General features: G+C 64.7%; 102 protein-coding genes and 1 tRNA gene (2 of these 103 cut by a window edge). 75 read left to right on the top strand and 28 right to left on the bottom strand.

Going from position 1 to position 114,667, the window contains the following annotated elements; translation table 11 throughout:
- Positions 1–313 carry the start of a MarC family protein gene (locus tag LC062_RS02265; protein WP_224909393.1) on the bottom strand. The gene continues 320 nt to the left of window position 1, outside the view, so the window shows 313 of its 633 coding nt (coding positions 1–313); it begins with the start codon at positions 311–313; the stop codon falls past the left edge of the window.
- Positions 314–520: 207 nt separating this feature from the next.
- On the opposite strand from LC062_RS02265, the gene gyrA reads away from it, so the two are divergent.
- A complete protein-coding gene (gyrA, locus tag LC062_RS02260) occupies positions 521–3,343 on the top strand; it encodes a DNA gyrase subunit A (protein ID WP_224909392.1) in 2,823 nt (940 codons plus the stop codon).
- A gap of 196 nt (positions 3,344–3,539) precedes the next feature.
- Here the strand turns inward: gyrA and LC062_RS02255 are convergent, their stop codons facing one another.
- The 3 genes from LC062_RS02255 to LC062_RS02245 form a co-directional block, all read right to left on the bottom strand.
- Positions 3,540–3,899, bottom strand: coding sequence for a hypothetical protein (locus LC062_RS02255; RefSeq protein WP_224909391.1), 360 nt, complete (start codon positions 3,897–3,899; stop codon positions 3,540–3,542).
- 71 nt (positions 3,900–3,970) lie between these two features.
- Positions 3,971–4,306, bottom strand: coding sequence for a hypothetical protein (locus tag LC062_RS02250; protein ID WP_224909390.1), 336 nt, complete (start codon positions 4,304–4,306; stop codon positions 3,971–3,973).
- Positions 4,307–4,514: 208 nt separating this feature from the next.
- Positions 4,515–4,805 (bottom strand): hypothetical protein, encoded by a 291-nt coding sequence (locus LC062_RS02245; protein ID WP_224909389.1) that lies wholly within the window; start codon positions 4,803–4,805, stop codon positions 4,515–4,517.
- Positions 4,806–4,963: 158 nt separating this feature from the next.
- Between LC062_RS02245 and coaD the strand changes: the two genes are divergently transcribed.
- From coaD to LC062_RS02210, 7 genes are all read left to right on the top strand, one after another.
- Complete coding sequence (coaD, locus tag LC062_RS02240; RefSeq protein ID WP_224909388.1) at positions 4,964–5,470, top strand: pantetheine-phosphate adenylyltransferase; 507 nt, start codon at positions 4,964–4,966, stop codon at positions 5,468–5,470.
- A 37-nt stretch (positions 5,471–5,507) separates the two neighbouring features.
- Complete coding sequence (locus tag LC062_RS02235) at positions 5,508–6,050, top strand: peptidylprolyl isomerase (protein WP_224909387.1); 543 nt, start codon at positions 5,508–5,510, stop codon at positions 6,048–6,050.
- Between the two features lie 57 nt (positions 6,051–6,107).
- A complete protein-coding gene (locus LC062_RS02230) occupies positions 6,108–6,578 on the top strand; it encodes a peptidylprolyl isomerase (RefSeq protein ID WP_224909386.1) in 471 nt (156 codons plus the stop codon).
- Positions 6,579–6,604: 26 nt separating this feature from the next.
- Positions 6,605–7,003 (top strand): VOC family protein, encoded by a 399-nt coding sequence (locus LC062_RS02225; protein WP_224909385.1) that lies wholly within the window; start codon positions 6,605–6,607, stop codon positions 7,001–7,003.
- Positions 7,004–7,031: 28 nt separating this feature from the next.
- On the top strand, positions 7,032–8,120 hold the full coding sequence (gene queA, locus LC062_RS02220) for a tRNA preQ1(34) S-adenosylmethionine ribosyltransferase-isomerase QueA (protein ID WP_224909384.1): 1,089 nt from the start codon (positions 7,032–7,034) through the stop codon (positions 8,118–8,120).
- A complete protein-coding gene (tgt, locus tag LC062_RS02215) occupies positions 8,117–9,262 on the top strand; it encodes a tRNA guanosine(34) transglycosylase Tgt (protein ID WP_224909383.1) in 1,146 nt (381 codons plus the stop codon). The genes queA and tgt overlap by 4 nt, the downstream gene beginning before the upstream one ends.
- A gap of 170 nt (positions 9,263–9,432) precedes the next feature.
- Complete coding sequence (locus tag LC062_RS02210; RefSeq protein ID WP_224909382.1) at positions 9,433–9,753, top strand: PilZ domain-containing protein; 321 nt, start codon at positions 9,433–9,435, stop codon at positions 9,751–9,753.
- A gap of 28 nt (positions 9,754–9,781) precedes the next feature.
- On the opposite strand, the gene LC062_RS02205 is transcribed toward LC062_RS02210, so the two are convergent.
- The 3 genes from LC062_RS02205 to LC062_RS02195 form a co-directional block, all read right to left on the bottom strand.
- Entirely contained in the window at positions 9,782–10,978 is a 1,197-nt protein-coding gene (locus tag LC062_RS02205; protein WP_224909381.1) for a lytic murein transglycosylase, read from the bottom strand.
- Positions 10,979–11,066: 88 nt separating this feature from the next.
- Positions 11,067–13,229, bottom strand: a complete 2,163-nt coding sequence (locus LC062_RS02200; protein WP_224909380.1) for a putative bifunctional diguanylate cyclase/phosphodiesterase — start codon at positions 13,227–13,229, stop codon at positions 11,067–11,069.
- Positions 13,219–13,728 (bottom strand): hypothetical protein, encoded by a 510-nt coding sequence (locus LC062_RS02195; protein ID WP_224909379.1) that lies wholly within the window; start codon positions 13,726–13,728, stop codon positions 13,219–13,221. The genes LC062_RS02200 and LC062_RS02195 overlap by 11 nt, the downstream gene beginning before the upstream one ends.
- Before the next feature lie 277 nt (positions 13,729–14,005).
- Between LC062_RS02195 and LC062_RS02190 the strand changes: the two genes are divergently transcribed.
- From LC062_RS02190 to lpxB, 19 genes are all read left to right on the top strand, one after another.
- Positions 14,006–15,106 (top strand): fatty acid desaturase, encoded by a 1,101-nt coding sequence (locus LC062_RS02190; RefSeq protein WP_224909378.1) that lies wholly within the window; start codon positions 14,006–14,008, stop codon positions 15,104–15,106.
- 259 nt (positions 15,107–15,365) lie between these two features.
- A complete protein-coding gene (gene proS, locus LC062_RS02185) occupies positions 15,366–16,694 on the top strand; it encodes a proline--tRNA ligase (protein WP_224909377.1) in 1,329 nt (442 codons plus the stop codon).
- A gap of 37 nt (positions 16,695–16,731) precedes the next feature.
- Complete coding sequence (locus tag LC062_RS02180) at positions 16,732–18,021, top strand: lipoprotein-releasing ABC transporter permease subunit (protein ID WP_224909376.1); 1,290 nt, start codon at positions 16,732–16,734, stop codon at positions 18,019–18,021.
- Positions 18,018–18,737 carry an ABC transporter ATP-binding protein gene (locus LC062_RS02175; protein WP_404829664.1) on the top strand — a complete coding sequence of 240 codons (720 nt, stop codon included), beginning with the start codon at positions 18,018–18,020 and terminating at the stop codon, positions 18,735–18,737. The genes LC062_RS02180 and LC062_RS02175 overlap by 4 nt, the downstream gene beginning before the upstream one ends.
- A gap of 430 nt (positions 18,738–19,167) precedes the next feature.
- The gene (dnaE, locus tag LC062_RS02170) at positions 19,168–22,608 is read left to right on the top strand and encodes a DNA polymerase III subunit alpha (RefSeq protein ID WP_224909375.1); all 3,441 of its coding nucleotides are present in this window, start codon (positions 19,168–19,170) and stop codon (positions 22,606–22,608) included.
- A gap of 255 nt (positions 22,609–22,863) precedes the next feature.
- The gene (gene rpsB, locus LC062_RS02165; protein ID WP_224909374.1) at positions 22,864–23,670 is read left to right on the top strand and encodes a 30S ribosomal protein S2; all 807 of its coding nucleotides are present in this window, start codon (positions 22,864–22,866) and stop codon (positions 23,668–23,670) included.
- A 136-nt stretch (positions 23,671–23,806) separates the two neighbouring features.
- Positions 23,807–24,730 (top strand): translation elongation factor Ts, encoded by a 924-nt coding sequence (gene tsf / locus LC062_RS02160; protein ID WP_224909373.1) that lies wholly within the window; start codon positions 23,807–23,809, stop codon positions 24,728–24,730.
- 209 nt (positions 24,731–24,939) lie between these two features.
- Entirely contained in the window at positions 24,940–25,659 is a 720-nt protein-coding gene (gene pyrH, locus LC062_RS02155) for a UMP kinase (protein ID WP_181758477.1), read from the top strand.
- Positions 25,660–25,877: 218 nt separating this feature from the next.
- Positions 25,878–26,441 carry a ribosome recycling factor gene (gene frr / locus LC062_RS02150; RefSeq protein ID WP_181758478.1) on the top strand — a complete coding sequence of 188 codons (564 nt, stop codon included), beginning with the start codon at positions 25,878–25,880 and terminating at the stop codon, positions 26,439–26,441.
- Between the two features lie 40 nt (positions 26,442–26,481).
- Entirely contained in the window at positions 26,482–27,246 is a 765-nt protein-coding gene (locus LC062_RS02145) for an isoprenyl transferase (protein WP_224909372.1), read from the top strand.
- Positions 27,243–28,118, top strand: a complete 876-nt coding sequence (locus LC062_RS02140; RefSeq protein WP_224909371.1) for a phosphatidate cytidylyltransferase — start codon at positions 27,243–27,245, stop codon at positions 28,116–28,118. Before LC062_RS02145 ends, LC062_RS02140 begins: the two co-directional genes overlap by 4 nt.
- Before the next feature lie 24 nt (positions 28,119–28,142).
- Positions 28,143–29,357, top strand: coding sequence for a 1-deoxy-D-xylulose-5-phosphate reductoisomerase (locus LC062_RS02135; RefSeq protein ID WP_224909781.1), 1,215 nt, complete (start codon positions 28,143–28,145; stop codon positions 29,355–29,357).
- A gap of 62 nt (positions 29,358–29,419) precedes the next feature.
- On the top strand, positions 29,420–30,556 hold the full coding sequence (rseP, locus tag LC062_RS02130; protein ID WP_224909370.1) for an RIP metalloprotease RseP: 1,137 nt from the start codon (positions 29,420–29,422) through the stop codon (positions 30,554–30,556).
- A 228-nt stretch (positions 30,557–30,784) separates the two neighbouring features.
- Entirely contained in the window at positions 30,785–33,109 is a 2,325-nt protein-coding gene (bamA, locus tag LC062_RS02125) for an outer membrane protein assembly factor BamA (RefSeq protein WP_224909369.1), read from the top strand.
- A 71-nt stretch (positions 33,110–33,180) separates the two neighbouring features.
- Positions 33,181–34,233, top strand: a complete 1,053-nt coding sequence (gene lpxD, locus LC062_RS02120; protein ID WP_224909368.1) for a UDP-3-O-(3-hydroxymyristoyl)glucosamine N-acyltransferase — start codon at positions 33,181–33,183, stop codon at positions 34,231–34,233.
- A gap of 118 nt (positions 34,234–34,351) precedes the next feature.
- A complete protein-coding gene (gene fabZ, locus LC062_RS02115; RefSeq protein WP_224909367.1) occupies positions 34,352–34,825 on the top strand; it encodes a 3-hydroxyacyl-ACP dehydratase FabZ in 474 nt (157 codons plus the stop codon).
- Positions 34,826–34,833: 8 nt separating this feature from the next.
- Positions 34,834–35,631, top strand: coding sequence for an acyl-ACP--UDP-N-acetylglucosamine O-acyltransferase (gene lpxA, locus LC062_RS02110; RefSeq protein ID WP_224909366.1), 798 nt, complete (start codon positions 34,834–34,836; stop codon positions 35,629–35,631).
- Between the two features lie 6 nt (positions 35,632–35,637).
- On the top strand, positions 35,638–36,528 hold the full coding sequence (locus LC062_RS02105) for an LpxI family protein (RefSeq protein WP_224909365.1): 891 nt from the start codon (positions 35,638–35,640) through the stop codon (positions 36,526–36,528).
- The gene (lpxB, locus tag LC062_RS02100) at positions 36,525–37,754 is read left to right on the top strand and encodes a lipid-A-disaccharide synthase (RefSeq protein WP_224909364.1); all 1,230 of its coding nucleotides are present in this window, start codon (positions 36,525–36,527) and stop codon (positions 37,752–37,754) included. The genes LC062_RS02105 and lpxB overlap by 4 nt, the downstream gene beginning before the upstream one ends.
- Here lpxB and qhpR read toward each other — a convergent pair.
- The gene (qhpR, locus tag LC062_RS02095) at positions 37,751–38,782 is read right to left on the bottom strand and encodes an AraC-like transcriptional regulator QhpR (protein ID WP_224909363.1); all 1,032 of its coding nucleotides are present in this window, start codon (positions 38,780–38,782) and stop codon (positions 37,751–37,753) included. The two genes, lpxB and qhpR, sit on opposite strands and share 4 nt — an antisense overlap.
- Positions 38,783–38,989: 207 nt before the next feature.
- Here qhpR and LC062_RS02090 point away from each other — a divergent pair, with 207 nt between their 5' ends.
- From LC062_RS02090 to LC062_RS02030, 13 genes are all read left to right on the top strand, one after another.
- The gene (locus LC062_RS02090) at positions 38,990–40,126 is read left to right on the top strand and encodes an ABC transporter substrate-binding protein (RefSeq protein WP_224909362.1); all 1,137 of its coding nucleotides are present in this window, start codon (positions 38,990–38,992) and stop codon (positions 40,124–40,126) included.
- Between the two features lie 26 nt (positions 40,127–40,152).
- Entirely contained in the window at positions 40,153–41,238 is a 1,086-nt protein-coding gene (locus LC062_RS02085) for an ABC transporter ATP-binding protein (RefSeq protein WP_224909361.1), read from the top strand.
- A complete protein-coding gene (locus LC062_RS02080; RefSeq protein ID WP_224909360.1) occupies positions 41,238–42,092 on the top strand; it encodes an ABC transporter permease in 855 nt (284 codons plus the stop codon). Before LC062_RS02085 ends, LC062_RS02080 begins: the two co-directional genes overlap by 1 nt.
- Complete coding sequence (locus LC062_RS02075; protein WP_224909359.1) at positions 42,092–42,898, top strand: ABC transporter permease; 807 nt, start codon at positions 42,092–42,094, stop codon at positions 42,896–42,898. Before LC062_RS02080 ends, LC062_RS02075 begins: the two co-directional genes overlap by 1 nt.
- Positions 42,899–42,946: 48 nt before the next feature.
- Positions 42,947–43,717 (top strand): 3-oxoacyl-ACP reductase FabG, encoded by a 771-nt coding sequence (gene fabG / locus LC062_RS02070; RefSeq protein WP_224909358.1) that lies wholly within the window; start codon positions 42,947–42,949, stop codon positions 43,715–43,717.
- A 126-nt stretch (positions 43,718–43,843) separates the two neighbouring features.
- Positions 43,844–44,905: a phosphotransferase enzyme family protein gene (locus LC062_RS02065; RefSeq protein ID WP_224909357.1), complete on the top strand. Its 1,062-nt coding sequence runs from the start codon at positions 43,844–43,846 to the stop codon at positions 44,903–44,905.
- 28 nt (positions 44,906–44,933) lie between these two features.
- Complete coding sequence (locus LC062_RS02060; RefSeq protein ID WP_224909356.1) at positions 44,934–46,205, top strand: class-III pyridoxal-phosphate-dependent aminotransferase; 1,272 nt, start codon at positions 44,934–44,936, stop codon at positions 46,203–46,205.
- Positions 46,205–47,788, top strand: coding sequence for an aldehyde dehydrogenase family protein (locus LC062_RS02055; protein ID WP_224909355.1), 1,584 nt, complete (start codon positions 46,205–46,207; stop codon positions 47,786–47,788). The genes LC062_RS02060 and LC062_RS02055 overlap by 1 nt, the downstream gene beginning before the upstream one ends.
- Before the next feature lie 4 nt (positions 47,789–47,792).
- Positions 47,793–48,404 carry a BMC domain-containing protein gene (locus LC062_RS02050; protein WP_181758496.1) on the top strand — a complete coding sequence of 204 codons (612 nt, stop codon included), beginning with the start codon at positions 47,793–47,795 and terminating at the stop codon, positions 48,402–48,404.
- Complete coding sequence (locus tag LC062_RS02045) at positions 48,404–48,853, top strand: hypothetical protein (protein WP_224909354.1); 450 nt, start codon at positions 48,404–48,406, stop codon at positions 48,851–48,853. Before LC062_RS02050 ends, LC062_RS02045 begins: the two co-directional genes overlap by 1 nt.
- On the top strand, positions 48,850–49,086 hold the full coding sequence (locus tag LC062_RS02040; RefSeq protein WP_224909353.1) for a EutN/CcmL family microcompartment protein: 237 nt from the start codon (positions 48,850–48,852) through the stop codon (positions 49,084–49,086). The genes LC062_RS02045 and LC062_RS02040 overlap by 4 nt, the downstream gene beginning before the upstream one ends.
- Positions 49,087–49,134: 48 nt before the next feature.
- Positions 49,135–49,419, top strand: a complete 285-nt coding sequence (locus LC062_RS02035; RefSeq protein WP_181758499.1) for a BMC domain-containing protein — start codon at positions 49,135–49,137, stop codon at positions 49,417–49,419.
- Between the two features lie 27 nt (positions 49,420–49,446).
- On the top strand, positions 49,447–50,076 hold the full coding sequence (locus tag LC062_RS02030) for a hypothetical protein (RefSeq protein ID WP_224909352.1): 630 nt from the start codon (positions 49,447–49,449) through the stop codon (positions 50,074–50,076).
- A gap of 105 nt (positions 50,077–50,181) precedes the next feature.
- Here LC062_RS02030 and LC062_RS02025 read toward each other — a convergent pair whose 3' ends face one another.
- Positions 50,182–51,201, bottom strand: coding sequence for a membrane dipeptidase (locus LC062_RS02025; protein ID WP_224909351.1), 1,020 nt, complete (start codon positions 51,199–51,201; stop codon positions 50,182–50,184).
- A gap of 128 nt (positions 51,202–51,329) precedes the next feature.
- On the opposite strand from LC062_RS02025, the gene LC062_RS02020 reads away from it, so the two are divergent.
- From LC062_RS02020 to LC062_RS02000, 5 genes are all read left to right on the top strand, one after another.
- Positions 51,330–52,211: a LysR family transcriptional regulator gene (locus LC062_RS02020; RefSeq protein WP_224909350.1), complete on the top strand. Its 882-nt coding sequence runs from the start codon at positions 51,330–51,332 to the stop codon at positions 52,209–52,211.
- 113 nt (positions 52,212–52,324) lie between these two features.
- Positions 52,325–53,359 carry a TAXI family TRAP transporter solute-binding subunit gene (locus LC062_RS02015; RefSeq protein WP_224909349.1) on the top strand — a complete coding sequence of 345 codons (1,035 nt, stop codon included), beginning with the start codon at positions 52,325–52,327 and terminating at the stop codon, positions 53,357–53,359.
- 14 nt (positions 53,360–53,373) lie between these two features.
- Complete coding sequence (locus LC062_RS02010; RefSeq protein WP_224909348.1) at positions 53,374–55,272, top strand: TRAP transporter permease; 1,899 nt, start codon at positions 53,374–53,376, stop codon at positions 55,270–55,272.
- Between the two features lie 2 nt (positions 55,273–55,274).
- On the top strand, positions 55,275–55,706 hold the full coding sequence (locus LC062_RS02005) for a RidA family protein (protein ID WP_224909347.1): 432 nt from the start codon (positions 55,275–55,277) through the stop codon (positions 55,704–55,706).
- A 137-nt stretch (positions 55,707–55,843) separates the two neighbouring features.
- Positions 55,844–56,203: a RidA family protein gene (locus tag LC062_RS02000; RefSeq protein ID WP_224909346.1), complete on the top strand. Its 360-nt coding sequence runs from the start codon at positions 55,844–55,846 to the stop codon at positions 56,201–56,203.
- A gap of 109 nt (positions 56,204–56,312) precedes the next feature.
- On the opposite strand, the gene purU is transcribed toward LC062_RS02000, so the two are convergent.
- The 3 genes from purU to gltX all read right to left on the bottom strand — a co-directional run bounded on the left by purU (position 56,313) and on the right by gltX (position 60,444).
- Positions 56,313–57,167, bottom strand: coding sequence for a formyltetrahydrofolate deformylase (purU, locus tag LC062_RS01995; protein ID WP_224909345.1), 855 nt, complete (start codon positions 57,165–57,167; stop codon positions 56,313–56,315).
- A gap of 314 nt (positions 57,168–57,481) precedes the next feature.
- The gene (gene gltA / locus LC062_RS01990; RefSeq protein ID WP_224909344.1) at positions 57,482–58,774 is read right to left on the bottom strand and encodes a citrate synthase; all 1,293 of its coding nucleotides are present in this window, start codon (positions 58,772–58,774) and stop codon (positions 57,482–57,484) included.
- Between the two features lie 239 nt (positions 58,775–59,013).
- Positions 59,014–60,444 carry a glutamate--tRNA ligase gene (gltX, locus tag LC062_RS01985; protein ID WP_224909343.1) on the bottom strand — a complete coding sequence of 477 codons (1,431 nt, stop codon included), beginning with the start codon at positions 60,442–60,444 and terminating at the stop codon, positions 59,014–59,016.
- A 237-nt stretch (positions 60,445–60,681) separates the two neighbouring features.
- On the opposite strand from gltX, the gene LC062_RS01980 reads away from it, so the two are divergent.
- Positions 60,682–63,258 carry a ComEC/Rec2 family competence protein gene (locus tag LC062_RS01980; protein ID WP_224909342.1) on the top strand — a complete coding sequence of 859 codons (2,577 nt, stop codon included), beginning with the start codon at positions 60,682–60,684 and terminating at the stop codon, positions 63,256–63,258.
- A gap of 88 nt (positions 63,259–63,346) precedes the next feature.
- Here LC062_RS01980 and lexA read toward each other — a convergent pair whose 3' ends face one another.
- The 6 genes from lexA to LC062_RS01950 form a co-directional block, all read right to left on the bottom strand.
- Positions 63,347–64,063: a transcriptional repressor LexA gene (lexA, locus tag LC062_RS01975; RefSeq protein ID WP_224909341.1), complete on the bottom strand. Its 717-nt coding sequence runs from the start codon at positions 64,061–64,063 to the stop codon at positions 63,347–63,349.
- A 130-nt stretch (positions 64,064–64,193) separates the two neighbouring features.
- Positions 64,194–65,414, bottom strand: a complete 1,221-nt coding sequence (locus LC062_RS01970; protein WP_224909340.1) for a molybdopterin molybdotransferase MoeA — start codon at positions 65,412–65,414, stop codon at positions 64,194–64,196.
- A gap of 3 nt (positions 65,415–65,417) precedes the next feature.
- Positions 65,418–65,921, bottom strand: coding sequence for a cyclic pyranopterin monophosphate synthase MoaC (gene moaC, locus LC062_RS01965; protein WP_224909339.1), 504 nt, complete (start codon positions 65,919–65,921; stop codon positions 65,418–65,420).
- A gap of 36 nt (positions 65,922–65,957) precedes the next feature.
- A complete protein-coding gene (trpC, locus tag LC062_RS01960; protein WP_224909338.1) occupies positions 65,958–66,773 on the bottom strand; it encodes an indole-3-glycerol phosphate synthase TrpC in 816 nt (271 codons plus the stop codon).
- A gap of 5 nt (positions 66,774–66,778) precedes the next feature.
- Positions 66,779–67,792 carry an anthranilate phosphoribosyltransferase gene (gene trpD, locus LC062_RS01955; protein ID WP_224909337.1) on the bottom strand — a complete coding sequence of 338 codons (1,014 nt, stop codon included), beginning with the start codon at positions 67,790–67,792 and terminating at the stop codon, positions 66,779–66,781.
- 65 nt (positions 67,793–67,857) lie between these two features.
- On the bottom strand, positions 67,858–69,744 hold the full coding sequence (locus LC062_RS01950) for a peptidylprolyl isomerase (RefSeq protein ID WP_224909336.1): 1,887 nt from the start codon (positions 69,742–69,744) through the stop codon (positions 67,858–67,860).
- Positions 69,745–69,935: 191 nt separating this feature from the next.
- Between LC062_RS01950 and tpiA the strand changes: the two genes are divergently transcribed.
- The 7 genes from tpiA (at position 69,936) to LC062_RS01915 (ending at position 79,481) form a co-directional block, all read left to right on the top strand.
- On the top strand, positions 69,936–70,712 hold the full coding sequence (tpiA, locus tag LC062_RS01945) for a triose-phosphate isomerase (protein WP_224909335.1): 777 nt from the start codon (positions 69,936–69,938) through the stop codon (positions 70,710–70,712).
- Positions 70,713–70,888: 176 nt separating this feature from the next.
- Positions 70,889–71,269: a preprotein translocase subunit SecG gene (secG, locus tag LC062_RS01940; protein WP_224909334.1), complete on the top strand. Its 381-nt coding sequence runs from the start codon at positions 70,889–70,891 to the stop codon at positions 71,267–71,269.
- A 114-nt stretch (positions 71,270–71,383) separates the two neighbouring features.
- Positions 71,384–73,012: a CTP synthase gene (locus tag LC062_RS01935; RefSeq protein WP_224909333.1), complete on the top strand. Its 1,629-nt coding sequence runs from the start codon at positions 71,384–71,386 to the stop codon at positions 73,010–73,012.
- Positions 73,013–73,109: 97 nt separating this feature from the next.
- Positions 73,110–73,976, top strand: a complete 867-nt coding sequence (locus LC062_RS01930; protein WP_224909332.1) for a VOC family protein — start codon at positions 73,110–73,112, stop codon at positions 73,974–73,976.
- Between the two features lie 161 nt (positions 73,977–74,137).
- The gene (locus LC062_RS01925) at positions 74,138–75,295 is read left to right on the top strand and encodes an efflux RND transporter periplasmic adaptor subunit (RefSeq protein WP_224909331.1); all 1,158 of its coding nucleotides are present in this window, start codon (positions 74,138–74,140) and stop codon (positions 75,293–75,295) included.
- A 5-nt stretch (positions 75,296–75,300) separates the two neighbouring features.
- On the top strand, positions 75,301–78,480 hold the full coding sequence (locus LC062_RS01920) for an efflux RND transporter permease subunit (RefSeq protein ID WP_224909330.1): 3,180 nt from the start codon (positions 75,301–75,303) through the stop codon (positions 78,478–78,480).
- A gap of 203 nt (positions 78,481–78,683) precedes the next feature.
- A complete protein-coding gene (locus tag LC062_RS01915; RefSeq protein WP_224909329.1) occupies positions 78,684–79,481 on the top strand; it encodes an IclR family transcriptional regulator in 798 nt (265 codons plus the stop codon).
- A 97-nt stretch (positions 79,482–79,578) separates the two neighbouring features.
- Here the strand turns inward: LC062_RS01915 and LC062_RS01910 are convergent, their stop codons facing one another.
- Both LC062_RS01910 and LC062_RS01905 read right to left on the bottom strand, forming a co-directional pair.
- Positions 79,579–80,331 carry an SDR family NAD(P)-dependent oxidoreductase gene (locus tag LC062_RS01910; protein ID WP_224909328.1) on the bottom strand — a complete coding sequence of 251 codons (753 nt, stop codon included), beginning with the start codon at positions 80,329–80,331 and terminating at the stop codon, positions 79,579–79,581.
- A gap of 4 nt (positions 80,332–80,335) precedes the next feature.
- Positions 80,336–81,211 (bottom strand): BKACE family enzyme, encoded by an 876-nt coding sequence (locus tag LC062_RS01905; RefSeq protein WP_224909327.1) that lies wholly within the window; start codon positions 81,209–81,211, stop codon positions 80,336–80,338.
- A gap of 224 nt (positions 81,212–81,435) precedes the next feature.
- Between LC062_RS01905 and LC062_RS01900 the strand changes: the two genes are divergently transcribed.
- From LC062_RS01900 to LC062_RS01875, 6 genes are all read left to right on the top strand, one after another.
- Positions 81,436–82,596, top strand: coding sequence for a TAXI family TRAP transporter solute-binding subunit (locus LC062_RS01900; protein ID WP_224909326.1), 1,161 nt, complete (start codon positions 81,436–81,438; stop codon positions 82,594–82,596).
- Positions 82,593–84,611, top strand: a complete 2,019-nt coding sequence (locus tag LC062_RS01895) for a TRAP transporter permease (RefSeq protein WP_224909325.1) — start codon at positions 82,593–82,595, stop codon at positions 84,609–84,611. The genes LC062_RS01900 and LC062_RS01895 overlap by 4 nt, the downstream gene beginning before the upstream one ends.
- Complete coding sequence (locus LC062_RS01890; RefSeq protein WP_224909324.1) at positions 84,604–85,524, top strand: 3-hydroxyacyl-CoA dehydrogenase NAD-binding domain-containing protein; 921 nt, start codon at positions 84,604–84,606, stop codon at positions 85,522–85,524. The genes LC062_RS01895 and LC062_RS01890 overlap by 8 nt, the downstream gene beginning before the upstream one ends.
- A gap of 103 nt (positions 85,525–85,627) precedes the next feature.
- On the top strand, positions 85,628–86,452 hold the full coding sequence (locus tag LC062_RS01885; protein ID WP_224909323.1) for an enoyl-CoA hydratase-related protein: 825 nt from the start codon (positions 85,628–85,630) through the stop codon (positions 86,450–86,452).
- The gene (gene pcaF, locus LC062_RS01880; protein ID WP_224909322.1) at positions 86,449–87,651 is read left to right on the top strand and encodes a 3-oxoadipyl-CoA thiolase; all 1,203 of its coding nucleotides are present in this window, start codon (positions 86,449–86,451) and stop codon (positions 87,649–87,651) included. Before LC062_RS01885 ends, pcaF begins: the two co-directional genes overlap by 4 nt.
- Positions 87,651–89,615: a 3-hydroxyacyl-CoA dehydrogenase NAD-binding domain-containing protein gene (locus LC062_RS01875; RefSeq protein WP_224909321.1), complete on the top strand. Its 1,965-nt coding sequence runs from the start codon at positions 87,651–87,653 to the stop codon at positions 89,613–89,615. The genes pcaF and LC062_RS01875 overlap by 1 nt, the downstream gene beginning before the upstream one ends.
- Positions 89,616–89,684: 69 nt before the next feature.
- Here the strand turns inward: LC062_RS01875 and LC062_RS01870 are convergent, their stop codons facing one another.
- The 4 genes from LC062_RS01870 to LC062_RS01855 form a co-directional block, all read right to left on the bottom strand.
- The gene (locus LC062_RS01870; RefSeq protein ID WP_224909320.1) at positions 89,685–90,725 is read right to left on the bottom strand and encodes a response regulator; all 1,041 of its coding nucleotides are present in this window, start codon (positions 90,723–90,725) and stop codon (positions 89,685–89,687) included.
- Entirely contained in the window at positions 90,722–92,551 is a 1,830-nt protein-coding gene (locus LC062_RS01865; RefSeq protein WP_224909319.1) for a sensor histidine kinase, read from the bottom strand. The genes LC062_RS01870 and LC062_RS01865 overlap by 4 nt, the downstream gene beginning before the upstream one ends.
- Positions 92,548–93,006, bottom strand: a complete 459-nt coding sequence (locus LC062_RS01860; protein WP_224909318.1) for a molybdopterin-dependent oxidoreductase — start codon at positions 93,004–93,006, stop codon at positions 92,548–92,550. The genes LC062_RS01865 and LC062_RS01860 overlap by 4 nt, the downstream gene beginning before the upstream one ends.
- 304 nt (positions 93,007–93,310) lie before the next feature.
- Positions 93,311–94,351, bottom strand: a complete 1,041-nt coding sequence (locus LC062_RS01855; RefSeq protein WP_224909317.1) for an AraC family transcriptional regulator — start codon at positions 94,349–94,351, stop codon at positions 93,311–93,313.
- Between the two features lie 115 nt (positions 94,352–94,466).
- Between LC062_RS01855 and LC062_RS01850 the strand changes: the two genes are divergently transcribed.
- The 5 genes from LC062_RS01850 (at position 94,467) to LC062_RS01830 (ending at position 100,745) form a co-directional block, all read left to right on the top strand.
- On the top strand, positions 94,467–96,233 hold the full coding sequence (locus tag LC062_RS01850) for an acyl-CoA dehydrogenase (protein WP_224909316.1): 1,767 nt from the start codon (positions 94,467–94,469) through the stop codon (positions 96,231–96,233).
- Between the two features lie 45 nt (positions 96,234–96,278).
- Entirely contained in the window at positions 96,279–97,085 is an 807-nt protein-coding gene (gene dmdD, locus LC062_RS01845) for a methylthioacryloyl-CoA hydratase (protein ID WP_224909315.1), read from the top strand.
- Between the two features lie 522 nt (positions 97,086–97,607).
- Complete coding sequence (locus tag LC062_RS01840) at positions 97,608–99,362, top strand: vWA domain-containing protein (protein ID WP_224909314.1); 1,755 nt, start codon at positions 97,608–97,610, stop codon at positions 99,360–99,362.
- A complete protein-coding gene (locus LC062_RS01835) occupies positions 99,359–100,141 on the top strand; it encodes an SH3 domain-containing protein (RefSeq protein ID WP_224909313.1) in 783 nt (260 codons plus the stop codon). Before LC062_RS01840 ends, LC062_RS01835 begins: the two co-directional genes overlap by 4 nt.
- Before the next feature lie 52 nt (positions 100,142–100,193).
- Positions 100,194–100,745: a hypothetical protein gene (locus LC062_RS01830; protein WP_224909312.1), complete on the top strand. Its 552-nt coding sequence runs from the start codon at positions 100,194–100,196 to the stop codon at positions 100,743–100,745.
- Between the two features lie 135 nt (positions 100,746–100,880).
- Here LC062_RS01830 and LC062_RS01825 read toward each other — a convergent pair.
- Positions 100,881–100,956 (bottom strand) — tRNA-Lys (locus tag LC062_RS01825).
- Positions 100,957–101,339: 383 nt separating this feature from the next.
- On the opposite strand from LC062_RS01825, the gene LC062_RS01820 reads away from it, so the two are divergent.
- The 4 genes from LC062_RS01820 (at position 101,340) to LC062_RS01805 (ending at position 106,509) form a co-directional block, all read left to right on the top strand.
- Positions 101,340–101,636: a hypothetical protein gene (locus LC062_RS01820; protein ID WP_224909311.1), complete on the top strand. Its 297-nt coding sequence runs from the start codon at positions 101,340–101,342 to the stop codon at positions 101,634–101,636.
- A 443-nt stretch (positions 101,637–102,079) separates the two neighbouring features.
- Positions 102,080–103,048 carry a TAXI family TRAP transporter solute-binding subunit gene (locus LC062_RS01815; protein ID WP_224909310.1) on the top strand — a complete coding sequence of 323 codons (969 nt, stop codon included), beginning with the start codon at positions 102,080–102,082 and terminating at the stop codon, positions 103,046–103,048.
- A gap of 195 nt (positions 103,049–103,243) precedes the next feature.
- Positions 103,244–106,078: a TRAP transporter permease gene (locus tag LC062_RS01810; protein ID WP_224909309.1), complete on the top strand. Its 2,835-nt coding sequence runs from the start codon at positions 103,244–103,246 to the stop codon at positions 106,076–106,078.
- Positions 106,075–106,509 carry a universal stress protein gene (locus LC062_RS01805; protein ID WP_224909308.1) on the top strand — a complete coding sequence of 145 codons (435 nt, stop codon included), beginning with the start codon at positions 106,075–106,077 and terminating at the stop codon, positions 106,507–106,509. Before LC062_RS01810 ends, LC062_RS01805 begins: the two co-directional genes overlap by 4 nt.
- A 61-nt stretch (positions 106,510–106,570) precedes the next feature.
- Here LC062_RS01805 and LC062_RS01800 read toward each other — a convergent pair whose 3' ends face one another.
- The 3 genes from LC062_RS01800 to LC062_RS01790 all read right to left on the bottom strand — a co-directional run bounded on the left by LC062_RS01800 (position 106,571) and on the right by LC062_RS01790 (position 108,681).
- Entirely contained in the window at positions 106,571–107,665 is a 1,095-nt protein-coding gene (locus LC062_RS01800; protein ID WP_224909307.1) for a YeeE/YedE family protein, read from the bottom strand.
- Between the two features lie 93 nt (positions 107,666–107,758).
- A complete protein-coding gene (locus LC062_RS01795; RefSeq protein WP_224909306.1) occupies positions 107,759–108,091 on the bottom strand; it encodes an ArsR/SmtB family transcription factor in 333 nt (110 codons plus the stop codon).
- Positions 108,092–108,225: 134 nt separating this feature from the next.
- Entirely contained in the window at positions 108,226–108,681 is a 456-nt protein-coding gene (locus LC062_RS01790; protein WP_318246089.1) for a hypothetical protein, read from the bottom strand.
- A 194-nt stretch (positions 108,682–108,875) separates the two neighbouring features.
- On the opposite strand from LC062_RS01790, the gene LC062_RS01785 reads away from it, so the two are divergent.
- The 7 genes from LC062_RS01785 to soxC all read left to right on the top strand — a co-directional run.
- Positions 108,876–109,613, top strand: coding sequence for a cytochrome c biogenesis CcdA family protein (locus LC062_RS01785; protein ID WP_224909779.1), 738 nt, complete (start codon positions 108,876–108,878; stop codon positions 109,611–109,613).
- Between the two features lie 212 nt (positions 109,614–109,825).
- Positions 109,826–110,281, top strand: a complete 456-nt coding sequence (gene soxX, locus LC062_RS01780; RefSeq protein ID WP_224909305.1) for a sulfur oxidation c-type cytochrome SoxX — start codon at positions 109,826–109,828, stop codon at positions 110,279–110,281.
- Between the two features lie 49 nt (positions 110,282–110,330).
- Entirely contained in the window at positions 110,331–110,783 is a 453-nt protein-coding gene (gene soxY, locus LC062_RS01775) for a thiosulfate oxidation carrier protein SoxY (RefSeq protein WP_224909304.1), read from the top strand.
- Between the two features lie 56 nt (positions 110,784–110,839).
- Positions 110,840–111,166 (top strand): thiosulfate oxidation carrier complex protein SoxZ, encoded by a 327-nt coding sequence (gene soxZ / locus LC062_RS01770; protein ID WP_224909303.1) that lies wholly within the window; start codon positions 110,840–110,842, stop codon positions 111,164–111,166.
- A gap of 111 nt (positions 111,167–111,277) precedes the next feature.
- Complete coding sequence (gene soxA, locus LC062_RS01765) at positions 111,278–112,132, top strand: sulfur oxidation c-type cytochrome SoxA (protein WP_224909302.1); 855 nt, start codon at positions 111,278–111,280, stop codon at positions 112,130–112,132.
- A gap of 219 nt (positions 112,133–112,351) precedes the next feature.
- Complete coding sequence (gene soxB, locus LC062_RS01760) at positions 112,352–114,046, top strand: thiosulfohydrolase SoxB (RefSeq protein ID WP_224909301.1); 1,695 nt, start codon at positions 112,352–112,354, stop codon at positions 114,044–114,046.
- 84 nt (positions 114,047–114,130) lie between these two features.
- Positions 114,131–114,667, top strand: the 5' portion of a protein-coding gene (gene soxC / locus LC062_RS01755) for a sulfite dehydrogenase (protein WP_224909300.1). Its footprint extends 753 nt past the window's final position; the window shows 537 of its 1,290 coding nt (coding positions 1–537); the start codon lies at positions 114,131–114,133; its stop codon lies beyond the right edge, outside the window.

The raw sequence follows: 114,667 nt of genomic DNA, 5'->3' as shown, positions 1-114,667 counted from the left end.
CCTTTTCCGCGCTTTCCGATTTCCGCCGGTTGCGTTTCTCGAACACCATTTCCACGGCGATCATCAGGAGCAGCAGGCCGCCGGCGATCTGGAAGGCCGGCACGGAGATGCCGAGCACGCCGAGAACGCTCTTTCCCGCCACCAGGAACAGGAACAGGATCGCGCCGCCGATCAGGGTCGCCCGCACGGCGATGCGCTTGCGCGTCTGCGCGGTCGCACCGGCGGTGATGGCGAGAAACATCGGCGCGAGGCCGACCGGATCGATCGTCACGAACAGTGTGGCAAAGGCGTTGACGAGGAATTCTGCCAGCATGTGCGGCGCTTCGGCTCCCGACTCGGATGCCTCTTTATATCAATGAAACGGGCCAATGTCGGCCAGCGACTTCCCGCGTTCTTGCGACAATTCACAGGGAGCTGTCCCAACCATTTGAATTCGCAGGGAAATGCAGTTCCCGTTTTGCTGTCGTGAATTTGTCGCGCAGGGCGAAATCGGGTATAAGAAACCAGCGAATTCAACAGAATGCGAGACACCTCCTTGTCAGATCAGGATACGAGCGCACCGTCGGGCGGGCTACCGTCCGATATCCGGCCTGTTTCCATCACCGACGAAATGAAGCGCAGCTATCTCGATTACGCCATGAGCGTGATCGTCAGCCGTGCGCTTCCCGATGTCCGGGACGGACTGAAGCCGGTCCACCGGCGGATCCTCTACTCGATGCATGAAAACGGCTACGAGTGGAACAAGCCCTACCGCAAGTCTGCGCGCGTCGTCGGTGACGTGATGGGTAAGTATCACCCCCATGGCGACAGCGCGATCTATGACGCGTTGGTGCGCATGGCGCAGGATTTCTCGCTCCGGCTGCCGTTGATCGACGGGCAGGGCAATTTCGGTTCGGTCGACGGCGATCCGGCCGCGGCGATGCGTTACACTGAATGTCGCCTGCAGAAGGTCACCCAGCGCCTGATCGACGATCTCGACAAGGATACGGTCGACTTTCAGGACAACTACGACAATTCGGAAAGCGAACCGGTGGTCATGCCGGCGAAATTTCCGAACCTCCTGGTCAATGGCGCCGGCGGCATCGCCGTGGGCATGGCGACCAACATTCCGCCGCACAATCTGGGCGAGGTGATCGACGCCTCCATCGCCCTGATGGACAATCCGCACATGTCTCTGGCGGAGCTGATGGAGATCGTGCCGGGCCCGGACTTCCCGACCGGCGGCATCATCCTCGGCCGCTCGGGCATTCGTTCCGCCTATGAGAACGCGCGCGGATCGGTGGTGATGCGCGGCCGGGCCGAGGTGGAGGAAATCCGCAAGGACCGCTTCGCGATCATCGTCACCGAGATCCCGTATCAGGTGAACAAGTCGACGATGATCGAGAAGATCGCCGAGCATGTTCGCGAAAAGCGGATCGAGGGCATCTCCGACATTCGCGATGAGTCCGACCGTTCGGGCATGCGGGTGGTGATCGAGCTGAAGCGCGACGCGGTCGCCGATGTGGTGCTGAACCAGCTCTACCGCTATTCGTCGCTGCAATCGACCTTCGGCGCCAACATGGTGGCGCTGAACGGCGGTCGCCCGGAGCAGCTCGGCCTGAAGGAAATGCTGAGCGCCTTCATCGCCTTCCGCGAGGAGGTGATTGGCCGGCGGACCCGCTTCCTTCTGAAGAAGGCGCGCGACCGGGCGCATCTGTTGGTCGGTCTGGCCATCGCGGTGGCCAATATCGACGAGGTGATCCATCTGATCCGGACCGCGCCCGATCCGGCGACCGCCCGGGCCCAGTTGATGGAACGCAACTGGCCGGCCCGCGATGTGGAGCCGCTCATTCGCCTGATCGACGACCCGCGCCACATGGTGCAGGAGGACGGCACCTATCGCCTGTCCGAGGAGCAGGCGCGGGCCATCCTCGAGCTGCGCCTGCAGCGCCTGACTGCGCTTGGGCGCGATGAGATCGCCGATGAACTCAACAAGATCGGCGAGGAAATCCGCGACTATCTGGAAATCCTGCGCTCGCGCGAGCGGATCCTCGACATCATCCGCGACGAGCTGACGGAAATCCGCGACGAATTCGCGACCCCGCGCCGGACCGAGATCGTCGAAGGCGGCGCCGATCTGGAAGACGAGGACCTGATCCAGCGCGAGGACATGGTGGTCACCGTCAGCCACGCCGGGTACATCAAGCGGGTGCCGCTCGATACCTACCGGGCGCAGCGGCGCGGCGGCAAGGGTCGCTCGGGCATGTCGACCAAGGACGAGGATTTCGTCACCCGGCTGTTCGTCGCCAACACCCATACGCCGGTGCTGTTCTTCTCCTCGCGCGGCATCGCCTACAAGATGAAGGTCTGGCGCCTTCCTCTCGCTGGCCCGACGTCGCGCGGCAAGGCGCTGGTCAACATGTTGCCGCTGGAGCAGGGCGAACAGATCACCTCGATCCTGCCTTTGCCGGAGAACGAAGACAGCTGGTCCGAGCTGGACGTGATGTTCGCCACCCGTCGCGGTACGGTCCGGCGCAACAAGCTGTCCGATTTCGCGCAGATCAACAAGAACGGCAAGATCGCCATGAAGCTGGAGGACGGCGACGGCATCGTTGGCGTCTTTACCTGCACCGAGCATGACGATGTGCATCTGACCACCGCGCTCGGTCAGTGCATTCGCTTCGCGGTGACCGATGTGCGTGTCTTTGCCGGCCGCAATTCGGTCGGTGTGCGCGGTGTCAATCTGGCCGAGGGGGATCATGTCATCTCCATGTCGATCCTGCGCCACTTCGATTGCACGGCGGAGGAGCGCGCGGCCTATCTGCGTCGCCGGCGGCTGATGCGCGGCGAGACCGACGAGAGCGTCGAGCCGGTTCCGGGAGATGAGGAAGAGGTGGATGCAGGTGAGTTGCCGCTGGATCGCTACGCGGCGATGAGTGCCGCCGAGCAGATCATCCTCACCATTTCCGAGAACGGTTATGGCAAGCGCTCCTCGTCCTTCGAGTACCGGGTGACCGGACGCGGCGGCAAGGGCATCACCGCCATGGCGGTGACCAAGCGCAACGGGCCGTTGATCGCCTCCTTCCCGGTCGACGACAGCGACCAGATCATGCTGGTGACCAACGGTGGTCAGTTGATCCGCTGCCCGGTCGACGGGATCCGGATCGCGGGCCGTGCCACCCAGGGTGTGATCGTCTTCAAGACGGCAGAAGGCGAGGAAGTGGTCTCCGTCGAGCGGGTCTCCGACGAGGGGGACGACGACGACGTTCTCGGCGGCGAGGGCGCGTCCGATGCGGTGACCTCCGAGGATCCGGGTCAGACCGGGGATAACGGGTCGGCGGAGGACGGGGCGGCGGAAGAGTAATCGGCTCGACGCTGCTCTGATAGAGCTTTGAAGGGGCGCGTGGGGCATTCCATGCGCCCTTTTTCGTGTCCGGGGGATGGTGTCGAAGGGAAGGGGCGAGGCTGGCGATTTGTGCCCTGAAACGGCAAAGGCGACGCCTGAAGGATCAGGGCGTCGCCTTTTGCAGTGAGGTGTTCAGCGCCGTTGGCGCGGAGGGTCAGGTGCTGATCGGCACGCGGGTCAGGATCGAGGTGCGATTGCTGACCGACCGGTCCTCGTGGGTCTCGAAACGGATCTGCCGCGAGGCCCGGTTGCCCTCCAGGGCGTTGATGCAGTCGCTCGACCAGTTGCCCCAGCTCTGTCCTTCACAGGCCGCCGGCAACGGCTTGGTCTGCCGATTGGTCTTGGCTTCCAGATTGGAGATCACCGTTTCGGCCGTTGCCGGATCCGCCGCAGCCGGTGCGCTGGTCAGCGACTGAGAAAGGCTCACCACACCGGCAAGAATGGCGGCGGCGGCGACAGTGGCAATGGCCAGGTTGCGGAAGTGCTGTTCCGAGGGCTGCTGGACAAAGGTCATTTGAGGTCATCCCTGCTTCGTTGTTGATGCCTCCATCTTGTCAGGACCGACGGGGAAAGCCGTGACGGGTATCACGATCCGAATGTTTGCAGCAGGCTGTACTGACGTCCGGTGCCCAACGGGGTGACCAGAACGGGCGCACGCATCTGCGTTTCCCGAAGGCCGAAACAGGACGGGTCCTCATCGCGGAAAATGACGCCGTCGCAAGCCTCGGCTGCAGCCTCGACCCCAATGGTTTCCTCTGTCGTCGCATAGGTTGAATGGGTCCGATCGGCAGACGCCTGTCGGTCGGTATAGGCCACGCCGCTGACCAGAACGGCGGTAAACGCCACCACGCCAGCCAGCCAGAAGGCAAGTGGGGTGGACGGCTGATAAATTTTGTGAATCGTCATCATGGGCGCATACATGGATCATGGATCGCCTTCTGGCAACGGGTTGAAGCCGTGGCCCTGTCATATTTTTGTTATGTGTGCCGGCTTTCGGTGAGCCGGTGACCTGGCCGAGGCTGTGGATGCTCGGCAGTCATCTGATTTTGGCCGCCGAAACGGAGACGCGGTGATGAGTCGGGGAACTCACCACCGCGTCGCACGAGAGGTCCGAGGTCAGGGTATCGGATCACTCTGTAACGGGGATGCGGATCAGCTCCGTCATCGAACTGGTGGTTCTGGCAACGGTCGTGAAGGCCGGTTTGGCATCGGGGTCGACCGAACGCGCAAGCTCCGCGCACCCGGTGACGGAATCCGTCACCGTCGTTGCACAAGCCACATGAACCACTCTTTGCTGTCGGTCGCCCTTGCGCGCGGTAGCGCTGTCGCCGCCCAGCATGGTGGTTCCCGTGGTGGCGATGAACAGAGCAGCGCCAGCGGCAATAATGCCAAGGGTCCAGGCCCCCACTACACTCTTCATCTTCGCCTCCTTGTGTTTATTGGCCACACCCTAGCAGAAAATGACGTTGGGTAAAATAAAATCGTTGTGTGTGATTATTACGCAACATGATTGCCCGGAAACCTGCGTGCGCGCCGGCCTCTCTTGTCTCGGCGCGTGTGCGCGGGTAGAGATGGCGCATGACTCGTATCGCCCTCTACCCAGGCTCGTTTGACCCGGTCACCAATGGCCATATCGACATCCTGCGCCAGTCGCTGGATCTGGCCGACCGCGTTGTCGTCGCCATTGGTATCCATCCCGGAAAGACCCCATTGTTCCCCTTCGAGGAGCGTGTTGAGATGATCGCCGAGGTGGCGCGCGAGGCGTTCGGCGCTGCCGATGCGGCGCGCCTGGAGGTGATCTCCTTCGACGGGCTGGTGGTCGAGGCAGCACGCAGCGCCGGGGCGGACTGTCTCGTGCGCGGGCTGCGCGACGGCACCGACCTGGATTACGAGATGCAGATGGCGGGTATGAACGGAGCGATGGCGCCTGAAGTGCGCACGCTGTTCCTGCCAGCTTCGCCCGATGTTCGTCATATCACCGCCACTCTGGTGCGGCAGATCGCGAAGATGGGGGGCGATGTGCGCCCCTTCGTCCCGTCGCATGTCGTGGCCTGTCTGCGGCAGCGACTGGCCGAGCCGGCGTAAGCGCCGGCAGACCGGCCGCAGTATTTCTGGAGAGAACATGATAGCCCGTTTGACGTCCCTGATCTGCGCTGCCGCCCTTGCCGTGGGGCTTGCGTTCAGCGCCAGCGCCCAGGCGCCGGACCTTGAGAATACGCTTTATCTCGATCTCAAGGATGGGCGGGTTGTGATCCGGCTGCGTCCGGACCTTGCGCCCAAGCATGTGGAGCGGCTCAAGAAGCTGACCCGCGACGGCTTTTACGATGGCATCGTCTTTCACCGGGTGATCGACGGTTTCATGGCCCAGACCGGCGATCCCACCGGCACCGGCACGGGCGGATCCGATCTGCCCGATCTTGCCGCCGAGTTTTCCGACGCGCCGTTCAAGCGTGGCACGCTCGGCATGGCGCGGGCACAGGACCCCAACAGCGCCAATTCCCAGTTCTTCATCATGTTCGACGATGGCGACTGGCTGAATGGCCAGTACACCGTCTTCGGCGAGGTGGTCGAGGGCATGGACCTCGTCGACAAGATCAAGCGCGGCGAGCCCGTCCAGAACCCGGATAAGATTATCAAGATGCAGGTCGCGGCGGACGCCAACTGATCCCGGGACCTGGGATGAAACGACCCGACAACTCGCGACCCAACAAGGAGAAAGCGCGTGGCTGATTACAAGGATCCGGAAAACACCCTGCTGATGGAAACCACGCAGGGGCCGATCGTCATCGAGATGAAGCCGGAGCTGGCACCGGAGCATGTCGCCCGCATCAAGGAACTGGTGCGTGATGGCTTTTACGACGGCATCGTCTTTCACCGGGTGATCGATGGCTTCATGGCCCAGACCGGCTGCCCGCAGGGCACCGGCACCGGCGGCTCGGGCAAGAAGCTGAAGGCCGAGTTCAACGCGCACAAGCACACGCGCGGCACCTGCTCCATGGCCCGCGCCATGGACCCGAACTCCGGCGACAGCCAGTTCTTCATCTGCTTCGCCGATGCGCCCTGGCTCGACGGCCAGTACACCGCCTGGGGTGAGGTGATCGAGGGCATGGACAATGTCGACAAGATCAAGCGCGGCGAGCCGGTCGTGAACCCGGACAAGATCACCTCGCTGAAGGTCGCAGCCGACGCGTAAGCGGAAGGGATCGGAACGTGAGCACGATGAGCAACAGCGTTCCAATCCTTCGAGTCGCGCGGCCGACCAACGATCTTGCGCCGCTTGAGCGCTTCTACATGCAAGGCGCCGGCTTCCGGCGCCTTGCCGCTTTCCAGGGGCACGACGGATTTACCGGCATCGTTCTTGGATACCCGAAGGCGCCCTGGCATCTGGAGCTGATCCGAGAGGACGGGCAGATCGCCCCGCGTGCCGGCAGCCCGGAACAGCTTCTCGTTCTCTACCTGCCCGACCCGGACGAATGGCGCGTTGCGGTTGACCGGATGACGGCGCACGGGTATGAGCCGGTGCCCGCCCAGAACCCCTATTGGGACGTGGTGGGCAAGACCTTCGAGGATCCCGACGGCTACCGGCTCGTCTTCCAGAACCGGGCCTGGGATCTCTGACATTCGCCCCAGAAGATCCAGAGCGGCCATGCGCGTCGACGATTTTGATTTCGAACTTCCGCCCGAGCGTATTGCCCTGCGGCCCGCCCGCCCGCGCGATGCCGCGCGGATGCTTGTGGTGCGCCCCGGCGGCCAGCCGGAACTCTCGGATGCGGGGGTGTCGGATCTTGCCGCGCTGCTCGAACCGGGCGATGCGCTGGTCTTCAACGACACGAAGGTGATTCCGGCGCAGCTTGAGGGCCGCCGCACCCGGGGCGAGGTTACAGCGCGGATCGGCGCGACCTTGCACCTGCGCGCCGGCGATGACCGGTGGTGGGCCTTCGTGCGCCCGGCCAAGAAGCTCGTGGTTGGGGATCGGGTCAATTTCGGAGATGGGGCGAACAACGCCTGTCTGCTCGGCAGCCTCGATGCGACGGTTGCGGAAAAGCGCGACAGCGGCGAGGTGTTGCTGGTGTTCGACCTTGCCGGACCGGACCTGGATGCGGCGATTGCCGCCGTCGGTCATATTCCGCTGCCGCCCTATATCGCCGCCAAGCGCGGGGAAGACGCGGCCGACAGGGCCGATTACCAGACCATCTTCGCGGACAAGGACGGCGCGGTCGCGGCCCCCACCGCCGGGCTGCATTTTACCCCCGACCTGCTTGCCTCGCTCGATGCGCGCGGCATTGAGCGGCATCTGGTGACCCTGCATGTGGGCGCTGGCACCTTTCTGCCGGTCAAGGTGGATGACACCGCCGACCACAAGATGCATGCGGAGCGGGGCGAGGTGAGCGCGGAAACCGCCGAGGCGCTGCGCCAGGTGCGGGCGCGGGGCAACAAGGTGGTGGCTGTCGGCACGACGTCCTTGCGCATTCTGGAGAGCGCTGCGGCGGGCGAGGGCGGACTTGAGGCCTTCTGCGGCGAAACCTCGATCTTCATCACCCCGGGCTACCGGTTTCGGGCCATCGATGCCCTGATGACCAACTTCCACCTGCCGCGCTCGACCCTGTTCATGCTGGTCAGCGCCTTTGCCGGGCTTGAGACCATGCATCGGACCTATGCCCATGCGATTGCCGGCGGCTACCGTTTCTATTCCTACGGCGATGCGTCGCTGCTGTTTCCCAAGGATGTTTCATGACCGATCGTTTTGCCTTCAGGTTGCTGGCGCGCGACGGCGCGGCGCGGCGCGGCGAGATCCGTACCCCGCACGGGACGGTGCAGACCCCTGCGTTCATGCCGGTCGGCACGCAAGGAACCGTCAAGGCGATGTATCCGGAACAGGTACGTGCGCTCGGCTCCGACGTGGTGCTCGGCAACACCTATCACCTGATGCTGCGGCCGACGGCGGAGCGGGTTGCGCGTCTGGGGGGCTTGCACAAGTTCATGAATTGGCCGCACACGATCCTCACCGATTCCGGCGGCTTTCAGGTGATGTCGCTGGCTCAGCTCCGCAAACTGACGGAAAATGGCGTCACCTTTCAGAGCCATGTGGACGGCAGCCGTCACGAGATGACGCCAGAGCGCTCGGTCGAGATCCAGCAACTGCTCGGCTCCGATATCCAGATGCAGCTCGATGAATGCATTGCCCTGCCGGCGGCGCGTGACGATGTGGAGCGGGCCATGCGCCTGTCGCTTCGTTGGGCGGAGCGCTCCCGGCGCAAGTTCGAGGAGATGGGCGGCCCGCAGCGGGGGCAGGCGCTCTATGGCATCGTCCAGGGCGGCGATGTGCCCGACCTCCGGGTGATCTCGGCAACCGAACTCGGCGCCATGCCTTTCGAAGGCTATTCGGTCGGCGGCCTTGCCGTCGGCGAGCCGCAGGACGTGATGTTGCGGATGCTGGAGGAAACCACCCCGGCCATGCCCCAGGACAAGCCGCGCTACCTGATGGGCGTTGGCACGCCGGAGGATATTCTGGAAAGCGTCGCGCGCGGTATCGACCAGTTCGACTGTGTGATGCCGACCCGCGCCGGTCGCCATGGCCTTGCCTATACGCGGTTCGGCAAGGTCAATCTGAAGAATGCCCGTCATGCGGAAGACCATCGTCCGCTCGACGAGGAGGCGGAGTGCCCGGCGGCCCGGGACTACAGCCGCGCCTATCTGCACCATCTGGTGAAGGCAGGGGAGGGATTGGCCGCGATGCTGCTGACCTGGAACAACCTGGCCTACTACCAGAGCCTGATGAAGGGCATTCGCGAGGCGATCGAGGCGGGACGGTTCGAGGATTTCCGCAACGAGACACGCGAAAACTGGGCGCGCGGCGATATCTCAAAGCTGGGATAAGACGGCAGCCGCCCGTCGGGCCGCCGCTTGGACTGCGCCGCGAATGCGACAAGGCGTCCCTTGCTGTTTTCGGGGCTTGAATGCTCCGGCGTTCTACTTCACGATGATGTAAAGCTCTGTGAAAACAGGTGCTTACCATGAGTTGTGTCGGTCGGGGAGTCTGAAGGTCAATGACGGCTGACAAACCAACGGTGCGCGGCGAAATCCGTGCTGTTCCGCGGGCGGATTGCTCGATTCCCGCCGTTCTGCATGACAGGGGCATGGACATCGCCTGCGTCATCGAGAACCTCAGCATTTCCGGATGCCGGGTGCGTTTGCCACGCCGGGCGTTGCTCAGCGAGAGTTTTACCTTGGAGTTCTCAGGTCGCGGAATTCGCGTTGCCGCCGAACTCGTGTGGATCAACGGCGAGGAAGCGGGATTGCGCTTCCACCACGAACGGCCGGCCGACGCCCCTTCCGGGGTGACAACCGTCGACGTGGACGCGCCGTAGACGCGGCCCGCGCGTAACTGGCCGGAGGTTAAAGGCGGTTGAGCAGGGCCTCTGTCGGCCAGCCATCCGCCGGGATGCCGAAACGGAGTTGCTCGGCCTGCACGGCGGCGCGGGTTCCGGAGCCGAGAATGCCGTCGATCTTGCCAACGTCATATCCCCGCTCGCGCAGCCGCGTCTGCAAGGCCTTCATCTGCGCATCCGAAAGTCCGGGCTCGGGGGAGCCGGCCTGATAGCGCGGCGCACCTGCGAGACGGGTTGCAAAATAGGCCGCCGTTGTCGTGTAGATGAACGACTGGTTCCACTCCAGATAGACCCGGTAGTTGGGGTAGGCGAGGAACGCCGGCCCTTTCCGCCCCTGCGGCAGCAGGAGCGCGGCGGGCAGCCGGCCCTCCGGCAGCTGGCCGGAGCGGGCGCGCACCCCCTGCGCCGCCCAGTCGCCGGTTGTCAACTCGAACTGCACGCCGCTTTTTTCCCAGGTGAGCGTGTCAGGCAGGACAACCTCTTGCAGCCAGGGCTCGCCGGCGCGCCAGCCGAGGCTCTGAATGAAACGGGCGGCGGTGAGGATGGTGTCGGGCGCGCTTTTCTTCAGGTCCACATGTCCGTTGCCGTCGCCATCGACGCCGAAGCGGATGATGTCCTGCGGCAGCATCTGCACCTGGCCGATTTCCCCGGCCCAGGCGCCCGTGGTGCGCGCGGGGTCGAGATCGCCATGTTCCACCATCCGGATGGCGGCCAGCAATTGTGGGCGAAACAGCTCGGGCCGCCGACAGTCATGGGCAAGGGTCGCCAAAGCACTGACCGTGTTGAAGTCGCCCTGAACCGCGCCGTAGTCGGTCTCCAGCCCCCAGAATGCGGTGATCACCGGCCCCGGCACCCCGTAGTCCCGTTCGGCACGGGCAAAAACCTTGGCGTATTTCGACAGATTGCCGGCGCCGTGCTTCAGCCGGTAGCCGCTGACCGCCCGTTTGGAAAAGGTGAGGAAGGTCTGCTTGAACACCCCTTGCGCGCGATCGCGCGCCAGCACCTTGCGGTCGATCCGCGCATTGGCCAGCGTTCGCGAGATGGCGGCATCGGACAGGCCCTCGGCCCGCGCGTCGCGGCGCACGCCATCGAGGAAGGATCCGAAATCGCCGCCGCAGGGGGCGCCGGCCGCGTTGGCGGTCGGGGGGGCGGCGAGGAAAGCCGCAAGGCAGGCGGACGCGAGGGTCAGGGGCATGCGGATCATCGGGCGCTCCGGCGATTCGTGGCTGTGTGGGCTGTATGATCGCGGATCGCGGCGCCGATGAACAGGGGCGTTGCCGGCGGAAGGGCCTTCAAGAGGAAGCTTGCCGCGTCGCCTTGTCATCGCGCAGATAGATCTCCGCCGTTGCCCGTGGCATCGGCGCGCCGAAGCGGTATCCCTGACCGAAATGGCAGCCGCGCTGGCGCATATAGCGTTCCTGAGCCTCCGTCTCGATGCCTTCCGCAACCACGTCGGCGCCGAGGCCGTTGGCGATCGACAGGAAGCCCTCGATGATGACTTCGGAGGAGCGGTCCTTGCCGATTCCCGCGACAAACTCGGTGTCGATCTTCATCTCGTGGAAGGTGAACTGGCGCAGATGCTGGAACGAACCGTAGCCGGTGCCGAAATCATCCATGGAGATACGAACCCCCATGGCCGCAAGCGTTTCCACGTTCTGACGGATCATCTCGGCCGCTCGGGCAATGAAAACGTCTTCGGTGATCTCCAGGGTGATCAGGGGCGCCAGATGCGGCATGCTTTCGATCAGCCGGCACAGATCGTCGAGCCCGCTGTGGCTGGCAAGGGTCGCTTCCTCGATGTTGATCGCGACGCCGCCGGGGGCGAGACCCTGTTTCAGGAAACCATCGAGGTCGGCAAGGACCTGGGTGGTGATGGCTCCCGTGAAGTCGCCCTGAAGGCCGAAGCGGCTGATTCGGGGAAGGAAATCCTCCGGTGTCAGAACGCCCCGTGTCGGGTGGTGCCAGCGGGCCAGCGCCTCGAACCCTGCATGGGTCTTGCTCCGCAGGTCGATCTTCGGCTGGTAGTAGGGCACGAAGGCGCCGCTGCGCAGGGCCTCTTCCAGTTCCTCCCGGTCATGCACCCCGACCCGCTCCGGTGTCGTGTTCCGGGTGAAGACCGAAAAGGAGGGGCGCTTGTCCTGCTTGGCTGCGTACATGGCCTGATCCGCAGCCGCCATCAGCGCTTCTCCGTCTCCGTCGATGTCGTTCAGCCGCACGGCGCCGATACTGGCTCCGACACGCAGGACCTTGCCGTCATGATCAATCGGGTCGCGGGTGGCATCGAGAAACCGTGTGGCGATCGACGCCGCGTCGAGCGGGCGGTCATCCGAGGTAATGGCGATGCCGAACTCGTCACCGCCGATCCGCGCGACCATGTCGCCGGGGCGCGCCAGCAGCGAAAAGCGCCGCGCCAATTCCTTCAGCACTGCGTCCCCGGCCTCGTGGCCGTAGGTGTCGTTGATCGGCTTGAAACTGTCCAGGTCGATCAAGAGGCAGATCAGATTGTCTTTTTCCCTGTGCGGCGCACGGATCACCTCTTCCAGGAGCAGGTCTAAGGCCTTGCGATTGGCGAGGCCGGTCAGGCCGTCATGCAGGGCCAAATACTCCAGCTTTACCCGTTTTTCCTCGCGCTCCTCCTCCAGTCTCCGATTCTCGATCAGCACCCGCTGAAGCTCTCGAACCGAGAGGGAAATGCTGCCGATCTCGTCCGAGCGCTCGGTGTAGGGCACCTCTCCCTTGAGCTTGCCGTGAAGCAGCCGGTTGATGGTTTGCACCAGTTCCCGGATCGGGCGGATGATCGCTCGGGAGGCGAGATAGCTGGCAACGACGGCGAGGGAGCCGGCGAGAAGCGATTGCCAGATGAACTTGCGTGCCAGTTCCCGCGCGTCGCGGCTGGCGCGGTTGGCCTTTTGCCGGAAATGCTGAGACGCATTGGCTGCGGCCTCTTGCGCCAGCGATTCCACCCGGCTGAAGATGGTATCTCCGCCGCGCGCGGCAACCGCGCCAAGCGTGGCATTGCGCAGAATGAGCAGCATCACCTGCGAGGTGTTGTCCCGGTAAGCGTTGAAGGCATCGCGCAATCGGTCTGTGCCCGCCACGCCGGCGGCTTCCAGCATCTGGATGCCGCCATCGGCTTGCCTGAGCGCCTCGTGGATGGACTTGAGGGTTCGTTCCAACTCAGCGCCCTTGACGCCGATCTGGCTCCAGACCGAGAGCCGGTACAGATGGGCGTCGATCCGTGCAAGGGACTGCGGTATCTCATAGGCATGGGCCAGGACCGGGGCGAACTCCTCGTAGCCGGCGGTAAGGACCGCGCGCTGGGTCTTGAGCGTCTGCCAGCCGTGGACGGACAGGAGCGCCAGGAAGCCGAGCGTCGCCAGCGGGGCGGCCATCACCTTCAGGAGAATGGGCCAATTGGCCAGTCTGATGCGTTGTATCAAGGCGTCAGTAGTCATCTTGGAAGGCGCCGGCACAGAGGATGCGTTTCCCGTCATCCAGAAAGAAGCAGGTATGAAGGCCGCGGGCCGAGCGCCCGGTCTCAGGATGAAGGAACAGCAGCGAGAACACCGTTTCACCGGTGCCATCCGCCGATTGTTTCGCGAGCGCGGCCCAAAAGCGACCTTCGATGTCCGTTATGTTGTTGACATTGGTTCCAACCATATCCGGATGCCCGGCGTCGAACCAGCTCAGACCATCGGTGGTTACTCCCCATAGATGCAGGCCATTGGCCTTTCGTTTCCAGGGAGCTGTACCGAAGTCCGCCAGCGCGGCTTCCAGACCGACCGCCCGAACATGCCGACGGGCCAAGGCGGCCAGGCCCGTTACGTCTCGCTGAAGTGCCTCAAGGTCCGATCCGGCCGCGCGGGCGTGCAAGCTCGTCACCTTCGCGTCCAGACTCTGGGCGGGCGGTGGGTAAAGCATCAACGCAACCAAGGATGGAATTAAGACCCTCATTGAACGCTCCAGTATTTAATAATATTGTTATCTTATTATGTGAAGGAAGATTTAAGAAGCTATTGGATTTGAAAATGTACAAGTTTATTCTATTCGTATTTTTCTAAAAATTTAATCATGAAATGGCGGGGATATTCTTTGTCTTCCAGATGCGGCCTGTCCCTGCATTGCAGCGCCCAAGGAGGGGGGCGGCAGGGGGCACTCTGTCGGTCCTTGGTGCTTTTCTGCCGATGCGGCATCGACTAGTCTGCGGCGACCCTTGAAACGGATGTCTTGCATGGCTGATCGGTTGGAACTGAATGCGGAGGAAACTGCGGCCTCCCGCCGGGATGGAATATCGCCGCAGTCGCGGCGCCACCTGCAGATGCGCAAGGACGCTCTGGCTGCTCATCCGCAGCTGCGGGCGCTGGCCGGCCCGGACTGGCGAACCGTCCTCGCTCTGCCGGTGCTTCTTGGCTTGCATTGGTCGGTCGCCGCGGCCGTTTCGCAAAGCAATTTGCTGGTTGTCTTTCTTGCTGCCTTTCTTGTCGGTCAGTTCGTGATCCATGCGGCCGGCGCCCTGGTGCATGAGACCGCGCACCGGCTGATCTTTCGCGGGGAGAGGGCCAAGCTTGCCTTCGATCTCGGATTGGAGACGATTCTCGGCTCCTTTGCCAGGCAGCTGACCTACCAGCACGAGCATCTGTCGAGCCATCACCCGTATATCGGCGACTATGAGCGCGACTATGAGCATGAGGATCTTTGCGCCTTCAAGGCGCGGGAGATGCTGATCGAGGGGCGGCCCCGATTGCAGCGCGTGCTGACCATAGCCACGCTGGTCGTTCATCTGTTGCCGTTCGGTTTCATCATCAGCGACGAGATCTTTCCCCGGCTTTATCAATGCCTGACCGGGCGGGCGGCGAAGGATTGGCAGCGGCACATCCAGGCAACCTCGGCGCCAGTCTGGCAGAAGCGCCTGTTCATTGGCTGGTCACTGGCGGTGAATGCCCTGCTGTTCTGGCTGTTCGGCTTTTATGGCTGGCTCTACCACAACTGGGCGCTGTCGATCTTCCTCGGCAAATGCGGCATCAGCAATCTGGGGCAGTCGTTGAGCGAGCATCCCGGCGACAATGATCAGGCGCCGACCCGCTCCACCTATGGCTGGATCAACCGGTTTCTGTTCAACACCGGCTATCACAACGAGCATCACACCTTCCCCAATGTGGCGTGGAGCCGCCTGCCGCATCTGACCGCCGAGGCGCCGGAGGTGTTCAACAGCCGGGCGGAGCGCTCCTATCTTGGTTATTGGTGGGCGCATGTTCGGGGTGACTTCCTCACCTCCCGCCGCAACCCGTTGCAGCGGCAGGACCAGAGCGTGCGCTGCCCGCGGGCCAGTTGACTGGCGTCTTGCCCGCGAGGCGGCGGACGGTCCGCGCGCCATTGGTCGCGAGAGCCTTTCCTGCCAGCGCCTTTCCTGCCAGCGCTTTTCCGGAATGCTGCCGAAAGCCGGGGTCACCATGGGGTACATGCGTGGCGGGGCTTGTGTTTTTGGGGCTGATGCGCTTTGACTGCCGAAGCCTGAGATTCCCCGCGCGGGGAATCCGCGCCGGCCAAGACCCCGCCGCTTTCTCCCGCGCGCCAACCGAGTGACGCCCCCTATGCATCTGTCCCGCTACTTCCTCCCCATTCTCAAGGAAACGCCGAAAGAGGCGGAGATCGTGTCGCACCGGCTGATGCTGCGCGCCGGCATGATCCGTCAGGAAACGGCGGGTATCTATGCGTGGTTGCCGATGGGGCTCAGGGTCTTGCGCAAGATCGAGCAGATCGTGCGCGAGGAGCAGAACCGGGCCGGGGCGCAGGAACTCTTGATGCCGACGGTGCAGCCTGCCGACCTGTGGCGCGAGAGCGGGCGCTACGATGCCTATGGCAAGGAGATGCTGCGCATCACCGACCGCCACGAGCGCGAGATGCTGTTCGGCCCGACCAACGAGGAGATGGTCACCGACATCTTCCGTGCGTCGGTGAAGAGCTACCGCGACCTGCCGCTCAATCTCTATCACATCCAGTGGAAGTTCCGCGACGAGGTGCGGCCGCGCTTCGGCGTGATGCGCGGCCGCGAGTTCCTGATGAAGGATGCCTATTCCTTCGACCTGGACAAGGAAAGCGCGCGCCACGCCTACAACCGCATGTTCGTCGCCTATCTTCGCACCTTCGCCCGCATGGGGCTGAAGGCGATCCCGATGCGCGCCGATACGGGCCCGATCGGCGGCGACATGAGCCACGAGTTCATTATTCTCGCCTCCACCGGCGAGAGCGAGGTTTTCTGCGACAAGGCGATCCTTGACCTGCCGATTCCCGGTGAGGACACGGACTTCACCGCCGACCTGAGCCCGGTCATCACCGACTGGACGACGCCTTATGCCGCCACCGACGAAATGCATGACGCTGCCGCCTTCGAGGCGGTTCCGGAAGCGGAGCGCATGTCCGCGCGCGGCATCGAGGTTGGTCATATCTTCTATTTCGGCACCAAGTATTCCGAGCCGATGAATGCAAAGGTGACCGGCCCGGACGGGGCCGAGGTGCCGGTGCACATGGGCTCCTATGGTGTCGGCGTGTCCCGCCTGCTCGGTGCGATCATCGAGGCGCATCACGACGACGATGGCATCGTCTGGCCGGCGTCGGTCGCGCCGTTCCATGTGGGCATCATCAATCTGAAGCCGGGCGATGCGGCCACGGATGCGGCCTGCGCCGATCTCGACGCCCAGTTGACGAAAGCCGGTCTCGACGTGCTTGTCGACGATGTCGACAGTCGGGCCGGTGCGAAGTTCGCGACCATGGATCTGATCGGCCTGCCGTATCAGCTGATCGTCGGCCCGCGCGGGCTGAAGGACGGTGTGGTTGAGGTGAAGGCGCGGGCAAGCGGCGAGCGCGCCACGCTTTCGCCGCAAGAAGCGGTCAATCGCTTGATTGGCGAGCTGTCCTCCTGAGACGGGCCGTTCGCCCCATGCAAGGCAAGAGACAGGTATGAAAATAGGCGTCAAAGCTTCCCGATCATCCGGTGATACGCGCATGTTCGCCGGGTTCGAATGGATGCTTGCCGGGCGCTACCTGCGCTCGCGCCGGCGGGAAACCTTCATTTCGGTGATCGCGGGGTTCTCCTTTCTTGGCATCATGCTGGGGGTTGCGACCCTGATCATCGTCATGGCGGTGATGAACGGCTTCCGCGGCGAGCTTCTGTCCAAGATCCTCGGCATCAACGGTCATCTGCTGGTGCAGCCGATCGGCAGCGAGCTTGACGACTATGACGCGGTGGCCGCGCGCCTGGAAAACCTCGACGGCATCACCTTCACCTTGCCGTTCGTGGAGGGGCAGACGCTGGTCTCCGGTCCCTCGGGCGCGTTTGGTGCTCTGGTGCGCGGTGTGCGCGAGGGCGACCTGATGCGCCAGCCGCTGGTCGCCAACACGGTCGTGACCGGAACGCTCGACAAGTTCGACGAGGGAACCGGCATCGCCATCGGCACACGGATGGCCCAGCAGCTTGGCGTCAATGTCGGGGATACGGTGACGCTGGTCAGTCCGCGCGGCAATGTCACGCCGATGGGCGTCACCCCCCGAGTGAAGGGCTATCCGGTGGTTGCCGTGTTTGAAATCGGCATGTCCGAGTATGACGGCACCATCGCCTTCATGCCGCTGGCCGAGGCGCAGCGCTACTTCAACCAGGAAGGCATCGTTACCGGCATCGAGGTGTTCACCGAGAACCCCGACGACGTCGGCCGGTTGAAGCCGCTGGTGGAGGAGGGGGCCGGGCGGCCGACCTATGTCACCGACTGGCGCACACGCAATGTCACGTTCTTTTCCGCCCTTGAGGTGGAGCGCAACGTGATGTTCCTGATCCTGATGCTGATCGTCATCGTCGCCGCACTCAACATCATTTCCGGCATGACCATGCTGGTGAAGGACAAGGGCCGGGATATCGCCATCCTGCGCACCATGGGGGCAACCCGTGGCGCGGTGTTGCGGGTCTTCGTCATCACCGGGGCCAGCATCGGCGTGGTCGGCACGTTGGCCGGGTTCATCCTCGGCTTTGTCGTCTGTCTCAACATCGAGCCGATCCGTCAGGGCATCTCCTGGCTGACGCGAACCGAACTGTTCTCGCCGGAGCTTTACTTCCTGAGCCGTCTGCCGGCGGATATGGACAGTGGCGAGACCGCCACCGTGGTCATCATGGCCATGGTCCTGTCGCTGCTGGCGACGCTCTATCCGGCCTGGCGCGCGGCCCGGCTCGATCCGGTCGAGGCGCTGCGATACGAATGACGATGATGGATCACGCGACGACCATGGCCGGAGAGAACGCACCGCTGCCCCTGATGCTGGCAGGCATCAGCCGGGGCTTTCGCGAGGGGGCCGGACGGCTCGATATCCTCAGCAATGCCAATCTCGCGCTTCATCCGGGAGAGTTGGTGGCATTGGTGGCCCCGTCCGGGGCCGGCAAGTCGACGCTGCTGCATATCGCCGGTCTGCTGGAACGTCCCGACGAAGGTGAGATCTACATCGACGGTGTGCCCTGCGGCAGCATGGACGATGCGGAGCGCACGCGGATGCGCCGCACCCGGCTCGGCTTCGTCTATCAGTTCCATCATCTCCTGCCGGAGTTCACCGCGCTGGAAAACCTGATGATGCCGCAGCTCATTCGCGGTCTCGACAAGGCCGAGGCTCGGGCGCGGGCGCGGCAGCTTCTCGACTACATGCGGCTCGGGCCGCGCGCCGATCATCGCCCCTCGGAACTGTCGGGCGGTGAACAGCAACGGGTGGCCATTGCCCGTGCGGTCGCCAATGCGCCGCGTATTCTCTTGGCCGACGAGCCAACCGGGAACCTCGATCCGGTGACCTCTGCCTATGTGTTCGATGCCCTGGTGGCGCTGGTGCGCGCGTCGGGGCTGGCGGCGCTGATCGCCACGCACAATCTCGACCTGGCGTCGAAGATGGACCGGCGGATCACCTTGAGGGACCGCCAGGTCGTCGAGATCTGATCGTCCCGAGGCGTCGGCGCCTCAGGATACGCTTCACCCTTTGCTAACCTTGATGGTTTTTCCCGGAAGGGTGGGGTTGCATAAAGAACAAAACGAGAACATGATGGACGCATCAGGCTCGATCAACGGGGGAATGTCATGTTTCATCTGGTGCGCGAAACGGTTAGGGATCTGGTGGCGCTCGGCTCGCTGTCGCTGTTCGGCATGACGATGCTGCTGTGGAGCGATGCAATCGCCGAGGTTTTGCGCCCCTGAGGATCGGTGGATGGGCAGCGGGTCGCTGCCGACACGGATGGGTGGGGGATAAACCAGGTTTGTCTGGGGACCGCGCGCCGTGGGTTGCTCGACAGCGGGGGGGCAACGTCGGAAACTTGGCCGAAAGGCGGTTTGGCCGTGTTGGGTCGCCGCTTCAATGACAAGAGACGGTTCAATGGAACAGCCCGGCTTCATTCACCTGCGCGTGCATTCGGCCTTTTCGCTGCTGGAAGGGGCGCTGCCACTGGGGCGGCTCATCGACCTGGCGAAAAAGGATGCCCAGCCGGCGCTGGCGATCACCGACACAGCCAATCTGTTCGGCGCGCTGGAATTTTCCGAAAAGGCCTGGGGATCGGGCATTCAGCCGATCATCGGTGTTCAGATTCCCGTCGACTGCGAGGATGGCGGCGTCAAGCGCGGCCGGGAGACGCTGCGGCTTGGCGAGGTGGTTCTGCTTGCCGCTGATGCCGCCGGCTATGCCAACCTGATGGACATCGTCAGCCGGGCCTATCTCGATACGGATCCGGAGATCGCCGCGCATGTTGGGCTTGCCCGTCTTTGCGAGAAATCCGAGGGCGTGATCCTGCTGACTGGCGGGGCCGGCGGTCCCCTGGGGCAGGCGGTGCTTGCCGGTGATGACGACAGGGCACGCAGCCGTCTCGACACAATGAAGGCCGCGTTCGGCGACCGGCTCTACATCGAGATCCAGCGCCATGGCATGGCCGATGAGGTCGCCAGCGAGGCCGGGTTGCTGGCGCTGGCCTATGCGGCACAGGTGCCGCTGGTCGCCACCAACGAGGCGTTCTTCCCCGCGCGCGACGATTATGAAGCCCATGACGCGCTGATCTGTATCTCGGAAGGTCGGGTGATTGATGAGGACGACCGTCGCCGCCTGACGCCCGAGCATTACTTCAAGACCCGCGCGGAAATGGTAGAGCTGTTCGCCGACCTGCCGGAGGCGGTGGCCAACACGGTGGAGATCGCCCGGCGCTGCCACGCCCGTCCGTTGAAGCACCCGCCGATCCTGCCGCAATTCGCCGGTGCGAACGCCGACCCGGACGCGGCCTTTGCCGCGGAGGTGGCTGAGCTTGTGCGGCAGGCCCGCGAGGGATTGACCGCACGGCTGAAGGCGCATGGTCTTGCGCCGGGAACCGAGGAGGAGGAGTACTGGAAACGGCTCGACTATGAGCTCGGTATCATCGAGAGCATGCGCTTTCCGGGCTACTTTCTGATCGTTGCCGACTTCATCAAATGGGGCAAGGCGCACAATATTCCGGTGGGGCCGGGACGTGGATCGGGTGCAGGCTCGCTCGTTGCATGGTCGTTGACCATTACCGATCTGGATCCAATGCGTTATGCACTACTGTTCGAGCGGTTTCTGAATCCCGAACGCGTGTCCATGCCGGACTTCGACATCGACTTCTGCCAGAACCGGCGCGAGGAGGTGATCCGCTACGTGCAGGGCAAATACGGCCGCGAGCAGGTTGCCCAGATCATCACCTTCGGAACGCTTCAGGCCCGCGCCGTGCTGCGTGACGTTGGCCGTGTGTTGCAGATGCCCTATGGCCAGATCGACCGGCTGTCGAAGATGGTGCCGGCGGCGCCGGGGCAGCAGGTGACGCTGGAAGAGGCGATCCGCGACGAGCCGCGCCTTCAGGAGGCGCAGCGCGAGGAGGAGAGCGTCGCGCGGCTTCTGGCGATGGCGCAGAAGCTGGAGGGGCTCTACCGCCACGCGTCCACCCACGCCGCCGGTGTCGTCATCGGCGACCGGCCGCTTGAGCAACTGGTGCCGCTCTATCGCGATCCGCGCTCCGACATGCCGGTTGCCCAGTTCAACATGAAATGGGTCGAGCAGGCCGGGTTGGTGAAGTTCGACTTTCTCGGCCTGAAGACGCTGACCGTGATCGACACGGCAGTGAAACTGATCGAACTGCGCGGCATAAGCGTCGACATGGCCAGTTTGCCGATGGACGACCCGGCGACCTACCGGCTGCTCGCCGCTGGCGAGACGGTGGGCGTGTTCCAGCTTGAAAGTCAGGGCATGCGCCGGGCCATCGCCGGCATGAAGCCGGACCGGTTCGAGGACATCATCGCCCTGGTGGCGCTCTACCGTCCCGGCCCGATGGACAACATCCCGGTCTATAACGCCGTCAAACACGGCGAGCAGGAAGCCGACTACCTGCACCCGCTGCTGGAAACCATCCTGAAGGAGACCAACGGCATCATCGTCTACCAGGAGCAGGTGATGCAGATCGCCCAGGTCCTGTCCGGCTACTCGCTCGGCGAAGCCGACCTTCTCCGCCGTGCGATGGGCAAGAAGATTGCCGCGGAAATGGAAGTGCAGCGCGCCCGCTTTGTCGATGGCGCGGTGGAGCGCGGCGTCGACAAGGGGCAGGCCGGCACGATCTTCGACCTGGTGGCGAAGTTTGCCAACTACGGTTTCAACAAGTCGCACGCGGCCGCTTATGCGCTGGTGTCCTATCATACCGCCTGGCTGAAGGCGAACCACCCGGTCGAGTTCATGGCCGCCTCCATGACCCTCGATCTGGGCAACACCGACAAGCTCAGCGACTTCTGTCAGGAAGCCAAGCGCATGGGCATCAAGGTGCTGGCGCCGTCGGTCAACCGCTCCGGGGTTCACTTCACGGTCGAGGACGGCAAGATCCGCTACGCCATGGGCGCGATCAAGGGTGTCGGCGAGCAGGCGGTGGAGCATATCATCGAGGCGCGCGGCGACCGGCCGTTCCGGGATCTTGGCGATTTCGCCAGCCGCGTCTGCGCCCGCCAGATCAACAAGCGCACGTTGGAAAACCTGATCAATGCGGGCGCCTTCGATGAGCTGGAGCCGAATCGGGCGCGGCTGTGCGAGGGGATCGACCGGATCGTCGGGGTGGCGCAGCGCACCGATGAGGATGCGGCCAGCGGCCAGAACGACATGTTCGGCGGCGGCGAGGCCGGCGAGGAGGTGCATCTGCCCGACACCGGCAATTGGCTTCCCGAGGAGCAGTTACAGCGGGAGCAGGCGGCGATCGGCTTTTATCTGTCGGCCCATCCGCTCGATTCGTACCGGCCGTTGATGGAGCGGATGCGGGTGCAGCTCTGGAGCGATTTCGCCGTGTCGGTGAAGCAAGGCGCGACAGCCGGACGTCTTGCCGGCACCGTGCTGGCACGGCAGGAACGCAAGACCCGCAGCGGCAACCGTATGGGGATCGTTCGTCTGTCCGACCCCAGCGGGCAATATGAGGCGCTGCTCTTTTCCGAAACCCTGCATCAGTACCGCGATGCGGTGGAGCCGGGGAAATCGGTGATCCTGATCGTCGGTGCGGACATGCGGGACGATGAACCCAGCCTGCGGATCCAGTCGGTGCGGCCGCTGGAGGAGGCGGCCGAGCGGGTGCAGCGAAACCTGACGGTGTTCCTGCGCGATCCGGCGGCGGCGCGGCGCCTGCCGCGTCACCTGTCCGAACGCGGCGACGGCGAGGTCAGCGTGGTGGTGATGCTGGACAATGGCGCCCGCGAGGTCGAGGTTCGCCTTCCGGGGGGGTATCGGCTGACGCCGCAGATCGCCGGGGCGCTGAAGACGATTCCCGGCGTCGTCGAGGTGACGATGGCCTGACGCCGCGCCCCCTTGAGCGGGCGAGGCAGGAAGTGGGCCGGCGCGGTCGATCCATGCCGATCAACAATAAAAAAGCGTCAAAAACGCGGGCGAAGGGCAGGGCGGGCTTGAATTGCCGGGGCGCGGCGATTATAACGCGCGCATTCCACACGCAGGGTTGGTTTTCGTCGAGAAACGGGGTCCATCCGGTGCCGGCACGTGAGTGTCGCCACGCCCTGCGGAGGTTTAACCGGAAAATCAAGGAGTTGCACGGCCATGGCCCTGCCCGATTTCACGATGCGTCAGTTGTTGGAGGCCGGTGTTCACTTCGGTCACCAGAAGCACCGTTGGAACCCGAAGATGGGTTCGTACATCTTTGGTGTGCGCAACAACATCCACATCATCGACCTTGCCCAGACCGTTCCGCTGATGCACCAGGCGCTGAAGGCCGTGTCCGACACGGTTGCCGCCGGCGGTCGCGTGCTGCTGGTCGGCACCAAGCGTCAGGCTCAGGAGCCTGTCGCCGAGGGCGCTCGTCGCTCGGCCCAGTACCACGTCAATGCCCGCTGGCTCGGCGGCATGCTGACCAACTGGAAGACCATTTCCCAGTCGATCCAGCGCCTGCGCAAGCTTGAGTCCACCCTGTCCAACGAAGGTGGCGGGCTGACCAAGAAAGAGCGTCTGTTCATGGACCGCGAGCGCGAGAAGCTGGAGCGGAACCTGGGCGGTATCAAGGACATGGGTGGTCTGCCGGACCTGCTGTTCGTGATCGACACCAACCGCGAGGCCATCGCGATCCAGGAAGCCAAGCGTCTTGGCATTCCGGTTGCTGCTATCGTCGACAGCAACTGCGATCCGGACGGCATCGACTTCCCGGTTCCGGGTAACGACGACGCCGGTCGGGCGATCACCCTTTACTGCGATCTCATCGCTCGCGCCGCGATCGACGGTATCTCCCGCGCCCAGGGTGGCATGGGTCTTGATATCGGTGCGGCCGAAGAGGCGCCGATCGAGCCTGCTCTGGACGCCGAGCCGGCAGCGGAAGTTGCTGCGGACGATGCGTCGCAGGTCCAGGCCGGCTGATCATTGAGACTACATGCCGGCGGGGCCTTTCAGGCTCCGCCGGCTGCCGCTCTGAAAAAGGGCGGTGCCTGTCATTAATCCTATGTAGGGCCTCGGCTAAGCTCGCCGGGGTGCAAACCCGTCAACGAGGCGATCTATGAGCATTACCGCAGCGATGGTGAAAGAGCTCCGGGAAAAGACCGGTGCTGGCATGATGGACTGCAAGGGAGCCCTGAAGGAAACCGACGGGGACATGGAAGCTGCTGTGGACTGGCTGCGGACCAAGGGTCTGGCCAAGGCCGCCAAGAAGGCTGGTCGCGTCGCGGCTGAAGGCCTGGTCGGCGTTGCTTCCAATGGCGCCAGCGCGGCGGTGGTCGAGCTGAACTCCGAAACCGATTTCGTTGCCCGCAACGAGGGTTTCCAGGCTCTGATCGCCGGTGTGTCGAAGGCGGCGCTTGAAGTGAACGGCGACGTCGAGGCGCTTGCTGCCGCTTCCTTCCCGGGCAGCGACAAGACCGTCGAAGGCGAGATCAAGGAAGCAATCGCGACCATCGGCGAGAATATGTCTCTGCGCCGCACGGCTGCCGTGTCCGTTTCCAAGGGCGCCGTTGCCTCCTACGTGCACGGTGCGATTGCCGACAACATGGGCAAGATCGGCGTGCTGGTCGGCCTTGAGTCCGACGGCGATGCCGAGGCCCTTGCCGCATTCGGCCGCAAGATCGCGATGCACATCGCTGCGACCAACCCGCTTGCGCTCAATGTCGATGAGCTGGATGCGGACGTCGTCGAGCGCGAGCGTCAGATCTTCGCCGAGCAGGCGCGCGAGTCGGGCAAGCCGGAAAACATCATCGAGAAGATGGTCGAAGGTCGTCTGCGCAAGTTCTACGAGGAAGTGACCCTCGTGAAGCAGGCCTTCGTCGTCGATCCGGACAAGACGGTCGAGGAAGCGGTCGAGGCCTTCGCCAAGGAGCTCGGCAGCCCGGTCAAGCTTGTTGCCTTTGTGCGCTATGCCCTCGGTGAGGGGATCGAGAAAGAAGAATCCGATTTCGCCGCGGAAGTCGCCGCGGCGGTCGGTAGCTAAGTCCAGTAGGGCGCCGGATGATCCCGGCGCCCTTCTTCTATCCGGCGCTCATTGGAAGATGTACCATGCCGAGCGGGCCTTTCCTTTGGGGAAGGACGCGCGGCATTTTTCTGCGGGCCAGCAGGTGTCGTGGTACAAGACGTCGATGAGCGCCATCTGAAGCCGGGCAGACCCGGCGGAAACTGAAACATCCAATGGCGGGACGGATGATGACGAGAAAACTTCGCTGGCGGCGCGTGCTTGTGAAACTGTCGGGCGAAGCATTGATGGGCTCCCAGGACTTTGGCATTGACCCGGAGACGGTCGGCCGGGTGGCCAAGGAAGTCGCCGAGGCGGTCAGCCTCGGGGCGCAGGTTGGTGTGGTCGTCGGTGGCGGCAATATCTTTCGCGGCGTCGCGGTGGCGGCCAAGGGTGGCAACCGGGTGACCGGTGACCACATGGGCATGCTGGCGACGGTAATGAACTCGCTGACGCTTGCCGATGCGCTGCGGCGCCTGGGCGTGCCCGCGCGTGTGCTGTCGGCGGTGCCGGTGCCCTCGATTTGCGAGACCTTCACCCAGCGCGGTGCCGAGCGCTATATGGAAGACGGAGACGTGATCGTCTTCGCGGGTGGCACGGGCAACCCGTTCTTCACCACGGACAGTGGTGCGGCGCTGCGCGCCGCCGAAATGCGCTGCGATGCCTTCCTGAAGGGCACCAGCGTCGATGGCGTCTATTCCGACGACCCCAAGAAGGTGCCGGACGCGGAGCGTTACGAGACGCTGACCCCGGGCGAGATGCTCGGCCGTGACCTGAAGGTCATGGATGCGACCGCGGTCGCGCTGGCGCGCGATAACGCGATTCCCGTGATCGTCTTTTCCATTCGCACGCCCGGCGCTCTGGTCGACGTGATGAATGGTGTCGGCAAGTACACCGTCATTTCCGATTGATGATTGTGTGAGGCGCCGGGCTGGCGCGGCGGTGTGGGCCGCCGCACTGGCTCGGCGTTTTTCGGAATTTCCCGTGAATTCCGGTCGTTTGCCGTCGCGCAGGGCCTGCAGCGGCGCGGAAGCGCTTGCCTTTCGGCCCCCGCTCATGGAAATAAGACGCAGTTGTTTTATGGGGTTGGCCATGTGCATGTGGGCCGACCGAAAAAGGAGAGGTCACTATGGCGGATCAGGATGTCGACTACGCGGATCTGGAGCGCCGCATGAACGGGGCGATCAGCGTGTTGAAGACGGATCTGGCCGGTCTGCGGACCGGGCGCGCCTCGTCCAACATGCTGGATGCGGTTTCGGTGGATGCATACGGCTCGCCGATGCCGATCAACCAGGTGGCGACGGTCAGCGTTCCCGAGCCGCGGATGATCTCCGTGCAGGTCTGGGACAAATCGATGGTCTCTGCGGTGGAGAAGGCCATTCGCGAATCCAATCTCGGTCTCAATCCGGTGGTGGACGGCACCACCCTGCGGCTGCCGATTCCGGAACTGAACGCCGAGCGGCGCAAGGATCTCATCAAGCTGGCGCATAAATATGCGGAACAGTCGAAGGTCGCCGTGCGCCACGTCCGCCGCGATGGCATGGACACCTTGAAGAAGCTGGAGAAGGATGGCGACATCAGCGAAGATGACAGCCGGGTCTCCGCCGAGCGTGTCCAGAAGATGACCGACGAGATGATCGTCGAGATCGATGCCATGCTGGCGAAGAAAGAGCAGGAAATTTCCCAAGTCTAGCCGCATGCGGCGGCCTGGTCGGCGGATGAGGGAGCAAGGAATGACGGTGACGGCAGACCTGAATGTCTCCGCGCGGGACAAGGCGCCGGGGGATGTCCCCCGGCACGTCGCCGTGATCATGGATGGCAATGGCCGGTGGGCGGTGCAGCGAGGCTTGCCGCGCACGGAGGGGCATCGGGCGGGCGTGGCCGCGCTCCGCCGGATTGTCCGCCATAGCGCCGCGCGCGGCGTCGAGTTCCTCACGCTGTTCAGCTTTTCCTCCGAGAACTGGAGCCGGCCGGCCGCCGAAGTCGGTTTTCTAATGAGCCTGCTTCATCGGTTCGTGCGCCGCGATCTGGCGGAAATCCACCGCCAGGGCGTGCGTGTGACGATGATCGGCGAGCGCGAGGGGCTGGAGCCGTCGATTCTCGGGTTGATCCTCGAAGCCGAGGAGCTGACGCGGAACAACACCGGCATGACGCTGGTGGTCGCCTTCAATTACGGGTCCCGTAATGAGATCCTGCGGGCGACGCGCAAGGTTGCCGAAAGGGTCGCCGCTGGCGAGTTGGCCCCCGGGGAGATCGATGAGGCGACGATTTCGGCAAATCTCGACACCGCTGACCTGCCGGATCCCGATCTGATCATCCGCACCAGCGGCGAGCAACGCCTGTCGAATTTTCTGCTGTGGCAAGCGGCCTATTCGGAATTCTATTTCCCGGACCTTCACTGGCCCGACTTCGATGAGCATGCGCTGGATGAGGCCTTCGCGGCCTATGCGGAACGGGATCGCAGATTTGGCGGGCTTTCCGCGAAAGTGGCAAGATGACGCATTCTGATCCGCGGCCGCAGCCCGGCGGTCCGAACCGGTCGGAACTGACCCTTCGGATCCTGTCCGCCGCCGTGCTCGCGCCTCTGGCGCTGGCCGGGACCTACGTCGGTGGCTTGGCCTTTGATCTTGGCGTCGGCGCCTGCGCCTTGTGGCTCGTGTGGGAATGGGCGGCGATGGCTGGTGCCCTTCGGCAAGGGCGTGGCATGGCGCTGGCGACGCTCGCTGGAGTGCTGCCGGCGCTGGTGTTGGCGGTTGCGACCGGGCAGGCGGCGCTTGCGACCCTGGTGCTGGCGATCACCGCCGGCGGCGTTGCGCTTGCCGGCGTGATGACGGGCCGGACGCTGTGGACCTGGCTTGCCGGGGGGGTGCTCTATGGCGGGCTGCTTGGTCTCGTCCTGATTGATGTGCGCGCCGGCGCGCATGGGCTGGCGATGGTTCTTTTTCTCTTTGCGGTGGTCTGGGCGACGGATATCGCCGCGTATTTCGCGGGTCGGTCCATCGGTGGTCCGAAGCTGTGGCCGAGGGTGTCGCCGAAGAAGACCTGGAGCGGGGCTCTCGGCGGGTTGGCGGCCGCGATCGCCGTCGGGGTTGCCGCGTCCGTGCTCGACCACGCGGTGTCGCCCCTGTTCTGGATCCCGGCGGCCGCCGTCCTCTCCGTGTTCTCGCAAGCGGGCGATTTGTTCGAATCCTCTCTCAAGCGCCACTTCGGGGTGAAGGATTCGGGACATCTCATTCCCGGCCATGGCGGGATCATGGATCGGCTCGACGGGCTCGCCGGTGCTGGAATCCTCGGCTATCTGGTCGCGGTGGTGGTGAGCGGAAGCGTTGCCGATCCGGTCTACCGGCTGATGACCGCCCAGGGATACTGACCAGGAACAGTGATAGTGAGCGAAATGATGCAAGGTCCGGGCGGCGCAGATCACGACGAGGCCGCCGGGGCGCCGATGCGCCTGACGGTGCTGGGGGCGAGCGGCTCGATCGGTCGCAGCACTCTGGATCTGGTCGAGCGCTATCCGGAGCGGTTCGAGGTTCAGGCGCTGACGGCAAACACCAGCGCCGAGGCGCTGGCGGACGCGGCGATCCGGGTCGGGGCCCGTCTGGCCGTGGTGGCGGATCCGACGGCGTATGCGACCCTGAAGGCCGCCTTGGCCGGCTCCGGGATCGAGGCGGCGGCGGGCGCGGAAGCGGTGATCGCGGCGGCCGAGCGGCCGGCCGACATGCTGGTGGCGGCGATTGTCGGGGCCGCCGGACTGGCGCCGACCCTGGCGGCGGTGCGGGTGGGCACGACCATCGCGCTTGCCAACAAGGAATGCCTTGTTTGCGCCGGCGATCTGTTCATGCAGGCGGCACGTGCCGCCGGCACGACGATCCTGCCGGTGGATTCGGAACACAATGCCTTGTTCCAGGTGTTCGAGACGGCCAATGCGGGGCAAGTCGAGCGCTTGACCCTGACCGCCTCCGGCGGGCCGTTCCGGACCTTTTCGCTTGAGGAGATGCGTCACGTCACGCCGGAAGCGGCGCTGCGTCATCCGAACTGGAGCATGGGCGCGCGCATCTCCATCGACAGCGCGACGATGATGAACAAGGGGTTCGAAGTTATCGAGGCGCGGCACCTGTTCCCGGTCCGCCCCGATCAACTTGACGTGCTGGTGCATCCACAGTCCGTGGTGCATGGTATGGTACAATACCGCGACGGGTCGGTGCTGGCGCAGCTCGGGTCGCCGGACATGCGCACGCCGATTTCGCACTGCCTCGCCTGGCCCCGCCGTATGCGGACGCCGGCACAGCGCCTTGATCTCGCCGCATTGGGAACGCTCACCTTCGAGGCTCCGGATCCGATCCGCTTCCCGGCTTTGCGTCTGGCGCGTGAGGCAATGGCGACCGGAACGGCCGCCACGGCCGCACTGAATGCGGCGGATGAGGTTCTGGTCGAGGCCTTTCTGAACCGCCGCATCGGCTTTCTTGAGATCGCCGAGACGGTGGAGGCGGTGCTGGAGACCTTGGGGCGCAATGGCGAGCTGACCGCGCCCGGTTCGGTAGATGAGGTGCTTCAGGTGGACGCGCTGGCCCGCAAGACGGCACGGAACCTTGCCGGATTGACCGGCTGATGATGCAAACAGCTTCTTAACTCGTCGGGGGCAGAATGCTGGCCCAGGCGGAGGGGATACGAATGGAACTGATCGGATCTGTGTTCGGATCTGCGGCGGGATATCTTCTGCCGTTCCTCTTTGTTCTGACAGTTGTCGTGTTCTTTCACGAACTGGGTCATTTCCTGGTCGCGCGCTGGTGCGGCGTCAGGGTTCTGGCTTTTTCCGTCGGCTTTGGGCCGGAGCTGTTTGGCCGCAATGACCGGAAGGGGACGCGCTGGAAGGTCTGCGCCATTCCGCTCGGCGGCTACGTCAAGTTTGCCGGTGACGAGAATGAGGCGAGCGCTCCCGATACCGCAGCGCTCGCCCGGATGAGCGCGGAAGAGCGCGCCGGTGCCTTCCAGACCAAGAGCGTCGCCCGGCGGGCCGCCATCGTCGCCGCCGGACCGATTGCCAACTTCATCCTGTCGATTGTCATCTTCGCGTTGCTGTTTTCCGTGCTGGGCCGCTCGGAGATCTCCCCGCGCGTCGATCAGGTGCAGGCGGAAAGCGCCGCGCAGGAAGCCGGCATTCTGCCCGGGGACCTGATCGTTGCCATCGGCGGTCAGCCGATCGAGACCTTTTCCGAGCTTCAGCGGGCGGTCAGCATCAGCGCCGATGTTCCGCTTCAGTTGGCGATTGATCGCGCCGGGCGGCTGATCGACGTCACGGTCACGCCCAAGCGGCAGGAGATCACCGACCGTTTCGGCAATGTCCAGAAGGTGGGGCTGCTCGGTATCAGCCGCAGTGCCAAGCCGGAGGATATCGTCAAGCGTCAGTTCGGGCCGATCGAAGCGCTGCAGGAAGGCGTGAAGGAAACCTGGTTCGTGGTCGCGCGCACCGGCGGCTACGTGGCTGGTATCTTTGCCGGACGCGAGTCGGTCGACCAGTTGGGTGGCCCCATCCGCGTCGCCCAGATCTCCGGGCAGGTGGCGACCCTCGGCTTTGCCGCTCTGCTGAACCTGACGGCGGTTCTTTCCGTTAGCATCGGCCTGCTCAATCTGCTGCCGATTCCCATGCTGGATGGTGGGCATCTGCTGTTCTACGCAGCCGAGGCGGTGCGCGGAAAGCCCTTGAGCGAGCGCGCTCAGGAGTACGGATTCCGATTGGGGATAGCCATCGTGCTGTTCCTGATGGTATTCGCGACATGGAACGATGTGTTGCACCTTTCCGCCCTGTGAGGCGGAAAGCGTGTCGCTGCTGCAACGCCTGCGCTTGAATCGCCGAAGGGACGGTTTGAGCGGTTGCGTCCGTGGCAAAAGACTGTAAAACGACTGACGTATATGAAGAATCTCGGCCGCTCATCCGACCTGTAGTCAGCAGGTACCTGAGGTGGCGGAACCAGAAAAAGGCACAGTGTCTTTATGCAGCGTCTGCAGAACACGACCAGAACGATCCTGGTAGCCGCAATGATGTGCGGGGTCGCGCCGATCCTGCCGCATTCCGTACCGGTCATCGGAACCTCTGAGGCCGAAGCCGCCGTGATCAGCCGGGTTGTCGTGCGTGGCAATACGCGCATCGAGCCTGCGACGGTCGAAAGCTACCTGACGATTCGTCCCGGTCGGCCCTATGGTCCGGCTGATATCGACGAATCGCTCAAGGCGCTGTTCGCTACCGGGCTGTTCGAGGATGTCTCGATCAATCGCCAGGGAAATGCCCTTGTGGTGTCCGTGGTCGAGAACCCGATGGTCAGTCGTGTGTCCTTCGAGGGCAACAAGCGGATTTCGGATGAGACGCTGAAGGGTGCGGTGCGGACTCAGGAGCGGTCAATGCTGACCCGCGCCAAGGTGCAGTCCGACGTTCAGAACATTCTCGAGGCGTATCGTCGCTCCGGTCGCTATCGCGCGACCGTCGAGCCGAAGATCATCAGCCGTGACAGCAACCGTGTCGATCTGGTGTTCGAGATCAACGAAGGTGAGCGGACCGGCGTCGAGCGCATTACCTTCATCGGCAACACCAAGTTCAGTGACGGCCGTCTGAAGGATGTGATCCGCACCCGCCAAAGTGGGTTGCTCAGCTTCCTGCGCACCACCGACAGCTTCGATCCGGATCGTCTCGATGCCGATCAGGAGCTTATTCGTCAGTTCTATTACCGGCATGGCTATGCGGATTTCCGCATCATTTCCGCCGTGGCCGATCTCGACCGTGAGGAGAACGTGTTCTACGTCACCTTCACGATCGAAGAGGGTGAGCAGTACACCTACGGCGATGTTGATGTGCAGACGTCGCTTGCCAGCGTCGATCCGGAGGAGCTGCGGCGCAAGCTGCGCACCGATCCGGGCGATACCTATTCCTCGCTTGAGGTCGAGAAGTCGCTAGAGGCGCTGACCCTGGATGCCTCGCGGCAGGGGTATGCCTTCGCTCAGGTTCGTCCGCGCGCCACGCGCGATTACGAGAACCGGACGATCTCGCTGACCTATTTCATTGAGGAAGGTCCTCGGGTCTATGTCGAGCGGATCAATATTCGCGGCAACGACCGGACCCGGGAATACGTCATTCGGCGCGAGTTCGATCTGGCCGAAGGTGATGCCTTCAACCGGGTGCTGATCGACAAGGCCGAACGTCGCCTCAAGGATCTGCAGTTCTTCAAGAATGTACGGATCACCACCGCGCGGGGCAGTGCGCCGGATCGCATCATCGTTAATGTGGATGTGGAAGAGCAGCCCACTGGTGAGGTTGGCTTCGGTGTTGGCTACTCGACCTCCGATGGTGTGATCGGTGACGTCACCATCAGTGAGCGCAACTTCCTTGGTCGCGGCCAGTTTGTTCGCGCCAAGCTTGGCGTCGGCAGCTCGACCCAGTCCTATGAGTTCGCGTTTACCGAGCCGTATTTCCTTGGTCGCCGGGTCGCGCTTTCGCTGGATGTCTACCGCCGGGTCTATGGCGAGACCGACTTCCGCGATTACGAGTTGGACACCACCGGTGGTTCGATCGGTCTCGGGCTTCCGCTGCGCGATGACGAGCTGCGCCTGAACCTGGTCTACCGGATCTTCGACCAGGAGGTGAGTCGCAAGAACGTGGGCACCCTGTCGAATGCGCTGACGTCTTCGTACGGTCGGAACATCACTTCGTCGATCGGGTACACGCTGGTGTATGATACCCGCGACAGCCGGATGGATCCGCGCGACGGCTTCTATGCGACCTTCGGTCAGGAGTTGGCTGGTCTCGGCGGCGATTCCCGCTACCTGTCGACCACGGTCGATGCCCGCGCCTACAAGGAGCTCCTGCCTGAATGGGGCGTGGTTGGCGTGCTGCGCGCCGGCGGTGGCAACATCTTCGGTCTCGGCAAGGCGCTGCGGGTGACCGACCAGTTCCAGCATCGTGACTCCTGGCTGCGTGGTTTCGAGCCGCAGGGCATCGGTCCGCGTGACGCCACCACGGGCGATTCGCTCGGTGGCCGCTGGTATGTGCATGCCAATGCGGAAGCGGAGTTCCCGATCTTCGGTCTGCCGCGCGAGCTCGGCCTGTTCGGCGCCGTGTTCACCGACTTCGGCGCTGTCTGGGATGCCGATCCGGCGCTTATCGCTTGCGTTGAGACCGCGAACGGGTGCGGTGGTACGCAGGCTGCTGGCTCGGTGACTTCCAACGGCTTCTCGCCGCGGGTGTCCGCCGGTTTCGGTGTTAAGTGGGTGTCGCCCTTCGGGCCGATCCGCGCCGACTTCGCCTGGCCGCTGGTCAAGGAAACCGGTGACCGCACGCAGTTCTTCCGCATCGGCGGCGGCACGCGCTTCTGATCGGTGTGAACACTGCTGGAAAATGAACCGGCTGCCGCTCGTTCGGTGGCCGGTTTGCTCGTGAGGAAACCATGACAGACCCGGTCTTTTTCGACGCCTTCGCACCGGTGACCATTGCCGATCTGGCGGCCTGGGTGGAGGGCGATCTGCCCGCCGGCGGCGGTGAACGGGTGATCGACAGTGTCGGGCCGCTGGAAGACGCGGTTTCCGGGCAACTGGTGTTCTTCGACAATACCAAGTACCTCCCGATGCTGGCCGAAACCGTGGCGACCGCCTGTCTCGTTTCGCAGCGTCATGCGGCCAAGGTGCCGGAAAGTGTCACCCCCATCGTGGTGCGCGAGCCGTACCGGGCCTGGGGCATCATTCTCGGCCGCCTTTATCCGGCCGCGCTCTCGCCGATGACGATGGACGGCACCCTCGGCGGGATCTCGCCCGCCGCGCGCATTGATCCGAGCGCGCGTCTGGAAGATGGCGTGGTGGTCGAGGGCGGGGCCGTGATCGGCCCGGAGGCCGAAATCGGCAGGGGTACCCGCATCCAGGCGAATGCGGTGATCGGCGCGCGGGTGCGCATCGGCCGCGATTGTGCGATTGGCGCCAATGCGGTGGTGCAAAGCACGTTGATCGGCAATCGGGTGATTCTGCATCCGGGCGTGTGTGTCGGCCAGGATGGCTTCGGCTTTGCCATGGGCGCGCAAGGACACCTGAAGGTGCCGCAGATCGGCCGGGTCATCATTCAGGATGATGTTGAGATCGGGGCCAACACCACGGTGGATCGCGGGGCCAATCGCGATACGGTGATCGGCGAGGGCACCAAGATCGACAACCAGGTGCAGATCGGCCACAACGTTGTCATTGGCCGCCATTGCGTGATCGTCTCGCAGGTCGGCATTTCCGGCAGCGCGACCTTGCAGGATTATGTCGCCATCGGCGGGCAGACCGGCGTTCGCGGTCACGTCACCATAGGCATGGGCGCGCAGATCGCCGCCGTCAGCGTCGTGGAGGCGGATGTGCCTCCGGGCGAGCGCTATGGCGGAGTTCCGGCCAAGCCGGTAAAGGTCTGGTTCCGCGAGGTGAAGACCCTTGCCAAGCTGGCTGAACGCGGATTGAAAAAGCCGACCGACTAACGGCCTGCCTTGTCATCTCCCAGGGGAATGGGAGAAGGTCGGTGGAGTCGCCTCCGGAGACAGGGCCGGATTTTCGTGACGCAGGAAATAAAAACACATCAGGTTGAGGACTGAGGGCATGAGCGAGGGCGAACACAAGACGTTGGGAAGTGCGGATATCCTTCGGGTTCTGGAACTTCTGCCACATCGGTACCCCTTCCTGATGGTCGACCGGATCATCGACATGGATGGGGATCAGTCCGCCATCGGCATCAAGAATGTCACGGCGAACGAGCCTCATTTCATGGGCCACTTCCCGGGCCAGCCGGTGATGCCGGGCGTGTTGCTGATCGAGGGCATGGCCCAGACCGCCGGTGCGCTCTGCGTCCATTCGCGCGGCAATGCCGACACGCCGAAGCTGGTCTATTTCATGACCATCGACCGTGCGAAATTCCGCCGGCCGGTCGTCCCCGGTGATCGGGTCGAGTACCATATGAAGAAGATCCGCAACCGTTCCAACATCTGGAAATTCGACGGCGTCGCGCTGGTCGACGGTGTGAAGGTGGCGGAAGCGGAAATCAGCGCAATGCTGGTCGACAACAACGACGATTGAGGACTTTAATGGCACGAATTCACCCGTCCGCGGTGGTGGAAGATGGCGCGCGGCTTGGCGCGGATGTCGTCATCGGCCCGTTTTGCCATGTGGGGCCGGAGGTCGAGCTTGGCGAAGGCGTCGAGCTGAAGTCTCACGCGGTCGTGGCGGGCAACACCCAGGTTGGCGCCCGCACGGTGATCTTTCCCTTCGCCTCCGTCGGACATCAGGCCCAGGACCTGAAGTTCCAGGGTGAGGAAGCGCGCCTGATGATTGGCGCCGACTGCATCATCCGCGAGGGGGTGACGATCAATCCGGGCACCGCCGGTGGCGGTCATGAAACGGTGATCGGCAATCGCTGTGCGTTCCTTGCCAATTCTCATGTGGGGCACGACTCGCGCCTCGGCGACAACATCATCCTGTCGAACAATGTGATGATCGCCGGCCATGTGACGGTTGGAAATCACGTCATTTTCGGTGGCGGCGCCGCCGTGATCCAGTTTACCCGCATTGGCGACAATGCCTTTGTCGGCGGGCTCGCGGGTCTGGAAAACGACCTCATCCCCTTCGGTATGGTGATGGGCAATCGGGCGCGGCTCAATGGGCTCAACCTCGTTGGCCTGAAGCGGCACGGCTATGCCCGTGAGGATATTCATGCCCTGCGCAGCGCCTACAAGGACCTGTTCGAGGTCGAGGAAGGCACCTTGCGCCAGCGCGCGGAAAAGGTCGCCGCGGCCTATGCGGATCGAGCTCTGGTGCTCAAGGTCACGGATTTCATTCTGGAAAAGACCGACCGTCGGTTCTGTACACCCGCATCCGAAGGGTGAGGACCGGTGACCTCCGGCGATGATCCCACTCCCGTTGCAGTGATCTGCGGCAGCGGGCGGCTGCCGGTGGAGGTGGTGACGGCGGCGCGCGCCAGTGGGCGCAAGGTGGTCGCCATCGCCATCAAGGGCGAGGCCGATCCCGCTATCGCCGAGCATGACCCGGCCTATCTCGGCTGGGGACAGATCGGCAAACTCGCCGACCTGCTCAAGCGTGAATCCTGCCGCGATGTGGTGATGATCGGCGGTGTCACGCGCCGGCCGGAAATCCGTGAAATCGTTGGTGATCTCGGCACGATGCGGCGCCTGCCGCGCATCGTCGCGGCGCTGGTCGGCGGCGACGATTCCCTGCTGACCCGGATCATCCGGCTGTTCGAGGACGAGGGCTTTCGGATCATCGGTGCCCATGAGATTGCGCCGGAGCTGCTGGCGGGCGAGGGGGTGATTGCCGGCCCGCGCCCTTCAGCCGAGGCGATGGCCGATCTGGAACTGGCTCGCCGGGCGGTGATCGAGCTGGGCCGCCTGGATATCGGTCAGGGGGCGGTTGCCATCGCCGGGCGGATCGTCGCCGTCGAAGGCGCGGAAGGCACGGATGCCATGCTGCGCCGCTGCGCCGAATTGCGGCAGATCGGCCGGGTGAAGGGCAAGGGCGGCGTTCTCGTCAAATGCGCCAAGCCGGGACAGGACCTGCGCATCGACCTGCCGGCCATCGGCCCGGCAACGGTGGAGCTTGCCGCCGCCGCCGGCCTTGCCGGCGTTGCGGTCGAAGCGGGGCGGGTGCTGATCGCCGAGCGGGCGCGAACGCTGCAACTGGCCGGCAGCTCGAAAGTGTTCCTCTGGGGCATGCCGACCCTTCCGCAAGCGCCGACGCTTTCCTCCAGCCAACCGGGTGACGCATGACCGCCGACCAGCCACACGGCGAGCCTGAGAGCCCGCACAAGCCGCTGAATGTTTATCTGATCGTTGGCGAGGAATCGGGCGATCAGCTCGGCGCCCGGCTGATGCGCTCGCTGAAGGGCGAACTTGGCGATGGGGTGCGCTTTCGCGGCGTCGGCGGCGAGCGGATGGCCGGTGAGGGGCTGACATCGCTCTTCCCGATTTCCGACATCGCGGTGATGGGGTTGACGGCGGTGCTGCCGCGCCTGCCGACCATCGTTCGCCGGGTCTATCAGGCCGTGGACGATGTGATTGCCGCCGATCCGGATGTGCTGGTGATCATCGACAGTCCGGATTTCACCCATAATGTCGCCAAGCGGGTGCGCAAACGCGCGCCGCATATTCCCATTGTCGACTACGTCTCGCCCTCGGTCTGGGCCTGGCGCCCGGGGCGCGCGCGCAAGATGGCGGCCTATGTGGATCATCTCCTGGCGATTCTGCCGTTCGAGCCGGCCGCCCATCGGCGCCTGGGCGGCCCGCCGACCAGCTACGTCGGCCACCCGCTGATCGAGCGTATTGACGAATTGCGACCCGCCGACGGGGAGCGCGCGCCGCTTGACGCACTGGAGACCGAGCGTGTGCTGCTGCTGTTGCCGGGAAGCCGGCGCAGTGAGGTGTCGCGTCTGCTCGCCGATTTCGGTCAGGCGGTCGAGCGGGTCCATGCCCAATGCCCCAATTTGCGGGTGTTGCTGCCAGCTGTGCCGCATCTGGCGGACGAGATCCGCAAGCAGGTGGCCGGTTGGAAAACAGTGCCGGAAATCATCATCGGTGAAGAGGCAAAATTCGCCGCCTTCCGCAGCGCGCACGCGGCCTTGGCCGCGTCTGGTACAGTATCGCTTGAACTGGCGATCGCCGGCGTTCCGATGATCATTGCCTATCGGCTCGACTGGGTGTACCGGCGGATCAAGGACCTCAACAAGGTGCTGAAGTTCGCTGGCGTCACCTCAATGGTGCTGCCGAACATCATCCTGGAGGAAAACGCCGTTCCGGAGTTTCTCGACGATGATGCATCGCCGGAGACCCTGGCCGCCGCGCTGGTGCCGCTGTTGGGCGACACACCGGAGCGCGCTCGTCAGACCCGCGTCTTTTCCCGGCTGGACGAGGCCATGCAGCTCGACAATGGCGAGACGCCGTCAGGCCGTGCCGCACGGATCGTTATCGACGTCGCACGGCGACAAAGGGCCGACTAAAGCCGGCGGTAGCGCTGCGGGCTCATGCCCGTCCAGTTGCGGAAGGCGCGGGTGAAGGCCGACTGCTCCGAGTAGCCGAGGTTGTAGGCGATTTCCGTCAGCGACATGTCCGGGTCGTCCATATAGTGCAACGCAAGCTCATGCCGGGCGGCCTTGAGGATGTCCGGGAAGGCAAGGCCGTGCCGCCTGAGCTGCTTCTGGAAGCTGGAGCAGGACAGCCCCAGTACCGAGGCGATCTCCGGCAGGGTCGGCAAGCGGGAGCCCAGGTTGAGCTTGACCTGATTGCGCACCAGCGTGGCGAAATCCGTCGGGTCCTCCACCGAAGCGTTGCGGCTTTCCAGGAAGGCTTTCACCACCGAGAACAGATAAGGATCCTGATCCGGCATCTTGGCGTCGAGATCCTTGCGCCGGAAGGCGATCGCGTTGGTCCGGCGTCCGAACCGCACCGGTGCGTTGAACAGCCGCTCATGCTCCCTGCCGTCATCGGGTGCGGCGTGTTCGAAGCGCACTTCCAGCGGAGCCCAGTCTTCACCGAGTGCGGCGCGGAACACGTTGCAGAACATGCCCAGCGACAGTTCCGCATCCTGACGCCGGTTGACCACCCTGGGATCGACGATCTGGTAGCTCAGCCACAGAACGCCATCGTCCGGCAAGAGCCCGAAGGTGGTCTGCCCCTGATGGGCGGGGAAGTAGGTCTCCATATGGCGCAGGCCTGCGGCCAGTGTCGGCGAGCTGATCGCCGCATAACCGAGCATCCCAAGTTGTTTTGGCTGGAAATTCTTGCCGAAATGCAACCCGATGTTGTGGTTCCCGGTTTGCTGCGCCGCAACCTCGAACATGTGGCAATACTGAGAGAGATTTACTTCGGAAACCGGGTTTTCGAAGTCCTCGTGTCGGATCCCGGTCTGGCCAAGGATCCGGTCGATGTCTCCCCCACACGCGCGAAACAATTGTTTCGCTCCATTTGCCGCTGCCGACAGAACTTTAGACGGCGCCGTGAATTCGCACGAATTTACTGGCTGTTGCACGGATTTTTCGATTCATGGTTTGCCGGCACGGGCTTTATGCCTCGTAGCCATCCCTCTGGAAACCGACCTCGTTGACGGGTCAGGTTGGAAAGTAGTGTTAAATTTGAACTGTCGCTTGTCAAGTCATGCGGAGGAAACCGGTATTAGGCTGGAAGGATAAAATAAGGAACGAAATGCCTAACCAGAGCCTGACCGGAGGGGAATCCAATGACTGTTACACGCAGACGATTTCTGGCTGGAACCGCCGCCACGGCAGCGGGTCTGATGGTTGCCGGCCGCATGTCGCCGGCCCGTGCCGCGCGCAATGACCAGATGAACATTCTCTGCTGGGAGGGGTACAACTCCGATGGGGTGCTCGGGCCGTTCCGCGCCGCCAACTCCGGGGTCACCGTGCGCGCCGAAAGCGGCACCTCCGACCCGGACATGATCAACAAGCTGCGTGCTGGCGAGACCAGCGTCTGGGACCTGATCAACGTCAACCAGCCCTGGGCCCGCGATCAGCTTTACCCCGAAGGGCTGATCAAGCCGCTCAGCAAGGAGCGGTTCCTGCCGTATTTCGACAAGATGCTGCCGGAGTTCGCCGCGCCCTATCCGCTGGCCTTCGCCGACGATGGCAATCTCCTGGGCATGCCGCAGCGCTACGGCCCGTTCAGTTTCGTCGTCAACACCGACAAGATCAGCCGCGAGACGGCGGAGGACCAGGGCTGGAACCTGTTCCTCGATCCGGCGATGAAAGGCCGCTACGGCGTTCTGACCTACGACAACTGGAACGTCATTCACATGTGCCTGACCGCCGGGCTCAATCCCTTCGCCGCCATTGAGGGTGAGAACTTGTCGAAGTTCCGCGACACGGCAATGGGGATTTTCGGCGGGGCGAAGCTGCTCACCGACGATCTCGTCGCTATGAACACCGCGCTGATCAATGGCGAGATCGATGCCTATTTCACCGGCGGTACCTATACCGCGTCGCCGGCCCGCTATGACGGGGCGGACAATGTGCGGGCAATCACGCCGAACTCCGGTCCGGTCGATGGCAAGGGCGGCTGCGTCTGGGTCGAGCTGACCTCGGCGGTGAACAATCCCGATCCCAGCTCCGTGGCCGAGGACTTCCTGGAGTTCGTGCAGACGCCGGAGATCGCCAAGGCGGTGGCCTTCACCGAGGGCACCTACAACCCGGTCAGCCAGATGGGCAATCCGGACGTGCTGGCGCAGTTCGACAGCGAGGAGCTGAACGCGATCCAGATGGACAGCCTGGCGGAGGAGATGGCCCGGTCGCTCGACTACGATGTGGTGACATCCTACGACGCGCTGATCGACATCTACACCGAAGCCCGTCGCACCTGAGCGAAGCCAAGCGCTGGAAGCCATTCATGACATCGCAACCCATCTTGCGGCTTCGGAATGTCGTCAAGACCTTCGGGAGCTTCACCGCACTGCCTGGTGTGAACCTCGATATCGAAGAAGGTGAGTTCTTCACCATCGTCGGTCCCTCGGGCAGTGGGAAATCGACGTTGATCCGGCTTCTGGTCGGCATGGACGAGGTGACGGACGGGGAAATCTGGCTGCGTGACCGGCGCATCGACCAGACCCCCGCCAATCAGCGTCCCACCTGCATGGTGTTCCAGTCGCTTGCGCTGTTTCCGCACATGAGCGTGGGGCAGAACGTGGAATTTCCGTTGAAACTGCGCAAGGTCCCGGCCGAGGAACGCCGGGCCCGGGCGCTGGAGCTCCTGGATCTTCTGCGTCTGCCCCAGAGCTACTACAGCAAGCGGATTTCGCAATGTTCCGGTGGTGAACGGCAGCGGGTGGCGCTGGCCCGCGCGCTCGCCTTCGATCCGGAGATCCTGTTCTTCGACGAACCGCTTTCCGCGCTCGATTACCGGCTTCGCAAGACGCTGGAAAAAGAGCTGAAGGATCTGCACACCCGCACCGGCAAGACCTTCGTCTACATCACCCATTCGCTGGAAGAGGCGATGGTGATGTCCGATCGGATCGCCATCATGAACAAGGGGCATTTCGAGCAGATCGCCGTGGCCGACGAGATCTACGGCCGGCCGGTCAACCGGTTCGTCGCCGAGTTCATGGGCGAGGTCAACCTGTTCGATGTCACCGGCACCGCCGGCGGAGGGCTTGCCGGTGCGGGGCTGGAAAGTCATATGAACGGCCATGCCGAGACCTGCGGGGTGGCGATGGCGCCCGGTGCCAGTGGCACTTTGATGGTGCGGCCGGAATACGTGCGCTTCCTCGCCAGTTCCGACACCGCCGACTTCACCCTGCGCGGCATTTTGCACGGCGAATACGCCCTTGGCTCGCGCATTCAATACGAGGTGGAGACGCCAGGCGGGCAGGTGATCACCGTGGAGAAGCTGCGCGAGGACCGGGTCGACCGTCAGCCGGGCGCCGAGGTGGTGCTGGGGTTCGATGGCGATCATGTTCACCTGATCCGGGGGCAGTGATGGAGCGTCACGACCGCAAACTGGGTCTTCTGTCGGCGATGCCCCTGGGGCTGATCCTCGTGCTCAGCTTCCTGGCGCCGCTTGTGGTGGTCGCCGTCTTTTCCGTGATGCCGGCGAAGGTGTTCACCCTGGCGCATATGCCGGACTTTTCCGCCTATGGCGTCTTCTTCGAGCGCGGCTACTACAAATCGCTGCTGTGGTCGCTTGCCATGGCGCTCATTGCCACCCTGGCGCTGTTCCTGGTCTGCTGGCCGCTGGCCTTCGGCATGGCCAAGGTGTTTGGCCGGTTTACCCTGGTCCTCACCGTTGCCGTGGTGATGAGCCTGTTCGTGTCGGAAAACATCCGCCTGTTCGGATGGGTGCTGACCCTGATGAAGGGCGGGTTGTTCGAGGGCTACTTCCGCTCTCTGACCGGCATCGGCTTTGACAGCCCGCTCTACAACACCGGCATCATCATCTTCGGGCTGGTCTACGTCTATCTGCCGTTCATGCTGTTTCCGCTGGCCCAGGGCATTTCCATGGTTCCGGACGACACACGTCAGGCGGCGGCCGATCTCGGCGCTTCGCGCTGGCAGATCCTCTGCCAGGTCGAGCTGCCACTGGCCGCGCCCGGCATCATGGTCGGCTCCCTCCTGACCTTCGTGCTGGCGGCTGGGGCGCTGGCGGAATCCAAGATCCTCGGCGGTCAGGCGGTGATCGTCATCGCCGATGACATCGAAACCGCCTTCACCTTCGGCCAGAACTGGCCGCTCGGCGCGGCGCTTTCCATGGTGCTGATCGTCATCATCGGCGGGCTTGCGCTGTTCGGTGTCAGCCGGATCGATCTCGACGCGATCATGGGGAGGAAACGCTGATGAACACGAGCCAGACAACCCGGATCGCGCTCTATGTCTATGGCGTGCTGATCATCGGCTTTCTCTACCTGCCGCTGGTGTCGGTCGGCTTCGCCTCGATTTCCAAGGCGCGCTACCTGAGCTTCCCGATCCGGCACTACTCGACCAAATGGTACGCCGAGGCGCTGCGCAGCGATACGGTGAGCGATCTGCTCTTCACCTCGCTGAAGGTGGCGGTGATCGTCACGCTGGTGTCGATGGTGGTGGCCTTTTTCGGCGCGCTGGCCTTTGCCCGCTACCAGTGGCGATTTCGCAGCCTGTTTCAGAAGCTGATCCTGCTGCCGATCTTCTTTCCGCAGACCGTGCTCGGGCTGGCGCTCTTGATGTGGTTCAACTCGGTCGGGGTGATCCCCTCCTGGAAGACCGCTGTCGTCGCCCATCTCGTCTGGATCGCACCGATCGCCACCCTGATCGTTGCCATTCGCGCCTATAGTTTCGACCCGGCGCTGGAGGAGGCGGCGCGCGACATGGGGGCATCGACGGTGACGATCCTGCGCGAGGTGACCCTGCCGCTGCTGATGCCGGGTCTCGTCTCCGCCGGCCTGTTCGCCTTTCTGCTCAGCTGGGGCAACTTCCCGCTGTCGCTGTTCACCACCGGCGCGGATTCGACCCTGCCGGAGTGGCTCTACGCGAAGATGGTCTCCGGCTATTCGCCGCTTGTGCCGACACTGGGAGTGATGTCGGTCGTCGGCTCCTTTGCCCTGATCCTTCTGGCCATGTCCATCGGCTGGCTGGTCCGGTCCGTGCGGGAGGCGCGGGCCGGATAGGAGCGGCGGGACAAGAACACACGAACTTGAAGCAACTGGGGAGGAACCATGCTTACATCCATCAAGGGAAAAAGCGTCATTGTCACTGGCGGGTCGAAGGGGATCGGCCGGGGCATCGCGACGGTCTTCGCCCGGCAGGGCGCGAAGGTGACCCTGGCGGCACGCGGCGAGGAGGCGCTGAAATCTGCTGCCGCCGAGATCGGCGGGGAGGTGCGCTATGAGGTCTGCGATGTCGCCGACTGGGACAGCATGCGCGCCATGGTCGACAGCACGGCCCGGGCGCAGGGCGGGATCGACATCCTGTGCGCCAATGCGGGCGTCTTTCCCCAGACCAAGATGGTCGACATGGACCCGGCCGAATGGGACCGGGTGATGGCGACCAATTTGCGTTCTTCGTTCCTGTCGGTGAAGGCCTGCATTCCTCATTTCGAGAAGGCGGGCAAGGGCAGGGTGGTGCTGACCTCCTCGATCACCGGACCAGTGACGGGCTTTCCCGGCTGGTCCCACTATGGTGCCTCGAAGGCCGGGCAACTGGGCTTCCTGAAGACCGCCGCGATGGAACTGGCGCGCTACAACGCCACCATCAACGCGGTCATGCCCGGCAACATCTACACCGAGGGCCTTCAGGACCTAGGCCAGGACTATCTCGACACCATGGCCGCCTCGATCCCGCTGAAACGCCTCGGCGCGGTGGAGGATATCGGCAACGCGGCCCTGTTCTTCGCCTCCGATGAGGCCGGCTACATCACCGGTCAGCAGATCGTGGTCGATGGCGGGCAGATCCTCCCCGAATCGCTTGAGGCGATTGCGGAGATCTAGATCGGCCTTCGCGCGGTGCCCGGATAGGGCGCCGCGACCGGAAAGCCCGATCGAATTCCAGCAGTCGGGGCCCTCGCGCCTAGCCAGGCGGCGGGGCGGCCCGGACGCCCAACGTTAGGAAACAGCATGTCTAAATGCGATATGCCGCTCGAGGAGCTCCTCGAGCGATTGGAGACGCTTGCCAATCGCTCACTCACCCTCTGGGACATTCCGGACGGGGCAACGGCCCGCCTGATCAACGTCTCGGAGAACGCGACCTATCTGGTCGAAGCCGGGGACTTTCGCTCCGTCCTGCGGGTGCACCGGGAGAACTATCACTCCGAACGGGCGATCGAATGCGAGCTGGCCTGGTCCGATGCGCTGAATGCCGAGGCCGGCATCACCACCCCCGGCGTCTATGTCGGGCGCAACGGCAAGCGCATTCAGCAAGGCAGCGTGCCGGGCCTGCCGGCGCCGCGCTACATGGTGATGTTCCATTTCGTCGAGGGTGCGCAGCCGGACGAAAGCCAGGATCTGGTCGGCCATTTCGAGAAGCTCGGCGAGATTGCCGCCCGCACCCACACCCATTCCGCCAGTTGGCAGCGTCCGGGCAACTTCGAACGGCTGGTGTGGGAGGAGGAGGCGGTCTTCGGGCGGAACCCGACCTGGGGCGACTGGCGCGATGGCCCGGAGGTGGATGGTCAGGTCCGCGAAGTGCTGGAGGAGGTCGAGGCGCTGGTTCGCCAGCGGCTGGCCGCCTTCGGCAAGGGGCCGGACAGGTTCGGCCTGATCCACGCGGACATGCGCCTTGCCAACCTTCTGCTCAGTCCCGAGGGGCCGCGCCTGATCGACTTCGACGACTGCGGCATGGGCTGGTTCCTCTACGATTTCGCCTCCGCCATCAGCTTCATGGAAGACCATCCTGCCGTGCCGGATCTGAAGGCCGCCTGGGTGCGCGGCTACCGCCGGAACCGACCACTCGGTGCAGCGGAAGAGCGGGAGATCGACACCTTCATCATGCTCCGCCGGATGGCGTTGCTGGCCTGGATCGGCAGCCATATCGAGGCGCCCGAGCCGCAGGCGTTGGCACCCGGATTTGCGCGTGTGACGGCGGATCTGGGCGCGGACTACCTGCGCCGCATGGGGGAAGGCCAGCCTGTCAATTCAAACTGCGGACCTGTCAAGTCAGTCCTGCGGAAATCGCTCTAAGTAGCGGTAACTGTTGAAAGGAAGCCCGATGTCCCAGGCGAAGACAGAGTTTCTGGAGCGGTCGAAAACCTTCTGGAATCCAGGGAAGACGCAGGACTGGATCGACATGGGTGTCGATCTGGTGATCGACCGGCGTGAAGGCTATCACCTTTACGATATGGACGGTCGCCGCCTGATCGACCTGCACCTCAATGGCGGAACCTACAACCTCGGACATCGCCATCCGGAGCTGGTGGAAGTGTTGAAGGCCGGCACCGAGCGCTTCGACATGGGCAACCACCATTTCCCGGCGCTGGCCCGCACCGCGCTGGCCGAGGCGCTGCAGGCGGTCGCCCCCGGTCCCAACTTCAAATACACCGCCTACGGGTCCGGTGGCGGCGAAGCCATCGACATCGCCTTGAAGACCGCCCGCCACGCCGCGCAGAAGAAGAAGATCGTCTCGATCGTCAAGGCCTACCACGGCCACACCGGCTTGGCGGTGAAAACCGGCGACGACCGCTTTTCCAAGCTGTTCCTCTCCGAGGATGCGCAAGGCGAGTTCGTTCAGGTTCCCTTCAACGATCTCAACGCGATGGAGGACGCCCTGCGCGGCCGGGATGTCGCCGCCGTGATCATGGAAACGATCCCGGCGACCTATGGCTTTCCCATGCCCGAGGTCGGCTATCTGCCGGCGGTGAAGAAGCTCTGCGAGAAATACGACGCCTTCTACATCGCCGACGAGGTGCAGACCGGCCTCATGCGCACCGGTGAGATGTGGGGCTGCACCAAATACGGCGTCGAGCCGGACATCATGGTCACCGGCAAGGGCATTTCCGGCGGCATGTACCCCATTGCCTGTGTGCTGATTTCCGAGCGTTGCGGCGGCTGGCTGTCGGAGGATGGATTCGGCCACATCTCCACCATGGGCGGCGCCGAGCTTGGCTGCATCGTCGCCATGAAGACGCTGGAGATCATCCAGCGCCCGGAGGTGCGCACCATGGTGCAGTACATCGGCGATTACCTGCGCGCAGGTCTCGACGACATCATGGTCCAGTTCCCCGACTTCTTCATCGGCATCCGCCAGCATGGCGTGATCATGGGGCTGGAGTTCAATCACGAACAGGGCGCCAAGCCGGTGATGAAGCACCTTTATGAAAACGGGGTCTGGGCGATCTTTTCCACGCTCGATCCGCGGGTGCTGCAGTTCAAGCCGGGCCTTCTGCTCAGCCAGGCCGATGCCGAGGATGTGCTCCGGCGCGTCGCCATCGCCGTCGAGCTGGCGCGGGATGAGGTCATGGGCAGCCGCCGGAGGACGTACTGATGGATCAGGCGCTTTACAACTCGCTTGTCGATATTTCGGACAGCCCCGCCGCGCGCGCCGGCAAGGCGGATCTGATGCTGGATCGTGCCCGCTGGGCCGCCACCGTATTCGACCGCTACGACCGGGCCGCGACCATGGCCATTGTCGATGCGGTCGCCGAGGCGGCTCATGCGATGGCCGGGGAGATGGCAACGAAGGCGGTGGAGGAAACCGGCTTTGGCGTCGCCGAGCACAAGAAGCTGAAGAACGAGCTGACCGCCCGCCCGCTGGTGGAGCATTACCGCGATCAGGACTTCGTCAACTCCCGTATTGATGACGCGCGGAAGATCGTCGAGATTCCCCGGCCAGCCGGGGTGATCTTCGCGCTGACCCCCTCGACCAATCCGGTGGCGACCCTCAACTACAAGATCCTGCTGGCGATGATGACTCGTAATGCCATCGTCATCTCGCCCCATCCGGCGGCGCGCGCGGTCTCGATCGAGGCGGCAACGGCGCTGGCCCGGGCGGCGGAGGCCGCCGGTGCGCCGAGCGGTGCCATCCAGATCCTGGAGACGCCGTCAATTCCGCTGGTCGAGGCTTTCATGACCTCGCCGAAGACCAACGTGATCCTGGCAACCGGCGGCACGCCGATGGTGCGCGCGGCCTATTCCTCCTCCAATCCGGCGATTGGCGTGGGGCCGGGCAATGCCCCGGTGTTCGTCGATGCCACGGCGGATATCGGTGCGGCCGCCCAGGCCATCGTTGCCTCAAAATCCTTCGACAACTCGATCCTGTGCACCAATGAAAGCGTGCTGATCACGGTTCCGGAGGTCGAGAACCAGTTGCGGATGGCGCTGAAATCCGCCGGCGCCTACCTGTGCACGGACGAGGAGACGGCGGCCTTGCGCCGGTTCCTGTTCCATCCGCGCGGCTTCAACGTGGAAGCCATTGGCCGGGACGCCACCTGGATTGCCCAGGAATGCAACATTCGCGTTCCCGCCAACACCCGGATCCTGGTGACGCCCATCACGCAGATCGGCGTGGAAGAGCGGCTGTCCAAGGAAAAGCTGTGCCCGGTTCTGGCTCTTCATGTTGCAAAGACCCGAACGCAGGCCCTCTCCCAGGCCCGCGCGGTCCTGCGGTTGACCGGAGCCGGGCACTCGGCGGCAATCCATGCCCGCGATGAGGCGGTGATCATGGACTATGCCGCGCTGGTGGAGGCCTACCGCGTGGTGGTGAATGCGCCCTGCTCGCAAGGGGCGGCGGGGTTCGCCACCAATCTGGCGCCCACCTTCACCATCGGCACCGGTTTCTTTGGCCGCTCGTCCATCGGCGAGAACGTCGGCCCCCAGCACCTCGTTCACTGGACCCGCATTGCCTACAACGCCGACCGGAAGGTGCCCTTCGGCAACTTCCAGGGGGTAGGCCGCGCCTTCCGGGGGCAGCTTCCCACCGCGCCCGCCGATGGTGTGCCGGGCACTGCGCCGCCGCGTTTCGCGGCGCCGACACCTGCACCGTCTGCCGCGTCCTCGCTGGACGCTGCAACCAAGGACGAGCTGCGCCGCCTGATTGCGGCCGAGCTCCGCGATCTCCTGAGGAAATAACCCCATGGCAGACCTTCGCTCCTTCATCTTCATCGACCAGTTGCAGCCGCAGACGCTGGCCTATGTGGCGACCTGGATGCGCGGCAGCCTGCCACGCTCACGCATGGCCGCGCAGATCATCGAGATCGCCCCTGGGCTTGATATCGAGGCCCTGACCGACGTGGCGCTGAAGAGCGCCGACGTGAAGGCCGGCCTTCTGGTGGTCGAGCGCCAGTTCGGCACGCTGGAGTTCCACTCCCGCTCCACCGCCGAGGTGCAGGCCGGCGCCGACGCGGTGCTCCATGCCCTTGGGGCGCGGCGCGAGGATGCGGCCCCGCCGAAGATCCTTGCCTCGAAGATCGTCACGCGTGTGGACCACCAGCACGCCTTCTTGATGAACCGCAACCGCATGGGCTCGATGATCCTCGGCGGCGACAGCCTCTACCTCCTGGAATGCCAGTCGGCGTCCTACGCCATGCTGGCCTGCAACGAGGCGGAGAAGGAAGCGAACATCAAGCTGATCGACTACCGGATGATCGGCCCGAACGGGCGGCTTTATCTCGCCGGCGACGAGGCGGAGGTGCGCAATGCGCGCAACGCCGCGGAAGCCGCGCTGCGGTCGGCGGGAGCGGTCTAGTGGACGACCTTCGCCAGGTTATTCGCGAGTTGTTGCGCGAGGAACTGGGCCGGGTGCGGGCGGATCTGGCGCCCGCCGCCGCGCCGCAGGTGACGCAGGAAGCGGTGGCGATCCGTTCCAGCGCCGATCTCAACGCCTTCGCCCTCCGGGTGCTGGAGATGGCCCAGGATGGCGCCCGTCGGGCCGACATTCTCGCCGGACGCCACCGGTTCCGTCTCGCCGACGATGCGGCTCCGGTGCGGATCGAGGCGCATCAGCCGGCGGCCCCGCCGCCACAGGCAGCGCCCCGCCAGGTGCGGTTCGACCGGGGGATGATCTCGGAACGGGACATCGCCGGCCTGCCGGACGGGACGACATCGGTGCTTGCGGACAAATCCGTGCGGCTCACCCCTCTGGCCCGCGACGAGCTGCGGCGTCGGGGCATCCGACTTGAAAGGACAGCGTCATGATCCGTGGAAAAGTGACAGGCCGGGTCTGGGCCACCAAACGCATCGAAACCCTGCCGGTCGGCTCGCTGCTGGAGGTCGATGTCGCCGGCACCACCATCGTTGCCTTCGATCCGCTCGGCTGCGCCGAGGGTGAGGATGTGCTGATCACCCAGGGCTCTGTTGCCGCTGGATATTTCACCAAGATCAAGGCTCCGGTCGATGCGCTGATCATCGGCTCGATCGACGAGAACTGACGGGCGGCCCCGCCCGTTCTGGACAAGACCTGAAAGAGGAGAAGCATCATGGCTAGTCAGGCAATTGGAATGATCGAGACCCGTGGCTATGTGCCGGCGCTGACCGCCGCCGACGCGATGGTCAAGGCGGCCAATGTGGAGATCGTCGCCCGCAACGAGGTCGGCGGCGGCCTCGTCTCGGTGGTCGTCAAGGGCGATGTCGGTGCGGTCAAGGCCGCGACCGAGGCCGGCGCGGAAGCCGCCAACCAGATCGGCGAAGTGGTGTCGGTGCATGTGATCCCGCGTCCGCATCCCGATCTCGGCAAGCATTTCGAAGCCGCGAACGTCAAGTAAGGCATCGATCAGGAGAGGGCCGGAACCATGACAGAACTCAGGGTCTATCTGCCGATCCAGGATCTGCAGCCACAGTTTGCGGCCTATCTTGCAACGCCGCTGCGGGCGCGGGGCTATCCGCCGTTTGAGGGTCAGAACAGCCTGATCATCGAGGTGGCCCCCGCGCTTGCCATTCACCGGATCGCCGATCTGGCCTTGAAGGAATCGCCGGACATGGAGCCCGGCATTCTCTTCACCGAGCGACAGTTCGGATTGCTGGAGCTGCATTCCGACGATCCGGAGGAATTGCAGAAGGCCGGACAGGCGATCCTCAAGGGGATCGGCGCCAAGGCCAGCGATCAGATGGTGCCGAAGATCCTGTTTCAGGACATCATCGACGACCTGTCGGACCAGCACGCGATCATCCTCAACCGGTCGCGCGATGCGTCGATCCTGGTGCCGGGCGTGTCCTTGCTGATCTACGAAATGGCGCCGGCGCTGTTTGCCTGCGTCGCCGCCAACGAGGCGGAACGGGCCGCGCCCGAAGCCACGATCAACGATGTGCAGATGATGGGCGCCACCGGCCGCATCTTCATGTCGGGCTCGCGGGCGGAGATGGAAAAGGCGCGCGATGCCATCACCCGGACACTGGAACAGGTGAAGGGCCGGGCGGGCTGAGGACGCTGCGCACGGAAAATCGACAGTGAAAAACAGGAAGCCGGCCGGATCCGTTCAAGGACCCGGCCGGTTTCATGCTGGAGCAGCCCTGGAGGGGGAAGGCGCTCAGACAGCTTTCGCCAGATCGCCGGCAAGAGCCTTTGCCGGAACGAAGTTGGTCTCGTAGAAGCGCAGCCAGTTCTCGCCGAGAATGCCGTCGGCCTCGGAGGCGGAGAAACCGGCCGCCAGCAACCCGTCGCGCAAGATGCCGAAATCCCGGTTGTCCCGGTACCACTCCGGCATCGGCGGGAAGCCGGGATTGTCCGCCGAGCCCTCGCCATAGTCGATCGACTTCGACCAGCGGCCGACACGCATCCATTCCACCACGCTGTCCGGCTGGTCCTGACACAGGTCCGAGCCGATGCCGATGGCGGCCGGCCCCATGATTTCCGCCGTGCGCGCGGCCATTTCGCAGAAGCTGGCCAGCGTGCAGTTGGGACCGTCCTTCAGGTGATGCGGATAGAGCGAGAAGCCGAGCATGCCGCCGGACTGCGCCAGCGCCCGCAGGATGTCGTCGCTCTTGTTGCGCAGGGCAGGGGCCCAGGCCTTCGGATTGGCGTGGGTGATGGCAATCGGCCGGGTGGAAATCTCCATCGCCTCGAAGGTGGACCGGTCCGCCGAATGGCTCATGTCGATGACGAGCCCGACCCGGTTCATCTCGCGGATCACTTCCTTGCCCATGCGGGTGATGCCGGGGTCTTCCCGCTCGTAGCACCCGGTGGCGAGCAGCGACTGGTTGTTGTAGCTGAGCTGCATGAACCGCGCGCCGAGGTCATGAAGCACCTCGACGAGGCCGATATCGTCTTCGATGGGCGAGGGGTTCTGGAAGCCGAAGAAGATCGCCGTGCGGCCGGTTTCGCGCGCCCGGCGCACGTCGCTGGCCCAGCGTCCGGGCATGATCAGATCGCCGTGCTGCTCGAACCAGCGGTTCCACTTCTCCATGTTGGCGACGGTTTCGCGGAAGGTCTCGTGATAGGCGATGGTCACATGCACAGCGTCGAGCCCGCCGGCGCGCATCTGTTCAAAGATCTTACGCGACCAGTTGGCGTACTGAAGATTGTCGATGCGAAAGGCCGGGCTTGCCATGGGCGGGGTCGAGCTCCTTGAAAAGAAAGCGCCGCCCGAAACGGCGGTGCGACTGTTGGCGCACTCTCGACCCGGAGATGGATTTCAGTCAAAATCAAATATCTGAAACGAATTTGAGAAAACCTGAAATGGCAATCAAGCTGGAGATGTTGCGCTGTTTCGCGGCGGTGGCGCAGCGGGGCAATCTGTCGGAGGCTGCGGACCATCTTGGCCGCACCCCCTCGGCGGTGTCGATGATGCTCAAGCAGTTCGAGGAGCACCTCGGCGCGCCTCTGTTCGAGACCGAGCGCAAGAGCAAGCTGACCGGCCTTGGCCAGCATATCTTCGAGCAAGCGCTGCAGACCGTGAACCAGTTCGATGGCACGGTCGATGAAATGCTGAGCTATGCCCGTTCCGAATCCGGATCGGTGCGGATCGCTGCGGTGCCCTCGGTCGCGGCGAGTATCCTGCCGGAGGTAATCAAGACCTTTGCCCGCGCACGGCCGGGGGTCTTCATCGACTTGCGGGACATGGATTCGCTTGCGGTAACCCGCGAGTTGACCCGCGGCCGGGTCGATATCGGACTTGCGAGCTTTGCCAACGACAGCGGGGAACTGCTCGGCGAGCCATTTCTGTCGGACCCATTCGGGCTGGTCTGTCCGCCGGATCATCCGTTGGCCAGGCGGGGAACGCCTGTCGACTGGAGCGATCTGCAAGGGCTCGACTTCCTCGCCAACGGCACCTGCTTCCAGATCACCGGGGCGGAATTCAAACCGATCCTCGACGGGTCCCGCATGATGGTGCGCAACAACACCTCACTGTTCTCGCTGGTCCGCGCCGGGGTCGGCGTGACCCTCCTGCCGGAGCTGACCATGCAGGGGGTGTCGGATCTGCGGTTCCTGCCACTGGCCGACGAAAACGTACGACGGAGGGTCGGGATCCTGCGCGCGGCCCGTGCGGTTCCCAGCCCGGCGGTTCTGGCGTTCCTGGAAGAGTTGCGCGATCTCAGGTTGAAGCTTCAGGAAAACTGAAATTCGCATCAGAAATTTAAGCTTGATGGAAAGGCGGCCACGCGGCACCCGTAGAGCATCGGTTAAAACGACGCAGCGTCGCTTGCGCGATCCGTTGCCTTCAGGGAGGAACCATGATGGTTGAAGCACTGAACAGACGCACATTCCTCAAGTACACCGGCGCCGGCGCTCTGGCCGCCGCGCTGCCGCTGTCCGGCGGTCGGGCCTTTGCCGCCGCTCCGGATTTTCTGGCGATCGGTGCCGGCCCCTCGGGCGGTGTGTTCAACATCGTCGCCACCGGCATTGCCGACATCCTGCGCGGCGTCTACCCCGACACGATCATCGACGTGCAGCCGGGCGGCTCCGGGCCGAATCTCCTGCGGGTCCAGTCCGGCCAGGCGGATCTCGGTCTGACCTCCGCCAGCAACGCCTGGGATGCGTGGAACGGCAAGGATCCGGCAACGCCGGAAGCGCCGGTGCGCAAGACCCGTGGTCTCATGTCCCTGATGCAGAGCGGAATTCAGATCTGGGTCGATGCCACCTCCGACATTCACTCGCTCGCCGATCTTCGCGGCAAGCAGGTCAGCGCCGGTCAGCCGGGCCAGACCTCCTGGAATGCCTTCAAGACCCTGCTTGAGGCCGCCGGCATGTCCATGGCCGACATCGAGGCCGATGGCGGCGCGATCCGTGAGCTGAGCTGGGCAGAATCGCACAATGCCCTGCGCAACGGGCAGCTCGACGCGGTCATGTGGCTGTCGCTGTTCCCGCATCCGAGCGTGCGCGAGACCGAAACCGCCCGGCCGATCCGCACTCTGTCTCTCGATGCATCCACCATCGATCGTTTCCTGGAGCTGACCGGCGGCGGCTATGAGAAGCTGACCCTGCCGAAGGGGCTTTACGGTGGTCAGGCCGAGGAGGCCCATACCGTCGGCACCGCGACCTTCCTCTTCGCCTCCGAGGATATGCCCGACGATCTGGCGCGCGCCGTGGTCGAGGCGATCTGGACCCGCCGCGAGGACTTCAAGGGCATTCACGCGCTTCTGGCCGGCGTCTCTGAAGAGACCGTCGGGCGCGGCATGAGCGTGCCGATCCATCCGGGCGCGCTGGCCTATTACAAGGAACAGGGCATCCCCGTTTCGCCATCCACACTCGCACAAGACAAGGGTTGACGCCCGTGTGGCCCATGAAGGACCGGCGTGTGGTCGTCATCTCCGTGCTTGCGGTGATGATGACCCTCTTTCACCTCGCCGCCGCATCGCCGTTCTGGATCGCGCCGAACCTGGTGCTGCGGGGCGTCCATCTTCTGTTCGCGGTGATCATCGGCATCCTGATGTTCCCCGCGCGCACGCGCTTCTTCCCCCGCTGGGTGGATGGCGCGCTGATGGCGCTCGGTATCCTGTGCATTGGCTATGCGGTGGTCGAGCATCAGGCCATCTCGGTCCGCCCGCCCTGGACGCTTGAGGCCTCGCCCTTCGAGCTGTTCGTGGCGCTGGGTGCGATCGTCGTCGTTCTTGAGGTCACACGGCGCAGCCTTGGCATGACCATCACCGGTCTGTGCCTGGCCTTCATCGCCTATGCGTTTGTCGGCCCCTATCTTCGCTTCGTCGACTGGCTCCGGCCGCTCGCCCATCGCGGTGTCGGCATCAACGAGTTCGTCGACCAGATGTACTTCAGCTTCGAAGGCATCTTCGGCACCGCGCTTGGCGTTTCGGCGGAATACATCTTCCTGTTCGTCATGTTCGGTGCGGTGTTGCAGGTGGCCGGCGGCGGCGATTTCTTCATCAATCTGACCCGTGCGGCCACCGGCGCGAGCCGGGGCGGGCCGGCCAAGATGGCGGTCATCGCCAGCGGCCTGATGGGCATGATGTCCGGCAGCTCGGTCGCCAATGTGGCGACCACCGGCTCGCTGACCATTCCGATGATGAAGAAGCTCGGCTATCCGGCGCGTTTCGCCGGCGCGGTGGAAGCCATTGCCTCCACCGGCGGGCAGATCACCCCGCCGATCATGGGGGCGGCGGCCTTCCTGATGGCGGCGATCCTCGGTCGCGACTATCTGGAAATCGCCTCGGCGGCACTCGTTCCGGCACTTCTGTTCTTCGCCGCGCTGCTGATTGCGGTGCACTTCACGGCGCTAAAGAGCGATCTGGCGCCGCTTGAGGAAGGCGAGCGCGGCTCCACCTGGGCCACCTTCAAGGCCGGCTGGACCTTCATCATTCCGGTGGCCGTGATCATCGGCATGATGCTGAAGGGCTACACCGCCAGCTTCAGCGCCTTCTTCGGCGTGCTGGCGACACTCGCGGTGCCGTTTCTGCGCCGCTCCACCTTCATCACCTTGCCCCGTCTCGTCACCGGCATAAAGCTTGGTGTCCAGGGCGCGGTGATCGTCGCCGCCGCCTGCGCCTCCGCCGGAATCATCGTCGGCATCGTGCAGATTTCCGGCCTCGGCTTCCGCTTCAGTGCGCTGGTGACCGATATCGCCGGCAACAATCTCGATGCGGCGCTGTTCCTGGCGATGATCGCCTCCTTCATCTTCGGCATGGGCATGCCGACGACACCGGCCTACATTGTCCAGGCAACCCTGGTCGCGCCGGTGCTGATCAAGCTGGGCGCCGATCCGCTGGCGGCGCATTTCTTCGTCTTCTACTACGCCGTGCTGGGGCAGGTGACGCCGCCGCTCGCCGTCGCCGCCTATGCGGCCGCGCCGATCGCCGGGGAGACCCCGTCCCGGGTTGGCTGGAGCGCCTTTGCCCTCGGCATCCCGGTCTACATCATTCCGTTCCTGTTCGTCGCCAACACCGAGTTGCTGGCGCCGCAACTGACCCCGGAATTCCTTGCCACTGTCTTGCGCAGTCTCGTTGCCATCGGCGCGCTGTCGATCATGATCGTCGGCTGGATCGGCGGCACCCGCCTGCCGGTTGTCGGCCGGGCCCTGCTTCTCGGGGTGGCGGCGCTGATGATCCATCCGGATCTGACGACGACACTGGCCGGGCTGGCGCTGGCCGCCGCGATCTACGCGGTGCAGCGCTGGCGGGCGAAGGGCGAGGCGCGCGCGCGCGGCGATGCGCTCAAGGAAGGAGCGTGATCATGGCCCTTGGCGAAGCCTTCGAGACCGTCTTCGACTACATTCCCTCCGCCACCGATGGCCGGATCCTGTGTCTTGCCGGCCAGATCCCCAAGACCGGGCCGGAGACCATCCACATCGCCGGCCGCGTTGGCGGTGAGGTCTCGCTGGACGATGCACGCGAAAGCGCCCGGATCGCCGCCCGGCAGGCACTGGCGTGGCTGGAGCGGGAAACCGGATCGCTGGAGCGGATCGACCGGATCCTGCGGATCAGCGTCTATGTAGCGGTGGCCGACGGGTTCGGCGAGATCTCACAGGTCGCGGATGCGGCCTCCGGGATCTTCGCCGAGGTTCTTGGCGAGCGCGGCCGGCACCCGCGCTCCGTCATCGGCGTCTCCTGCCTGCCACGCAACGCGCCGGTGCTGCTTGAGGTCACCGCCAGCCTGCGGGCCTGACTTCTTCCGGTCGCTCCCGGCGCCGTACCTGCTCAACGCTTTCTCCCTTCACCCGGACGGTCCCAGCCAGCCTCCCTGGTCGGGACCGCCGTTTCCTGCCGCATGTGCGGCCCCTTCCTCCATTCAGGGATTTTGACATGACCTCAACCGTCAAGCGCTTCGGCGCGCAGACCCGCTTTTCCAGCATCGTCGTCCACGGCAACACGGTGTATCTCGCCGGCCAGGTGTCGCAGCTCGTCGATGGCGACATCACCGCCCAGAGCGAGGATGTGTTCGCCAAGATCGATGCCATGCTGGCCGAGGCCGGTTGCAGCCGCGACAGCCTCTTGTCGGCGCAGATCTGGCTCCGCGACATGAGCGACTACGATGGCATGAACGCTGCGTGGGATCACTGGCTGGAAGGACGCGCCAAGCCGGTGCGCGTCTGCGTCGAGGCGCCGATGGCCAAGCCCCATTACCTGATCGAGGTTCTGGCGGTCGCTGCTCTCGACGGCTGATCAACGATGGCCGGGGGCGGGGTCGTCCCCGGCACGTTTTGGCGGGTGCTCTCGCCTCGGAAACGAACTCCGGCGCGCGCCCTTTCCGGGTGCGCGCCGTTTTTTGGCGTTAGCTGAAGACCACGGTCTTGTGTCCGTTCAGCATCACGCGCCCTTCCAGGTGCATCTTCACCGCGGCGGCCAGCACCCGGCTTTCGATGTCGCGGCCCGTGGCGACCAGATCCTCCGGACCCATCGCATGGGTCACCCGGCCGGTTTCCTGCTCGATGATCGGCCCCTCGTCGAGATCCGGCGTCACGTAATGCGCCGTGGCGCCGATCAGCTTGATGCCCCGCTCATGCGCCTGATGATAGGGGCGGGCGCCCTTGAAGCTCGGCAGGAACGAATGGTGGATGTTGATCACCTTGCCGTAAAGCCGCTTTGACAGGGTGTCGGACAGCACCTGCATGTAGCGGGCGAGCACCACCAGATCGGTTCCGGTTTCCTTGACCAGCGCCAGCAGCTTTTCTTCCTGCTCGGTCTTGTTCGCCTTGGTCACCGGCCAGTGATGGAACGGGATGCCTTCGATCTCGGCGGTGCGGCGGCTGCCCTCGTGGTTGGAGACGATGGCGACCACCTCCGCGTTCAGCCAGCCGACCCGGATCTGATAGAGCAGATGCAGCATGGCGTGGTCGAACCGCGACACCATGATGATGATCTTGGGGCGGTAGTCCCCATCAAGGATGTTGATGCGCATGTCGAAACGGTCGACCGCCGGTTTCAGGCTGTGCTCGACCGTCTCCCGGCTGACGTCTTCGCCGGCGGTAAAGGCAATGCGCATGAAAAAGCGGCCGGTCTGGCGATCCCAGAACTGGTTGCTCTCGGCGATGTTGGCGCCAAGGCTGGCCAGTTCCGTCGTCACCGCGGCAACGATGCCGGGCTTGTCATCACAGGACAGGGTGAGGACGAACGAGCGGGTCGACATGAAACAGCATCTCCATGAAAGGCGGCAGCATGAGTGAGTGGGATTTCCTGCCGGGCGCAGGGGAACTGACGGGTGCTCCTTCGCGAGGAGGGCGGGGATGCCCAGGTCACGCGGAGCGACGCCGCGTCAGTGTAACGTCATCGTCGCAAATTCAGCAGCCATTCGTTCTGGTGGGACTGCATCGGGCGCGGTTTCAACAGCTTTTCTGTCGCATCCGCGCAGCAAGGGCCCCGAAACACAGGCATTTGTTCCGCAAAACGCGAGAAGGGCGCCCCGAGGGGCGCCCTTCAAATGTGGCCGAATGGCTCCAGACGTCAGCGACGCTGGTTGATCGGCATGTAGTCGCGCGGCCCGGCGCCCGTGTAGAGCTGACGCGGCCGGCCGATCTTCTGCGAGGGGTCCTCGACCATTTCCTTCCACTGGGCGATCCAGCCGACGGTCCGCGCCAGGGCGAACAGCACGGTGAACATGGTGGTCGGGAAGCCGAGCGCACGCAGCGTGATGCCCGAGTAGAAGTCGATGTTCGGGTAAAGCTTCTTCTCGACGAAATACTCGTCGCTGAGCGCGATGCGCTCCAGCTCCATCGCCACTTCCAGCAGCGGGTCGTCGCGATGGCCCAGCTCGGCGAGCACCTCATGGGTGGTCTTCTGCATGATCCGCGCACGCGGGTCATAGTTCTTGTAGACCCGGTGACCGAAGCCCATCAGACGGAACGGATCGTTCTTGTCCTTGGCCCGGGCGATGTACTCGGGGATGTTGTCGACGGAGCCGATCTCGGCCAGCATGTTGAGCGCGGCCTCGTTGGCGCCGCCATGGGCCGGACCCCAGAGGCAGGCGATGCCGGCGGCGATGCAGGCGAACGGGTTGGCACCCGAGGAGCCGGCAAGACGCACGGTCGAGGTTGAGGCGTTCTGCTCGTGGTCCGCATGCAGGATGAAGATGCGGTCCATTGCCCGCGCCAGCACCGGATTGACCTTGTATTCCTCGCACGGCACGGCAAAGCACATGTGCAGGAAGTTCGACGCATAGTCGAGGTCGTTGCGCGGGTAAACGAACGGCTGTCCCACATGGTACTTGTAGGCCATGGCCGCCAGCGTCGGCATCTTGGCGATCATGCGCAGCGATGCAACCATGCGCTGATGCGGATCGGAGATGTCGGTGGAGTCATGGTAGAAGGCGGACAGCGCGCCGACCGTGCCGACCATGATGGCCATCGGGTGGGCATCCCGGCGGAAGCCGGTGAAGAAGCGGCTCATCTGCTCGTGGATCATCGTGTGATAGGTCACACGCTGCACGAAATCGTCCTTCTGGGCCTTCGTCGGCAGTTCGCCGTAGAGCAGCAGGTAGCAGCTCTCCAGGAAATCGCCATGCTCGGCCAGCTGTTCGATCGGATAGCCGCGATACAGCAGCGTTCCGGCATTGCCGTCGATGTAGGTGATCTGGGATTCACACGAAGCCGTGGATGTGAACCCTGGGTCGTAGGTGAAGCAACCGGTCTGTCCGTAAAGGGACGCGATATCGATGACGTCCGGTCCAACGGATCCGGAACGGACCCCGAGATCCCAGGACTGGTCACCGATCGTCAACTTGGCAGTCTTGTCGCTCATTCAGGCTACCCCCATTTGAGTAAGGCGCGGTTGCACAGCCGGAAGTGGCCCCGTTTGCGGGGAACCGGACCGGTGGCACGGCGGGAGGAATGGTGCCCGTTGCCTATCCCATTTGCCGCCCCCCCGCAAGCGCGCGCCCATGACGCTTTCGTCACAGGGGGGGCGAAAAGGAGTGAAAACGCCAGAGCTTCCCGAGGGGAATCCAGGGTTTCCACTCCTTGTTTCAGATTGTCTTGAATTCAGCTCTGGGCCTGATCGAGCAGGCGGGCGAGTGATTCCTCTCGGCCGAGAACCGCCAGAACGTCGAAAATGCCAGGCGAGGTGCCCCGGCCAGTCAGTGCCGCGCGCAGGGGCTGCGCCGCCTTGCCCAGCTTCAATTCGACCTCCTCGGCATAGGCGCGCACCGCCGCTTCGGTGCTCTCCGCGCTCCACTCGGGCAGTGCTGCAAGCCGAGCGTGCAGGGCAGCGATGGTGTCACGCGCACCTTCGGCACCGAGAAGCTTGGCCGCCTTTTCGTCGATGTCGAGCGGTCGGGTTGCCCAGAGATATCCCGCGCTGTCAATGAGTTCGACAAGTGTCTTCGCGCGATCCTTGAGACCGGGAAGGGCCATGCGTAGCATCGCCTCGTGAGCCGGATCGGCGAGCCAGTCCAGAATCGGTTGGCCATTTTCCACATGCGGCAGGAAGGCCATCAGGTCGGCCATCAGCGAATCCGTATCCGCCGCGCGCATGTAGTGGCCATTGAGGTTCTGCAGCTTCTGGAAATCGAACCGCGAGGGCGATTTGCCGATAGCGTCGAGGTCGAACCAGCCGATCATCTCCTCGGTGGAGAAGATCTCGTCGTCGCCGTGGCTCCAGCCGAGCCGTGCCAGGTAGTTGCGCATGGCAGCGGGCAGGTAGCCCATCGCCCGGTAGGCCTCCGCGCCGAGCGCCCCGTGACGCTTGGAGAGCTTGGCGCCGTCCGGACCGTGGATCAGCGGAATATGTGCCATCACCGGCACATCCCACCCCATCGCCTGATAGATCAGGGTCTGGCGGGCGGCATTGGTCAGGTGATCGTCGCCGCGCACGATATGGGTGATGCCCATGTCGTGATCGTCGACCACCACCGCCAGCATGTAGGTCGGCGTGCCGTCCGAGCGCAGCAGCACCAGATCATCGAGATCCTTGTTGGGGAAGCTGACCCGCCCCTGCACCTTGTCATCGACGATGGTTTCGCCCTCGGTCGGCGCCTTCAGCCGCACCACCGGCTTGATACCCTCCGGGGCTTCCGAAGCGTCGCGGTCGCGCCAGCGGCCATCGTAGCGCGGCGGCCGGCCCTCGGCCCGCGCCTTCTCGCGCATTTCCGTCAGCTCTTCCTGGCTGGCATAGCAGTAGTAGGCGCGGCCTGCTGCGATGAGCTGTTCGGCCACGTCCCGGTGCCGCTCTGCCCGGGCGAACTGTGAGATCGGCTCGCCTTCCCAGTCGAGCCCCAGCCAGGTCAGCCCGTCGAGGATTGCCGCAACCGCCGGCTCGGTGCTGCGCTCCCGGTCCGTATCCTCGATCCGCAGCAGCATCTTGCCGCCATGGCGCTTGGCGTAGAGCCAGTTGAACAGCGCCGTCCGGGCTCCGCCGATATGCAGGAAGCCGGTTGGGGAGGGGGCGAAACGTGTGATGACGGCTGCGCTCATGAACGATGGGCCTTGTGATCGGGTGTGAATTTCAGATCGCGACAGACGACAGACGACAGACGACAGGCGACGGACGACTGGCAGCGGGCAGAATAGGAACTCCCTCATGCCGCGTACCGCGTGCCGGCTGCACGTTTGGGCGTGGCGCGAGGTCGGCGCCCGTGTAGCATAGGCGCCGGTGTGGCCATAGCCACAAATGTGCGGTGCTGGCAAGGTCGGCGCTGGGAGGGGGGCAAGGTGTCGGGGCGTTCCGGGGGGCCACCTGCCATCGGACAGGATGCGGAGGACGCCGCGCCGGAGGCGGTGGCTGCCACCGCGCGCCTTGGCGAGCGGTGGGGCGTGGGGCTTGCCCGGTTCCGGCCCCGCCCATCGCGCCCGCGCCCATCGCCGTCCCGCCGGGGCCGCGCTGCGGTATCCCACCGCTTTTCCCAGGCCGTAGCGGAGGCGCTCGACCGGGGGCAGGGGCTTGTCTGGGCGGTGCTGCCGTTCGGCCTCGGCATCGCCCTTTACTTCCATCTGCCGGCCGAACCCTCGGTGATCGTCCTCGGTCTGCTCGCCGGGCTGCTCACCGGGCTTTCTCTCTGGCTGCGCCGGGCCGGGCAGGCACCGGCCGGGTTGATCATCGCCGCGCTGCTGCTCGCCGGCATGACGGCTGCCGGTGTGCGCACCCGCGCAGTGGAGGCGCCACGGCTCGACCGGCCGCGCACCGTCGAGCTGGCCGGCTTCATCGAGCACGTCGACAGGACCGCACGCGGGTACCGGCTGGTGCTCCGTGTCGTCTCCGCTGGCGGTCTCGACGCGGCGGCGCGCCCCGCCCGCGTCCGGGTATCGCTGCGCGGGGAGGTGAAGGCGCCGGGCGTTGGCGCGGCGGTGCGGCTGCGGGCGCGGCTGATGCCGCCGCCCCGGGCCACCATGCCGGGCGGCTACGATTTCTCCTTCCGCGCCTTCTTCGACGGCATCGGCGCGACCGGCTTTGTCTTCGGTGCCGTCCGCCCCGCAGATCTCGGCGCTGTGCCGGCGGACCTGCGCCTGCATGCGGCCATTGCCAGCCTGCGCGCCGCAGTGACCCGGCGTATTGTCGAGGCTCTGGGGCCGGGGACGGCCAGCGGTCTGGCGGCGGCGTTGATTGTCGGCGACCGCTCCGGCATCCCCGAGCCGGTCACCGATGCGCTGCGCACCGCAGGTCTCGCCCACATCCTCGCCATTTCCGGCCTGCACATGGCACTGTTCGCCGGCTCGGTGTTCTTTGTCATTCGCGCGGGGTTGGCGCTGTCCATGCGCCTATCGCAATCCCACCCCATCGACATCTGGGCCGCGTGGGGCGCGCTCTTTGCCGCGAGCTTCTATCTGGTGCTGTCCGGGGCTTCGGTCGCGACCCAGCGCGCCTATGTGATGATCGTTCTGGTGCTGGCCGGACGCCTGCTCGGGCGCCGCTCGCTGACCTTGCGCAGCGTCGCCATCGCTGCCTTCGCGATCCTGCTGGTGACGCCGGAGGCGCTGCTGGAGCCCGGGTTCCAGATGTCCTTCGCCGCCGTGGTCGCGCTGATCACCGCCTATGAGGAGATCACCCGCCGCCGGCTCGCCCGGCAGCGCGAGCGTCACGAGGAACCGCAAGGGGGCGGCATTCGGCAGGCGCTGCTCTGGGGCGTGAAATGGCTCGGGGCGATCTTCCTGACGTCGCTGATCGCCGGTGTCGCCACCGGCGCCATCGGTGTCCAACATTTCCATCGGATCGCGCCGCTCGGGCCGTTGATCAACCTCTTGGCCATGCCGATCGTCACGGCACTGGTGATGCCGATGGCGGTGCTGGCGCTGGCGCTGCTGCCGCTGGGGCTGGAGGTCGTGCCGCTTACCATCATGGGCGCGGCCATCGATCAGGTGGTGGCGCTTGCCCTTTGGGCGCAAGAAAGCACGCCGGGCGAAGGCACGGTCGGCGCGCCATCCGCAGCGGCCACGCTGTTGATCGTGCTCGCCGGACTGGTGGCCTGTCTCGCGCCGAAGGGCTACCGGCGCGCGTGCCTTCTCCCGCTCGCCGCCGCGCTCGTTCTCTACCTGCAGTATCAACCGCCCGATCTCTTGATATCCGACGATGGCAAGTCGCTGGCCCTGCGGGATCGCAACGGCACACTGCATGTCACCATGCGGCCGACCGGCTTTCTCGGCGAGGTCTGGCTGCGGGCGGAGGGAATACCGGAGGCGGAGCGACGACGGCGCCGCGTGCCGAAATCGGCCATGTCCTGCGATCCCACCGGCTGCATCCTGCTTGCCTACGGTCCAGTTGGGGAAGTGGAAGAGGTCGGGGCAAGAGCGAGAGCAGGACAGGCCGCGCCTCGCGCCGGCATGGCACATGGTCCTCCGACGGGCGGACCTCTAAACACCGCGTCGCCGACATCCGGACTGGAACACACGGCAAGCGCATCATCCGCGCCCGGGTCTCGCCAGGCCGGCGCCCATCACTCGGCCACGTCGGTACCGGCCGGCGTCGCTCCTGCTGGCCACCGGCCGGCCCAAGAGGTGCTAGCGGCACAGAGCCACGCGGCAACCCGTTCTCCGCCGCTCATCATCGCCCTGGTGCGCCGGGCCGATGCCTTTGCCGACGACTGCCAGCGCGCCGATATCATCGTCACCCGTCTGCAGGCGCCTGAGGATTGCGCCGCCCGTCAGGTGTTCGACGCCGACCGGCTGCGCCGCAGTGGAACCGTCGCCCTTCGCCTGACGGCGGATGGCGCCGGCGGAACGGACCTGAACCTGACCCCGAGCTACCGCTGGCAGCGCCCCTGGAACCGGACTACGGAGCCGGGAGAGGCACGCTAGCAAGCCCCAGCTGGCAGCCGGCACACAAACCTTATGGACCGCTCCCATCTGTGAATCGGAAGGGCCACGCCTTTGCTCGATAGCGGCCTCAGTACCGGCGGAACAGCGACACCAGCCGTCCCTGGATTCGCACCCGTCCGGGGCCGAAGATGCGCGTCTCATAGGCCGGGTTGGCGGCCTCCAGCGCGACCGAGGCGCCTTTCTTGCGCAGGCGCTTCAAGGTCGCTTCCTCATCATCGATCAGAGCAACGACGATATCGCCGCTGTCGGCGGCATCGGAACGGCGGATCACCACCGTGTCGCCATCGAGAATGCCCGCGTCGATCATCGAATCGCCCCGCACCTCAAGCGCGAAATGCTCGCCGCTGCCCAGTAGATCCGCCGGCATGGACACGGTGTGTGAATGAGACTGGATCGCCTCGATCGGCACACCTGCGGCGATCCGGCCCATCACCGGAATGGCGACCGTGTCGGCCGCCGGCGGCGTGTCGTCCCGAGGGCTTTCGACCGGACGCACCCGCCCAAGCGATCCCTCGATCACCGCCGGCGAAAAACCTTGTGCCCGCTGCGTCGCCAGCCCCGGAGCCACCGATTCCGGCAGCTTGATGATCTCCAGCGCCCGCGCCCGATTCGGCAACCGGCGAATGAACCCGCGTTCCTCCAGCGCCGTGATCAGCCGATGAATCCCCGACTTCGACCGCAGATCGAGCGCATCCTTCATTTCATCGAAAGACGGCGGAACCCCGGTTTCCTTCAGTCTTTCGTGAATGAACAGGAGCAACTCGTGCTGCTTGCGGGTCAACATGGACTGGGCTCCTCGGTTTCGGTCGATCTATTCTATGTACAAAACATGAACACAATCTAACCGTTCCCGACCTGTTCCACAAGTCTTGCCGGGTATGTTTGTCAGTCGCAAGTGGCGATGGAGCCCCGGGTCAGCCCCGGGAGCGGGGCAGGCGCAGGATCGGCACCCGGGCACCGGCGGCCAGCGGCGGGGCGTGCGGCGGGCGAATGACGAGGGCATCGGCCTGGGCCAGCGTCGCCAGCATGGAGCTGTCCTGGCGCGGGAAGGGGGTCACCTGCTCCACGCCCTCCGCGTCGTGGGTCAGGGCGGCCCGCAGGTAGTCCTCGCGTTGGTCGTTCGCGCCGACACCCACCGCCAAAGGCAGGGTTTCACCGATCCTCGGCGCGGGCGGGCGGCCCAGCAGCGCATCCATCAGCGGGCGCAGGAACAAGAGCGAACAGACGAGGCTGGAGACCGGGTTGCCCGGCAAACCGAGGACCCGCATCTCGTCGATATGCCCGGCCATCAACGGCTTGCCCGGGCGCATAGCGATGCGCCAGAAGGCGAGTGCCATGCCGGCGCCGCCAAGCGCGTCCTGCACCAGGTCATGGTCGCCGACGGAGGCGCCGCCAAGGGTGACGAGCACATCGGCATTGGCCTCGCGCGCCGCCGCGATCCGCTCGTTCAGCGCCTCCTGCCGGTCCGGCGCGATGCCAAGGTGGATCGGCGTACCGCCACAATCTTCCACCAGCGCGGCGACGCCGGCATGGTTGGAGGCGATGATCTGATCCGGCCCCGGGTCCGTGCCCGGTGGCACCAGCTCATCGCCGGTGGCAAGAATGGCAACGCGCGGCCGTCGGTGCACCGGCAACCTGGCGTGGTTCATGGCGGCGGCCAGCGCCAGCTCGCGAAAACCGATCCGAGTTCCGGCCCGCAGCAACACCTCGCCGGCGTGAAAATCGAGACCGGCGGGGCGGACGAACTGGCCTTTGGAGACCGTCTCCAGTGCCGTCACCGTATCGCCTTCGCGCTGCGCGTTTTCCTGGATCAAGATCGCGTCCGCGCCCTCGGGCACCGGTGCGCCGGTGAAGATGCGGACCGCCTCTCCCTGCAAGACCTTGCCGGAATAGCCGTGCCCGGCCGGCGCTTCGCCGATGACCGTGAGCGCGGCGGGGGGATGGGCGAGGTCGGCGGCGCGCACCGCATAGCCATCCATCGCCGAGGCGGAGAAGGGGGGCTGTGTGCGGGTCGCGGCAAGGTCGCTGGCAAGCACCCGGCCGTTGGCCTTGGTCAGCTCGACCCCCTCGGCGGGCAGCGCCACCGCGCCCTGCAACAGCCGCTCAAGCGCCTCGTCGACGGAAATCAACGCCATGGATCACTCCGCCGTTTCGCGCGCATCGACCGACCAGTCGCCGGACTTGCCGCCGGATTTCGCCAGAACGCGAATGCCGGAAATGGTCATGCCGCGATCGGCGGCCTTGGCCATGTCGTAGATCGTCAGGCAGGCGACCGAACAGGCGGTGAGCGCCTCCATCTCGACCCCGGTCTTGCCGGACAGCTTGGCATAGCTTTCCACCCGAAGGCCGGGCAGCGCCTCGTCGATCTCGATATCGACCGCGACCTTCGACAGGGCGAGCGGGTGGCAGAGCGGAATGAGCTCATGGGTGCGCTTGGCGGCCATGATGCCGGCGATCCGCGCCGTCGCCAGCACATCGCCCTTCTTGGCGTTGCCGTCCCGGATCATGGCAAGGGTTTCCGGCTTCATCTGTACGAAGCCTTCCGCCCGCGCCTCGCGGGTGGTGTCGTCCTTGGCCGAGACATCGACCATGTTGGCGCTGCCGGAGGCATCGAGATGTGTCAGGCTCTTGGAGGACGTCATAGGCATTCTCTCCTGGAATGGGCCGCGGGACGGGAGCTAGCCCGCCATCGCCGCTCCGCCCTCGCGCGACAGCAGCGCCCGGGTGGCGGCGGCCACGTCCGCCTGCCGCATCAGGCTTTCGCCGATCAGGAAGGTGGTGATGCCGACCGCGCCCATGCGGACAAGGTCCGCCGGGGTGAAGAGCCCGGATTCGCCGACGACGATCCGGTCGTCCGGAATACGCGGTGCCAATTCCTCGCTGACCTCAAGCCGGGTCTCGAAGGTCTTCAGATTGCGGTTGTTGATGCCGATCAGCGGTGAACGCATCCGCAAGGCCCGATCAAGCTCGGCGCCGTCATGCACCTCGATCAGCACATCCATGCCGAGACTGAAGGCGGTGCGCTCCAGCGCATCCGCGGTTTCGTCATCGACGGCGGCGAGAATGATCAGGATGCAGTCCGCGCCCCAGGCGCGCGCCTCGAACACCTGGTAGGTGTCATAGAGAAAATCCTTGCGCAGCACCGGCAGCGTGCAGGCCGCCCGCGCGGCCTTGAGGAAGTCCGGGTGCCCCTGAAACGAGGGGGTGTCGGTCAGAACGGACAGGCAGGCGGCGCCGCCTTCTTCATAGGCTCGGGCCAGCGCCGGCGGATCGAAATCCTCCCGGATCAGGCCCTTCGACGGGCTTGCCTTCTTGATCTCGGCAATCAGGCCGTAGGCGCCGATGGCGTGGTGGTCGGCCAGCGCGTTGAAGAAGCCGCGCGGCGCGTCGGCGGCCTCGGCGCGCCGCCGGATCTCGTCTTCGTCAACGGCTGCCTTGGCGGCGGCGATCTCCACCCGCTTGTAGGCTTCGATCTTGGAGAGAATATCACTCATGCGGCTCACCCGTTGGAGACGGCAACAAGATGCGACAGGCGGGCAAGCGCCGCGCCGCTGTCGATCGACTGGGCCGACAGGGCAACGCCCTCGGCCAGGTCCTTCGCCCGTCCGGCGACCACCAGAGTCGCACCGGCGTTCATCAGCACCGTGTCGCGATAGGCGTTCTTCTCACCCTCCAGCACGGCCTTCAGCGCCGCCGCATTGACCGGCGCTTCGCCGCCCAGAAGGTCCTCTGACTTCCAGAGCGACAGTCCAACCTCCTGCGGCGTGACCTCGAAGGTCCGGATCCGCCCCTCTTCAAGCGCGGCGACCTTGGTCGGGCCGGTGGTGGTGATCTCGTCGAGCCCGTCGGACCCGTGCACGACCCACACCGCTTTCGAGCCAAGCGCGGCCAACACCTCGGCAATCGGCTCCACCCAGCGCTCGGCAAAGACGCCGACCATCTGCCGCTGCACCCCGGCCGGATTGGACAGGGGGCCGAGCAGGTTGAAGATGGTCCGCGTTCCCAGCTCCACCCGGGCCGGTCCCACATGCTTCATCGCCGAATGATGATTCGGCGCGAACATGAAGCCGAGGCCGACCTCACGGATGCAACGGCCGATATGCTCGGCCGAAATATCGATATTCACGCCGAGCGCCATCAGCACGTCCGCCGAGCCGGATTTCGACGACAGCGACCGGTTGCCATGCTTGGCGACCGGCACGCCGCAGCCGGACACGACAAAGGCCGAGCAGGTGGAGATATTGTAGCTGCCGGAGGCATCGCCACCGGTGCCGACCACATCGACCGCATCCTCCGGCGCCTCCACCGGCAACATCTTCGCCCGCATGGTGCTGACCGCGCCGGCAATTTCGTCGACGGTTTCGCCGCGCACGCGCAGGGCCATCAGGAAGCCGCCGATCTGCGCCGGGGTGGCGGCGCCCGACATGATGATATCGAACGCGGTCTGCGCCTCGGGCCGCGTCAGGGCGTTTCCGTCGGCGACTTTCGCGATCAAGGCCTTGAGGTTGCTCACGCTGTCTCACTCCGAAAATGAATGGCCGCGCGTTCCCCCGGACCCCGGGCGAACGCGCGGTGGGCTTATCCGCCCTGACCGATCACCCGGCCGATGTTGGTCTGATTGACGGTCACCCCAAGCTTGTCCTGAAGCTCGCCAGCATATTGACCGATCACCGAATCGCGCAATGCCTCGGACAGGCGTGTGTCGAGCGCGGTGATCTCGCCCGCCTCGCGGAAGAAGGCCGGGCTGCTGACCGCCTCGACCATGAAGACGACGCGGGTGCCATCCGTGCCGGCGGCCTCACCGGCGGTGCCCACCGGTCCGGTGAAGGCACTGGACACAGCCTCGGCGGGCAGGGTGTCATGGGCGCCATTGCGCTTCACGCCGGTTGCCGTCGCGACGGTCGTCTCGTTTTCGGTGGCCACCTCGTCCAGCGACTTGCCACCCTTGATGGCGGCCAGGGCAGCTTCGGCGCGGGCTTGAAGTTCCTTGGTCCTCTCGGCCTCGATCCAGGCAGCGACCACGTCGGCGCGCACCTCGTCCAGTTCTCGGTCGCGGGCCGGGGTCACGGCTTTGACCTCGAACCACAGGAAGCCGGTGCGGCCAAGCTGCAGCGGATCGGCTTCCACGCCAACGTCGCTTTCGAAGGCTTCACTGATCAGGGGGGCCACATCCGGCAGGCCGGCGGGGGTGCCGTCCTCGGCCTTGCCAGCGCTGTCGAAGGGCTTGGAGGTCTCAAGCTTCAGCTTGAACCGGTCGGCAACCTCGGCCAGCAGGGCGCCGCCGGCGCGCGCATCCTCGATCTCGTCGTAAAGGTCGAGAATTTCCCGCTCGGCGGCCTGCTCGGCCAGTTCCTTACGCAGGGTGTCGGCGACCTCGGCCAGCGGCGTCTTGTGCGCCGGGGCGATCTTGGCGACCTTCAGAAGCACCGGGGCGAAACGGCCCTCGACGATCTCGGAGGCGGCGCCTTCCTCAAGCGTAAAGGCCACCTCGGCAATCGCCGGGTCGAGCATGTCGCTCTTGGCCAGAGCGCCGAGGGTCACGTCCTCGATGGTCTTGCCGCTGTCGGTGACGATCTCTTCAAAGCTCTTGCCCTCGGTCAGCGCTGCCCGCGCCGCGTCGGCTTCGTCCCTGGAGGCAAAGGTGATCTGCAGGATCTCCCGCCGCTCCGGCTCGCCGAACCGCTCGCCGGCGGCCTCATAGCTCTGCTGGATATCCGCGTCGCTGACTTCTTCAGGACGGGCAACGCTCTCCGGGGTCATGGTGATGAAATCGAGGGTGCGATACTCGGGCGCCCGGAACGCGGGTTTGTTGGCCTCAAAATAGGCGGCGAGAGCATCGTCGTCCGGTGCGGCAATCGCCTCGGCCGGTTCGGCCGTCAGGACGATATAGCGCAGGGTGCGTTCCTCGTTGGCGTGGAGGTTGAACACCTCCAGCATCGGCGCCGGGGTGGTGAGCCCGCCGGAGACCGCTGCGGCAAGCTGCAGCCGCTCTTCCAGCTTGCGCTGATCGGCAACGAAGTCGTCTTCGGTAAGGCCGTTGGCCTGAAGTACCTGGGCGAGCCGGTTGCGGTCATAGCCGCCGGACGGCCCCTGGAAGGCCGGGGAGGACTGGATCTGGCGCACCAGCTGCTCGTCGGAGATGCCGAGGTTCAGGTCGCTGGCCGCCTGGTTCAGCGCCGCTTCGGCGATCATGCCGCCCAGCACCTGGCCGGGCAGGCCGAGCGCCGCGCCCTCGGTGGTCGACAGCGGACGGCCGATGCGTTGCCCGAGCTGGCGGAGCTGGCGCCGGTAGGCGGCGTCGAAATCGGCGGTCGCCACCTTCTGCGAGCCGACAGTCGCGACCTGGTCGCCGCTTGTATTGAGCAAGTCGCCGGAGATCCCCCAGATCGCAAAGCTGATCACGAGCAGACCGATGAGGAGTTTTGAGATCCAGGACTTTGCGCCGCTGCGCAGAGTGTCGAGCATTGCGGTTTCCGTTGTTCGAACGCACACAACCGGCGCGGAGACGTTCCGACCGGACCAAAGCGAGCGGAGCATAGAGATGCGAACTGTCCGGAGCAAGGCGCCGCGAGGGCATTGGTAGCGCTGGTGGCTTGATCCCTCCACGATTTCTGTTAGCAGGAACGCGAAACATGTCCCATCAGCCGGAGGCCCGAATGACCCAGACCGTGAAACCGCTCATTGCCGGAAACTGGAAGATGAACGGATTGAGCGCCTCCCGGGCGGAGCTGGACGCGCTGGCACGCGGTGTTGCCGAGGCAACCGCCGGGCGGGTCGACATGGCGGTGTGCCCGCCCGCGACCCTGGTGGCGGCCGCGGCGGATGCCCTGCGCGGCTCGGGCATTGCCACCGGCGGCCAGGATTGCCACACGGCGGCCAGCGGCGCGCACACCGGCGATATTTCCGCCGAGATGCTTGCCGATGCCGGCGCGAGCATGGTGATTGTCGGCCATTCCGAGCGCCGCGCCGATCATGGCGAGGACGACGCCTGCGTGCGGGCCAAGGCGGAGGCCGCATGGCGGGCCGGCCTGGTGGCGATCCTGTGCGTCGGCGAAACCGAGGCGGAGCGCAAGGCAGGCACGGCGCTTGAGGTGGTCGGCAAGCAGCTCGCCGGCTCGGTGCCCGACGGGGCCGATGCGCAGCGGCTGATCGTTGCCTATGAGCCGGTCTGGGCCATCGGCACGGGGCTGACGCCCACCGCCGAGGATGTGGCGGAAATGCATGCCTCGCTGCGGGCCGGTTTGGTGGAGCGTTTCGGCGCGGCCGGTGAGGGGATCCGGCTTCTCTATGGCGGTTCGGTGAAGCCGGGCAATGCCGGCGAGCTGATGTCGGTGGCCCATGTCAACGGCGCGCTGGTGGGCGGCGCGAGTCTCAAGGCCGCCGACTTCCTTGCGATTGCGGCCGCCACGGCGGCCGTGACGCACAAGGGGTGACGACAAGGGTGGAAAGCACCGTCGCATTGGTGTAGAACCCACGCCAAATTCGTAACACCGAGGCAGATTCCGCCCCTTGCTGGGGCATGAATCATGTCTTCGGAATTCTGACCCCGATCAACGCGCCGGCCTTTGGGCTTTCGGTAGTCCGGCCGGTTGATCCAATCTGGTGTCCGATGGAAACCGTTATCATCGTCATTCATCTGATGGTCGTGCTCGCGCTCGTGCTCGTCGTTCTGTTGCAGCGCTCCGAAGGTGGCGCGCTCGGAATGGGTGGCGGCGGTGGCGGCGGCGGTCTGATGTCCAGCCGTGGCAGCGCCAATGTGCTGACCCGTGCGACCGCCATTCTTGGCGCTGCCTTTTTCGCGACCTCGCTGACCCTCGCCATTCTGGCGCGCACCGGCGACCGTCCGGCGTCGATTCTCGATGCGGCGCCCGGCACCCAGACGGCACCGCTCGGCCAGACCGAGGGCTCCGGCAACGGCATCCTGGATCAGTTGAAGCCGCAAGAGCAGCCGGCGGCGCCGGCAGGGCCGCAGGTTCCGGCCGCGCAGTAAGGCGCGGCGCGTTCCCTCTTCGAAGCCCCGCGATCTACGTCGCGGGGCATTTTCTTGTGTTTAATCCCGTGTCGAGCGTTGGAATCAATGCTCGCGGCGATATGGTATTGGTCCATGGCGCGATACATCTTCATCACCGGCGGCGTGGTGTCCTCGCTCGGCAAGGGGCTTGCGTCCGCAGCCCTTGGAGCCCTTCTTCAGGCGCGTGGATACAGGGTGCGGCTGCGTAAGCTCGACCCTTATCTCAACGTCGATCCGGGGACGATGAGCCCCTATCAGCACGGTGAGTGCTTCGTCACCGACGATGGTGCCGAGACCGACCTCGATCTGGGTCATTACGAGCGCTTCACCGGTCGTCCGGCCAACCGGCAGGACAACATTACCACCGGGCGCATCTACCAGGACATCATCGCCAAGGAACGGCGCGGCGATTATCTGGGCGGTACCGTGCAGGTGATTCCGCATGTGACCGATGCCATCAAGGCGTTCGTTCTCGACGGTAACGACGACTATGATTTCGTGCTGTGCGAGATCGGAGGTACGGTCGGCGACATTGAGGGGTTGCCGTTCTTCGAGGCGATCCGTCAGCTCGGCAACGATTTGCCGCGCGGCCATGCGATCTATATTCACTTGACCCTGATGCCGTTCATCCCCGCCGCCGGCGAGCTGAAGACCAAGCCGACCCAGCATTCGGTCAAGGAGCTGCGCTCCATCGGCATCCAGCCGGACATCCTGATGGTGCGGTGCGATCGGAAGATCCCGGAAAGCGAGCAGCGCAAGCTGTCGCTGTTCTGCAACGTGCGCGAGGGCGCCGTCATTCCGGCCTATGATGTGGCGTCGATCTACGACGTGCCGATCGCCTATCACGAGGAAGGTCTCGACGAGGAAGTGCTCGCCGCCTTTGGCATCATTGGTGCGCCGCCGCTCGACCTGTCCCGCTGGGAGGGAATTTCCGAGAACCTCGCCAACCCGGAAGGTGAAGTGACGATTGCCATCATCGGCAAGTACACGGTGCTGAAGGATGCCTACAAGTCACTGATCGAGGCGCTTGTGCATGGTGGCATCGCCAACAACGTGCGCGTCAAGCTGGAATGGATCGAATCGGAGATCTTCGAGAAAGAGGATCCGTCTCCGTGGCTGGAAAACGTGCATGGCATTCTGGTGCCTGGCGGCTTCGGCGAGCGCGGGGCGGAAGGCAAGATTGCAGCTGCCCGGTTCGCTCGGACCCACAAGATCCCTTATTTCGGCATTTGCTTCGGCATGCAGATGGCGGTGATCGAGGCGGCCCGCAACCTCGCCGGCATTCCCGAAGCCAGTTCCACCGAATTCGGCAGCACCAGCGAGCCGGTCGTCGGCCTGATGACCGAATGGAGCCGGGGTAACACCCTTGAGGTGCGCCGCGAGGATGGCGAGCTTGGCGGAACCATGCGGCTCGGCGCCTATCCGGCGCATCTGGCTGCCGGTTCGCGCATTGCCGAGATCTACGGCGCGGAGGAGATCTCCGAGCGTCACCGGCACCGGTATGAGGTCAATATCGCCTACCGCACGCGGCTGGAGGAAGCTGGTCTCTGCTTCGCCGGCACGTCTCCCGATGGCGAACTGCCCGAGACGGTCGAGATCCGCGATCACCCCTGGTACATCGGCGTTCAGTACCATCCGGAGCTGAAGTCGCGCCCGTTCCAGCCGCATCCGCTGTTCGCGTCCTTCGTTGCGGCGGCGATGGAGCAGAGCCGGCTGGTCTGACGCCGGTCAAGTTCAGAGAAAACGGAAGACTTGCCCCGTTCCGGCGCATGAGGATGCGCCGGACAGGAGGAGGGGCACGAGGGGGGAGCGACAGGGCATGCACGCGCGCGGACTGGATCATCTTGTGTGGGCGGTGCGTGACCTCGATACGGTCGCGGACTGTCTTCAACGCCTCGGCTTCACCGTCACCCCGCGCGCCCGTCATCCCTGGGGTACCGAAAACCGCTGCGTGCAGTTCGACGGGTTCTTCATCGAATTGCTGACCGTGGGCGAGGCGGCGCAGATCCCGCCCGCAGCCAATGCGACCTTCTCCTTCGGGGCGTTCAACCGCGATTTCCTGGAAACGGGCGAGGGCGCGTCGATGCTGGTTGCCGAGAGCCAGGACCCGGCTGCCGACCGGCGCGCCTTCGAACAGGCCGGACTTCCGGTGTTCGCGCCGTTCGCTTTCGAGCGGGAGCAGACCCTGGCCGATGGCGGCGTGCGCAAGGTCGGGTTCGATCTGACCTTCACCCGCGACCGCGACGATACCCGCAACGGTTTCTTCACCTGCCACAATCGCTACCCGGAAAACTTCTGGTCGGCGGACTACCGGCAGCATGAGAACGGGGCGCAGTCGTTGGAGGCGGTGATCGTCGTTTGCGATGAGCCCGCCAGCCATCATATCTTCTACTCGGCATTTACCGGCGTGCGCGACATGCGCGCCAGCAGCCTCGGTATTACCATTGACACCCCGCGCGGGGCTGTTCGGCTCTTTACCCCCGGCGCTTTCGCCGGTTTGTTCGCGCAGGCTGCCCCTCGCGATCCGGCGGGCGCGCCGGTCATTGCCGCGCTTGTCATTCGCGGGGCGGACCGGGCGGCGCTCATCGCGCGGCTTGAAAAAGCAGGCATGGACTATGTGCTTGCGCCGGAAGGTCTGGTGGTGCCGGAGACGGCCGAGCACGGTTTGTCGCTTGTTTTTGCCTGACTTGGCTGTACCGTCACGTGACTATAGTAGACAATTCGAATGAGGTGCCCGGGGTGGCTATGCCGGGTGCGGACCAGAACGCAAGGTGATCTCCGGGTCGCCGACATACGTAAGAGAGCCGGTGACGGCGCATCCTCGGAATACTCAAGGAGCTAGGGCGAATGATTTCTGCGGTCGGTCGGTATATGCGGAACACTGGCGGCATTGCGCTCGTTCTTGTCGCCGTTGGCGTTGCTGCGTGCAAACCGCAGGAAGAAAAGGCGACCGCCGCTCCGCCGCCTTCTGTCCAGGTTGCGGCGGCCTTCAAGAAGGAGATTCGCCAGTCGGCCAGTTTCGTCGGCCAGATCGAGGCGGTTGACGATGTCAACCTGCTGGCCCGCGTGTCTGGCTTCCTTGAAAGCAAGCAGATCAAGGACGGCGCATCGGTGGAGAAGGACCAGATCCTTTTCACCATCGAAAAGGCGTCCTATGAGGCTACGCTTGCTTCGGCAAAGGCCGATGCCGAGAAAGCCGAGGCCGATGCCGCGCTGAAGGCCGCCGACCTGGAGCGGGATACCGACCTCTTCGAAAAGGGGCATGTCTCCAAGGCCAAGTTCCAGGCGACGCTGGCGACCAAGGAACAGGCCGACGCGGCGGTGGAAGCCGCCCATGCGCAGGTCAAGCAGGCCGAGCTCAATCTCGGCTATACCGACATCTACGCACCGTTCCCGGGCAAGATTGGCAAGACCACCTATAGCGTTGGCGATGTGGTCGGGCCGACGTCGCAGCCCCTTGCCCGGCTCGTGCGTCTGGCGCCGGTCTATGTCAACTTCGCCATCAGCGAGAAGGATTATCTCGACGCGGTGCGCGGATCGGGCAAATCGCCTGACGATGTGAAGTCCGGCGATGCCAAGATCCAGATCCATCTCATTCTGCCGAACGGCAAGCGATACGGCGAGGATGGGGAGATCGTCTTCATCGACAACACCGTCGATCCGAGGACCGGCACAATCTCCGTGCGTGGTCAGTTCGCCAACAAGGATACGCTGCTGGTTGCGGGCACCTTCGTCACCGTGGTGATCGAGGCGGGCGAAAGCTCGAACGAGCTGTTGATCCCGCAGGCGGCGATCCAGCGGGATCAGCGTGGCGCCTTCGTGCTCGCCATCGGCCAGCAGGAGATGGTCGAGCAGCGCTACGTCGAACTGGGCGAGCAGGTCGAGACCGACTTCGTGGTCAAGAAGGGCCTTCAGCAAGGTGACCGCGTCATCACCGAGGGGCTTCAGAAGGTCCGTCCCGGCGTTCCCGTCAACGCTGTGCTTGCCGGCACGCCGGTGGAGTAAGCCAGATGCTGTCACGGATCTTCATTTACCGGCCGAAATTCGCTCTGGTGATTTCGCTGGTGATTTCGATTGCCGGCGCTCTGGGCTACATGGCCCTCCCGGTCGAGCAGTTCCCCGACATCACGCCGCCGGTGGTCAATGTCTCGGCCACCTACACCGGCGCCAACGCCGAGGTGCTTGAGGAAACCGTCGCCGCGCCGATCGAGGCGCAGGTGAACGGTGTCGACGACATGATCTACATGTCGTCGAACAGCACCGACAACGGCAACTATTCGCTCAACGTCACCTTCGCGGTCGGGACCGATCCGGATATCGCCACGGTGAACGTGCAGAACCGGGTGAGCCAGGCGACCAGCCAGCTGCCGTCCGACGTGACCAAGAACGGCGTGACGGTGCAGAAGGCCAGCACCAACATGCTGCTGGTCACCACGCTTTATTCGCCGAACAAGACCTATGACGAGGTCTTTCTCGCCAACTATGCCTCGATCAACCTGAAGGATGCGCTCGCGCGTGTTCCCGGCGTCGGCAAGGCGGACGTGCTGACCGACTTTGCCTATGGCATGCGCATCTGGCTCGACCCCGACCGGCTGACGAGCATGAGCATGACGCCGGCGGATTTCATCTCGGCGATCCAGGACCAGAACCTGCAGGTCGCCGCCGGCCAGATCGGCGCCCCGCCGGTGCCGGACGGGCAGCAGTTCCAGTACACCATCAAGGCACAGGGACGCCTGGCGACCGTCGAGCAGTTCGAGCAGATCGTGCTGCGCACCGGGTCCGATGGTGCGGTCGTGCGCATCGGCGATGTCGCCCGGGTCGAACTGGGCTCGCAGATCTACTCCGCCAACGGCCGCTTCAATGGCCGTCCGGCGACGGTGTTGGCGGTCTATCAGGCGCCGGGAGCCAATGCCCTGGCGGTCTCCGAAGGCGTGCTCAAGCGGCTTGAGGAACTGTCGAAGGCCTTCCCCGACGACATGGACTATGAGGTTCCGTTCAACACGACGGACTTCGTCAAGCAGTCGCTGAGCGATGTGGTCTTCACCCTGTTCCTGACCTTCACGCTTGTCGTGTCCGTGGTGTTCATCTTCCTTGGAAACTGGCGCGCGACGGTCATTCCGACGGTTGCCATTCCGGTGTCACTGATCGGCACCTTCGCCATTCTCCTTGCGGCGGGCATGTCGCTCAACACCATCAGCCTGTTCGCGCTGGTTCTGGCCATCGGTATCGTCGTTGATGACGCCATCATCGTGGTGGAGAACGTCGAACGGATCATGGAGGAGGAGGGGCTTCCGCCGAAGGAGGCCACCGCCAAGGCGATGGAGCAGATCACCACCCCGGTGATCGCCACCACGCTGGTGCTGCTCGCGGTGTTCGTGCCCACCATCTTCATGCCGGGCATCACCGGTCGGCTCTATTCGCAGTTTGCCGTGACGATTTCCGTCGCGGTGGTGATTTCCTCGATCAACGCCCTGACCCTTTCGCCGGCGCTGTGCGGTTTGGTGCTGAAGCTGCGCAGCGGTCCGCCGAAGGGCATCTTCGCGGTGTTCGAGCGCCTCATCGACGGTATGCGCAATAGCTATGTCGGGGTCGTCTCCCGGCTCTTGCCGCGCTCCTTCATCGGTCTGGGCGTCGTGGGTCTGGCGGTTGCGCTCATCGTGCTGCTCGGCGGCCGGCTGCCGCAGGGCTTTCTGCCGCTGGAGGATCAGGGCTACCTGATGGTCGACGTGCAGCTGCCCGATGGCGCGGCGCTGCCGCGTACCGACAAGATCACCGAGGAGATGGAAACCCGGCTGGAGAAGATCGACGGCATCGCCAATGTGGTGATCGTCAACGGCTACTCGATCCTGAACGCCGGATTGTCACCGAATGCGGCGATGGTGATCGTCACGCTCGACCCCTGGGACGAGCGCCAGACACCGGCACTGAAGGCGGATGGGATCCTGGCCACCATGTGGCGCGACTTCTCCACCATTGCCGGCGCCAACATCATCGCCTTCAATGCGCCGCCGATCCCGGGTCTCGGAACCACCGGCGGCGTGGAAATGAAGGTCCAGCAGACCGGCGGCGGCACGCCGCAGGATCTGGCCTCCGGCATCGGCTCGATGGTCTATTCCGCCAATCAGGCGAAGTCGATCGGCCAGGCCTATTCCACCTTCCGGGCCAATGTGCCGCAGGTGTTTGTCGATCTCGATCGGGAGAAGGCCAAGCTTCTGGGCGTCAAGATCTCCGATGTCTTCCTCACGCTGCAGGCCTATCTCGGCTCGTACTACGTGAATGACTTCAATCTCTTCGGCCGGGTCTACAAGGTGATGATCCAGGCGGAGGGCGCGTTCCGCAATCAGGTGGAGGATATCGACCGGCTCTACGTCCGCTCCGCGGATGGCGACATGGTGCCACTGCGCTCGCTGGTCAACATCGAGAATATCCTCGGTCCGCAGATCCTCAACCGCTACAACATGTTCCGGTCGGCGTCGGTCAACGCCTCGCCCGCGCAGGGGGCATCGAGCGGTACGGTGATGGCGGACATGGAGAAGGCGGCCGCCGAGGCCTTGCCCGCAGGGTATGCCTACGAATGGACCGGAACGGCGCTGCAGCAGCAAGGGGCGGGCGCCATCGTCATCTACATCCTGTTGCTGTCGATCCTGTTCGCCTATCTCTTCCTGGTGGCCCAGTATGAAAGCTGGTCGATGCCGATCGCCATCCTGATGTCGGTCACCATCGCTCTGCTCGGTGCCTTCGTCGCCGTTCTGGTCACCGGGCGGGACGTCAACCTCTACACCCAGATCGGCATGATCATGCTGGTCGGCATGGGGGCGAAGAACGCGATTCTGATCGTGGAATTCGCCATGGAGGAGCGGGCAGCGGGCCGGTCGATCATCGGTGCCGCGCGCAAGGCGGCGGGCCTTCGGTTCCGGGCTGTGATGATGACGGCGCTGTCGTTCCTGCTCGGTGTCGTGCCGCTTCTGGCCGCCTCCGGTGCCGGCGCGGCCAGCCAGCAGGCGATTGGCTACGCGGTCTTCGGCGGCATGCTGTTCGCGACCCTGTTCGGCGTTGTCGTCATTCCGGTTCTCTATGTGGTGATGCAGATCATCCGTGAGCGGCTGAAGGGGCAATATCGCGGCGCCGATACGGAGCGCGAGCCGGAGGAGCCCCTGCCGGGCAAGGAGGCCGCGCCGCAGGCGGGCTGATAGCGTCGCCGCTCTCCAGGAAATCGAAACCCGCCGGCTCTCTGAGGTCGGCGGGTTTTTTGTGTTCTGGCATCGCCGAACCGGCCGACTGGCGTGAGGACTTTGGCATCTTCTGGTTGAGTAATGGCCTATAAATGCTGATTACCACTTGATAATCTGCTATGACCGCCCTCCTGAAACATAAGAATGGCCGAGGACACTCCTTGAAGAAGGAAACTTCCCTGAACAGCCTGCGACGCGGCTTCCTGATCCTTGAAACCTTCGGCGTTGGCGAGGACAGTCTGAGCAATGCGGAGATATCGGCGCGCACCGGAATGCCGAAATCGACGGTTTCGCGGCTGACCGGCGTCTTGTGCGACATGGGATACCTCAGCCCGGCGCTTGAGACCGGCGGCTTCCGAATCGGCGCCGGCGCGTTGCGTCTGGGCTATTCGGCGCTGGCGAGCATGAACATCCGCCAGCGCGCCCGCCGGCCCATGCAGGAGTTGGCGGACCGGGCCTCGGTCTCGGTGTCGCTGGCCATCCGCCAGGGCGTGCACATGCTGTATATCGAGCAGGCGCGCGGGGCGGCGGCGGTCACCACCCGGCTGACGGTCGGCGACCGTCTGCCGATTGTCGTCTCCGCCATCGGTCAGGCTTATCTGGCGGCCTGCGATGCGGCGGAGATCGCCGAGATCGCCGAGCTGCTGGCGGAGAGTGATCCGCAGGCCGCAGCCACCCTTGGCGACAAGGTCACCGAAGCGCGGCGGCAGGTCGCAGAGCAGGGGTTCTGTCTGTCGATGGATACCTGGTTGCCGGGCATTCATGCCATCGCCGCGCCGGTGCTCGATCTCGATACCAAGACGCGCATGGCGGTCAATTGCGGCGGCGTCGCGACCCTGTTGCCGAAGGAGCGTCTTGTCGCGGAACTCGGTCCGGCCATCGAGGCGCTCGCCTCCCACATCTCGGCGCTGCCGCCGCGCGCGCTGGTGGCCGAGGTCGAGGCCGGCCGCAATATCTGACGTTTCGGCACGTCGCTTCGGTCAAACGAAAACCGGGCTGACATCTGGTGATGACAGCCCGGCTTCAAAGCGGATCAACGGTCGATGGGGCCGGTGATCAGAAGCGCCCGCAATCCAGCGTGATCGTTTGTCCGGTCATCGCTTCGTTGCACGACAGGAACACGATCGCTTCCGCCACATCGGAGGCTTCCACCCAACGCTTCAGGGTGGTTGCCGCCAGCGAGCTTTCGGTCCGGCTCTCCGGCCAGGTCTCGGTCCAGGGGGTGCGCGTGAGGCCCGGCGCGACCGCATTGACGCGGATCTTCGGGCCCAGTCCCTTGGCCAGATTGATGGTCATGTTGACCAGCGCCGCCTTGCTGGCGGCATAGGCCATGGAGCTGGCACCGCCGCCAAGGCCCGCAATGCTGGCGGTGTTGACGATGGCGCCGCCGTCGCGCAGATGCGGCGCTGCGGCCCGGGCACACCAGAACGGACCCATCAGGTTGGTGTTCAGGATCTTGTCCCAGAACGCATCGTCGAGCCGGTCGAGGTCCGACATGGGGATCGGCTCCAGCGTTCCCGACGTGCCGGCATTGTTTACCAGAACGTCAAGCCCGCCGAGGTCGGCGATCGCGGTCTTGACCATGGTCTCCGCATCCGTGCGGACGGAGACGTCACCTGGGGCGGAGAGAACGCGGGTTTCGCCGTGTTCCTTACGCAGACGGGCGAGCAGTGCCGGGACATTTTCGTCTCCCGGCAGATGGTTGATCGCAACCGTTGCCCCTGCGGCCAGATAGGCCTCCACGGTGGCAAGGCCGATGCCCGAGGAGCCGCCGGTCACCAGGACCCGGGTTTGCGCGGAAATCTGCATCGGCTCAGCGAAGCTCCAGGATTTCGCGGGCTTCGGCGGCGTTCGCGGTTTCCTTGCCGAGACCCTCCAGGATCTGGACGGCGCGACGCACCAGCGAGGCGTTGTCCGGTGCCAGGACGCCGCGCGACAGGTAGAGATTGTCTTCCAGACCGACGCGCACATGGCCGCCGCAGACCGCCGACAGCGCCACGATGTCGAACTCCTGCCGGCCGATGCCGAAGGCCGCCCAGTTGGCGTTCTGCGGGAGCTGCGACTGCAGGAACAGGTGCGACTGCGGGGTGGCATCCGCGCCGTAGGGGATGCCGAGGCAGATCTGGAACAGCGGGGTGCCGGTGAGGGCGCCCTCGGCGATCAGCTTCTTGGCCAGCACGATGTGGCCGATGTCGAAGACCTCCAGCTCCGGCTTGGTGCCGGCTTCCTCGACCAGCCGCGCCATGGTGCGCAGATGCGAGGGGAGGTTGAGGAAGGCATGCTCGCCGAAGTTCATGGTGCCGATGTCGAGCGTGCACAGCTCCGGCTTCAGCTCCAGAACATGGGAGACGCGTTCTTCGGGCGAGCAAAGGGTCGTGCCCGGACCGCCGACCTTCATGTTCTCGGCCGAAGGAATGTAGCGCGCGCCGGCACCGGTGGTGAGGTTGAGGACGATGTCGACATCGGCGTCGCGGACGCGCTCGACCACTTCCCGGTAAAGGGCGATGTCCATCGACGGAGCGGCCGTTTCGGGATCGCGCACATGGATATGCGCCACAGCCGCGCCGGCCTTGGCCGCGCCAATGGCCGAATCGGCGATCTGCTTCGGCGTCACGGGGACCGCGTCGCTCTTGCTGGGGGTGTCGAAGGATCCCGTGATCGCACAGGTGATAATGACTTTGTCGGCCATACGCGTTCCACTCCGGAAGTTCCAAAAAACCTGAATCGGCCCGGCGCGGCGCATGAGACTGCGCGGCACCAGAGCGCGCTAGCTGTGCCACAACCTCAACTGTTCCGCAATATGGAACGGTGTGCCATTTTGTGCTTTCCCAAGTTGCGATTTTGTGCAAGCTGCCTATAGGAGGGGCGAATCCACCCTTCGACGGGTAATTTGTCAGCCGAGAGGAGAAAGACTTGAAGCGCTACTCGAAAACCGCATTCGCTGCGGCCGCTCTTGCCGCGACCATCCTGGGAACGGCATCGCTTTCCGCGCAGGAACTGCCGAAGACCATCGCCTGGTCGTCCTACGGCGTTGGCGGCGCCAGCTACAATCAGGCCGTTGCCATCGGCAAGGCGATGAAGGAAGAGCTGGGTGTGAACCTGCGCATCCTGCCGGGCAAGAACGACATTGCCCGCACGATTCCGGCCCGTGCCGGCAAGGTGCATGCGATTGCCGGCGGTGTTGCCAGCTACTTCGCCCAGGAAGGCGTGTTCGACTTCTCCGGTTCCGACTGGGGGCCGCAGCCGATCCGCATCGTCATGACCTCGATCGGCGACACCAATCTCGGGCTCGGCGTGGCCAATGACATTGGCGTCAAGACCCTGGCCGACCTGAAGGGCAAGCGCGTTGCCCGCATCAAGGCAGCGGCGGCGCTGAACTACAACACCGAGGCTCTGCTGGCCTCCGCCGGCCTGACCTGGGACGACGTTGAAGTGGTCGAGTTCTCCGGCTTCGGCGATTCCTGGGACGGCATCATCTCCGACAAGGTGGACGCTGCCTTCGCCCTGATGGCGACCGGCCGGGCCTACCAGCTCGAAGCTTCGCCGCGTGGCCTGATCTGGCCGGAAGTTCCGGAGAGCGACACCAAGGCCTGGGCCGCGCTCAAGGCCAAGGCGCCGTATTTCGTCTACAGCGTCGGCACCGAAGGCGCGGGCGTCAGCCCGGAGAAGCCGCATCACGGCGCGCTCTACCCGATGCCGCAGCTGATGGTCTACGCCAACCAGGACAACGATCTGGTCTATGCCATGACCAAGGCGATGGTCGACCTCTACCCGAGCTACAAGGACGGTGCCCCGGGTGCCTCCGGTTGGGCTCTGGAGCGGCAGAACTTCAAGTGGGCCGTTCCCTACCATGATGGCGCCATCCGCCTGTTCAAGGAAAAGGGCCTGTGGACCGACGAGATGCAGGCCCACAACGACGGGCTGATCAAGCGTCAGGACGTTCTGGCCACAGCCTGGACCGACTTCAAGGCAAGCGCTGGCGCGGATCTCTCCGTCGAGGCGTTCGAAAAGGCCTGGCTCGAAGCCCGTGCGGCTGCCCTGACCGAAGCCGGCATGGAGCCTGTCTTTAAATGACAACGACGGGGGTCGATGCGCCCTCGACCGAGGAACGGAACGAGACGGTAGCGGAGACTCTCCGCTACCGGACTCTGACCGGAACTTGGCGCGTCGTTCTGGTCCTCGCCACGATCGCTGCGGTGGGGGTTGTTATCAATCAGTTGTTCAATCTCCAGTTTCTGGTTGGGCACACGCTGGTTGGCTCGTCGTTCCTCTATCTGCTTGCGCTCTTCATCCTGCCTTTCATCTTTATCGTCGCCCCGGCGAGCGCCTCCGCGCCGCGTGACAGGGTGCCGCTTTACGATGTGGTGCTGGCGCTGGTGGCGGCTGGTATTCTGCTGTTCTTCAATCTCAACAGCGAAACCATCGTCATGGCCGGCTGGGAGTATGTGGCTCCCGTCTCAGCCCAGATCGTCGCCGCGCTGTTCTGGCTGCTTCTCGTTGAGGCCAGCCGCCGCGCCGGTGGCACGGCGCTCGGCATCATCGTCGCGATCTTCTCTCTGTATCCGCTCGTCGCGGATCAGGTTCCCGGACCCATTCAAGGGTTCCCGCAGGAGCCGGAGACCGCGGCCAGCTTCTACGCCTTTTCCAGCGAAAGCGCCTTCGGCATTCCGATGCAGGCCTTTGGCGGACTGGTCGTCGGTTTCATCATCTTCGGCGCGGCCTTGCAGGCGACCGGCGCCGGCAAGGTGTTCATGGATCTGTCCTTCGCGATCCTCGGCACCGTACGCGGTGGCGCGGCCAAGGTCTCGATCTTTTCCAGCGGCCTTCTCGGGTCGATGAGCGGCAGTGTCATCACCAACGTGCTGACCACCGGCGCCATGTCGATCCCGGCGATGCGCAAGACCGGCTTCGACAAGGAGCACGCCGCCGCCGTGGAGGCCTGCGCCTCGACCGGTGCGGTCCTGATGCCGCCGGTCATGGGTGCGACCGCCTTCATCATGGCCTCGTTCCTGCAAATTCCCTATTCCGACGTGGTGATCGCCGCGATCATTCCCTCGGTGCTCTACTATCTGGCGCTGTTCCTCCAGATCGACGCCTATTCGGCCCGTCGCAAGCTGAAGGGCATTCCGCGCGCGGATCTGCCCCGGGTGCGCGATGCCCTGAAGGAAGGCTGGCACCATATCTTCGCCTTCGCGCTGTTGATGTGGATGCTCCTGTTCCTGAAGCAGGAGGCCGCCGCGCCGTTCTACGCCACCGTCGTTCTGCTGGTGGTCAACCAGATCTTCGGCAAGCGGCTGAACTGGTCCGCCGCCACCAACCTGGTCTACGACATCGGCCGGACGCTGGTGGAGCTGACCGCGATCCTGACCGGTATCGGCCTGATCATCGGCGCGTTGGTCGTGACCGGCCTGGCCGGAACCTTGGCGACCGATCTGATCGTGCTGGCCGGCGGCAGTGCCGTGCTGATGCTCTTGATGGGCGCGGTGACCAGCTTCCTCCTCGGCATGGGCATGACGGTGACCGCCGCCTATGTGTTCCTCGCGATCATTCTGGCGCCGGGGCTTGTCTCCGCCGGTCTCGATCCGTTGGCGGTGCATCTGTTCATCCTCTACTGGGGCATGCTGTCCTTCATCACGCCGCCGGTTGCGCTTGGCTCGTTCACGGCGGCCAGCATCGCCGGTGCCAGCCCGATGCGGACCGGCCTGACCTCCATGCGGCTCGGCAGCATCATCTACTTCGTGCCGTTCTTCTTCGTGCTCAATCCGGCGCTGATCCTGAAGGGAACACCGCTGGAGATCGCGTACATTCTGGGAACGGCCGTCGTCGGTGTCTTCTTCATCTCCGCCGGCACCCAGCGCTATCTGGTCGGCTTCGGTTCCCTGGGCCGTGGTGTCGCCGGGCTGGTGGCGCAGATCCTGATGCTCGTGTCCGGCCTGTGCCTGCTCTATCCGGGCGGCGTTGGCGGGGTGTCGACGCAGCTTGTCCTGGTCGTTGCCGTGGTTGCCGCGGCCGTCGCCATCGCGCTCGCCTGGGCTTTCCCCGAGCGGGCCGGGTCGGAGCAGGCGGCGGAAGGGGCGCGCAATGCGTGACCCTCAGATGATCGAAACCGTGGCCGTGATCGGCCTCGGGACGATCGGCACCGGCTGGGTCGCCCGGTTCGCCGCCGCCGGACTGGCGGTGCGGGCCTTTGACCCGGACGCCGCGCAGCGCGAGGCCTTGCCGGAGACGATCCGGCAGGTCTTGCGCGATGGCGGGCATGGGGAAGCTGCCGAGACGTTGCGGCTGAGCCTGCATGACACGCTCGAAGAGGCGGTCGCCGGCGCGGATTTCATTCAGGAAAACGTGCCGGAGCGGCAGGCGATCAAGGCCGATGTGCTTGGCCGTCTGGACAAGGCCGCCCCCGCCGACGTGATCATTTCCACCAGCACCTCCGGGCTGATGCTCGGTCAGTTCCAGGAGGCGCTTGCCGCGCCTGAGCGGACCGTGGTCGGTCACCCCTTCCACCCGGTCTACCTGATGCCGCTGGTCGAGGTGGTGCCGGGACCGCGCACCGCGCCCGAGGCGGCGGAGGCCGCCGCCCGCTTTTATGAGCGGGTCGGGCATGTGGCGGTGACCTTGCAGAAGGAAGCGCCCGGCCATCTGGTCAACCGCCTTCAGGCGGCCCTCTGGCGGGAGGCGGTTGCCTGCGTTGAAGATGGCATCGCCTCGGTCGAACAGGTCGATAAGGCGGTGGTCAACTGCCTTGGCCCGCGCTGGTCGGTGGTGGGGCCGCACATGGCCTTCCACCTCGGCGGTGGCAAGGGCGGCCTGCGCCATTTCGTGGAGCAGCTCGGCCCCGGCATCCAGAAGCGCTGGAACGATTTCCGCACGCCGGACCTCGCCGCGATGACCGACACGCTGGTGCGCGGCGTCGAGGAAGAGGCCGGGGGCAGGGATCTCGACACCCTGCAGCGGGAACGGGATCGCAAGCTGAGCGCCTTGCTCGCCCATCTCGCCGGCTGAGCTCTTTCGTCGGCGCGGCCCGCATGCGGCTGCGCCGGCCCCGTACCTTTTCGCATTGCCGTAAAACGCCGGATCCTGCCTCCGGCAGAAGGACTGCACACCCATGACTGACCAGACGGAGCCATCGGTCGTTTACGACGTGGGCGATGGCTATGCCAAGCTGACGCTGAACCGCCCCGAGACGCTGAACGCCTTCACCCCGGACATGCATGCCGGGTTGATGGAGGGATTGGCGCGGGCCGAGGCGGATCCCGCTTGTCGCGCGGTGCTGATCACCGGATCGGGCCGGGGCTTTTGCGCCGGCCAGGACCTGCGCGACCGCGATCCGCGCAAGATGGACGGCCCGCCCGACCTCTCCGAGTCCGTCGGGCGTTACTACAACACCCTGGTGCGACGCATTCGCGAGTTCGACAAGCCGGTGATCTGCGCGGTCAATGGCGTGGCGGCCGGCGCCGGGATCGGCATCGCGCTCGCCTGCGACATCACTCTGGCCAGTGAGGAAGCGCCGCTGGCCATCGGCTTTTCCCGCATTGGTCTGGTGCCGGATGCCGGCACGAGCTGGACGTTGACCCGCCGCCTGGGCGAGGCGCGGGCCATGGGCCTCGCACTCACCGGCGGCCGGCTGAGCGGGCGCGAGGCCGCCGATTGGGGCCTGATCTGGCGCGCCGTCCCGAACGAGGATCTGGCCGCTGAAGCCGAAATCCTGACCGCGCAACTGGCGCGCGGGCCGGCGCAGGCGCTGCGCCTGACCCGAAACGCGATCCGCGCCGCCGCCGATCAGCCGCTCGACGACCAGCTTGAGCTGGAGCGCGGCTATCAGGCCCAGGCGGGCCGGAACCCGGATTACGCCGAAGGCGTTCTCGCCTTCCTGGAAAAACGCAAGCCTTGCTTTGCCGGGGCGCATGACGAAGCGGAGCACGAAAAATGACGGATGCCTTTCTCTGCGAAGGTTTGAGAACCCCGATCGGCCGGTACGGCGGCGCGCTGTCCTCGGTGCGACCCGACGATCTTCTCGCGGGCGTTCTGCGTGCGTTGATGGAAAAGGCGCCGGGGCTCGCGCCGGATGCCATCGATGATGTCATCATGGGCTGCGCCAACCAGGCCGGCGAGGACAACCGCAACGTGGCGCGCATGTCCGCGCTGCTGGCCGGCTTGCCGGAAAGCGTTTCGGGCACCACCATGAACCGTCTGTGCGGCTCCGGGCTCGACGCGGTGGCGACAGCCGCCCGCGCCATCAAGGCCGGTGAAGCGGAACTGATGATCGCCGGCGGTGTGGAAAGCATGAGCCGCGCGCCCTTCGTCATGCCCAAGGCCACCAGCGCCTTCAGCCGCGCCGCCGAGGTGCATGACACCACCATCGGCTGGCGTTTCGTCAACAAGCTGATGAAGGAGCGATACGGCGTCGATTCCATGCCCGAGACCGCCGAAAACGTGGCCGAGGATTTCGGCATCTCCCGCGAGGATCAGGACGCCTTTGCCCTGCGCTCGCAGCAGCGGGCCGTGGCCGCGCGCAGCGCCGGCCGCTTTGCGCAGGAAATCACGCCGGTGTCCGTGCCGCAGCGCAAGGGCGATCCGGTGATCGTCGAGCATGACGAACATCCCCGCGAAACCAGCCTTGAGAAACTGGCTGCCCTGCGGGCGCCCTTCCGCGCCGGCGGATCGGTGACGGCGGGGAACGCCTCCGGTGTCAACGATGGCGCGGCTGCGCTGATCATTGCCTCCGCCGAGGCGGTGAAGAAATACGGACTCACGCCGCGTGCCCGCATTCTCGGCGCGGCCAGCGCTGGCGTTGCCCCGCGCATCATGGGCTTCGGTCCGGCTCCGGCCACCGAGCGGCTTTTGGCACGCACCGGCTACAAGATCGCCGACATCGACCTGATCGAGCTGAACGAGGCCTTTGCCGCACAGGCCCTGGCGGTGACCCGTCATCTCGGCCTTGCCGACGACGCGGAGCATGTGAACCCCAATGGCGGCGCCATCGCCCTTGGTCATCCGCTCGGCATGTCGGGCGCGCGGCTGGCGCTGACGGCCTCGCAGGAACTGCAATATTGCGACGCGCGGCTCGCCCTTTGCACCATGTGCATCGGCGTCGGCCAGGGCATCGCCCTTCTGATGGAGCGCGTGTGATGAAGCTGAGCGATCCCGTCACCATTTCCCAAAAGGGCGATCTGGCGATCGTCACCATCGACAATCCGCCGGTCAACGCCACCTCGCAAGCCGTCCGCGCCGGGCTGCTTGAGGCGGTGGAGCGTATCGAGGCGATGCCGGAGGTTGCCGCCGTCGTCCTCGCCTGCGCCGGGCGGACCTTCGTTGCCGGCGCCGACATCACCGAACTGGGCAAGCCGCCGCGCGAGCCGCATCTGCCCGACGTGATTGCCGCCATTGAGGCCAGTCGGGTGCCGTGGGTCGCCGCGATCAAGGGCGCGGCCTTTGGCGGCGGTCTGGAAATCGCCCTTGGCTGCCATGGGCGCGTTGCCGCACCGGGCGCCAAGCTCGGCCTGCCCGAGGTCACGCTGGGGATCGTCCCGGGTGCCGGCGGAACGGTGCGTCTGCCGCGCCTGATTGCCGTTGCCGATGCGCTGGACATGATCACCACCGGCAAGCCGGTCAGCGCCGAAAAGGCTCTGAAGACCGGACTGGTCGATGCGGTGGCCGAGGACGACCTGCTTGACGCGGCCAGCGCCCGTGCCCGTGCGCTCGCAGCCGAGGGGCGTCCGGTGCCGCTGCTCGATCGGGATCCGGTCGCGCCTCTGGCCGATGTGGACTGGGACGCTGCCGAGGCTCTCCTGCGCAAGAAGGCGCGCGGGCAGGCCTCGCCGCTGGAGGCGCTGGCGGCGCTGCGCGATTCCGCGACATTGCCGGCGCGCGAGGCTCTGACGAAGGAGCGCGCCCGTTTCCTCCGTCTGTCGGGCAGCGAAGAGGCGGCCGCGCTGCGGCATGTCTTCTTCTCCGAGCGCCGTGCCGGTGCCAGCCTGAAGGCGGCCGAGGCCGCGCCGGCCGATCTTGGCCATGTGGGCGTCATCGGTGGCGGCACCATGGGGGCGGGCATTGCCGCCGCCCTTTTGCTGTCGGGATCGCTCGTCAGTCTGATCGAGCGGGATGAGGCAAGTTGTGCCGCAGCGGCAGGGCGCATCACCGGGATTCTGGAAGGAAGCCACAAGCGCGGCCTGCTGGACGATGCCGGTCTGGCCGACGCCACCGCGCGGCTGGAAACGGGCAGCGACTATGCCGCTCTTACGCCGTGCGAACTGGTGATCGAGGCGGTGTTTGAGGACATGGACGTCAAGACCGAGGTCTTCGCTCGTCTCGATGCGATCATGGCGCCGGACGCGATCCTTGCCAGCAACACGTCCTATCTTGACGTCAATGCCCTGGCGGCGCGCACGGCGCGTCCGGCACGGGTGATCGGGCTGCATTTCTTCTCGCCGGCACACGTGATGAAGCTTCTGGAGGTGGTGCGCACCGATGGGGTGTCGGACCGGGCGCTGGCGACAGCGGGTGCGCTGGCCAAGCGTCTGCGCAAGACGCCGGTGGTCGCCGGGGTCTGCGATGGCTTCATCGGCAACCGCATCATGAGCGCCTATCGCCGCGAATGCGACTTCATGCTGGAAGAGGGCGCGCTGCCCTGGCAGATCGACGCGGCCATGCGCGGCTTCGGCTTCGCCATGGGCATCTACGCGGTGCAGGACATGGCCGGGCTCGATGTCGCCTGGGCCATGCGCAAGCGCCGCGCGGCGACCCGTCCGGCGGACGAGCGCTATTCGCGGATTGCCGATCGCCTGTGCGAGATGGGCCGCTTCGGGCGCAAGACCGGCGCCGGCTGGTACAACTATGAGGATAGCAAGCCGGTGCCCGATCCGCTGGTCGAGGGGATCATCCTTGAGGAAAGCGAGCGTCTCGGCATTGCCCGGCGCGAGTTCAGCGAGGCCGATATCGTCGCGCGCATCATGTCGCTGATGCAGGCGGAGGCCCAGGCCGTGCTTGATGAGGGCATTGCCGAGAGCGCCAGCGACATCGATGTGACGATGATCCTCGGCTACGGCTTCCCCCGGCACAAGGGCGGGCCAATGTTCCTGGCCGGGCGGGTCTGATCCTCGTCCCGTGTCTTTAAGAAACGTCGGTTGGCGGTGGCAGGTCCATCGCCAACCGGCCGCTTTCGATCAGAGCAGCAGCTCGGCGCGCCCTGTGGAGATGGGGCACGACAGGATCAGGGCAATCAGATCCGCCTGACGGTTGGTGCCGGTTTTTTCAAACAGATTTTTCAGATGAAATGACACCGTGGTCGGGGCGATGGCCAGCTCCGCCGCGATCTCCGAGGTCCGCATGCCTTTTGCCAGGGCAAGGGCAACTTCCGTTTCCGTTGGCGTCAGTTTGAACAGTTCCGACAGGATCGCGTGGGGAATGCCCAGCGGCTGGTCCGGATCGATGATGAACAGCGCCGTGACCGGGGCGCCTTGGGCACTCGCCACCTTGCTGGCAACCAGGAGGTAGTCGTGCTTGCCCGAGGGGCGGGGCAGCGACAGCGAGGCGGTCGAGGGGGCGGGGGCAGCAGCCTTCTGAAGGTCGCCAAGCATCTCTCCAACCTTGCGATCATCCAGCCCGTCCTCCGCCTGGATCCGGCGGTCGATGCGTATCCCGTCCTTCTGTTCGGCGATATGCCGGGCGGCGCGGTTGGCAAAGATGACCTCGCAGCGCTCGCCGATCAGGACCGTTCCAAACCCCAGCAAATCGAAGGCTTGCACGAAGGCGCTGTGGAGGCCATCGGCTCCCTTCGCCGTGCGGTTCTCGCGCATGCGCTCCACCTCGCGCAGCCGCGCCTCGATGGTCGCCAGCATCAGGTCGAAATCAATCGGCTTGACGAGATAGTCGTCCGCGCCGGCCTTCTTGCCTTCGACAATCTCACCCCGATCCGCCAATGCGGTCAGGAAGACGAAGGGCGTATCGGCCAGTTCCGGCCGGCCGCCGCGCACCGCGCGCAGGACATCGTAACCGGTGAGGCCGGGCATGCTGATGTCGCACAGGATCAGGTCCGGCGTTGCCTCATCGAGCGCGGCCAGGGCGGAGACCCCATCCAGCGTCGAAATGGTGCGGTATCCGGCCTCCTCCAGTTCTTCCTCAAGATCGTTGAGAAGCTCCGCCTCGTCCTCCACACACAGAATGAGCGGGGCATCTGTGGGCTCTTGGTCCTTTCGCTCGGTCATGGGACTGGAAGGCCTCTCCTGGTGTGAACGGGGGTGATATAAAGGGAAGGTGTCGTGGGGCCGGCGCCGATGCGCGGCAGGAGAAAGCGGAATTCGACTTTCCCATCATGCCCTTGGTCCGAAAGCTCAATGTCGCCATTTTGCATGCGCGCCAGGGCGCGCGCCATGTAGAGACCGATCCCGGTGCCGGGAAGGCCCATGGTATTGCTGCCACGGTAGTATCTGTCGAACAGTTTTGCGCGGTCGTCGTCGGTCAGCGGCTTCGTGGTTTCATTGCGCACCGAGCAGGTGACCAGATCGCCTTCCAGGGTAATCCTCACGGAAATGGGCGAACCGTCCGGTGAGTATTTCACGGCATTGGAGATGAGGTTCGACAGAACATGTTCCGCGTGGGTCGGGTCGAACTGCACGGGCGCAGGCCCTGTCGCCTCCAGCTGGATCCTGCAGCCCGGTGAGGTTTCCCGCTGGCGTTCGCAGATGGTCGCCGCCAGGTCCGCAATGTCGCATCGCTCGCAGGTCACCTCGACCTGACCGGCATCCAGGCGTGCGGTGTCCAGGGTCGTTGCGACCAGCGAGGTCAGGCGCCGGATGGCATCGCGGGCCTTTGTCGCCCGCTCGGTTATCTCAAGGGACGAGACCCGGTCGGCCCGTCGCACCAGGCGTTGCAAGGCGGAATCGATGATGGCGAGCGGTGTCCGGAACTCATGCGAGACCATGGCCGCGAAATTGCGGTAAAGATCCGCGGCCGAACGCTGCTGCTGTAGCGCCTCGTTCAGCTCCTGGGTCCGGTCCGCGACCAGTTCCTCAAGCCGCTCATTGTGCCGTGCAATCGCCTCTTGCGCCGCGTGCTTGTCGGTGACGTCCCGCACAAGGCCGATGATGCCGATGGTCTGATCCCGGTCGCGCAGGGGGAACAGGCGCAGGTCCACATAGTGGGGCAACTCCTCGCCCGAACGGAAGAACGGAAGGAACGGAAGGTCGAACGGGGCTCCGGCCAGCGCCTGGCGCAGGCCCTCCCGGACCCGCTCGGTGGCGAAGAATCCGGAAATGTCTTCCAGCAATGCGCCCCGCGCCTGGTTCGGGGAAACATCGAACAGCGCGTGCATGGCATCGTTCCAGACGGTGCATCGTCCGTCCGCGTCGGCGGCGAGGACGCCATCGCCGCTGGAGGCGACGAGCAGTTCCGAGAAGCGGCGCTCCCTTTGCAACAGGCTGGTGCGGTGCCGCGATTGCCTGAGGGTGAAGATCAGATAGGCCGACAGAACCGCGCCTGCCGCCATCAGACCGAAGAGAAGCCAGATGATCTGCCAGAGCTTCTTGCGATGCGTGTCGAGGCGGTTGCCCAACTGGTTCCATTCGGAAATCATCGCCGCATTGCCGGCGCGCCCGAGAACCGGATTGAAGGGGTGCAGCGCGTCCCGGATTTCTTGAATGTTGGCGGGGGTCGGATCCGCGATCATCGGGGCCAGGGAGCGGGCCGCCGCCGTCAACCGGTCCAGCTCGTCGGCAAACCCCAGTGCCTCCACCTGCCGCCGCTGCGGCCCCTCGTTCAGGAGGGCGATCCGGCTGAGGAGCACATTGTAGCGTCTTTCGATCTCCGCCGGAGAGACCGCGCCGGTGTCTGCTTTCAGCAGGACATTCTCCAATTGAAGAGCGGACGCATGCGCCTGATACATCGTCCACAGCATGTTCTGCGTGGCCTTGATGCGCATGTCCTGCTCGATCTCGGCAAGACGGGACAGGGAGTAGAGCAGGAGAGCGGCAAAGACGGCGATCAGGGCAAGCGGCAGGAAGAGGCCGAGGAGGGTCCTTGGCTGGCGGCTCATTTGATATCCAGGCGGTAGAGCTGCCAGACCCAGCGATAATCGTAGCGAATGTCCTGCAGCTCCTCATGATCGTCACGGGGATAGACGATCCAGAGCGGGCCCTTGCCGCTTTTCTCAAGGCGCTTGCCGTTCCGCGTGGTGGCGACGATCACATCGAAACGCGCAAAATCGCTGACGGGAATCTCGACCGAATAGTCATTGAGCGCCGTCGCCGCGACCACCGAGCCGCGGGCGCCGAGAAGTGCCAGCAGGTCGCGCATGAGAAAGCCCTCGAAGACCTGCGTGCCGTCGGTGACGACCGTCGAGGTCTCCAGGGTGTGGGATGGCAGGGCGGCCAGCATTGCCTCGTCGAAACGCGCGATCCCGGTGCCGCCATTTCCGTTCGCGATGTTTCCCTCCACTTCAAGGATCACCGCGCCGGTGGGGGCGGCCAGGGACGCGCCTGCCGAGGGCATGCCTGGCGCTTCCGCTGCGACCGGTTGTGCGAACATGAGCAAGAGGCAGAAGGCATATCGTCTCATTGAAGGCATCGTCTCCTGTTCCAGCCCGCAAGCCGCTGGCCGTATGATCGGCGTTTGCACCGCCACGATACGGGATCGGCGGCTTCGATCCGCCCTCCGTCCGAAGGGGGCGGGGTATCCTCTTGCCGGATCATGAAGATCGCCGCCCGCCTGTTCAATTGCAAAAGCGCCACCTGACAACCGACGCGCCTTCGCCTTCGTTCAGCCGGTTCTCGCCTGAGGCTCTTCTCACGATGGATCAGCCTGACGCCGAGGAGCGGGATCTGGCGCGGCGGAACATGCCGGGGCTCTCGCCGGTCCAGCGACGGAATGCCTTGTGAAAATTGGCGGAAGAGGAAAACCCGAGATCCTCGGCAACCTGCTCGACGCTCTTTTCCGCGTTCAGAAGTTCGCGCATGGCAATGTCGCGGCGCAGGCCGTCCTTGATCGCCTGAAAGGACGTGTTCTCGCGGTCGAGACGCCGTATCAGGGTTCGCGGTGTCATGCCGAACAACGCGGCGGCATCGGCCAGCCGGCAATCCTCCCAGTCCGACCGATACAGAAATTCGCGCACGCGCAGCGCCTGCGCATGTTCGCGGTAGCGCGTGAAGATCCAGTCTCGCGGCGCCCGGGTCACGAATTCGACCAGCTCGGATTTACTGCGCGCCAGGGGAGGACCAAGGGCGGCGCGGTCGAAGGAAATCTCCGAGTGCGGGGCGTTGAAGTCGACCCGCGCGGGAAAGATCACGGCGTAGTCCTCCGCGAAATCGGGCCGGGCAAAGACAAAGCGAATGGTGCGCACCGGAACCTCGTACCCGGCGAGCCAGGACATCAGCCCATGTGCGAGCTTCAGGATCAGCAGGTGTCCGAAGCGCTGTACCGGCTGATCGCCCATCGGCACCAGCGAGAGGGCGATCCGCTCCGCGTCCTGTGTCAACTCGAAGCGGAAATCGTCAAGCAGGAGATTCCAGAAGGTCGAGAACCGGAAAAGGGCCGAGGGCAGGGTATCGGCTTCCCGCACAGTGGTGAGAAGGTGCTGCAGCGCGCGCGCCCGGATCGGACGGCTCCACAGTCCCATCATCTCGTCCCCGCTCTCGACGGCGGCGATCTGATAGAGCAGGACGATCTGGTCCAGCGTCACCCGGGCATCGGAGTGAGCGGATATTTCCTCCAGACCCGAGCGTTGCAGCAGCGCGCGCATCTGCGCCCTGGAACAGCAGCGGCGCAACGCCTCCAGCCAGTCCTCGATCAGGTGGCGGGAGACGGTTGTGGGGCTGACGGGGTCCGTGATGGCAGTCATGGCAATCGGGGCGCGGTCTTTGTCATTTTTGGAAATGAAAATGTCATTCGATGACGTTGAGACGGCATTTTAGGCAGAATAGGTGTCACATAACAACAGAGCAGGGAGTGAGCAGATGACCTTCCAGGCGCCGATAGATGACATCATGTTCAACATCCTGCACGTGTCGCAGTGGCCCGAGGTCGGCTCCCTGCCGCGCTATGACGGCATTGACGATGGCGACATCAGGACGGCGCTTGACGCCTTCGGCCGGTTCTGCAGCGGCGTGGTCGCTCCACTGGCCCAGGCGGGAGACGTGACCGGGGCACGTCTCAGCGAGGGGCGGGTTGTCATGCCCGACGGATACGCCGAGGCCTACGAAAAGTTCGTGGAAACCGGCTGGCAGAGCCTTTCCCATCCGGTCCAGTTCGGCGGCATGGGGATGCCCCGCGCGGCCGGTGCGGCGGCGACGGAAATCGTCAACGCCGCCGATATGAGCTTCGGCCTCTGTCCGCTGCTGACGGATGGATCCATTGACGCGCTGTCGGTCAACGGCTCGCCGGAGCAACAGGCGCTCTATCTTGAAAAGCTGATTTCCGGGCGCTGGACCGGAACCATGAACCTGACCGAGCCGCAGGCGGGAAGCGATCTGGCGCGCATCCGTACCACCGCCACCCGTCGGGAGGACGGCACCTACGCGGTGTCCGGGAGCAAGATCTTCATCACCTACGGCGAGCATGATCTGAGCGAGAACATCGTTCACCTGGTGCTGGCCCGCACCCCCGGCGCACCGGTGGGCGCGCGCGGATTGAGCCTGTTCGTGGTGCCGAAATTTCTGCCGGAACCCGATGGGTCTCCCGGCGCGCGCAATGCGGTCGCTTGCGGCAGTCTCGAACACAAGCTCGGCGTTCGCGCCAGCCCGACGGCGGTTCTGAACTACGAGGGAGCGACCGGGTTCCTTATCGGTGAGGAAAATCGCGGGCTGGAATACATGTTCGTGATGATGACCTCCGCCCGGTTCGCTGTGGGGATACAGGGCGTTGCCATCGCCGAGCGCGCCACCCAGCAGGCGTTCGCCTATGCCCGTGAGCGGGTGCAGGGCCGTCCGGTCGACGGCAGCTCTGCCGACAGCGTGCCGATCATCCAGCACCCGGAAACGCGCCGCACCCTCATGCGGATGCGCGCCACGGTGGAGGGTTGCCGGGCGCTGGCCATCGCCACCGCCGGTTGGCTCGATCTGGCCGAAAACGGCGAGAAGACCAGCCGCAACGACGCCCGGGCGATGGCGGAGTTTCTGGTGCCGCTGGTCAAGGGATACTGCACCGAGAGCGCGGTCGATGTCGCCTCTATGGGGGTGCAGGTGCATGGCGGCATGGGGTTCATCGAGGAAACCGGGGTGGCGAGGCTCTACCGCGACGCGCGCATCCTGCCGATCTACGAGGGCACCACGGCGATCCAGGCGAACGATCTGTTGGGGCGCAAGGTCCAGCGCGACGGTGGCGCCGCCGCACGGCGCTTCGCCGGCATGGTCCTCGACACCGCCCGTGCTCTTGCCATGGGAGACGCACAGGCCCAATCGGTGGCTGCCCAGCTGGACCTGGCTCGCGCGCAGTTCGAAGCGAGCCTCAATCACCTGCTTGCCACGCTCGGGGGGGATGTCAACGCGGCCTATGCGGGCAGCGTTCCCTTCCTGATGCTGACCGGCAACCTCGCCGCCGGGTGGCAGCTGGGCCGCGCCATGCTGGCGGCCAAGGCCGCGCTGGCGCGCGACGAGGCGACCGAGTTCATGACGAACAAATGCGCCACCGCGTCCTTCTATGCCCACAACATCCTCGTGCAATGCGCGGCCGACCGCGCCCGCATCACCGAAGGCGCACCCAGCCTGCGGGACGCCACCCTTTAGACCGAAACTGAATGGGCGCGCCGCGCCCGCCTCAAGGAGTTTCCTATGTCCCTGGATGCCCGTTTCGACGGCTATACCAACCTTTCGATCGAACTGCGCGACAACGGCGTTGCCATCGTGTCCCTGAACCGCGCGGCCAAGCGCAACGCCCTCGACATGGCGACCATTGACGAACTGGTGAGCTTCTTCGGTTCGGCCCATCGTGACGGCGTGCGCGCCGTGGTCTTGCGGGGGGAGGGCGACCACTTCTGCGCCGGCCTCGATCTCATCGAACACTGGAAGGCCGACCGGACCCCGGACGAATTCATGCATGTCTGCCTGCGCTGGCATGAGGCGTTCAACAAGATGGAATACGGCGGCGTGCCGGTGATCGCCGCGCTCAAGGGCGCGGTGGTCGGCGGCGGGCTGGAGCTGGCCTCCGCCGCACATATTCGGGTGATGGACCAGACCACCTATTTCGCTCTTCCCGAAGGGCAGCGCGGCATCTTTACCGGCGGCGGCGCCACGATCCGGGTCAGCGATCTGGTCGGCAAGGCCCGGATGATCGACATGATCCTGACCGGGCGCGTCTATCAGGGGCAGGAGGCTGTCGATCTGGGGCTCGCGCAGTATATCACCGAGGGATCGAGCTTCGACATGGCGCTGGAGCTGGCGGACAAGGTGGCGGCGAATCTGCCGCTGACCAATTTCGCGATCTGCTCGGCGGTCAGCCATATGCAAAACATGTCGGCCATGGACGCGGCTTACGCGGAATCGGTGGTGGCCGGCATGGTCAACACCCAGCCGGCCGCACGCGAGCGGCTTGAGGCCTTCGCCAACAAGACCGGCGCCAGGATCCGTCCCAACAGTTGATCTGATCGCGGTCAATATGCGCGACCGGACCCGTTGGCGGGCCCGGTCGACCGCGCCGTCCGCAGAGGCATTTGGGGGTGTCCTTGCGGACGAAGGGCTCGCACCTGTGCTTGGTGAGGCAGCTCCTTCGGTTCAGGCACGCATCCTGCCGCGCACCCTCGGCATCGCGTCCCAGAAAAGTGCCCTTGAAACCTTCGTGTCCGCCGCTCTCCCGGTCACCCCTGCAAACGCAGGGGGAAGCCCTCCGTCTCCCGCGCTAGGGATGGTCTGGGGTGGCAGACAGGGAGTGTGAGATGCGGGCCTTCAGTGTCGGCAAGGTTTTGGGGGTGTTGGCTTCCAGTACAGCTTTATGTTCTTGGGCGGCGTGCTTGGTTTCGGTCTCGCCGCCGCGATCCCTTATTTTGCGCGCGAATATCTCCTTTGTCTGACCAAGGCCGGGCCGATCGCGGCCTCCGCCCTGCGCGAGCCCTTCGCCGTCGCCGGCCTCCTGAGGCCGCTAGCAAAGCTCCAACAGGTAAAACCATGAAGATGAAGAGTATTTCAGCTCTGGCCCTGGCCCTTGGGCTGACAGGCGCACCCGCTCTGGCCGCCGACGATGTGATGATCGTCTACGACGGCTCCAACTCCATGTGGGGGCAGATCGACGGCATTCCCAAGATCGAGATCGCGCGGGAGGTCATGGGAGATCTGATCGCGACCTGGCCGCAATCGACCAATCTCGGCTTGATTGCTTATGGTCATCGTCGCGCTGGGGATTGCTCCGACATCGAGGTCAAGGTGCTGCCCGATCCGGTCGACCGGGCAGCCTTCCGCGATGCCGTCGATGAGGTGGTGCCGCGTGGCCGGACCCCGCTGACGGCCGCCGTGGAAAAGGCGGCGCAGATCCTGTCCTACCGCGACAATCCGGCGACCGTGATTCTGATCTCCGATGGGGTGGAGACCTGCCAGGCGGATCCGTGTGCGCTTTCCGCCCGGCTCGCCGAGACGGGCGTTGCCTTCACCGCCCATGTGATCGGGTTCGATCTGACCCGGGAGGAGCACGAGGCGCTCGCCTGTATCGCCGAGAACACCGGCGGCATGTTCGTTCCGGCGGAAGATGCCGAGGAGCTGCGCGGCGCCCTGACCCAGGTTCGTCAGGTGATCACGCCCGCCGAGGTCGACGACGGGGCACCGGCACGACAGGCCCCCCTCCGCGAGGTCGGGCTTTCCGCACCGGCGCAAGTGCTGGTGGGAAAGCGGTTTCCGGTTTCCTGGAGTGAGGTGCACGATCGGAGCGACCTTGTCACCGTCGTCCCGCCCTCTGTCCCGGAGGACAATCGCGGTCCTTATCTGCGCGTTGGACGCAAGAGCGAGGGCACGCTGACCGCGCCGCCGCTTCCGGGCATGTATGAGGTGCGCTATCTCTCCCCCAAAACGAAGGAGGTGCTGGGGCGCACGTCCATCGACGTGGTGGAAGCGGAGATGGCAGTGTCGGCGCCGCAAACCGCCGTGACCGGCGCGCGCATCGCCGTGAGCTGGACCAACCCGATCAACAAGCGCGACATTGTCACCATCGTTTCAGCCGGGGCACCCGACATCGAGCGCGGGAACTACATCCGGGTCGGGACGAAAAGCAAAGGCGAACTGACAGCGCCCGCAGAGCCCGGACTCTATGAGGTCCGCTACCGGCTCGACGGGGGCGGGCGCGTCGTCGCCTCGGCCCCCATCGAGGTGCGGCAGGCGGCGGTCGAGGTCTCCGGGCCTGACGGCGCCGTGCGCGCCGGATCGCGGGTGACGGTCGGCTGGTCGCACAGCGTCAACCGGCGGGACCGCATTGCGATTGTCCCGGCTGGCTCCGATCCCGACGATGTCGGATCGACCTATCGGCGTGTCGGTTCGAAAACATCCATGGACCTGACCGTCCCCGACGTGCCCGGTCTTTACGAGGTCCGCTACGTTTCAGCGGAAGGGGATCGCCTGCTGGCCGCGCACCCGTTCGAGGTCGTCGATGCCATGGCGCCGCTCGACGCCGGAGCGGGGTTGCGCGTGCCGGCGACCGCCCGGCCGGGAGAGGACATCATGGTGTCCTGGTCGATCACGGCGGCGGACGCGGACCGGCGGGTTGCGCTTGCGCAGGTGAAGGCACCCGATTTCTCGTGGTTCTCTGCGGCTGCCGTCGGAGGTGAAAGCCAGATGAAACTGACCATGCCCGACACGCCCGGCCCCTACGAGGTTCGCTTTCTCGATCTTGGTGAGCGAAAGGTTCTGGGGCGTGCGATTGTGGAGGTGACGGAATGACATCACGGACCGGCCGAACGCGGCTCCTCGCCGCTCTGCTCCTCACCTCGGTGCTTTGGTCGGGGCAGGGGCTTGCGGAGATCGACGGACATGGACCGGACGCCTGGCGCGTTCGGGGCGTGGCAGCGAGCGACGCGCTCAACATGCGCATGGGGCCGGGCACCGAATATGGCGTGCTCGGGACGTTTCGTGCCAATGAGCACGGGCTGCAACAGGTGACATGCGTGCCTTATGTGCCTGCTGCGCGCTACATGACCCTGTCGGAGGCGGAGCAGGCGGCCCTTCCGCCGCGCTGGTGCCTGATGCGCAGCCGCGACCTGACCAAAGCCGGTTGGGTGCGCGCCACGTTTCTGGTGCCCGATTATGGCGGGGCGGAGAGGGCGCCGGCAAACAATGGCGAGGCGCAGATACGCGAAGCCGAGGACGTGGTGCGTGCGCTATATGAGGCGCACAGGATCGAGGATGCCGGCGGCAAGACCGATCTCCGGCGCCCTCGCGGCGCGCGGCGGTATTTCTTTGCCGATGTCGCCGCCGATTTCCTGTCCGGGCGCGCCGGGGCGGACCCGGTCTATGGCGGGCAGGATTTCGACGGGAGTTGCCAGCCGCCGCGGCGGGATCCGCAAACCCCGATGCTGCGCGGAATGATCACGGTCAACGTCGATTGCGTGAACTTCGGGCATGCCCAGCGGGCTGTCTATCGGCTGCGCGCGGACCCGGACCAGCCGGGGGCTCCCATCCGCATCTTCCGCATCGAGCATGACGGTTGGTCCTTCCCTTAAGGGGGGGGACATTCGACGACAATCACCTTGGTAGGCATGTAAGGAACTTGACGTGTTTCAAACCGACATCAAAAGACTTGCGCCCGTGGCGATGGCGGGCGGGATAGCCGTCCTTCTGTCCTATAGCGCCGAGGCCTTCGACGTGAAAGCGATTGGCAGTGTGACGGCGACCATCGACGAGGCGTCTTACGAAGGTGAGACGCTTTTCGTGTCCGACGATCAAAGCGCTTCGGCAACCTTTCGCTCCTTTGGGCCCGTAAATCAGGTTTCCATCCAGGCCCATGCCAAGGCCAACGAAAACAAGACCCGCAATATTCTGAACATCGAATTTTCCGTTATGGGGGAGGTCGGCGCCGGGACCGTCACAAATGCGAGCGTGTCCTGGTGGCCTGAGGGAATGAATGGGGAGTTTTTCGTTGCCGGCGGTGAGGGCGGGACGGCAAGGGTAACGCTCGAAACGCTCGTTCTTGATGCGTCTCCAAACGCTTCGGGAACGTTTGAGGCGGAAGTCTGCGCGAAGGAGAGCTTCTCGACCGAAGCGGACCTTGCAAAGTGCGTTCCGGTCAAGGGAACGTTCAATACGTCGCTGGTCGAGGGAAAATAAGGCATTTCAGGCGAGGCGGCGGCACGGCCGCCCAGCCGTGCATCGGCGCATGACCAGATCTGCGCCGCCCGGCCAGCCTGTTCAAATTTCGTGGCCGGCAGCGTCGCTGGGAATCTGAATTGATTTTGGGAGAAATGGTGAGCCCGCAGGGGCTCGAACCCTGGACCTACTGATTAAAAGTCAGTTGCTCTACCAACTGAGCTACAGGCTCACATTTGCGGTTTGTGTAATCATTCCACCGGCCTGAGGCAAGGGGGAAATGGCATCATGCAAAGCCTGCCTGCCGGTTTTCCCATATTTCTTTCCCGCCGTGCTGCGGCCGGGCGCAGAAGGCCTGGAAGGGATGGGGGCACAAGCTCTTGTGAGGGGGCGGTGCCCCGGCCTTGCGAAAAATGTCCCCGTTCAGGGCGGTTCCCTCGGGAAAGCTTGTGAAAAAACACGGATACCACTTCGCGCCCAAAGCTGTCATTGTTCTCATCTGCAGTGAGCGGGCCCAGTTGGCGCCGGTGAGCCGCGTAAAGGTGAGCGATGCGGAGCAGTTGACCGGTCAGGAGGCGGCGGCCATACTCTCCGGCCCTGACAATGGAGGTGGTCATGTCTGACACACCAACAGGATATTCGAGCGGCTCGGCGGAGTTCGCGTTTCTCAAGGGGCACATCGCCGCGACCATGGCGCTGATTCACGGGCTGATTGCGCAAAACGCGATCAACCGGGATGCGCTCGATGATTTTTTCACCGATTATCTCAGTCGCTTGCCCCATACTCGGGAGACCATCGCCCTGCGTCTGGTGATCGACCAATGGCGCCAGGGGCTGCGCGATGGCGTGGATGAAGCCCAGCTTCGCCGCCAGTTCCTCGAAGTGATTTCCGGCGGTCGCTCCTCCGACTGACAGAGCCTCCGGCTCGCGGAAACCGTCAGCTTTCCCCAATCCGCATTGTCTCGCCGGTCCGGCTTCTTGTTCGCTCGGTCGACTGATCCTCTGGAGTCGGTCGGCAGGAGGGGCCGCGTCTGCACATACGCTTGTAAGCCGGCTGTGGCCGAATGTCCGGTCATGGTCGAATGGGCTTGGAATACCGAAGCTTTTCGGTCTACCCTCTTGCTATCCGCACTTGCGCGGGTTCGCGGGTGGCGTTTGCCGCGTCGCGAACGTTGGTTCGAAAGATCGCTTGTCCGGGAAGGCGAATGCCAGGCCGGGCAGGGCGTTTTTCGGTGGGAGGCCCTCGTCGGTCGGAGGCGGGCATGGATGTGTCCTGATGCCGACAGGAGGAGGCTGGCGGCTATTCCGCCGCGCGGTCATGGGCTGCCCGCAGTCATTGAACAGGAGGTGTTCCAGTGAAGTTTTTCAAATCCACCGTGATCGGCGCGGCCCTGACCGGCGCGATGATGCTGACAGGTGCCGCCCAGGCGGAGACGTTCGTCACCATCGGCACGGGTGGTCAGACCGGCGTCTACTATCAGGTTGGCGGGGCGATCTGCCGTCTGGTCAATCGGGGCACCAAGGATCACGACATCAAATGCACCCACACCACGGGTGGATCCGTCGCCAACATCAACGGCATTCGTGCCGGCGATCTGGACATGGGCGTGGCCCAGTCGGACTGGCAGTATCATGCCTATAACGGCACCGCGCCCGAGCAGTTCCCCGATGGCAAGTTCGAAGAGCTTCGGGCCGTGTTTTCGGTTCATCCGGAGCCGTTCACCGTGGTGGCTCGTGCCGATTCCGGCATCAAGACCTTTGAGGACCTGAAGGGCAAGCGCGTCAACCTCGGCAACCCCGGTTCCGGCGCCCGTGCGACCTTCGAGGTTGTCATGGACAAGATGGGCTGGACCGCCGACGACTTCGCGCTGGCTGCGGAGTTGAAGTCTGCCGAGCAGGCCGCCGCGCTTTGCGACAACAAGATCGACGCGATCGTCTTCACCGTCGGCCATCCGGCCGGCACCATCAAGGAAGCGACCACGTCCTGCGAATCCAAGCTGATCAACGTCGACAATGACGTGATCCGCAAGCTCGTGGACGACAACGCCTTCTATGCGATGGCAACGATCCCGGGCGGCACCTACACCGGCACGGACGAGGACATCACGACCTTCGGCGTTGGCGCCACCTTCGTGTCGTCCAGCAAGACCTCGCCGGAAGTGGTCTACGAGATCACCAAGGCGGTGTTCGAGAACTTCGACCGGTTCAAGCAGATGCACCCGGCTTTCGCCAATCTCAAGGAAGCCGACATGATCAAGAACAATCTGTCGGCACCGCTGCATGATGGCGCGGTCAAGTACTACAAGGAACGCGGCTGGATGTAACCGGCGGCAACAGGACGGCGCGGAGGATTTCCGCGCCGTCCTTGTCTTGGGGGCGTCGCGATGCCCCTTGCGCCGGACCTGCTCCCTTGAGGAAAAAGCCCGGCGGAATACCGTTTTTTTTGAGGGACATCTGCGGCATCTGATACGCGAAGCCGATGTTCCGGAGTGTTTTGTTTTGCATGCGTGGGGGGCGCAATGAGCACGGACTCGAAACCGGAAACCTACAGCGCCTCGGAGCTCGATGATCTTGTCGCCTCGGTCGATACCGGCGGGCGCAATCCGAGCAACCGGCAGGTCGCCCTTCTGATCGCCGGCGTGGCGCTGGCCTGGTCCATATTCCAGATCTGGATCGCTTCGCCGCTGCCTTACACCCTCGGTGTCGGCGTCTTCTCCAGCCGTGAGGCCCGGCCGATCCATCTCGGGTTCGCCCTGTTCCTCGCTTATCTGGTGTTTCCCGCGTTCCGTGGCTCGCCGCGCCGCACCGTGCCCTGGGCCGACTGGCTGCTGGCGATCGGCGCCACAGCAAGCGCGCTTTATCTCTTCGTCTTCGACACCGCCCTGATCAAGGCACTGACCGGCACCCAGCTCGCCGACCGACCGAACAACCCCAACGGGCTTGACGTGGTCGTTGCCGTCGCCGGCATCCTGTTTCTGCTGGAAGCGACGCGCCGCTCGCTCGGTCCGCCGCTGATGGTGGTGGCCATTGTCTTCCTCGGCTACACCTTCCTCGGCCCTTACGCGCCGGGCATCCTTGCCTGGAAGGGCGCCAGCTTCAACGCGGTCGCCTATCACCAGTGGCTGTCCACGGAAGGGGTGTTCGGCATTGCCCTTGGCGTGTCGACCGATCTCGTCTTCCTGTTCGTGCTGTTCGGTGCCCTGCTCGACAAGGCCGGTGCGGGCAACTACTTCATCAAGGTGGCCTTTTCGCTGATGGGCCATTTCAGCGGCGGTCCGGCCAAGGCCGCCGTCGTCGCCTCCGGCATGACCGGGCTGATCTCCGGCTCCTCCATCGCCAATGTGGTGACCACCGGCACCTTCACCATCCCGATGATGCGCCGGGTCGGCTTCTCGCGGGAGAAGGCGGGGGCGGTCGAGGTCGCCTCCTCGGTCAATGGCCAGATCATGCCGCCGGTCATGGGTGCCGCCGCCTTCCTGATGGTGGAATACATCGGCATCTCCTATTTCGAGGTGGTCAAGCACGCCTTCCTGCCGGCGATCATCTCCTACATCGCCCTTGTCTACATCGTGCACCTTGAGGCGATGCGGCAGGGCATGGAAGGGCTGCCGCGCTCCGGCACGGTCAAGCCGATGAAATGGGCGCTGCTGTCCTTCGGCGTCACCATGGCCGTTCTTCTGGCGGTCGCCAGCGGCGTCTATTATCTGTTCCTCGCCTTCCAGGCGCTTGGCAGCACCGGCGGCCAGTTGCTCGCCGTTCTGATCGTGCTCGCGGTGGTGTTCCTCATCGGTCGGCTGACCCGGTCGCTGACCAGTGCGGACACCCGCATGAAGACCGTGTCCACCGGCGCGATGGTGCTCGGTCTGACCGTCGTTTGCGCCTTTGGCCTGTTCCTGTTCATGGACCTGCTGCAGGCCGCCGCCGGCAACTCGACCATCTGGGTGGTCGCCGCATTGATCGGCCTCGTGTACGTGGCGATCGTGCGCTATTGCGCCAGCTTTCCCGATCTGGAGATGGATGACCCGAACGAACCGGTGGTGCACCTGCCCGAACCCGGTCCGACCGTGAAATCCGGCCTGCATTTCCTGCTGCCCGTCGGTGTTCTCATCTGGTGCCTGATGGTTGAGCGGCTGTCGCCGTCGTTGTCGGCGTTCTGGGCGACGGCGCTGATGATCTTCATTCTGCTGACCCAGCGGCCTCTGTTCGCCCTGTTCCGCGGGGAGGACAAGACCGGCACGGTGCAACAGGGCTGGTCGGAACTGATCGACGGCATGATCATGGGCGCGCGCAACATGATCGGCATCGGCATTGCCACCGCTGCCGCCGGCATCATTGTCGGCGCCGTGTCGCAGACCGGTGTCGGTTCGGTGCTGGCAGCCCTGGTGGAATTCCTCAGCCAGGGGCAGATCCTGCTCATCCTGATCCTGACGGCGGTGCTCAGCCTGATCCTCGGCATGGGGCTGCCGACGACGGCGAACTACATCGTCGTCTCGTCTCTGCTCGCACCGGTCATCGTCGCCCTGGGGCAGCAGAACGGGCTGATCGTGCCGCTGGTGGCGGTGCATCTCTTCGTCTTTTACTTCGGTATCATGGCGGATGTGACGCCGCCGGTGGGGCTTGCCTCATTCGCCGCGGCGGCGGTGTCCGGCGGCGATCCGATCCGCACCGGCTTCGTCGCCTTCTTCTACTCGCTGCGCACCGCCTTGCTGCCGTTCCTGTTCATCTTCAACACCGATCTGCTGCTGATCGACGTGACGCCGGTGGAAGGGGCCATTGTCTTCGTGGTGGCGACAGCGGCGATCCTGGTGTTCACCGCCGGGGCGCAAGGCTTCTTCATCGTCCGCTCGCGGCTTTGGGAATCGGCGGCGCTCATTCTGGTCGCCTTCACCCTGTTCCGTCCCGGATTCTGGATGGACATGATCTCGCCGCCCTACCAGCTGGTCGATCCGGTCGCCATCACTCAGGTGATCGGTGAGGCCAAGCCGGGGTCCGAGTTGCGGGCCACCGTCGATGGGCTCGACGAGGTCGGGGATCCGGTGACGCTCACCATGATGATCCCGGTCGGCGATGAGCCAACGGGTGAGGAGCGGCTGGAGGCCTTCGGGCTTGCGGTGCTGGAGCAGGACGGCAAGCTGATCGTCGACAATGCCCTCTATGATTCCAAGGCGCAGGCGGCTGGTTTCGACTTCGACCAGACGATTGCGACGCTGGAAACGCCGATCGATCAGCCCCTGCGCGAACTGCTCTACATTCCCGCGCTGTTGCTGCTCGCCGGCGTCTACGCCTTGCAGCGCCGCCGCCGGGCGGCAGTAGGGGGCGAGGCGCAAAAGTCCGTGGCGGGAGGAACCCCATGAGCAACTTCTTCAAGCACGTCATGGCCTGTGTCGATCTCGGCGACCTGCCAACCTCCAGCCAGGTGATCACGGCGGCGATGGAAACGGTCACCGAAGGGGACACGCTGCATGTGTTCACCGTGGTTCCGGATTTCGGCCGCAGCATCGTCGGCTCGTTCTTTCCCGACAATTTCGAGGAAGAGGCGATCGAGAAGGCGCGCCGGGCCCTGCATGCCTTCATGGACACCCAGGTCCCCAAGGGGACACGGGTGCAGGCGGTGATCGGCCATGGCAACATCTACGAGGAGATCATTGCCGCCGCCGAGAAGGTGTCGGCGGATCTCATCGTCATCGGGTCGCACCGGCCGGAGCTGAAGGATTATCTGCTTGGGCCCAATGCGGCACGGGTGGTGCGCCACGCGACAACCTCGGTGCTTGTCGTCCGCTCCTGAGGGGATGCGTGAAAGCGCGGGCGGGCACCCGTGTCGGATGCCGCCTGAGCGTGCTTCCGACCTAGCCGTCGCCGGATGATCGGACATAACCGCCGATGAGGCCCGCGAGGCTGCCCTCCAGCAGCCAGGCGAGACCGAGGCGACTGCCTGCCACGATCGACACAAGCACCACCGGCGCGGAAACCGACAGGGCGGAAAACGCCGAAATGCCCTGGCCGATGGTGCAGCCGAAGGCCATCACCCCGCCGGTTCCCATCAGGAAGGCGCCGACCATGTGCCGGCGCAATTCGCGCACGTCGTCGCAAGCCTCCCAGCGGAATTCGCGCTTGAAGAGGGCGCCGGCAAAGGCACCGGCGATAACGCCGAAGACCGAGCCGATGCCAAAGCTGATTGTGGCGCCGCTGAAGGTCATCAGATAGACCAGCGTGTTGCCGAGCGGCCGCACGAAGGTGAAACTTTCCAGCCGCTGCGGGGCGAAGGGATCGCTGCCGACGAGACCGGTGGCAAGCCAGCCACCGGTGACCGCGAGGCCAACGGCAACACCGCTGATCACCAGGCGCGGTTCGCTGCGGAAGGCGGCATCCCGCAAGGCCCAGATCGTCAGCGCGATCGCGATGAGAAGGCCAAGGGCTGGGCCGGTGTCCCGGCCGATGATCGTATCGAGCACCGCATCAAATGCCATGCCGTTGCTGAAGTCGAAGGACAGCACCCAGGGGGCGATCAGGCTCTGGCGCGCGAGCCCGGTCACTCCGCGCATGGCCATGTAGGCACAGACCGCCATCACGAGGAAGGTCACCACCGCGCGCAGGTCGCCGCCGCCGATCCGGGCCAGCGTCCCGTAGCCGCAGGTGCCCACCAGCGCCATGCCGACCCCGAACATCAAGCCGCCGACAATCGCACCCAGCCACTGAAAGTCCGTGGCGAGATATATCGACCGGGAGAGGTCGATGACGCTGAAAAACACCAGTATCTGGGTCAGGGCAAGGGCAACGGCAATCGCCAGTGCCCAGCTGCGCAGCCGACGCAAGTCATTGCCGATAAAGGCATCTTCCAGCGCGCCCATGGTGCAGAAACGGCCGACCCGCGCGGCCAAGCCGAGGATGGCGCCGCCGGCAAAGCCGAAAAGCGCCACCAGTTGCGGCGTTGTGAACTCCATGACCGCGCCTCCCTCACGTTCGGTCATTGTCACGGCGGGACGGCGGTTTTTCCGCTTTCGTTGGAACCGTTGGCTCCTTGTGTCCGTCGCCGCTCAGTCTCGGCAGAAGACGTCGTAGACGGCCTCGATAATCCGCCGGGCATCGTCATTTGCCAGCCGATAGTAGACGGTTTTTCCTTCCCGGCGGGTGATCACCAGCTTGTCCATCCTGAGCCGCGCCAGCTGCTGCGAGACCGTCGGCTGGCGTAGCGACAACAGCGCCTCAAGCTCGGTGACAGACTTCTCTCCCTCCGCCAGGATACACAGAATCAGCAGTCGGCTTTCATGGGCGATCGCCTTCAGAAAGTCGCTGGCGATTTTGGCACGATCGATGATTTTCTCAAGATCCGAGGAGCATTCGAGATCTTCTACGCGCGGAAGAGACAAAACCCGGTCCTTTTTTCGCAAGTTTTGGAACTGAAATTGTCGCTGGAAGCACAAATTTCAGCTCGGTGGTAGCCAGCCTCTAACATATAGGGCAGAGCGCCGACAGCGACTTGGCTTTCGTCAAGCCGGCCGCCTCAACCTGCGGGAGCAGGGCGGCCCTCCACCGGCGCCTCAAGCCCCGAGACGGTGTCGCGCAGCTTGGCGATCATCTGCGCCAGCAGGCCCCAGAAGAAGTCCTCGCCCGGATATCCCCGGATGCGCCCGTACTCCTTGCCCTCATGCACCAGGGCAAAGCTCGGCGTGAATCGCTCGCCGCGCATCCACGAAAGATCCTCCGGCATCGGCTTGTGGATATCGACCCGGCGCAGCGGTGCCAGCGCGCCTTCCTCCGTCTTGGGATAGATCGGCGCGATCTGTTCGTCCCAGATCTCGCACCAATGGCACCCGGCCTGTTCGAACATCACCAGCTCCGCCGCCCGTGCGGACGGGACGGCAAGGCCCGGGACCACCCCCAGGGTCAGACCGAAAGCGAGGAGCAGCGCTGCGGCGCGGCACGTCATCCAACTGGAGATCACTGGCGAAACGGTCATCGAGGGCTCGCGGAATGGTGAAAAGACAGACAGCTACAGGTTGCCTATACCGGAATAGCTTGATCATATGCAAGAAATGGAATGCGTAAATGGTGCAAACGGTCACATTGCCGTGTGGGCCACAACATGAAAGGGTGCGCTGAAGCACCCGCATGGGCGAGAAACAGGCGAAGAGCCAGGAGTTGAACGAACACATGTTTCAGGATGTCACGATTTATGGCGCCTTCCTGGCTGGCCTTCTGTCCTTTGTTTCTCCTTGCGTGCTGCCCCTGGTTCCGCCGTATCTCGGCTTCCTTGCCGGCGTATCGCTGGATGAATTGACCGGCGAGGGGGAGGAAAAGGCCGACAGCCGGCGGGTGTTCTTCGCCTCGCTCGCCTTCGTCCTCGGCTTTTCGACCGTGTTCGTCGCTCTTGGCGCCAGCGCTTCGTTCATCGGTCAGTTCGTCACCGAGCATCTTCAGGTGCTGAGTTATGTGGCCGGGGCGGCGATCATCGTCATGGGGCTGCACTTCCTCGGCGTGTTCCGGATCGGCCTGCTCTACCGCGAGGCGCGGGTGCATGTGGAGCGCAAGCCCGCCGGCCTGATCGGCGCCTATGTGATCGGCCTGGCCTTCGCCTTCGGCTGGACACCTTGCGTCGGCCCGATCCTGGCCGCGATCCTGTTCGTCGCCGGGTCCGAAGAGTCCGTGTCGCAGGGCGCCTTCCTGCTGTCTGCCTATGCGCTGGGGATCGGCGTGCCGTTTCTCGCCGCCGGCCTGTTCGCCGGACCGTTCATGCGGTTCATGTCGCGGTTCCGCAAGCACATGGTGACGGTGGAGCGGCTGATGGGCCTGTTCCTGATCGTCACCGGCATTGCCTTCATGACCGGCCAGATGGCGGCGCTCTCGTTCTGGTTGCTGGAGACCTTCCCGGCCTTCGCCGTCATCGGCTGAGGCGCGGCGCCCGCTTTCCCTTCCCGAGCGGGCGGTCGCGCTGGCGGCGGATCGATCCGAAAGACGTATCCTAAAATATGAATATGTGAATTGAACGCTGGCGAGGGAGCTGTTACGCTTCTGCCGGTGCTGCGGAATCGTGGCCGCGTGACAAAAGAACCACGTAAAAAAATAAAGGCCGGGACAGCCGGCAGAGGGAAGGAACATTGCCCATGAATGCCATTCTCCGGAGCTCGATTGCCGGCTGCGCGCTTCTGTTCGGGGCCGCAACGGCATCGGCCGAGGGACTCGTCGCCTATGAAATCGTGGATGGTACCATTCCGGTGTCCCTGACCGGAAAGCCGGGGGATCCGGAGGCCGGGCGCGCCGCGCTGGTTGATCGCAAGCTCGGCAATTGTCTTGCCTGCCACACGGCCACGGACCTTGCCGACGAGCAGTTTCACGGTGAAGTGGGCCCCTCGCTCGATGGGGTCGCCGACCGCTGGGACGAGGCCTCCCTGCGCATGCTCGTGGTCAACGCGAAGATGATCTACGAGGGCACGGTGATGCCCGCCTTTCATCGCGATGCCGGCTTCAACCGGGTGATGGACTCCTTTGCCGGAAAACCGATCCTGACCGCCCAGCAGGTCGAGGATGTGGTTGCCTATCTGAAAACGCTGAAGGAATGAGGCCTGCGAAGAGGCCCGCCCAATACGACAACTTAAAGAGGAAACGAACATGAACATCACACGACGCCAGGCGCTTGCTCTGGGCGCCGGGGCCGCCGTCGTCACCATGACCGCATTGCCGCGGCTCTCGCTCGCCGACACCGATGCGGTCAAGGCAGCGATCGACGCCATGGCCGGCGGTGCCACGCCGGAAGTCGCCAATGTGACGCTGACCGCGCCGGAAATCGCCGAGAACGGCAACACCGTGCCGATCACCGTGGCCATCGACAGCCCGATGACCGATGACGACTACGTGACCGACGTGACGATCCTGGCTGCCGGCAACCCGTCGCCGGGCGTTGCGACCTTCCATTTCACGCCGATGTCGGGCAGCGCAGAGGCCACCACCCGCATGCGCCTGGCCAAGACCCAGGACGTGATCGCGGTCGCCAAGACCTCGACCGGCAAGGTCTACATGGATCGCAAGACGGTGAAGGTCACCATTGGCGGCTGCGGCGGCTAAGCGCTGCCCGCCCCACGAGTGATCCCCAACACGTTACTTTTCTTCAGGAGTGCCAGATGGCCAAAGCCAAGCCCCGCGTCAAGGTGCCCAAGAGCGCCGACAAGGACGAAGTGATCACGATCAAGACCTTGATTTCGCACAAGATGGAATCCGGGCAGCGCAAGGACAAGGACGGCAACCCGATCCCGCGCCAGATCATCAACAAGTTCACCTGCGAGTTCAACGGCAAGCCGGTGTTCTCCTGCGATCTGGAGCCGGCGATCTCCGCCAATCCGTATCTGGAGTTCAGCGCCAAGGTTCCGGAAAGCGGCGTCTTCACCTTCACCTGGCTCGATGACGACGGCTCTGTCTATTCCACGGAGTCGAAGATCAAGGTGAACTGATCCGATGGACCGGCGGCTCCCCGGTCGCCGGTCCCGCATTGCCTGAACCAGCCTCTTTACGAAAACGAGAACAAGACGAACCGCAGCGGTTCGCGCAGGAGGGAAAGCCACATGAGGAAACTCCCGGGTCTGCTTGCCGGCGGAGTTGTCGCGGCGGCAATGACCGCCGCGGGCGGAGCAAGTGCCGACGAGACCAATTTGCCCAGCATCGACGGTGTCACCCTGCAAACGCGGGTCGAGGCGCCGGAGGGGCACCCGCTGACGGAAATCATCTCCGGCTTCGAATTCCGGACCAAGGAAACCCAGGCGCTGGAGCTGGACGACTTCAACAACCCCGGTTTCCTGATGGTCGAGCTGGGCGAGGAGGCCTGGTCGACGGTCGAGGGCAGCGCTGGCAAGTCCTGCGAATCCTGCCATGGCGATGCCTCCGAGAGCATGCGGGGCGTGCGCGCGGCCATGCCGAAGTGGAACGAGGCCGCCGGCCGTCCCTTCACGCTGGAAAACCAGATCAATGCCTGCCGCACCGAACAGATGGGCGCCGAAGAGTGGAAGTGGGAGTCCGACGCGATGCTCGGAATGACCGCCTATGTCGGTCTGCAGTCGCGCGGCATGCCGGTCAAGGTCGATATCGAAAGCGGCGAGATGCGCAAGTGGTGGGAGAAGGGCAAGGAGCTCTACCACACCCGCTTCGGCCAGCTCGACATGGCCTGCGCCAACTGCCACGAGAGCAATTACGGCAACTACATCCGTGCCGATCTCTTGAGTCAGGGGCAGTCAAACGGTTTCCCGACCTATCGGTTGAAGTGGCAGAAGATGGGCTCGCTGCACCGGCGCTTCAAGGGCTGCATGGACAACATCCGGGCCAAGGCGTTCAAGCGCGGCTCCGATGAGTTCGTCGCGCTGGAAGCCTACCTCGCCTGGCGCGGGCAGGGGCTTTCGGTGGAGACACCCGCGGTCCGTAACTGAGGCCAGCGCGCCGCTGCCCCCGGACCCGACGCCAGAGTGCTGCCGGGTCCGGCGAAAACGGGCGGCAGGGGCGTCCGGACTGCCCAGGCCTCCGCCCCCGAACGGGTGGGGCCCCGGGCGCCGGGCAGATCCAGAACAGAAACTGCGTGGCGGCCGCAAGGCGCGCGACGGTACTCTATTGCCCGCCGCAAGGCGGCGGAACGAGGACGGAACGGGCACATGATTTCTCGGCGTGAATTCCTGATGGCGGCGGTCGCGACGGCCGCAATGACCAGTGGCACCGGCTTCGGCGGGCTTGGCCGGCTCGCCGCGCAGCAAGCGCTGCGCGAGGAGGACCTTCTCGCCTTCCGGCCGCTTGGCAATGTCACGCTGGTGCATCTGACCGACATTCACGCCCAGCTCATGCCGGTCTATTTCCGCGAGCCCTCGGTCAATCTCGGGGTCGGCGCGGTGAAGGGCCTGCCGCCGCATGTGACCGGCGCCGATTTTCTCAAGCTGTACAATCTGGAACCGGGGTCTCCGGAAGCCTATGCGCTGACCTCCGTGGATTTCGAAGGGTTGTCGCGTGCCTATGGCCGCATGGGCGGCATCGACCGCATCGCCACGGTGTTGAAGTCGATCCGCGCCGAGCGCGATGCCAACACCCTGTTCCTCGATGGCGGCGACACCTGGCAGGGCAGCTACACCTCGCTGAAGACCGGCGGCAACGACATGATCGCGGCGATGAACGCCCTGAAGCCGGACGCCATGACCGGCCACTGGGAGTTCACCTATGGCTCCGACCGGGTGTCGGAAATCGTCGAAAGCCTGCCGTTCTCCTTCCTGGGCGGCAACATTCGCGACACCGAATGGGACGAGCCAGTGTTCGAGCCCTACAAGATCTTCGAACGCGGCGGCGTGCGCATCGGCGTGATCGGCCAGGCCTTCCCCTATACCCCGGTGGCCAATCCGCGCTGGATGTTCCCCACCTGGTCCTTCGGCATTCGCGAGGAAGAGGTACAGGCCAATGTTGACGCGGTCCGTGCCAAGGGCGCCGACGTGGTCGTGCTGTTGTCGCACAACGGCTTCGACGTCGACCGCAAGCTGGCCGAACGGGTCAAGGGCATCGACGTGGTGCTGACCGGCCATACCCATGACGCGCTGCCCGAGCCGGTCAAGGTCGGCAAGACGCTGCTGATCGCCACCGGCTCGAACGGCAAGTTCCTGTCGCGGCTCGATCTCGATGTGCGGGACGGCGAGGTCAAGGACTTCCGCTATCGCCTGATCCCGATCTTCTCCGACGTGATCACCCCCGATGCGGAGATGACCAAACTGGTGACCGAGCTGCGGGCGCCCTATGCCGATGAACTCTCCCGCGAGCTGGCAACGACGGACTCGCTGCTGTATCGGCGCGGCAACTTCAACGGCACCTTCGACGATCTGATCTGCGAGGCGCTGATCGACAAGCGCGATGCGGAAATCGCCATGTCGCCGGGCTTCCGCTGGGGGACGAGCGTGCCCGCCGGTCAGCCGATCACGGTGGAGGACCTGCACAACGCCACCTCGATGACCTACCCGGAGGCCTATCGCTCGGAAATGTCCGGCGCGCTGATCAACGAAATCCTGGAGGACGTCGGCGACAACCTGTTCAACACAGACCCCTATTACCAGCAGGGCGGCGACATGGTGCGCGTCGGCGGCATGGCCTACACCATCGACCCGACGGCCACCATCGGCAACCGCATCTCCAACATGACGCTTCTGAAGGACGGATCGCCGATCGACCCGGCTCGCAACTACGTCGTCGCCGGTTGGGCCAGCGTCAACGAGGGCACCGAAGGCCCGGCGATCTGGGACGTGGTCGAGGAGCACCTCAAGGATCGCAAGTCGGTGACGCTGGAGCCGAACCGCGCGGTCAAGGTGGTGGGCGCCTGAAGGGGCCGCTGCCGCCCGTGGCGGCTCTGATGGCTTCACGTATCTGAATGTAGGAATTTGAAGGTTTGAACCCGGAGTAACAGAATGTCGAGATCTTCGAAGTCTCACGACGGGCCCGCCAACCCGTCGCGGCGCGGCCTCCTGAAGGCGGGAATTGCCGGCGCCGGTCTCGTGGCCGGCGCGGGGCTGGCCCGGGCCGCGGGCGGGGACCCCGCCAACCTGCCGCCCAATGTGGCCGACTGGAGCCGCTATCTGGGGCCGGGCGTCGATGCGGCGCCCTACGGCATGCCGTCGGAGCATGAGGCGCAGGTGGTGCGCCGCAGCGTGGAATGGCTGACGGCCTCGCGGGAAAGCTCGATCAACTTCACGCCCCTGCATGAGCTCGATGGCATCATCACGCCGAATGGGCTGTGCTTCGAGCGCCATCACGGCGGTGTCGCCGAGATGAACCCGACCGATTACCGGCTGATGATCAATGGCCTGGTGGACAAGCCGCTGATCTTCACGCTGGACGATCTGAAGCGCTTTCCCCGCGTCAATCGCCTGTACTTCCTGGAATGCGCGGCCAACTCCGGCATGGAGTGGCGCGGTGCCCAGCTCAACGGCTGCCAGTTCACCCAT

The organism is Stappia indica, from assembly GCF_020177335.1.
Lineage (GTDB): Bacteria > Pseudomonadota > Alphaproteobacteria > Rhizobiales > Stappiaceae > Stappia > Stappia indica_B.
This window is presented reverse-complemented; position numbering and strand designations above follow the sequence as displayed.

Coding starts and splice junctions, on each gene's coding strand:
- gyrA (WP_224909392.1), top strand. CDS start 521: ATGCGAGACACCTCCTTGTCAGATCAGGATACGAGCGCACCGTCGGGC.
- LC062_RS02255 (WP_224909391.1), bottom strand. CDS start 3,899: ATGACCTTTGTCCAGCAGCCCTCGGAACAGCACTTCCGCAACCTGGCC.
- LC062_RS02250 (WP_224909390.1), bottom strand. CDS start 4,306: ATGTATGCGCCCATGATGACGATTCACAAAATTTATCAGCCGTCCACC.
- LC062_RS02245 (WP_224909389.1), bottom strand. CDS start 4,805: ATGAAGAGTGTAGTGGGGGCCTGGACCCTTGGCATTATTGCCGCTGGC.
- coaD (WP_224909388.1), top strand. CDS start 4,964: ATGACTCGTATCGCCCTCTACCCAGGCTCGTTTGACCCGGTCACCAAT.
- LC062_RS02235 (WP_224909387.1), top strand. CDS start 5,508: ATGATAGCCCGTTTGACGTCCCTGATCTGCGCTGCCGCCCTTGCCGTG.
- LC062_RS02225 (WP_224909385.1), top strand. CDS start 6,605: ATGAGCAACAGCGTTCCAATCCTTCGAGTCGCGCGGCCGACCAACGAT.
- queA (WP_224909384.1), top strand. CDS start 7,032: ATGCGCGTCGACGATTTTGATTTCGAACTTCCGCCCGAGCGTATTGCC.
- tgt (WP_224909383.1), top strand. CDS start 8,117: ATGACCGATCGTTTTGCCTTCAGGTTGCTGGCGCGCGACGGCGCGGCG.
- LC062_RS02210 (WP_224909382.1), top strand. CDS start 9,433: ATGACGGCTGACAAACCAACGGTGCGCGGCGAAATCCGTGCTGTTCCG.
- LC062_RS02205 (WP_224909381.1), bottom strand. CDS start 10,978: ATGATCCGCATGCCCCTGACCCTCGCGTCCGCCTGCCTTGCGGCTTTC.
- LC062_RS02200 (WP_224909380.1), bottom strand. CDS start 13,229: ATGACTACTGACGCCTTGATACAACGCATCAGACTGGCCAATTGGCCC.
- LC062_RS02195 (WP_224909379.1), bottom strand. CDS start 13,728: ATGAGGGTCTTAATTCCATCCTTGGTTGCGTTGATGCTTTACCCACCG.
- LC062_RS02190 (WP_224909378.1), top strand. CDS start 14,006: ATGGCTGATCGGTTGGAACTGAATGCGGAGGAAACTGCGGCCTCCCGC.
- proS (WP_224909377.1), top strand. CDS start 15,366: ATGCATCTGTCCCGCTACTTCCTCCCCATTCTCAAGGAAACGCCGAAA.
- LC062_RS02180 (WP_224909376.1), top strand. CDS start 16,732: ATGAAAATAGGCGTCAAAGCTTCCCGATCATCCGGTGATACGCGCATG.
- LC062_RS02175 (WP_404829664.1), top strand. CDS start 18,018: ATGACGATGATGGATCACGCGACGACCATGGCCGGAGAGAACGCACCG.
- dnaE (WP_224909375.1), top strand. CDS start 19,168: ATGGAACAGCCCGGCTTCATTCACCTGCGCGTGCATTCGGCCTTTTCG.
- rpsB (WP_224909374.1), top strand. CDS start 22,864: ATGGCCCTGCCCGATTTCACGATGCGTCAGTTGTTGGAGGCCGGTGTT.
- tsf (WP_224909373.1), top strand. CDS start 23,807: ATGAGCATTACCGCAGCGATGGTGAAAGAGCTCCGGGAAAAGACCGGT.
- pyrH (WP_181758477.1), top strand. CDS start 24,940: ATGACGAGAAAACTTCGCTGGCGGCGCGTGCTTGTGAAACTGTCGGGC.
- frr (WP_181758478.1), top strand. CDS start 25,878: ATGGCGGATCAGGATGTCGACTACGCGGATCTGGAGCGCCGCATGAAC.
- LC062_RS02145 (WP_224909372.1), top strand. CDS start 26,482: ATGACGGTGACGGCAGACCTGAATGTCTCCGCGCGGGACAAGGCGCCG.
- LC062_RS02140 (WP_224909371.1), top strand. CDS start 27,243: ATGACGCATTCTGATCCGCGGCCGCAGCCCGGCGGTCCGAACCGGTCG.
- LC062_RS02135 (WP_224909781.1), top strand. CDS start 28,143: ATGATGCAAGGTCCGGGCGGCGCAGATCACGACGAGGCCGCCGGGGCG.
- rseP (WP_224909370.1), top strand. CDS start 29,420: ATGGAACTGATCGGATCTGTGTTCGGATCTGCGGCGGGATATCTTCTG.
- bamA (WP_224909369.1), top strand. CDS start 30,785: ATGATGTGCGGGGTCGCGCCGATCCTGCCGCATTCCGTACCGGTCATC.
- lpxD (WP_224909368.1), top strand. CDS start 33,181: ATGACAGACCCGGTCTTTTTCGACGCCTTCGCACCGGTGACCATTGCC.
- fabZ (WP_224909367.1), top strand. CDS start 34,352: ATGAGCGAGGGCGAACACAAGACGTTGGGAAGTGCGGATATCCTTCGG.
- lpxA (WP_224909366.1), top strand. CDS start 34,834: ATGGCACGAATTCACCCGTCCGCGGTGGTGGAAGATGGCGCGCGGCTT.
- lpxB (WP_224909364.1), top strand. CDS start 36,525: ATGACCGCCGACCAGCCACACGGCGAGCCTGAGAGCCCGCACAAGCCG.
- LC062_RS02090 (WP_224909362.1), top strand. CDS start 38,990: ATGACTGTTACACGCAGACGATTTCTGGCTGGAACCGCCGCCACGGCA.
- LC062_RS02085 (WP_224909361.1), top strand. CDS start 40,153: ATGACATCGCAACCCATCTTGCGGCTTCGGAATGTCGTCAAGACCTTC.
- LC062_RS02080 (WP_224909360.1), top strand. CDS start 41,238: ATGGAGCGTCACGACCGCAAACTGGGTCTTCTGTCGGCGATGCCCCTG.
- LC062_RS02075 (WP_224909359.1), top strand. CDS start 42,092: ATGAACACGAGCCAGACAACCCGGATCGCGCTCTATGTCTATGGCGTG.
- fabG (WP_224909358.1), top strand. CDS start 42,947: ATGCTTACATCCATCAAGGGAAAAAGCGTCATTGTCACTGGCGGGTCG.
- LC062_RS02065 (WP_224909357.1), top strand. CDS start 43,844: ATGTCTAAATGCGATATGCCGCTCGAGGAGCTCCTCGAGCGATTGGAG.
- LC062_RS02060 (WP_224909356.1), top strand. CDS start 44,934: ATGTCCCAGGCGAAGACAGAGTTTCTGGAGCGGTCGAAAACCTTCTGG.
- LC062_RS02055 (WP_224909355.1), top strand. CDS start 46,205: ATGGATCAGGCGCTTTACAACTCGCTTGTCGATATTTCGGACAGCCCC.
- LC062_RS02050 (WP_181758496.1), top strand. CDS start 47,793: ATGGCAGACCTTCGCTCCTTCATCTTCATCGACCAGTTGCAGCCGCAG.
- LC062_RS02040 (WP_224909353.1), top strand. CDS start 48,850: ATGATCCGTGGAAAAGTGACAGGCCGGGTCTGGGCCACCAAACGCATC.
- LC062_RS02035 (WP_181758499.1), top strand. CDS start 49,135: ATGGCTAGTCAGGCAATTGGAATGATCGAGACCCGTGGCTATGTGCCG.
- LC062_RS02030 (WP_224909352.1), top strand. CDS start 49,447: ATGACAGAACTCAGGGTCTATCTGCCGATCCAGGATCTGCAGCCACAG.
- LC062_RS02025 (WP_224909351.1), bottom strand. CDS start 51,201: ATGGCAAGCCCGGCCTTTCGCATCGACAATCTTCAGTACGCCAACTGG.
- LC062_RS02020 (WP_224909350.1), top strand. CDS start 51,330: ATGGCAATCAAGCTGGAGATGTTGCGCTGTTTCGCGGCGGTGGCGCAG.
- LC062_RS02015 (WP_224909349.1), top strand. CDS start 52,325: ATGATGGTTGAAGCACTGAACAGACGCACATTCCTCAAGTACACCGGC.
- LC062_RS02010 (WP_224909348.1), top strand. CDS start 53,374: ATGAAGGACCGGCGTGTGGTCGTCATCTCCGTGCTTGCGGTGATGATG.
- LC062_RS02005 (WP_224909347.1), top strand. CDS start 55,275: ATGGCCCTTGGCGAAGCCTTCGAGACCGTCTTCGACTACATTCCCTCC.
- LC062_RS02000 (WP_224909346.1), top strand. CDS start 55,844: ATGACCTCAACCGTCAAGCGCTTCGGCGCGCAGACCCGCTTTTCCAGC.
- purU (WP_224909345.1), bottom strand. CDS start 57,167: ATGTCGACCCGCTCGTTCGTCCTCACCCTGTCCTGTGATGACAAGCCC.
- gltA (WP_224909344.1), bottom strand. CDS start 58,774: ATGAGCGACAAGACTGCCAAGTTGACGATCGGTGACCAGTCCTGGGAT.
- gltX (WP_224909343.1), bottom strand. CDS start 60,444: ATGAGCGCAGCCGTCATCACACGTTTCGCCCCCTCCCCAACCGGCTTC.
- lexA (WP_224909341.1), bottom strand. CDS start 64,063: ATGTTGACCCGCAAGCAGCACGAGTTGCTCCTGTTCATTCACGAAAGA.
- LC062_RS01970 (WP_224909340.1), bottom strand. CDS start 65,414: ATGGCGTTGATTTCCGTCGACGAGGCGCTTGAGCGGCTGTTGCAGGGC.
- moaC (WP_224909339.1), bottom strand. CDS start 65,921: ATGACGTCCTCCAAGAGCCTGACACATCTCGATGCCTCCGGCAGCGCC.
- trpC (WP_224909338.1), bottom strand. CDS start 66,773: ATGAGTGATATTCTCTCCAAGATCGAAGCCTACAAGCGGGTGGAGATC.
- LC062_RS01950 (WP_224909336.1), bottom strand. CDS start 69,744: ATGCTCGACACTCTGCGCAGCGGCGCAAAGTCCTGGATCTCAAAACTC.
- tpiA (WP_224909335.1), top strand. CDS start 69,936: ATGACCCAGACCGTGAAACCGCTCATTGCCGGAAACTGGAAGATGAAC.
- secG (WP_224909334.1), top strand. CDS start 70,889: ATGGAAACCGTTATCATCGTCATTCATCTGATGGTCGTGCTCGCGCTC.
- LC062_RS01935 (WP_224909333.1), top strand. CDS start 71,384: ATGGCGCGATACATCTTCATCACCGGCGGCGTGGTGTCCTCGCTCGGC.
- LC062_RS01930 (WP_224909332.1), top strand. CDS start 73,110: ATGCACGCGCGCGGACTGGATCATCTTGTGTGGGCGGTGCGTGACCTC.
- LC062_RS01925 (WP_224909331.1), top strand. CDS start 74,138: ATGATTTCTGCGGTCGGTCGGTATATGCGGAACACTGGCGGCATTGCG.
- LC062_RS01920 (WP_224909330.1), top strand. CDS start 75,301: ATGCTGTCACGGATCTTCATTTACCGGCCGAAATTCGCTCTGGTGATT.
- LC062_RS01910 (WP_224909328.1), bottom strand. CDS start 80,331: ATGCAGATTTCCGCGCAAACCCGGGTCCTGGTGACCGGCGGCTCCTCG.
- LC062_RS01905 (WP_224909327.1), bottom strand. CDS start 81,211: ATGGCCGACAAAGTCATTATCACCTGTGCGATCACGGGATCCTTCGAC.
- LC062_RS01895 (WP_224909325.1), top strand. CDS start 82,593: ATGACAACGACGGGGGTCGATGCGCCCTCGACCGAGGAACGGAACGAG.
- LC062_RS01890 (WP_224909324.1), top strand. CDS start 84,604: ATGCGTGACCCTCAGATGATCGAAACCGTGGCCGTGATCGGCCTCGGG.
- LC062_RS01885 (WP_224909323.1), top strand. CDS start 85,628: ATGACTGACCAGACGGAGCCATCGGTCGTTTACGACGTGGGCGATGGC.
- pcaF (WP_224909322.1), top strand. CDS start 86,449: ATGACGGATGCCTTTCTCTGCGAAGGTTTGAGAACCCCGATCGGCCGG.
- LC062_RS01875 (WP_224909321.1), top strand. CDS start 87,651: ATGAAGCTGAGCGATCCCGTCACCATTTCCCAAAAGGGCGATCTGGCG.
- LC062_RS01870 (WP_224909320.1), bottom strand. CDS start 90,725: ATGACCGAGCGAAAGGACCAAGAGCCCACAGATGCCCCGCTCATTCTG.
- LC062_RS01865 (WP_224909319.1), bottom strand. CDS start 92,551: ATGAGCCGCCAGCCAAGGACCCTCCTCGGCCTCTTCCTGCCGCTTGCC.
- LC062_RS01860 (WP_224909318.1), bottom strand. CDS start 93,006: ATGCCCTCGGCAGGCGCGTCCCTGGCCGCCCCCACCGGCGCGGTGATC.
- LC062_RS01855 (WP_224909317.1), bottom strand. CDS start 94,351: ATGACTGCCATCACGGACCCCGTCAGCCCCACAACCGTCTCCCGCCAC.
- LC062_RS01850 (WP_224909316.1), top strand. CDS start 94,467: ATGACCTTCCAGGCGCCGATAGATGACATCATGTTCAACATCCTGCAC.
- dmdD (WP_224909315.1), top strand. CDS start 96,279: ATGTCCCTGGATGCCCGTTTCGACGGCTATACCAACCTTTCGATCGAA.
- LC062_RS01840 (WP_224909314.1), top strand. CDS start 97,608: ATGAAGATGAAGAGTATTTCAGCTCTGGCCCTGGCCCTTGGGCTGACA.
- LC062_RS01835 (WP_224909313.1), top strand. CDS start 99,359: ATGACATCACGGACCGGCCGAACGCGGCTCCTCGCCGCTCTGCTCCTC.
- LC062_RS01820 (WP_224909311.1), top strand. CDS start 101,340: ATGTCTGACACACCAACAGGATATTCGAGCGGCTCGGCGGAGTTCGCG.
- LC062_RS01810 (WP_224909309.1), top strand. CDS start 103,244: ATGAGCACGGACTCGAAACCGGAAACCTACAGCGCCTCGGAGCTCGAT.
- LC062_RS01805 (WP_224909308.1), top strand. CDS start 106,075: ATGAGCAACTTCTTCAAGCACGTCATGGCCTGTGTCGATCTCGGCGAC.
- LC062_RS01800 (WP_224909307.1), bottom strand. CDS start 107,665: ATGGAGTTCACAACGCCGCAACTGGTGGCGCTTTTCGGCTTTGCCGGC.
- LC062_RS01790 (WP_318246089.1), bottom strand. CDS start 108,681: ATGACCGTTTCGCCAGTGATCTCCAGTTGGATGACGTGCCGCGCCGCA.
- LC062_RS01785 (WP_224909779.1), top strand. CDS start 108,876: ATGTTTCAGGATGTCACGATTTATGGCGCCTTCCTGGCTGGCCTTCTG.
- soxX (WP_224909305.1), top strand. CDS start 109,826: ATGAATGCCATTCTCCGGAGCTCGATTGCCGGCTGCGCGCTTCTGTTC.
- soxY (WP_224909304.1), top strand. CDS start 110,331: ATGAACATCACACGACGCCAGGCGCTTGCTCTGGGCGCCGGGGCCGCC.
- soxZ (WP_224909303.1), top strand. CDS start 110,840: ATGGCCAAAGCCAAGCCCCGCGTCAAGGTGCCCAAGAGCGCCGACAAG.
- soxA (WP_224909302.1), top strand. CDS start 111,278: ATGAGGAAACTCCCGGGTCTGCTTGCCGGCGGAGTTGTCGCGGCGGCA.
- soxB (WP_224909301.1), top strand. CDS start 112,352: ATGATTTCTCGGCGTGAATTCCTGATGGCGGCGGTCGCGACGGCCGCA.